The organism is Gemella sp. 27098_8_149 (genome assembly GCF_041433745.1).
Lineage (GTDB): Bacteria > Bacillota > Bacilli > Staphylococcales > Gemellaceae > Gemella.
In genome coordinates this window covers 1-96,949 of record NZ_JAPWCB010000006.1, presented here as the reverse complement: position 1 = coordinate 96,949, position 96,949 = coordinate 1, and the positions used below count along the sequence as shown (strand labels likewise).

At 30.9% G+C, this 96,949-nt stretch carries 89 protein-coding genes, 1 rRNA gene, 1 other RNA gene and 1 riboswitch; of the genes, 14 read left to right on the top strand and 77 right to left on the bottom strand.

Translation table 11 applies throughout. The features are described from left to right. Window positions 1–209 (bottom strand): 16S ribosomal RNA (locus O3801_RS04455); the annotation flags it as partial. Window positions 210–784: 575 nt separating this feature from the next. Here O3801_RS04455 and O3801_RS04450 point away from each other — a divergent pair. Then, window positions 785–1,294: a GNAT family N-acetyltransferase gene (locus tag O3801_RS04450; RefSeq protein ID WP_371454192.1), complete on the top strand. Its 510-nt coding sequence runs from the start codon at window positions 785–787 to the stop codon at window positions 1,292–1,294. A gap of 32 nt (window positions 1,295–1,326) precedes the next feature. On the opposite strand, the gene O3801_RS04445 is transcribed toward O3801_RS04450, so the two are convergent. The 9 genes from O3801_RS04445 to O3801_RS04405 form a co-directional block, all read right to left on the bottom strand. Then, entirely contained in the window at window positions 1,327–3,666 is a 2,340-nt protein-coding gene (locus tag O3801_RS04445; RefSeq protein ID WP_371454191.1) for an endonuclease MutS2, read from the bottom strand. Window positions 3,667–3,829: 163 nt separating this feature from the next. Continuing rightward, window positions 3,830–4,363 (bottom strand): CvpA family protein, encoded by a 534-nt coding sequence (locus tag O3801_RS04440; RefSeq protein ID WP_004264291.1) that lies wholly within the window; start codon window positions 4,361–4,363, stop codon window positions 3,830–3,832. 133 nt (window positions 4,364–4,496) lie between these two features. Next, window positions 4,497–6,146: a DAK2 domain-containing protein gene (locus O3801_RS04435; protein WP_371454190.1), complete on the bottom strand. Its 1,650-nt coding sequence runs from the start codon at window positions 6,144–6,146 to the stop codon at window positions 4,497–4,499. 11 nt (window positions 6,147–6,157) lie between these two features. Further along, complete coding sequence (locus O3801_RS04430; RefSeq protein WP_294681168.1) at window positions 6,158–6,517, bottom strand: Asp23/Gls24 family envelope stress response protein; 360 nt, start codon at window positions 6,515–6,517, stop codon at window positions 6,158–6,160. A 130-nt stretch (window positions 6,518–6,647) separates the two neighbouring features. Continuing rightward, entirely contained in the window at window positions 6,648–7,580 is a 933-nt protein-coding gene (locus O3801_RS04425; RefSeq protein ID WP_371454189.1) for a ketopantoate reductase family protein, read from the bottom strand. Window positions 7,581–7,856: 276 nt separating this feature from the next. Further along, window positions 7,857–8,903: a PTS sugar transporter subunit IIC gene (locus O3801_RS04420; protein WP_371454188.1), complete on the bottom strand. Its 1,047-nt coding sequence runs from the start codon at window positions 8,901–8,903 to the stop codon at window positions 7,857–7,859. 172 nt (window positions 8,904–9,075) lie between these two features. Then, window positions 9,076–9,789: a 16S rRNA (guanine(527)-N(7))-methyltransferase RsmG gene (gene rsmG, locus O3801_RS04415; protein ID WP_294681162.1), complete on the bottom strand. Its 714-nt coding sequence runs from the start codon at window positions 9,787–9,789 to the stop codon at window positions 9,076–9,078. After that, window positions 9,782–11,665 carry a tRNA uridine-5-carboxymethylaminomethyl(34) synthesis enzyme MnmG gene (gene mnmG, locus O3801_RS04410; RefSeq protein WP_371454187.1) on the bottom strand — a complete coding sequence of 628 codons (1,884 nt, stop codon included), beginning with the start codon at window positions 11,663–11,665 and terminating at the stop codon, window positions 9,782–9,784. Before mnmG ends, rsmG begins: the two co-directional genes overlap by 8 nt. 263 nt (window positions 11,666–11,928) lie before the next feature. After that, on the bottom strand, window positions 11,929–13,329 hold the full coding sequence (locus tag O3801_RS04405) for a cation:dicarboxylate symporter family transporter (protein ID WP_371454186.1): 1,401 nt from the start codon (window positions 13,327–13,329) through the stop codon (window positions 11,929–11,931). Window positions 13,330–13,617: 288 nt separating this feature from the next. On the opposite strand from O3801_RS04405, the gene O3801_RS04400 reads away from it, so the two are divergent. After that, on the top strand, window positions 13,618–14,064 hold the full coding sequence (locus O3801_RS04400) for a flavodoxin (protein WP_294681156.1): 447 nt from the start codon (window positions 13,618–13,620) through the stop codon (window positions 14,062–14,064). A gap of 37 nt (window positions 14,065–14,101) precedes the next feature. Here O3801_RS04400 and O3801_RS04395 read toward each other — a convergent pair whose 3' ends face one another. The 20 genes from O3801_RS04395 to O3801_RS04300 form a co-directional block, all read right to left on the bottom strand. Further along, on the bottom strand, window positions 14,102–14,605 hold the full coding sequence (locus tag O3801_RS04395) for an RrF2 family transcriptional regulator (protein WP_294681155.1): 504 nt from the start codon (window positions 14,603–14,605) through the stop codon (window positions 14,102–14,104). A 77-nt stretch (window positions 14,606–14,682) separates the two neighbouring features. Continuing rightward, window positions 14,683–15,810 (bottom strand): THUMP domain-containing class I SAM-dependent RNA methyltransferase, encoded by a 1,128-nt coding sequence (locus O3801_RS04390; RefSeq protein ID WP_371452092.1) that lies wholly within the window; start codon window positions 15,808–15,810, stop codon window positions 14,683–14,685. 56 nt (window positions 15,811–15,866) lie between these two features. After that, window positions 15,867–16,244: RNase P RNA component class B (gene rnpB / locus O3801_RS04385), an RNA gene on the bottom strand. 54 nt (window positions 16,245–16,298) lie between these two features. Beyond that, window positions 16,299–16,496, bottom strand: a complete 198-nt coding sequence (gene rpoZ / locus O3801_RS04380) for a DNA-directed RNA polymerase subunit omega (protein WP_004264469.1) — start codon at window positions 16,494–16,496, stop codon at window positions 16,299–16,301. A 9-nt stretch (window positions 16,497–16,505) separates the two neighbouring features. Continuing rightward, window positions 16,506–17,126, bottom strand: a complete 621-nt coding sequence (gene gmk, locus O3801_RS04375; protein ID WP_294681147.1) for a guanylate kinase — start codon at window positions 17,124–17,126, stop codon at window positions 16,506–16,508. 134 nt (window positions 17,127–17,260) lie between these two features. Then, window positions 17,261–17,587: an AzlD domain-containing protein gene (locus O3801_RS04370; RefSeq protein ID WP_371454185.1), complete on the bottom strand. Its 327-nt coding sequence runs from the start codon at window positions 17,585–17,587 to the stop codon at window positions 17,261–17,263. Beyond that, entirely contained in the window at window positions 17,574–18,281 is a 708-nt protein-coding gene (locus tag O3801_RS04365; protein WP_294681143.1) for an AzlC family ABC transporter permease, read from the bottom strand. The genes O3801_RS04370 and O3801_RS04365 overlap by 14 nt, the downstream gene beginning before the upstream one ends. Before the next feature lie 30 nt (window positions 18,282–18,311). Further along, window positions 18,312–19,970, bottom strand: a complete 1,659-nt coding sequence (locus O3801_RS04360) for an Rqc2 family fibronectin-binding protein (RefSeq protein WP_371454184.1) — start codon at window positions 19,968–19,970, stop codon at window positions 18,312–18,314. A gap of 128 nt (window positions 19,971–20,098) precedes the next feature. After that, a complete protein-coding gene (locus tag O3801_RS04355) occupies window positions 20,099–20,863 on the bottom strand; it encodes a TerC family protein (RefSeq protein WP_294681141.1) in 765 nt (254 codons plus the stop codon). 12 nt (window positions 20,864–20,875) lie between these two features. Continuing rightward, a complete protein-coding gene (locus O3801_RS04350; RefSeq protein ID WP_371454183.1) occupies window positions 20,876–21,466 on the bottom strand; it encodes an iron ABC transporter permease in 591 nt (196 codons plus the stop codon). A gap of 170 nt (window positions 21,467–21,636) precedes the next feature. After that, complete coding sequence (locus O3801_RS04345; RefSeq protein WP_294681138.1) at window positions 21,637–22,479, bottom strand: ABC transporter ATP-binding protein; 843 nt, start codon at window positions 22,477–22,479, stop codon at window positions 21,637–21,639. A gap of 176 nt (window positions 22,480–22,655) precedes the next feature. After that, a complete protein-coding gene (gene brnQ, locus O3801_RS04340; RefSeq protein WP_294681419.1) occupies window positions 22,656–23,990 on the bottom strand; it encodes a branched-chain amino acid transport system II carrier protein in 1,335 nt (444 codons plus the stop codon). A gap of 291 nt (window positions 23,991–24,281) precedes the next feature. After that, window positions 24,282–26,333 (bottom strand): type I DNA topoisomerase, encoded by a 2,052-nt coding sequence (gene topA / locus O3801_RS04335; protein WP_294681422.1) that lies wholly within the window; start codon window positions 26,331–26,333, stop codon window positions 24,282–24,284. 76 nt (window positions 26,334–26,409) lie between these two features. Beyond that, window positions 26,410–27,171 carry a type I methionyl aminopeptidase gene (gene map / locus O3801_RS04330; protein WP_294681424.1) on the bottom strand — a complete coding sequence of 254 codons (762 nt, stop codon included), beginning with the start codon at window positions 27,169–27,171 and terminating at the stop codon, window positions 26,410–26,412. A gap of 11 nt (window positions 27,172–27,182) precedes the next feature. Next, complete coding sequence (locus O3801_RS04325; RefSeq protein WP_371454182.1) at window positions 27,183–27,950, bottom strand: TIGR01457 family HAD-type hydrolase; 768 nt, start codon at window positions 27,948–27,950, stop codon at window positions 27,183–27,185. Between the two features lie 140 nt (window positions 27,951–28,090). After that, window positions 28,091–28,846 carry a phosphotransferase gene (locus O3801_RS04320; protein ID WP_371454181.1) on the bottom strand — a complete coding sequence of 252 codons (756 nt, stop codon included), beginning with the start codon at window positions 28,844–28,846 and terminating at the stop codon, window positions 28,091–28,093. 247 nt (window positions 28,847–29,093) lie between these two features. After that, window positions 29,094–30,494, bottom strand: a complete 1,401-nt coding sequence (pepV, locus tag O3801_RS04315; RefSeq protein WP_371454180.1) for a dipeptidase PepV — start codon at window positions 30,492–30,494, stop codon at window positions 29,094–29,096. Between the two features lie 14 nt (window positions 30,495–30,508). Next, window positions 30,509–31,216, bottom strand: a complete 708-nt coding sequence (locus tag O3801_RS04310) for a pseudouridine synthase (protein ID WP_371454179.1) — start codon at window positions 31,214–31,216, stop codon at window positions 30,509–30,511. Then, on the bottom strand, window positions 31,216–32,847 hold the full coding sequence (locus O3801_RS04305) for a putative polysaccharide biosynthesis protein (RefSeq protein WP_371454178.1): 1,632 nt from the start codon (window positions 32,845–32,847) through the stop codon (window positions 31,216–31,218). The genes O3801_RS04310 and O3801_RS04305 overlap by 1 nt, the downstream gene beginning before the upstream one ends. Window positions 32,848–32,882: 35 nt before the next feature. Continuing rightward, complete coding sequence (locus O3801_RS04300) at window positions 32,883–33,065, bottom strand: hypothetical protein (protein WP_304094533.1); 183 nt, start codon at window positions 33,063–33,065, stop codon at window positions 32,883–32,885. 230 nt (window positions 33,066–33,295) lie between these two features. Between O3801_RS04300 and O3801_RS04295 the strand changes: the two genes are divergently transcribed. Further along, window positions 33,296–33,679, top strand: a complete 384-nt coding sequence (locus tag O3801_RS04295; protein WP_060913692.1) for a MerR family transcriptional regulator — start codon at window positions 33,296–33,298, stop codon at window positions 33,677–33,679. A gap of 45 nt (window positions 33,680–33,724) precedes the next feature. Continuing rightward, on the top strand, window positions 33,725–35,062 hold the full coding sequence (glnA, locus tag O3801_RS04290) for a type I glutamate--ammonia ligase (RefSeq protein WP_371454177.1): 1,338 nt from the start codon (window positions 33,725–33,727) through the stop codon (window positions 35,060–35,062). A gap of 99 nt (window positions 35,063–35,161) precedes the next feature. Here the strand turns inward: glnA and trxA are convergent, their stop codons facing one another. From trxA to O3801_RS04275, 3 genes are all read right to left on the bottom strand, one after another. Continuing rightward, window positions 35,162–35,467 (bottom strand): thioredoxin, encoded by a 306-nt coding sequence (gene trxA, locus O3801_RS04285; RefSeq protein ID WP_371454176.1) that lies wholly within the window; start codon window positions 35,465–35,467, stop codon window positions 35,162–35,164. An 83-nt stretch (window positions 35,468–35,550) separates the two neighbouring features. Then, complete coding sequence (groL, locus tag O3801_RS04280) at window positions 35,551–37,155, bottom strand: chaperonin GroEL (protein ID WP_371454175.1); 1,605 nt, start codon at window positions 37,153–37,155, stop codon at window positions 35,551–35,553. A gap of 8 nt (window positions 37,156–37,163) precedes the next feature. Beyond that, a complete protein-coding gene (locus tag O3801_RS04275; protein ID WP_314397292.1) occupies window positions 37,164–37,439 on the bottom strand; it encodes a co-chaperone GroES in 276 nt (91 codons plus the stop codon). Between the two features lie 325 nt (window positions 37,440–37,764). Here O3801_RS04275 and O3801_RS04270 point away from each other — a divergent pair, with 325 nt between their 5' ends. Beyond that, entirely contained in the window at window positions 37,765–39,126 is a 1,362-nt protein-coding gene (locus O3801_RS04270; protein ID WP_371454174.1) for an NAD(P)/FAD-dependent oxidoreductase, read from the top strand. 42 nt (window positions 39,127–39,168) lie between these two features. On the opposite strand, the gene mtrB is transcribed toward O3801_RS04270, so the two are convergent. The 4 genes from mtrB to O3801_RS04250 all read right to left on the bottom strand — a co-directional run bounded on the left by mtrB (window position 39,169) and on the right by O3801_RS04250 (window position 41,485). Continuing rightward, on the bottom strand, window positions 39,169–39,372 hold the full coding sequence (gene mtrB / locus O3801_RS04265; RefSeq protein ID WP_003146887.1) for a trp RNA-binding attenuation protein MtrB: 204 nt from the start codon (window positions 39,370–39,372) through the stop codon (window positions 39,169–39,171). Window positions 39,373–39,390: 18 nt separating this feature from the next. Then, window positions 39,391–39,951, bottom strand: a complete 561-nt coding sequence (gene folE, locus O3801_RS04260; protein WP_060914163.1) for a GTP cyclohydrolase I FolE — start codon at window positions 39,949–39,951, stop codon at window positions 39,391–39,393. 71 nt (window positions 39,952–40,022) lie between these two features. Beyond that, window positions 40,023–40,295: an HU family DNA-binding protein gene (locus O3801_RS04255; RefSeq protein ID WP_003144688.1), complete on the bottom strand. Its 273-nt coding sequence runs from the start codon at window positions 40,293–40,295 to the stop codon at window positions 40,023–40,025. A gap of 179 nt (window positions 40,296–40,474) precedes the next feature. Beyond that, window positions 40,475–41,485 carry an NAD(P)H-dependent glycerol-3-phosphate dehydrogenase gene (locus O3801_RS04250; RefSeq protein WP_371454173.1) on the bottom strand — a complete coding sequence of 337 codons (1,011 nt, stop codon included), beginning with the start codon at window positions 41,483–41,485 and terminating at the stop codon, window positions 40,475–40,477. 187 nt (window positions 41,486–41,672) lie between these two features. Between O3801_RS04250 and O3801_RS04245 the strand changes: the two genes are divergently transcribed. From O3801_RS04245 to O3801_RS04235, 3 genes are read left to right on the top strand one after another with little or no spacing between them, the layout of a single operon-like run. Beyond that, a complete protein-coding gene (locus O3801_RS04245; RefSeq protein ID WP_371454172.1) occupies window positions 41,673–41,876 on the top strand; it encodes a hypothetical protein in 204 nt (67 codons plus the stop codon). Between the two features lies 1 nt (window position 41,877). Then, window positions 41,878–42,090, top strand: a complete 213-nt coding sequence (locus O3801_RS04240; RefSeq protein ID WP_371454171.1) for a hypothetical protein — start codon at window positions 41,878–41,880, stop codon at window positions 42,088–42,090. A 20-nt stretch (window positions 42,091–42,110) separates the two neighbouring features. Continuing rightward, on the top strand, window positions 42,111–42,728 hold the full coding sequence (locus O3801_RS04235; protein ID WP_371454170.1) for a DUF7489 domain-containing protein: 618 nt from the start codon (window positions 42,111–42,113) through the stop codon (window positions 42,726–42,728). A gap of 104 nt (window positions 42,729–42,832) precedes the next feature. Here the strand turns inward: O3801_RS04235 and typA are convergent, their stop codons facing one another. The 24 genes from typA to rpsL all read right to left on the bottom strand — a co-directional run bounded on the left by typA (window position 42,833) and on the right by rpsL (window position 70,581). Then, window positions 42,833–44,677 carry a translational GTPase TypA gene (gene typA / locus O3801_RS04230; protein ID WP_371454169.1) on the bottom strand — a complete coding sequence of 615 codons (1,845 nt, stop codon included), beginning with the start codon at window positions 44,675–44,677 and terminating at the stop codon, window positions 42,833–42,835. A 213-nt stretch (window positions 44,678–44,890) separates the two neighbouring features. After that, window positions 44,891–46,543 (bottom strand): L-lactate permease, encoded by a 1,653-nt coding sequence (locus O3801_RS04225; protein WP_294681470.1) that lies wholly within the window; start codon window positions 46,541–46,543, stop codon window positions 44,891–44,893. A 524-nt stretch (window positions 46,544–47,067) separates the two neighbouring features. Beyond that, window positions 47,068–47,532, bottom strand: coding sequence for an SsrA-binding protein SmpB (gene smpB / locus O3801_RS04220; protein WP_294681472.1), 465 nt, complete (start codon window positions 47,530–47,532; stop codon window positions 47,068–47,070). An 11-nt stretch (window positions 47,533–47,543) separates the two neighbouring features. Beyond that, entirely contained in the window at window positions 47,544–49,670 is a 2,127-nt protein-coding gene (gene rnr, locus O3801_RS04215; RefSeq protein WP_371454168.1) for a ribonuclease R, read from the bottom strand. Between the two features lie 93 nt (window positions 49,671–49,763). Beyond that, window positions 49,764–49,994 carry a preprotein translocase subunit SecG gene (gene secG, locus O3801_RS04210; protein ID WP_003144724.1) on the bottom strand — a complete coding sequence of 77 codons (231 nt, stop codon included), beginning with the start codon at window positions 49,992–49,994 and terminating at the stop codon, window positions 49,764–49,766. Between the two features lie 76 nt (window positions 49,995–50,070). After that, on the bottom strand, window positions 50,071–51,150 hold the full coding sequence (locus O3801_RS04205; protein WP_371454167.1) for a PIN/TRAM domain-containing protein: 1,080 nt from the start codon (window positions 51,148–51,150) through the stop codon (window positions 50,071–50,073). A 399-nt stretch (window positions 51,151–51,549) separates the two neighbouring features. Further along, a complete protein-coding gene (gene radA / locus O3801_RS04200) occupies window positions 51,550–52,932 on the bottom strand; it encodes a DNA repair protein RadA (protein WP_371454166.1) in 1,383 nt (460 codons plus the stop codon). 2 nt (window positions 52,933–52,934) lie between these two features. After that, on the bottom strand, window positions 52,935–55,409 hold the full coding sequence (locus tag O3801_RS04195; protein ID WP_371454165.1) for an ATP-dependent Clp protease ATP-binding subunit: 2,475 nt from the start codon (window positions 55,407–55,409) through the stop codon (window positions 52,935–52,937). Window positions 55,410–55,413: 4 nt separating this feature from the next. Then, window positions 55,414–55,935: a CtsR family transcriptional regulator gene (locus tag O3801_RS04190; protein ID WP_371454164.1), complete on the bottom strand. Its 522-nt coding sequence runs from the start codon at window positions 55,933–55,935 to the stop codon at window positions 55,414–55,416. A gap of 208 nt (window positions 55,936–56,143) precedes the next feature. Continuing rightward, complete coding sequence (locus O3801_RS04185; RefSeq protein ID WP_371454163.1) at window positions 56,144–57,412, bottom strand: nucleobase:cation symporter-2 family protein; 1,269 nt, start codon at window positions 57,410–57,412, stop codon at window positions 56,144–56,146. A 135-nt stretch (window positions 57,413–57,547) separates the two neighbouring features. Further along, a riboswitch (purine riboswitch) is annotated at window positions 57,548–57,649 on the bottom strand. A gap of 100 nt (window positions 57,650–57,749) precedes the next feature. Then, window positions 57,750–58,682: a dihydroorotate oxidase gene (locus tag O3801_RS04180; protein ID WP_371454162.1), complete on the bottom strand. Its 933-nt coding sequence runs from the start codon at window positions 58,680–58,682 to the stop codon at window positions 57,750–57,752. Window positions 58,683–58,861: 179 nt separating this feature from the next. Next, window positions 58,862–59,239 carry a DUF302 domain-containing protein gene (locus O3801_RS04175; protein WP_371454161.1) on the bottom strand — a complete coding sequence of 126 codons (378 nt, stop codon included), beginning with the start codon at window positions 59,237–59,239 and terminating at the stop codon, window positions 58,862–58,864. A gap of 138 nt (window positions 59,240–59,377) precedes the next feature. Continuing rightward, on the bottom strand, window positions 59,378–60,424 hold the full coding sequence (locus O3801_RS04170) for an LLM class flavin-dependent oxidoreductase (protein WP_371454160.1): 1,047 nt from the start codon (window positions 60,422–60,424) through the stop codon (window positions 59,378–59,380). A gap of 37 nt (window positions 60,425–60,461) precedes the next feature. Further along, window positions 60,462–60,824, bottom strand: coding sequence for a TIGR02328 family protein (locus O3801_RS04165; protein ID WP_371454159.1), 363 nt, complete (start codon window positions 60,822–60,824; stop codon window positions 60,462–60,464). After that, window positions 60,808–61,212 carry a YbgA family protein gene (locus O3801_RS04160; RefSeq protein ID WP_371454158.1) on the bottom strand — a complete coding sequence of 135 codons (405 nt, stop codon included), beginning with the start codon at window positions 61,210–61,212 and terminating at the stop codon, window positions 60,808–60,810. Before O3801_RS04160 ends, O3801_RS04165 begins: the two co-directional genes overlap by 17 nt. Before the next feature lie 178 nt (window positions 61,213–61,390). Beyond that, window positions 61,391–62,281, bottom strand: coding sequence for a hypothetical protein (locus O3801_RS04155; protein WP_371454157.1), 891 nt, complete (start codon window positions 62,279–62,281; stop codon window positions 61,391–61,393). Between the two features lie 110 nt (window positions 62,282–62,391). Next, complete coding sequence (locus O3801_RS04150) at window positions 62,392–63,132, bottom strand: TraX family protein (protein WP_371454156.1); 741 nt, start codon at window positions 63,130–63,132, stop codon at window positions 62,392–62,394. 184 nt (window positions 63,133–63,316) lie between these two features. Beyond that, a complete protein-coding gene (locus tag O3801_RS04145) occupies window positions 63,317–63,703 on the bottom strand; it encodes a hypothetical protein (RefSeq protein ID WP_371454155.1) in 387 nt (128 codons plus the stop codon). A gap of 104 nt (window positions 63,704–63,807) precedes the next feature. Continuing rightward, window positions 63,808–64,482: an ABC transporter ATP-binding protein gene (locus O3801_RS04140; RefSeq protein ID WP_371454154.1), complete on the bottom strand. Its 675-nt coding sequence runs from the start codon at window positions 64,480–64,482 to the stop codon at window positions 63,808–63,810. A gap of 7 nt (window positions 64,483–64,489) precedes the next feature. Continuing rightward, window positions 64,490–65,566, bottom strand: coding sequence for an ABC transporter permease (locus tag O3801_RS04135; RefSeq protein ID WP_371454153.1), 1,077 nt, complete (start codon window positions 65,564–65,566; stop codon window positions 64,490–64,492). A 589-nt stretch (window positions 65,567–66,155) separates the two neighbouring features. Next, window positions 66,156–67,343: an elongation factor Tu gene (gene tuf, locus O3801_RS04130; protein ID WP_371454152.1), complete on the bottom strand. Its 1,188-nt coding sequence runs from the start codon at window positions 67,341–67,343 to the stop codon at window positions 66,156–66,158. Between the two features lie 123 nt (window positions 67,344–67,466). Continuing rightward, a complete protein-coding gene (gene fusA / locus O3801_RS04125) occupies window positions 67,467–69,542 on the bottom strand; it encodes an elongation factor G (protein ID WP_294683603.1) in 2,076 nt (691 codons plus the stop codon). A 101-nt stretch (window positions 69,543–69,643) separates the two neighbouring features. Beyond that, window positions 69,644–70,114, bottom strand: coding sequence for a 30S ribosomal protein S7 (rpsG, locus tag O3801_RS04120; protein WP_003144697.1), 471 nt, complete (start codon window positions 70,112–70,114; stop codon window positions 69,644–69,646). A gap of 47 nt (window positions 70,115–70,161) precedes the next feature. Further along, on the bottom strand, window positions 70,162–70,581 hold the full coding sequence (gene rpsL / locus O3801_RS04115; RefSeq protein ID WP_003146927.1) for a 30S ribosomal protein S12: 420 nt from the start codon (window positions 70,579–70,581) through the stop codon (window positions 70,162–70,164). A gap of 495 nt (window positions 70,582–71,076) precedes the next feature. Here rpsL and O3801_RS04110 point away from each other — a divergent pair, with 495 nt between their 5' ends. Together O3801_RS04110 and O3801_RS04105 are read left to right on the top strand one after the other, a co-directional pair. Next, window positions 71,077–71,820, top strand: coding sequence for an ABC transporter ATP-binding protein (locus O3801_RS04110; RefSeq protein ID WP_371454151.1), 744 nt, complete (start codon window positions 71,077–71,079; stop codon window positions 71,818–71,820). Between the two features lie 281 nt (window positions 71,821–72,101). Next, window positions 72,102–73,424: a hypothetical protein gene (locus O3801_RS04105; RefSeq protein WP_371454150.1), complete on the top strand. Its 1,323-nt coding sequence runs from the start codon at window positions 72,102–72,104 to the stop codon at window positions 73,422–73,424. A 55-nt stretch (window positions 73,425–73,479) separates the two neighbouring features. Here O3801_RS04105 and O3801_RS04100 read toward each other — a convergent pair whose 3' ends face one another. From O3801_RS04100 to O3801_RS04045, 12 genes are all read right to left on the bottom strand, one after another. Next, on the bottom strand, window positions 73,480–74,817 hold the full coding sequence (locus O3801_RS04100; RefSeq protein ID WP_371454149.1) for a DUF438 domain-containing protein: 1,338 nt from the start codon (window positions 74,815–74,817) through the stop codon (window positions 73,480–73,482). Continuing rightward, window positions 74,817–75,050 (bottom strand): DUF1858 domain-containing protein, encoded by a 234-nt coding sequence (locus tag O3801_RS04095; RefSeq protein ID WP_371454148.1) that lies wholly within the window; start codon window positions 75,048–75,050, stop codon window positions 74,817–74,819. The genes O3801_RS04100 and O3801_RS04095 overlap by 1 nt, the downstream gene beginning before the upstream one ends. Before the next feature lie 143 nt (window positions 75,051–75,193). After that, entirely contained in the window at window positions 75,194–75,808 is a 615-nt protein-coding gene (pyrE, locus tag O3801_RS04090; protein ID WP_371454147.1) for an orotate phosphoribosyltransferase, read from the bottom strand. 30 nt (window positions 75,809–75,838) lie between these two features. Further along, on the bottom strand, window positions 75,839–76,537 hold the full coding sequence (pyrF, locus tag O3801_RS04085) for an orotidine-5'-phosphate decarboxylase (protein WP_371454146.1): 699 nt from the start codon (window positions 76,535–76,537) through the stop codon (window positions 75,839–75,841). Between the two features lie 14 nt (window positions 76,538–76,551). Continuing rightward, the gene (locus O3801_RS04080) at window positions 76,552–77,466 is read right to left on the bottom strand and encodes a dihydroorotate dehydrogenase (protein WP_371452340.1); all 915 of its coding nucleotides are present in this window, start codon (window positions 77,464–77,466) and stop codon (window positions 76,552–76,554) included. A gap of 9 nt (window positions 77,467–77,475) precedes the next feature. Then, window positions 77,476–78,240, bottom strand: coding sequence for a dihydroorotate dehydrogenase electron transfer subunit (locus O3801_RS04075; RefSeq protein WP_371454145.1), 765 nt, complete (start codon window positions 78,238–78,240; stop codon window positions 77,476–77,478). Between the two features lie 61 nt (window positions 78,241–78,301). Further along, on the bottom strand, window positions 78,302–81,478 hold the full coding sequence (carB, locus tag O3801_RS04070; RefSeq protein ID WP_371454144.1) for a carbamoyl-phosphate synthase large subunit: 3,177 nt from the start codon (window positions 81,476–81,478) through the stop codon (window positions 78,302–78,304). Between the two features lie 52 nt (window positions 81,479–81,530). Next, complete coding sequence (gene carA, locus O3801_RS04065) at window positions 81,531–82,619, bottom strand: glutamine-hydrolyzing carbamoyl-phosphate synthase small subunit (protein ID WP_371454143.1); 1,089 nt, start codon at window positions 82,617–82,619, stop codon at window positions 81,531–81,533. A gap of 31 nt (window positions 82,620–82,650) precedes the next feature. Beyond that, window positions 82,651–83,931 (bottom strand): dihydroorotase, encoded by a 1,281-nt coding sequence (locus O3801_RS04060; protein WP_314407515.1) that lies wholly within the window; start codon window positions 83,929–83,931, stop codon window positions 82,651–82,653. A gap of 13 nt (window positions 83,932–83,944) precedes the next feature. Then, window positions 83,945–84,826 carry an aspartate carbamoyltransferase catalytic subunit gene (locus tag O3801_RS04055; RefSeq protein WP_371454142.1) on the bottom strand — a complete coding sequence of 294 codons (882 nt, stop codon included), beginning with the start codon at window positions 84,824–84,826 and terminating at the stop codon, window positions 83,945–83,947. Between the two features lie 194 nt (window positions 84,827–85,020). Then, window positions 85,021–85,545 carry a bifunctional pyr operon transcriptional regulator/uracil phosphoribosyltransferase PyrR gene (gene pyrR / locus O3801_RS04050; RefSeq protein WP_314407519.1) on the bottom strand — a complete coding sequence of 175 codons (525 nt, stop codon included), beginning with the start codon at window positions 85,543–85,545 and terminating at the stop codon, window positions 85,021–85,023. Window positions 85,546–85,885: 340 nt separating this feature from the next. Beyond that, window positions 85,886–87,241 (bottom strand): ATP-binding cassette domain-containing protein, encoded by a 1,356-nt coding sequence (locus O3801_RS04045; protein WP_371454141.1) that lies wholly within the window; start codon window positions 87,239–87,241, stop codon window positions 85,886–85,888. A gap of 208 nt (window positions 87,242–87,449) precedes the next feature. Here O3801_RS04045 and O3801_RS04040 point away from each other — a divergent pair, with 208 nt between their 5' ends. Together O3801_RS04040 and O3801_RS04035 are read left to right on the top strand one after the other, a co-directional pair. Continuing rightward, window positions 87,450–88,607 (top strand): M20 metallopeptidase family protein, encoded by a 1,158-nt coding sequence (locus tag O3801_RS04040; protein ID WP_371454140.1) that lies wholly within the window; start codon window positions 87,450–87,452, stop codon window positions 88,605–88,607. A 2-nt stretch (window positions 88,608–88,609) separates the two neighbouring features. Further along, a complete protein-coding gene (locus O3801_RS04035) occupies window positions 88,610–88,891 on the top strand; it encodes a peptidase dimerization domain-containing protein (RefSeq protein ID WP_371454138.1) in 282 nt (93 codons plus the stop codon). A gap of 33 nt (window positions 88,892–88,924) precedes the next feature. Here O3801_RS04035 and O3801_RS04030 read toward each other — a convergent pair whose 3' ends face one another. From O3801_RS04030 to O3801_RS04015, 4 genes are all read right to left on the bottom strand, one after another. Continuing rightward, the gene (locus O3801_RS04030; RefSeq protein WP_371454136.1) at window positions 88,925–91,765 is read right to left on the bottom strand and encodes a VWA domain-containing protein; all 2,841 of its coding nucleotides are present in this window, start codon (window positions 91,763–91,765) and stop codon (window positions 88,925–88,927) included. 176 nt (window positions 91,766–91,941) lie between these two features. Continuing rightward, window positions 91,942–92,532 carry a uracil-DNA glycosylase family protein gene (locus O3801_RS04025; RefSeq protein WP_371454135.1) on the bottom strand — a complete coding sequence of 197 codons (591 nt, stop codon included), beginning with the start codon at window positions 92,530–92,532 and terminating at the stop codon, window positions 91,942–91,944. A 16-nt stretch (window positions 92,533–92,548) separates the two neighbouring features. After that, on the bottom strand, window positions 92,549–93,904 hold the full coding sequence (rlmD, locus tag O3801_RS04020; protein ID WP_371454134.1) for a 23S rRNA (uracil(1939)-C(5))-methyltransferase RlmD: 1,356 nt from the start codon (window positions 93,902–93,904) through the stop codon (window positions 92,549–92,551). 71 nt (window positions 93,905–93,975) lie between these two features. Further along, window positions 93,976–94,131, bottom strand: a complete 156-nt coding sequence (locus tag O3801_RS04015; RefSeq protein ID WP_003144715.1) for an SE1561 family protein — start codon at window positions 94,129–94,131, stop codon at window positions 93,976–93,978. A gap of 243 nt (window positions 94,132–94,374) precedes the next feature. Here O3801_RS04015 and cls point away from each other — a divergent pair, with 243 nt between their 5' ends. Beyond that, window positions 94,375–95,892, top strand: coding sequence for a cardiolipin synthase (gene cls, locus O3801_RS04010; protein ID WP_371454133.1), 1,518 nt, complete (start codon window positions 94,375–94,377; stop codon window positions 95,890–95,892). Between the two features lie 65 nt (window positions 95,893–95,957). Further along, on the top strand, window positions 95,958–96,896 hold the full coding sequence (locus O3801_RS04005) for a foldase protein PrsA (RefSeq protein WP_371454132.1): 939 nt from the start codon (window positions 95,958–95,960) through the stop codon (window positions 96,894–96,896). Window positions 96,897–96,949 lie beyond the last annotated feature (53 nt).

The following is a 96,949-nucleotide window of genomic DNA, read 5'->3' as shown; positions in this document are numbered from 1 at the left end:
AAACATCAACCATGCAGTTAATGCTGTTATCCGGTATTAGCTATCGTTTCCAATAGTTGTCCCAGTCTATGAGGCAGGTTCTTTACGTGTTACTCACCCGTTCGCCGCTAAGTTTTTCTAGTGCAAGCACCAGAAAAACTTCGCTCGACTTGCATGTATTAGGCACGCCGCCAGCGTTCGTCCTGAGCCAGGATCAAACTCTCCAAATAAATTTGTTAGCTTGATTAGCTCAATAAAAAGTTTTATAGTTTCTTTTTAAAACTGTCCTTTTTTGGAATTAACGTTGACTTAATTCGTTTAGTTTTCAATGTTCAAATTGTTGCGATTAACAACTTTTATATTTTAACATTTTTAAATTTCTTTGTCAAGCTTTTTTTAAAACTTTTTTAAAAATGTTTTTCGTCTTCTTCAAGAAGACTTTTATTATTCTATCATTTCTTCGAATGTTTGTCAAGAAGTTTTTTTATATTTTTCAAAAACTTTTGAACCGTTTACTTCGTTGAAATAATTGAGTTTGTCTTTCTTCAAGACTTTTATAAGTTTATCATTTCTTTTATATTTTGTCAAGAGCTTTTTTATAATTTCTTAACATTTAATATTTTGAAATGTTTGATTGTTCGTCTTCTTCTCGAAAAGACTTTTACTATTCTATCATCAACTTTATTTCTTGTCAATAATATTTTCATACTTTTTCATTTTTATTTCAATTTTTCTTTCTTTTTACTATTTACAATCAAATTCTATTGAGATATTATATAAGTATACAGTATAAGGAGGATTTTTTATGATTATTTTTAAAGAACCTATCGATGTTTCATTTCAACAAATAGAAGACTACAAAAATGAGTTTATTGTTAACGACGAAACAATTCACGGTGCAGCTAACATGACTGCTTTATCTATTCCTGAATGGGTAAAATTTGTAGAAAATACTAAATATAAAGAAACAGTCACTCCGGGATTTGTTACTGCTCATACTTTCTTTGCACTAGACGATAATAAGATTGTCGGTATTATTAACGCAAGACATGAACTTAATGATTATCTATTAAACTTTGGTGGTCATATAGGTTACAGTGTTAGAAAATCAGAACGTAGAAAAGGATACGGTAAGAAAATGTTAGCCTATACTTCTGAATTTTTGTTCTCACTTGGTCTAGAGAAAATTCTAATTACTTGTGATAAAAATAACATTGCCTCAAAACGTACTATAGAATCATGTGGCGGTATCTTAGAGAATGAAGTAATAGAAGAAACTAGAACTACATTAAGATATTGGATATATAAAAAATAAGGTTAGGTTGGAATTTAATCCAACTTAACCTTTTATTTCATTTCAACTACAGTAGCTCCCATACCACCTTCGTTTTGACCTCCAGTTCTATAGCTAGCTACATATCTATTATTTTTAAGATATTCTCCGATATTTTTACGAAGTATTCCTGAACCTAACCCATGAATTATAGTAAATGTATCATAACCTTGAAGTATTACTTTATCCATATAGTTTTCAATCTCTCTTATCGCCTCTTCTGTATTTAATCCTATTACATTGATATCAATACCGACTTTTTTACTACTTACATTACTTGTGCTTACATAACGTTTAGCGACTTCCGGTTCACTATCGATTTTTCTAACTTCTTTTTTCTTAATATTTAGTTTCATTGCACCCATTTTAATCTGTAGGGTATTTCCGGAAATTTCTAATACAGTAGCTCTTTGATTGTAACTTAGAACAAGAACATCATCACCAACCTGTATTTCACTATTATTAAACTTAGGTTCACTTTCTAATTTTCTTTGTAATTTTACATTATTCTTACTCTTATCCATTGAATGAAGTAATTCATTAAGTTCATGTTGTTTTAAAGAAGTATTGTCTTTAAATTCTCTATAAATTTCAAGCATCTCTTCTTTTTTCTCTTCTATTTCTTTATTTAACTCTATACTTAAATCATTATACAGACTTTCTTTATACTCTTCATATTTCTGTAGATTAGATTCAAGAGTTTCTTTAACTTCCTCAATTTCATCTAAACTTTTATTTATATACTCTAATTTATAATCATATTCTCTAATACTTTCAGAAAGTTTATCAATGAAAAGATTATTCTCTTTCGTATTTACTTCTAATAAGGAACTTGCTTCATCTATAATAGATTGCTCTAAACCTAATTTAGCAGAAATATTTATTGCATTAGACTTTCCTGGTAATCCTATAATAAATCTATAAGTCGGTTTTAATTTTTCAAAATCAAATTCCATTGATGAGTTTTTATAATACTCTGATTCAAAACAATAGTTTTTAATTTCTGGATAGTGAGTTGTACATAATATTGTTGCATTTAGATTTTTGAACTTTTCTAATAACGCAATTGACAGTACAGCACCTTCACTTGGATCAGTACCTGAACATAATTCATCTAATAGGATAATACTCTTATCATTTGTTTTATTTAATATATGAATTATATTAGTCATATGTGAAGAGAAAGTAGATAAGTTATTCTCAATTGATTGCTCATCTCCTACATCTACAAATACATCTTCAAAAAATCCAACTGTCGATTCCTCTAATGCTGGAATATAAAATCCTAAATGTGATAAGTACACACATAATCCAACTGTTTTCAAAATTACAGTTTTACCACCAGTATTAGGACCAGTTATTATTAGTGAGTTTCCTTTATTGTCTAGAATAACATCATTTTTCACAACTACATCTTTATCAATTAAAGGATTATATGCTTTCTTTAGATTAAGTTCCTGTGAATTTACTATGTTTTGTTTATTAAAGCCATTTCTAGCACAAAAGTTCATTTTTGAAAAAATAAACTCTATTTGTGAAAAGTTCCAAAGTGAATTAATAAGCTCATCTGATTTTTCTTTAATAACTTCTGAAGCTTCTTTTAAAATTCTAAGTATTTCTTCTTTTTCTTTACGTTTTAGTATTCCAATTTCATTATTAATTTCTACATTTTCTTTTGGTTCAACATAAAAAGTATTCCCCGATGCACTCTCATCATGGATAATTCCACCAAAATCATTTTTATATTCTGGTTTTACTAAAATAACATCACGATCATTTCTCTTCGTAACAATTGCTTCAGTTAATTTTTTAACATTTGAACGCAGGATATTTTTTAAAATTTGATCACTTTTGTTTTTTAACTTAGCGATATTTACTTTAATATTCTTCAGTTCTAGTGAAGCATCTGGTCTTATATAACCATCCTCATCTATTATTCTATCTAGGTATCTTTCAAGATCACTAAAATCATCTAGTTTAACAACATATTTAGTTAAACTTGGATAATTAGAATGTTCTTGCAACTTTATATTCTCAAACCTTCTAGAAAATCTATCATAAGTTATAATATTTCTTAATATATAGAAGAGTTCTTTTTCTGAAAGGACACTATCAATTTTAGCTTTCTTAACACTAGCGTTATAATCAAATATTTTTAATTTGAATTCATTTGGATACTTTCTTAGTAAATCATATCCTTCTTCATTTTCTTTATGAACTTCTACTAACTTATCGTAATTTGTTATATATTCTAAATTTTTAATTTTTTCATAAGATAACTCTGAGAAACAATATTTCTCTACATCTTTTAAAACTAAGTCTAAATTTAGTTTCTTTTGAGTAATTTTATTCAATCTAATCTCACTCCTTCTATCTATATTTACATGCTTTTTCTTTTTATAATACAAACTATTATACACTAAATACAAGCATTAAACAATTTCTTTCGATTAAAATCATAATCTGGTTTAATTATACAAAAAATTCGAAGTACATTACATACTCCGAATTTCTCAATTATTTATTAAAGAATAAACTAATAAACTGTTTTGATAACACTGGTGTGTTTTGTATTATATAATCTGGTAGCACCGAATCTTTAAATATTGCTATCTTCCAATCTGGTGTAGGCAATACTGTTACTAGATATAATACCACGAAAACTATTAAATAAATTTCTACAAACCCTAAAATAGCTCCTAAATATCTATCCGTTATTTTTATTAACGGTAATTTTCTAACAACACCTAATGTTTGCGCTAGAATTTGTATTATTAATCGTATTACAATAAATAATACAATAAATGAAACTATTCGGTAATATGCAGTTGGAATATTTAATCCTTTATATATCCCTTCTAAACCATCTGTAACATCAGTTGGAATTGGTATCATACTTGTAAATAAATATGCTAATCTTGAACTGAATAACATTGATACTACATACCCTATTACAATTGTTCCTAGATAAAAAATTTGCATGATTAACCCACGTTTGTATCCTAAGTACGCACCTGCTGCTAATAATAATGCAATAATAATATCAACCATGTTTTCCCCTTTCCAATCATAATCTATTTTGCTTTAATTTATTATGATTAGTATATTGTTATTTTACTCTATCAACTTTAAAGTAGCATTAATCTATTTTAGACTAATGCTACTTTTTTAATTTAACATTTAATTATTCGACTCCGATAATATATGGATATACCGGTTGTCCTGACTCAATAAGTTCTACTTCTACATCAGGATATTTTTCTTCGATTAATTGTTCTAAGAAATCAGTATATTCTTCTGTACTTTCTTCACCAAGGTAAAGTGTAACAATTTCAGAATCTTCATCAAGAGATTTTTCTAGTAATTCTTCTAATACTGTATTTAGCGATAAATTAGAAACTATAATCTTACCATCTCTAATACCCATGAATTCATCTTTTTTAATTTCAACACCTTCAATATTAGTATCACGAACAGCATGAGTTACTTCTAAAGTACTTACCGTAGATAATACTTCTTGCATATTTGCAAAGTTTTCTTCAGCAGCTGCTTGTGGATTAAATACCATAACTGCAGCTAAGCCTTGAGGTGCTGTTTTACTTTCAACAACAAAAACATTTTCCTCAGCTAACTCAGCAGCTTGTTTTGCTGCAAGTTGGATGTTTTTGTTATTAGGGAAAATAAAGATATTCTTAGCGTTAACTTCTTTAATAGCTTTCATAATATCTTCAGTAGATGGATTCATTGTTTGTCCACCTTCTACGATATAATCAACTCCCATAGAAGTTAAAACTTTACTTAATCCAGCTCCCATAGAAATAGAAATCATAGCTTGTTCTTTTAACTCTTTTGGAGCTGTAGTTTGTTTAGCTTCTTGTTTTCTAAGAACTTCACGGTGTTGTTCTCTCATATTATCAGATTTAATTTTAATTAATTCTCCGTACTGTTGTCCATAGTTAAACACATCACCAGGAGTTTCAGTATGAACGTGAATTTTTACAAATTCACTATCAGAGATCACTAATAAAGAATCTCCAAATTTACTCATATCTTCACGGAATTTATCTTCATTAAATTCTTTTTTCTCTTTATCAAGACGTACAGTAAATTCTGTACAGAATCCATACACTATATCTTCTGGGCTCATGAAATCCATATCATGATCGTCTTCGAATTGCATATCAACAACATTAGTTTCTACCGCTTCTAAACCTTCGATTTTCTCACCTTTTAGTGCAGCAACAAATCCTTGGTATACACAAACAAGACCTTGACCACCTGAGTCTACTACACCAACTTCTTTTAAGATTGGTAATAATTCAGGTGTTCTTTTTAGTGACGCTTGCGCTTCAGCATATATAGCTTCCATTACTTCTACCACAGAAGTAGTTTTTTCAGCTGCTTTTACCCCAGCTTCTGCAGCTTCACGTGCAACTGTTAGGATTGTTCCTTCTACAGGTTTAATTATCGCTTTATATGCGATACTTACTCCATTTTGAATAGCTTCAGCAAATTCTTTTGCATTAACTTCCTTTTTATCAGCGATGTGTTGAGACATCCCTCTAAATAGTTGAGAAAGGATAACACCAGAGTTTCCACGTGCACCCATTAATAAACCTTTAGAAAAAGATTTACCTAATTCACCGATGTTTTCAACAACATTTGCAGCTGTTTCTTTTGCACCTGATGACATTGAAAGATTCATATTTGTTCCTGTATCACCATCTGGTACAGGGAAAACGTTCAATGCGTTTATTTTTTCTGCATTTTTAGCTAAGTTTTTCGAACCTAAGTCGATCATTTCAGCTAAAACAAGTCCGTTAATTTTCTCCACTATCTTTCCTCCTATTTATTTACCTTGATGCCTTGAATGTAAATGTTAATTTCATCTACTTTAACACCTAGTGTTTTTTCTATTTGATATTTAACTGAAGATTGAACATTGTTAGCTATTTCTGAAATTTTTGTTCCATACATAACAATGATATATAAATCAATAACAAGTTTATCTTCATCTTTTTTTACTTTAATTCCTTTTGCGTAATTTTCTTTACGTAAAATTTCTGTAATTCCATCTTTAACTTGATTTTTACTAGCCATTCCTATAATGCCGTAGCAACTTACAGCTGCTCCACCAGCTACTGATGCAATAACATCATCACTTATAGAAACATGACCAAGTTCATTATTAATTTCTAATGACATATCTTTTCCTCCTATTCAAAAATAGACAAATTGAACATACGAACTATTATACCTTTTTTGACAGAAAAATACAAGTGAAACATTGATATTTCTCAACTTAGAGCCTTTTAGCATCCCTTTTACATTACTATTATTTATTATCGTTAATGAATTCTTTAGCATGAATCATTAATGTTATAACATCACAAACAGGCGTTGGAATATTATGAATCTTTCCTAATCGTGATACTTCTCCATTTAAATAATCAATTTCTGTTAAACGTCCATTTTTCATATCTTGATAAAGTGAAGGATAGTGTGCTCCCGCTTTATCCAATGGGAATATGTTCTTTATATTATTTTCAATAATTTCTTGTTTTACATCTACTCCTTCTGCTTTACCTACTGCAGTAATTTCATTAAGAACTGCTCTAGTTAACTCAAGATTTTTTTCAAAACTTCCATATTGATTAATATTACAATCAATTAATGTACAATAAGTATTTAATACACAGTTTAGTCCCGCTTTATGCCAAATAGATTGAAATGTATTTTCTGAGTATTTAATATTTAATCCAGCATCATTAAACCTTTCAACTAGCGCTAATGTCTTTTCTAAATTAACCTCTTTTACTTGTTTTAATTCTATTTTCCCAGTTCCATACGCTTCTAATACACCTGGGCCACCAAGACCACTAGTCCAAACCGTAACACCTATTAAAATATTTTCTTCTTTTACATAATCTTTTAATGTTTCTACATGACCTAGACCATTTAAAATACAAATAATTTTAGTATCTTCGTGTAAAAGATGCTTTACACTCTCTAACATTGGTCTTAATTGCATCGATTTAGTTGCTACAAATATAATATCATACTTCCCTGAAATTTGCTCTGGTTTATAAATAGGAATATAGTAGTTTCCTAAATCAACATTATCAATAATGACCTTTAATCCTTTATTTCTTATTTTTTCAACATGAGCCTCCCAAGTGTCGACAAAAGTCACATCCTCATTATTTTTAAATAACATGTATCCAAATCTTGAACCTAGTGCCCCCGCACCTGCAAATAATATTTTCATAATCATTCTCCTTAATTTATTATCTATTTTAATTTTATAATTACAACATTACTTTGTCAACGTTATCTATTTATTTTTAATATATAAAAAAAGGGAGTGACTCAAAAATCGTGATTTCGTAGAAATCGATTTTGTCGAGTCACCCCCGCACAGTTTATTAGATATCTAAAGAGCTTTTATAAAGCGAATTTAGATATCAATAAACCACTGTGTCTATGAGTTTTCATGTAAACTGTTTTAAAATATAGTACTTTTGGGTCAGCCCCTTTTAATTAACTATAAGTTTTCTGGTTTATATGCTTCAGGTTTATATAGTTTTAATACGTCTGAATAAAGTCTATCAGCTAAGAATGCAACTACAAACGGAATTACAAAGAATGCTAATAAAATTGGAAGTAAGTTCCCACCATTCATTGCATATGATTTTGTAGGTCCGATTAATCCGATAATTCCAAATCCTGCACTTTCATGTGTTCCAAGAATTTTTAGGAAGTATCCAGATAAACCTGTAACTGCTGCTGTTGTTAAGATAGTAAGGAATAATTGTGGCTTACGTGCACAGTTTGGCATCATAAGTTTAATTGCTCCTAATATAATAGCAACACTTGCTCCTTTGCTGTTTGCTCTGTATGTACCAATTGCTAGTACTGCAGCTGCAGAAACTAATCCTAATGTTGCTGCTCCTGCACCAACATAGTTCTCATTAGTAAATAAAATTAATCCCATCGCTACTGTAGATACAGGTGTTACGATTAAGAATGAGAATGCCATTGTTATCAAGATACACATTAATACTGGTTGTAATGTTGTGAATTCAAAAATTAATGACGCTAATAGTTTTGTTAAACTCTTTGTATAAGGTAATGTTACTAATCCTAATGCTGCTACTAGTCCTCCAGTTATAGGTAAGAAAATGATCGTAACAGCTCCAAATTTATCTTTAACATAACTTATCGCTAATGCACCAATTGCTGCTATTAAAATTACGTTAAATAAATCTCCCATCGGAACCCCAGTCCACGCTTTTGTTTGAGCATTAAATGTTAATGAACCACTTGCCGCTAAGACTGTAGCACCTAATACTGATGACTCTAAAGGTTTGAATTTTAAACTTTGCCCAACAATTACACCAACTAAAACTGGTACAGAAAATTGTAATAAATACATCGCTTGTGAAAGTGTAGTGAATACATTCGGTGCAAATAGAGTTCCTAAGTACTTAAATAACGTACTTAAAACAGCATTTGGGATTAATCCTGCAACGACTCCTAAGGCAGTTCCATTTAAAATAATATTAAGAAAATCCTTTACTCTTTTTGACATATATATCCTCCTTTTTCTTGTTTGTTTTTAATATAATAAATATAATAATATAAAATCAAACAAAAGTAAAGAATTTTTTGAAAATTTATTTATTTTTTCTTTTTTTATTCGATAAAAGTCTATACAAAAGGAGAATTGGTAGTTAAGACTAATCAATTCTCCTTTAAATATTTTATAATATTGGTTTTTTATTCGGTGTACCAGCTTTTCTCGGATATTTATTAGGTGTTTCTTTGGCTTTACGAATTTCTAGTATATGCCTTTCTTCACCTTCAATATCAAATTCAAGATCTTGCTCTAATTTTCCACCTAAAAGTTTTATTGCATTCATTGCTTCTTTAGTCTCTTCTTCAGCTTTTTGAGCTTTTAGACTTAAGAAGTAACCTTCTTTCTTAACTAATGGTAAACAAAGTTCAGCTAATACATTTAATCTTGCTACCGCTCTAGCAGTAACTATTTCAAAACTTTCTCTGTATTCTTTATTTTGACCAAATTCTTCTGCTCTAGCATGAACAAAATTACAATCAGTAAGCCCAAGTTCATCTTTGACTAAATTTAAAAACTTAATACGTTTATTTAAAGAATCAACAATAGTAACTTTTAAATTTGGGTATAATATTTTCAATGGAATTGATGGAAATCCTGCTCCACTCCCCACATCACAAATACTTTCAATATTTGAATAATCTTTATAAAATGCTAAAGAGATCGAATCAAAGAAATGTTTTGTATAAAACTCATCTTCTTCAGTAATAGCTGTTAGGTTTATTTTTTGATTCCATTCTACAACTAAATCATAGTATTTACTATACTGCTCTTTCTGAAGTTCTGATAATTCTATACCTACTTTTTCTTTCACAGCATTATAGAATTGCTCTTTATTCATTATTCGTACCTCTTCTTTGTTCTAAGTATACTAATAGAATAGAAATATCCGCTGGGTTAACTCCTGATATACGAGATGCTTGTCCAATAGTTAATGGTAAAACTTTTTTTAGTTTTTCCCTTGCTTCTAAAGCTAAACTTGGTACATCATCATAATTTAAATCTGTTGGTATTTTCATCTCATTCATTTTTTTTAGTTTTTCAACTTGTTGAATAGATTTTTTAATATACCCTTCATATTTAACCTCTATTTCAACTTGTTCTACTACGTCTTTAGGTAGAACTGTTTCGTCATTTGCTAAATAAAGTACATTTGCATGAGATAATTCTGGACGTCTTAGCATATCAATGGCTAAAATTCCATCACGTATTTCAGCACTGTTTAACCCTGCTAATTTTTCTAAAGTAGCAGCTGTTGGAGTTATTCTGAAAGTTTTAAGTCTTTCTATTTCATCAGCTACCATTTTACGTTTTTCACAGAATTTATTATATCTTTCTTCTGTTACTAGGCCATAGTTATAAGCTTTTTCAGTTAAACGCATATCTGCATTATCATGACGTAGAAGTAATCTATGTTCCGCTCTTGAAGTTAGAAGTCTATAAGGTTCATTTGTTCCTTTTGTTACTAAGTCGTCAATAAGAACTCCAATATATGCTTCATCACGACCAAGAATCATAGGTTCTTCTCCTAGAACTTTACATGCGGCATTTATTCCTGCCATGATTCCTTGACCTGCAGCTTCTTCATAACCACTTGTACCATTAATCTGACCAGCTGTAAATAATCCATCGATTAATTTCGTCTCTAATGTTGGCCAAAGTGTTGTTGGATTTACAGCATCATACTCAATAGCATAACCATTACGCATAATAACTGCATTTTCTAGTCCTGCAATACTTCGAACCATGTCTCTTTGTACGTCATCAGGTAATGAAGTTGATAAACCTTGTACATAAATTTCTTTAGTATTTCTACCTTCTGGTTCTAAGAAAAGTTGATGTCTTTCTTTATCATTAAAACGAACATATTTATCTTCAATACTTGGGCAGTATCTTGGTCCTGTTCCCTTTATTACTCCAGAGTACATTGCAGAACGACCTAAGTTTTTATCAATAATCTCATGTGTGTTTGTATTAGTATATGTTAACCAACAAGGAACTTGATCTTTTACAAATTCTGTTGTTTCATAACTAAATGCATGCTCCTCTTCATCACCTGGTTGAATCGCAGTTTTTGAAAAATCTACACTATCTGCATTAACCCTTGGTGGTGTACCAGTTTTAAATCTAACTAAATCAAAACCTAATTCTTCTAATTGTTTTGCAAGATCGATAGATGGCATCTGGTGGTTCGGTCCTGAAGAATATTTAATATCTCCGATTACGATTTCACCACGTAAATAAGTACCAGTTGTGATAATTATTGTCTTAGCTTTATATGCTGTACAAAGCATAGTTCTTAGACCAACCACTTTATTATCTTCAATAATAAGCTCACGTACCATCGCTTGCTCAATATCTAGATTTGGAGTATCTTCTAAGATTCTCTTCATCTCTAATTGGTATTCTACCTTATCAGATTGCATTCTTAATGCACGAACTGCTGGCCCTTTCGCTGTATTTAACATCTTACTTTGAATGTTAGTTTTATCTGCTACACGTCCCATTAGACCACCAAGCGCATCTACTTCACGTACAACAATTCCTTTTGCCGGTCCCCCAACACTTGGGTTACATGGCATAAAACCAATAGTATCTAAGTTAATTGTAATCATTAAAGTTTTAACACCTTTTCTACTAGCGGCGTGTGCTGCCTCAATTCCTGCATGTCCTCCTCCAATTACAATAACATCATATTCTTTTAAAAATTCAGTCATAGTACCTCCATATATTTTAACGTAATTGCAAAATAATGCTTTGACCAAAATTTTGATATATTACTAAATTTTTACCTTTATTATATTATCATATTGAGAACAAAAAAACTAATAATATACATATAATAGTTTTGTTATTTCATATTTTAAATAAACTTTCTACAGTTTCATCCTATAGTTAGATAGTAATTATATTCTTGCTATCTAACTATAATATTTGAATACAAAAAAATCGTAGCACTTTCGTACTACGATTAATATTTCTATTCTTTAACTTTGTTAAACTCACTAAATTTATCTTTACTGAATAAACCTAAGTGTTTATCAACCATAATTGAGTTTGTCATACCACCACTAACGTTTAAGCAAGTACGTCCCATATCTAAAATTGGATCTACTGCTAAAATTGGGTTAATTTGATTGAATAACGCACCAAAACCTACCCCGTTTACTGAAACAGAGGCAGCTGTAATTGCAGTACCTGGTACTCCAGCGATACCAACTGATCCAAGTGTCACCACAATTACTGTCATAATAAACAATGTTGCATCAATTGCAATTCCATTTGCATTAGCTAAGAAAACTACTAACATTGTTGGATAAATCCCCGCACATCCTTGCATTCCAGCTGTAGATGAGAATGAAGCAACAAAGTTAGCTGTTGATTGGTTAACTCCCATTTCTTTAGTTAATGTACTAATTGTTAATGGTAAAGTACCAGCACTTGAACGTGATGTAAATGCTAAAACTAATGGTTTACTTGCTTTTTTGAAGTATGTAACTGGTGAAACACCGTGTAGTAATAAGAATAATCCTTGAATAATGAATTGAATTACTACAGCTACATATAGTAAAGCAATGAATAATAACACATCTTTAATTGATTTTAATCCTCTTTGCGCAATTGTGTTAGCTAATAAAGGAATTACTGCATAAGGTAATAATCTTATAATTAGAACTGTCATACGAGAAACAATTGCATGTAAGTTAGCAATATAATCAATAAAAGTTTTAACTTTATTTTCGTCTTTATTTTGAATATATCTTGCAGCTAATCCGATAAACATTGCAAAAATTACTACACCTATAACATTAAAATCAACCATTGCTTTTATAGGGTTTGAAGGAATTAATTCGCGAATAATTGTTACTACGTTCTTCACTTCTTTAATTTTACTTTCTCCGTTACCTAATACAATAGAACTACTTCCAAGTTTAAAGATAGCAGACACTACAAATCCAACGATTGAACTAATCGCTACCATACCTAAAGTAATAATTAAAGTTAATCGTGTTAATTTCTTAACATCAGTGTTTGCATTAATATTAACAATAACATTAATAATAGAAACAAGTACTAATGGGATAATTAACATTTTAATTAAATCAATAAAACCATTACCGAATAATGAATACCAAGTTGTAGTTTCAGCAACATATTTGATTTTCATAGGTTCATCACTGAATCCTGAATATGCTTGAATGGCAATACCTAAAAGTAAACCAATTGCTGTTGATAATAAAGTTCGTTTTGATGAACTGACTCTCTTTTTCGCTAGATAATACATAAAGTAAAATAACGCAAAAAGTACTACTAAAAATAATAAAGTTTCTTTTGTAGAAATCATTATAAATTTCTCAAAAAATGTAAATTTGTTTTCCATTTTCTATCCTCCAAATGAGTATTTCACTCATTTTCTTTTTGTATTTTGTAAAATTTTCATATTAAATTTCACACCAACTACAGATAGAATGGAAAAGATAAAGACCTTTTTCCATAATGTACCTCCAAAATGTAAATGATAATTAAATTAAACTACAATTTTCAGAAAATTTCAATAGTTTTACTCAAAAAAATATATTTTGAAATTTTTTTGTTTACTAAATTTTTCTAATACGTTATAATAAAGAATAGTTATCATTTATATATACAATAGAACGGAGGGATTTTTTTGAATATTAAATTAGTTTATGCGAGTTTAACAGGTAATACTGAAATGTTATCTGATTTAATGATTGAAAAATTCGAAGAAGAAAAAGGATTAGAAATAGAAAAATTATTTATCGAAGATATGGAAGACTTTGATTTTCTTGATGATGCCGATGCATTTATTGTAGCTACATACACATACGGTGAAGGAGAGCTACCAGAGGAAATGGAAGAATTTTTCGAAGCTCTTGCTGATAAAAATTATGAAGGAAAAATTTATGGAGTTATCGGTACTGGTGACACAATTTATGATGAATATTGCGCTTGTGTAGATCAATTCGACGAGCAAATTGCTAAAACTGGTGCAACTAACCCAACAGAAAACCTTAAAATTGAGATCGAAGCAGATACTGACGAAGATTTTGAAAATATTGATAAATTTATCGAGTCTTTCGCTAGTGCGCTATAAAAAAATACGGTTATGAAAAATCATAACCGTTCTTTTTTTATCCTTTAAAGAAGACATTTACCCTTTCAAATTCGTCTTCCCAATTATTCCAATCTAATCTTATCTTAGAATTTTCTTCAAGAATATCTTCAACTAAGCTTTCAATTGTAATATCTTCTAATGAAGATTTTATTGCCTTATTAACAGTATTAACTTTCTTCAAATACTTATTGTAACGTTTATCAACTGCTAACGCACCTTCAAAAATTTTAGATACATAATCTGTTTTTAAAGCAAATATTTCTACTTCATCATTTAGCGCTACATATACGTCATATAAAGTAACTTTTTTATTTGATTTATATTTATATCCCCCGCCAATACCAGTGTTAGCTTTTACTAGATCATTGACAACCAATTTTCTCATAATTTTTTTCAGATACGTTGGAGAAATATTTAAACGCTGGCTTATTTCCTTAGAATTTAAGAAAACATGTCTATCTTGAAGGTATAACATTACCATTATACAGATTGCTTGTTCAGTACTTTTTGTTAAATGCATAAACTCAACCTCTTTTCTTTATAATATAACTCTACTTACATCCTTATTTTATGATATATTTTTATAATTGTCAAATGTTATCTTAATTTTTCTCCCCAGTATTGATAATAGGTACATTCAATGGAACCGTTAAATAACTTTCTTCTTTTCGTTGCCTTTTTCCCATATAAATGTTCAAACATTTTATGAGAAGTTAATAAGTAAAGTGACCAATGTTTTTTATTTTTAAGTTCAGTCCCTAAAAACTTATACATCGCCTCTACTTCTTTTTTCTCACCTAAACGTTCTCCGTACGGTGGGTTGGCAATAACACACCCAGTTTCCTTCTTCGCTACAAAGTCGAAAACTGACATCTGTTTAAACTTAATAACTCCTGCTAACCCAATTTCTTCAGCATTATTTTCAGCAGTTGCTATCATCTTAGGATCAATATCAGAACCATATAATTCTAATTCTTTTTCATAATCAATTAGATCCTCAGCCTTATTTCTTTCTTCATCTACGAGACTTTTCGGCATCCATGGCCATTTTTCAAAGTCAAAGTTTCTATTGATTCCAGGTGCCATATTTTGTGCCGCCATAGCCGCTTCAATTAATAATGTTCCTGATCCACAGAATAAATCATATAAAGGTGTTTCACCTTTCCAGTTAGTTAGTTTTACCATCGCTGCTGCTAACGTTTCTTTTAATGGAGCTGTCCCTTGTTTAGCACGATATCCACGCTTATGTAACCCATCTCCAGAAGTATCTAATAGAATAGTTGCAATATCATTTAACATAATAATCTCTAGTCTATATCTAGCTCCTGTCTCGGTTAACCACCCTGTAACTCCATAGCTTTTCTTCATTTTTTCAACAATTGCTTTCTTAACGATTGACTGACAGTCAGAAACACTGAATAGTGTAGACTTATGACTTCGTCCATCAACAGGGAACTTAGCATCTACTGGAAGATATTTATCCCATTCTATTTCTTTAGTTTTTTCAAAAAGTTCTTCGAAAGTATACGCAGGAAATTGTGCAACTACGATTTTAACCCTATCTGCACATCTTAACCATAGGTTCGAACGCACTATTGCTCTCTTATCTCCTGAATAATACACTCTCCCGTTTTCTACTTTTGTTTCATAACCTAATTCTTGCACTTCTTTAGCTACTATTGCTTCAATTCCCATAGGGGTTGTTGCTACTAAATTAAAATTCATTTCTTCCTCCTTAAAAAAAGGGGCTCCTAAGAGCCCCTAGAACTAGTTGTTTTTCTTATCATAAGCCATATTCTGTATCTATCTTACTCAAACGAGACTAGTCTACTCTCGTAAAAATAGCTGTGATCATCTGTCTAAATATATACATATTTCCTATTCCTACATTCATTTCTGCGGAATAAGTGCTTCTACCAAAATTTGAATTGCTCACTCAAGGGGTTTACCGCGTTCCACTTCTTATATTTCTATAAGAACTCCGTCACTGTGGCACTTTCAAGACATATAACCATATAGAAAACTACTTAGGTCATATTTTCTGCCGTCACCATAAGGTGCCTAAACTTATTTTTTCGTTTAGCGTTGAACACTACAGGCATCTCAGCCTGTGTGAGTATGGACTTTCCTCAGCATTTCTGCCGCGATCACTCAAAGAAAAACACTTATATTACTTTACACTAAAAATAACATTTTGTAAACAATAATCTAAACTATTTTTCTAATACAGAAATTTTACCTTCAGCAATTTCCTCTAATGCTTTACCAACTTCTTTATGAGAAGTGTATTTATCTAGTTTGCTTGTTTCAGGATTTGCAAATAGTTCTCTTGCTCTTTTACTTGCTAATGACACTAGCATATATTTTGAATTTACTTTTGATTTTAATACGTCTAATTTTGGATATAACATTTTTTTCTCCTACATTTCTTCTAATTCTAATAACGCTCTTCTATATTTCATCTCTATACGTTCACGTTTTAAATGCTCACTAAGTATGATTGCTTTAATTCTTTCTACGGCTTTGTCTACTTCATCATTTTCAACTACATAATCGTATAAGTGCATCATATTAATTTCTTTTTTAGCTTTCGCTATACGTGATTCAATTACTTCATCACTCTCAGTTCCACGACCTTTTAATCTTTCTTTAAGGTCTCCAATACTAGGTGGTGCTAAAAATATAAATAAAGCATCTGGAATTTTACTTTTTACTTGTCCTGCACCTTGTACTTCAATTTCTAAAAATATATCTTTTCCTTTTTCCATCGTCTCCCTTACATATTTAACGGGAGTTCCGTAATAATTATCGACATATTGAGCATATTCTAATAGCTCACCTTGTTGAATTAAAGACTCAAATTCTTCTTTTGTCTTAAAGAAATAATCAACCCCGTCTACTTCACCAGGTCTCATACCTCTTGACGTCATTGAAATTGAATATTCGAAGTCAACATCATTACTTTCAAAAATTCTTTTTCTAACAGTACCTTTACCTACTCCTGAAGGTCCTGAAAGAACTATTAATAATCCTTTCTCCATTTTTCGTATCCTTCTGTTATGTTTTATTATCTTTTTATGATACCATAAATCGGAAAAAATTTAAACTATAAACATGTATATTTAAGTTGTAAATTAATTCGATAATATTTTCTTAAAATTCTTAATTTTTATTTTTAAAATACAAGTCTGATGATTGCTAATGAAATTATTCCTACCACAACTATCACCAAGAGACTCTTTGAAATGATTGCACTTAATACAGTAGGTAGAGAAGCAAGTAGATTTTCATAATTAATCTGAGGAAACTCTCCGATCTTTTGAATAAATAGGCTATCAAACCATAGAGCTGACATTATTACAATCGGTACAAAATTTAGATACTCTATTATTGGCTTAGGTAAATCGAATTTCTTCAATAGTACAAATGGAAGTACCCTAGATAACCAAGTCACAATTGTACATCCTATTATTGTTAATATTACATAGTTAGTAGATAACATTTTTCAACACCACTCCTATTGCACATCCTATTAAAGTAACCACTATAATCAATACATTGCTTGGGATAATAATCATTCCAAAATATACTAAGAAAAACACAACAACAATCACAAGAAATTGTACTTTTTTCTTAATAGTAAAATCTGAAATAACCTGTAAATACAATAATCCTATAAACATTGCTACTAAAGCAAAATCTAATCCTAATGCCTTAGGATCCTTAACTATTCCACCTAATAATGCTCCTGCAACTGATGATAGCGCCCATGTAAAATAAGATACTAAGTTTGCAGTATTGAACCATTCGTAAGTCAGCCTTCCATTAGTATAGTTTTGTTTATTCATTCCTAAAGCAAAACTCTCATCAGTTAAAAAAGTACCAATTACAATATTCTTCCATACACTATATCGTTTGAAAAACGGAGCTGTTGCCATACTCATTAATATCATTCTTGAATTAATTAAAAAAGTTGCAAGGATAATTGAAAGTATTGGAAAGCCGCTAGAAAGCATACTTACAGTTATAAATTGTGCACCCCCTGCGTATATGAATAACGACATCGCTCCGACAACGAGAGGATTAAAACCAGCTGAACTTGCTATGATACCAAATGCCAAACCTATTCCAATATATCCAAAAACTGTAGGTAATGTATCCTTTATTGCAGTCTTTATATCTAATTTATCATTCATATATTCACCTTCCTTAACTATTTAATTGTTTTATTTTATTAAAAGCTCACCTATAAGATCTTTATCAATTTTTTGTTTAACCGTTTTTTGTCCAGTGTAAGTTACTAAGCCCGGTTTAGCACCAGATATTTTTTTTACATTTTTAATTAACGTTCTATCAACATTAACATACTCTTCATTTTTAAACTTAGAATAATAGGCAGCTAACATCGATGCAATCTCTATTGTCTCTTCGCTAGGATTATTATCAAAAATTACCACGTGACTACCAGGAATATCTTTAGCATGAAACCATAGATAATCTCGTCTTGCTAATTTATTAGTAATAGCATCATTCTGGAGATTATTTTTTCCGACATAAATAGACGTACCATTATGATTAATTACAAAATAATTACTCTTATTCTTTTTCTTATTAACCTTAATCTTTTCTTTTAGTATTCCATTAGCAATCAATTCTTCTTTGATTTCTGCTATGTCCGTTTTATCTGCATTTTCTATTTGGAATTTTATAGTCTCAAAATATCCTAAATCCTGTTTGGCAATCTCTATTTGTTCAATCAAATTCTCAATAGTTCTTTTATTTTTTTTATATAAATTAAAGTACTTCTCAGAGTTTTTCTCAATAGTTAAGTTTGGATCTAATTCTATTTCTATATCCGATAAATCTTCACTATAAAAATTCTGTAACGTCACTTTTTCTGGAATTTCTTTTTTAAACATATAAATATTAGAAATCAGTAACTGTCCTTTTAACTTATAATCGTCTCTACTATTAGCCTGCTCAAGTTCTTCTTCTAATATATCAATTTTCTTATTTAATCTATTTATTTTAGAATTAACAAAATTAAAAAGCTTTTTGTCAGTATTTTTATTTATTGACTCTCTCGCTATGTACATATAATAATAATCTAGTAATTGTGATAATGATTCAAAATCTTTACTATATTCTTTAACTCCAAAGAAATAAAAATCCTTCTTATTATTTTCTTCTAATAAAACGGGTTTAAAATAATTATCGAATTCTTTACAAAAACTAATAAATGAATTTTTCAAATCTTCTTGCGAATTTTTTTCAAAATAATTATTCAGTAATGCTGAAACACCGTAGAAGCTTTTCATTAAGAATTTCTTATCATCAATAGAAAACTCGATATCACTATAGCGACTAAAGTCAAAAGGATTAATTTTTTCAGCTGTTGGAGGAAGAGTATATTCCATATTAGATATAGTTGATCTCTTATACTCAAGACTGTAGCTATTTTTTAAAGACTCTAAGATAATATTATCTTCATTAGTTAATATTATATTTGAGTGTTTGCCCATTAATTCTGAAATTAGATAATAATACTTTTCATATCCTAAATCATCAAAGTTTTTAATTTTAAAAATTACTATTCGGTCATTATTAACTTGATTAATCTCTAATATTATTCCACCTGTTAAGTACTTTCTTAGTACCGAACAAAAATTCGAAGGTGTTGAAGGATTTTCAAAACTATTATTTGTTAACTGTATTCTAGATGCACTTGAATTTGCAGATAAAAACAATTTTAAATTCTTTCCTTTTCTAACAGAAAATACAAATTCATCTGTCGATAAATTATTTATTTTATTTATACGACCATTCAATATATTTTCTTCTAATTCTTTCACCATTTTTCTTATGAAAAAACCATCAAATGCCATTTTTATCCTCCTTGTATTTTAATATATAATTTTAAATTATATCATAGATATTAATTTGTGTATATGAAAATAAGAAACATACAAATACTAAAAAGAGACGATATATACATACCATCTCTTCTAAAATACTATTTATTTTCGAATCTTTTTGAAACTAATACTCCCCACACTAATAATCCAAGTAATACCACCCAGAAAATAACAGTCCAAAGTGTTGAATGTGGGAATTCATGTGGGATAAGCCCTAATTTTTCATGAGCAGCAGCTATAACAAATAACTTAATACCAACCCATCCTACGATCAGGAAGGCAGCAATTTCTAACCCTGGTTTAGTTTCTAAAACTTTGATGAATATATTAGCAGCATAACGCATAATCACTACACCTACAAATCCACCTATTACCATTACTGAAAACTGACCAAGGTTGATACCTCCAATTGATGTTTCAGAAATATGCGGTAGTGTGATGGCAATCGCTACAGCGGCTAAAATTGAATCAATCGCAAAAGCTATGTCAGTAAGCTCAACTTTAATTACAGTCGCCCAGAAACCACTTTGTTTTTTAGGTTCAGCAATCTCTTCAGTTTCATCCCCTTGTTTTCTCTTATCGAAAAATTCTTTAATATGTGCACCTGCCATATATAACAAGTACAAACCACCTAAAACTTGGATTTCCCAATACTGCGCTAATATTGTAATTAAGAAAATCGCTATTATTCTAAATACCAATGCTCCTGCAAGACCGTACATCAATGCATGCTTTTGTTCTTTAGGTGGCAAATGTCTAACCATAACAGCTAAGACAATAGCATTATCTGCTGAAAGTAATCCTTCTAAAAGTATTAAACTCAATAATACTATCACATATTGAATTAGTATCTGTGTATCCATTCTAATCTCCTTCTATCCTATTATTTTTTTCATTAATCTAACAATAACTATAACTACGATTAATCCTAACATGTTTAATGCTAGCGGTAAAAAGTTACCTAGATTAAAAGTAATATTCTGATTTAATAGATTAAAAGATTTAGTAAAGATAGTTAATACACTATTATCTACTCTTTCTGCTGGTACAGAAAATCTAGATTTTATCATATTTGCTATAACTTCTCCTCCTATAAAATATAAAAGTGAGAAAGAAATTGCCAAGTTTGTGTTATTAAATAGTGTTAATGCTAATAAGAAAATAAGGTTAGCAAACACGAATAATAAAACTAGCATCGCAGCATATGATCCTGCTGTATTAACATTCAACATTAATGTTTTTAACTCTTCAAAAATATTTCTTTTTCGTAAGAATATTATTCCTATGAAGCATGCAATTACTATAACATAGTAAACTAAAAAATAAATTAAATTTGCTAAAATAGAGAATATATCACGCACAGTTTTCTTTTTTCTTATTTCTAAAAGTACATTTACTTTTGAAATATAATCTTCTCTATATGAAAATATGTAATTTAATCCCATTATAAAAATTACAATTACCATATTTACTTTAAGAATTATTGAAAATATAATATCTAATATTGACTTATCATAAAACGTAGCTAACGTATCTAGTTTATATACAAATGCAAAGTTAATTATCGATAATATAATTATAAATAAATAATTAAATTTACGTCTAAATAACTTTCCGAATTCTAATGCGAACAACATTATAGATCAGCCTCGCCCTCATATAATTTAATTTTTTCACCTAGATTACGAATTTGAAATACTTCTATGTTATTTTTCAATAAAGCATAAACTACTTCTTCAAGAACTTCTTCTCTTACTACTATTTCATTATTGTGATAAATAGTAAATTGATGCCCTTCTAAAATTTCATCTAGATTTTCTTGACTAGAAACATTTATAGCCGTAAGTTGTTTTAATATTAATAAGTCTTCTAAATTTCCGAAGTATGATTTAATTCCATCAGTAATAACTAAAACTTTATCAGCAATACTATTAAAGCTATTAAGCATTGTATCTAAGATAATTACATTTGCATTATTTGATTTATCAAGAATTAACTCACTTATCTCCTCTTTATCTTCAGTAGTTAAACTCTCTTCCGTGTTATCAACGATTAATACATTTTGATCTACTAAAATTGAAAATAAAATATGAAATTTTGTCACTTCATTTGATTCTAAATCTTTATATTTTCTACTAGCATCTAAGTTTAAAAATTCTAAGTCTCCTACTAACTCTTCTTCAATAGCTTTTATACTAAATAGAGATAATGCTTTTTTCAAATTTTTTAATAATGATAAATCATTGTAAAATCCAAAATCTTTAGCAAATAAAAGTCTCTGATTATTTATATTCTCACCATCAAAAAGAATCTCACCTTTAAACTTCGTCCTTTGTCTAAATGAATCTTTTAATAGTTCTAAACTTGCAGAACTATTATTAACAATAGTTAATATTTCTCCTGTTTCAACTCTGAAATCAAGTTCTAATATCGTATCTCTTTTTATTTTTTTTGTATATTCTTTAAATTCTAAAACCATTATTTCTCCTATAAAAAATAACATTAGTGTAATTTTCTGTTATTATATTCATTTTATCTCTTTAAATATTAGATTATATCTTATTATAATACCATTGCTTTAACTTAATGTCAAAAACAATAGTAATAAAAACAAAAGATGATAGAAGAAATTTCTTCTATCATCTCTTAATATAATTATTTATTTTCTTTTACAAAGAATGAAAGTACAATTCCTAATACAAATCCGATTAATGCATAATTTAACCATGCAAAATCTGCGGGAACAGGAAGGAAGTTTACTTTAGCTAGTACATTATCAACTGCAGGTACTGCAAGTTTAAATGTTGAAGCTACAGTAGAATATAAACTAAATAATCCAGTGAATAGAACTGTACAAACATAAACTACTTTTTTACCACCAAAGAAGTTGTTTAAAAATCCTAGTAAAATTAATACCATTGTTAATGGATATAATAAAACAAGTACTGGAACAGCACCTTTGATGATTGCTGCTAATCCGTAGTTACCAACTGCAAATGAGAATAATGTTAATGCGATTGCATAAGTTTTGTAACTAACTTTATCGTAAAGTCTTACGAAGAATGAAGCACAAGCTGTTACTAATCCAACACTTGTAGTTAAACAAGCTAAGAATACGATAACGAATAGTAATAATTTACCGACATTACCAAAGTAATATGTTGTTGCTCCCGTTAATACTCCAGCTCCAGTTTTTTGTAATCCTAAAACAGAAACAGATGTAGCTCCGATATTAGAGATGAATACATATACTAAAGCTAATAACACAGCAGCGATAATTGCTGATTTAGCTGTATTATTAAATACTTCTTTTTTAGTTTTTGCTCCGTAAAGTTTAACAGAGTTAATTACGATAATACCAAATACTAATGATGCTAATGCATCCATTGTATTATAACCTTCCATTAATCCATTTGTAAATGCTAATGAAGTAGTTTGATAAGTTTTTGTAGGTTCTTGTGCTACACCCATAGGTTTAACTAATGAAGCAATGATTAAAACAACCATTGAAAGTAGTAAAACTGGTGTAATTACAGTACCGATTCTATCTACTAGTTTATTAGGACTGATTGCTAACCATAATGTTAATCCCATAAAGAATGCTAAGAAAATAGCTTGAGCAATTGTAGTATTTTCTGGTGCTACAAAGCTAGATAACCCTAATTCATAAGTAGTAGTCCCTGTTCTAGGAATTGCAAAGAATGGTCCAATTGTTAAGTATAATAAAGTAGTAAAAGCAACACCGAATACTTTCCCGGCTCTGCTTGATAAATCTAATAGGTCTTCAGCTCCTGAATACCCCATTACAATAACTCCTAATAGTGGTAATCCCACTCCCATAATAATAAATCCGATCATCGCTGTAGATAAGTTTGATCCAGCGTTTTGTCCTAAGAATGCTGGGAAAATTAAATTACCAGCACCAAAGAATAGTGCAAATAACATAAGTCCGATTGAAACGTATGGATTTTTCTTTAAAAATTTCAACATGTCATCTCCTCCAAATTTTTTTGTTTTTTTTAAGTATGTTATATACAATAATATATTTATTAACATTTGTCAATAGATTTTTAAAAAATATTACCTTTTTTGTTGGATAAATGTTTTAAATTTTCTGACAATTTAAAAGAATTGTATACTTGGTACCTCGTTTACATTTAGAAAAAATCAATAATGCAATCATTTTCAAACAATTAATTTTCTATAATCTATATGTATCGTACTAATAACAAAAGGATTCGATAATTGAGAACAATTATCAAATCCTTTTTATCCATTTTTCTATTTTTTTATTTCTTCTTTATAATCACAGTGTGCACAATGAACACCTTTTTTTCCTTCATATAAGATATTTGTACATTTCGGACAATTTCTATTTATAGGTTTATCCCATGAAACAAAATCACATTCTGGGAATCCTTCACAACCATAGAATAATTTGCCTTTTTTAGATTTTTTCTCTAAAATCTCATGTTTCTTACATTTCGGACATGTGACTCCAACCTTTTTTTGGATGGTATTAGTGTATCTGCAATCAGGGAAATTAGAACAAGCTATAAACTTACCAAATTTACCTAACTTAAATACAAGTGGTGAAGAACATTCTGGACAGCTTTCTCCAGTAAATTCTTGTTTAATTTCTACTTTTTCCATTTCAGTTTCTGCTTTTTCAACATCTTTTCTAAAATTACTGTAGAAATCATATATAGTTTTTTCCCAGCCTACTTTTCCTTCTGCTATATCATCTAATTGACTCTCAAGATTAGCTGTAAACTTAGTATTTATAATATCAGGGAAATACTGTTCAGTTATCTTACTCACTAGTGTTCCTAATTCAGTTGGTGTGAACACTTTATTTTGCAGTTTTGCATAGTATCTTTTTTGTAAAGTTTCTACAATTGTCGCATATGTAGATGGGCGGCCAACTCCAAGTTCCTCAAGTTCAGCTATTAGTTTCGCCTCTGAGTAACGTGCAGGTGGTTGAGTAAAATGCTGTTCTTCTTTTATTTCTTTAACTTTAGCATCTTCACCAACTTCAAACTCTGGTGCAAGTTTCACTTTTTCTTTTTCTTTTAAAACCGCTAAGAAACCATTAAATAATAATTTAGAATGTGCTCCACGATATACAACCTTATTATTTTCAAATGTAGTTGTGCTCGTTTCATAAACAGCAGCACTCATTCTACTTGCAATAAATCTTTCCCATATAAGCTTATACAGTTTATATTGATCATTAGACAAATATTCTTTAATGCTGTCAGGTGTGAAATTAACATTTGTTGGTCTAATTCCTTCATGGGCATCTTGAACATTTTTACTTGATTTTCTAGCTTTCACTGAAGAAGAAAGATATTCCTTACCGAAATTGTTAAGTATATAGTCACTAGCCATCTTAACCGCTTCATCCGAAACCCTTGTAGAGTCCGTTCTCATGTATGTGATTAAACCTGTAACTCCACCTAACTTTTTAAGATTTATACCTTCATATAACTCTTGAGCTACACTCATTGTCTTACGAGTTTTGAAATTAATCTTTCTAGATGCATCTTGTTGCATTGTAGAAGTAATATATACATTCGGTGCATTTCTATTCTTATTAGTTTTTGCTACATCGATAACTTTAAATGTATCACCTACAATTGCTTTTCTTATATTGTCTACATCCTTCTTACTCTCAAGCTTAAGCTTTTCACCTTTAAAAGAATAGAAATTAGCCGTTAAGACTTTTCTATTTTTTATAAAATCAATCGGCATAGACCAATATTCTTGTGGAACAAATTTTTGAATTTCTTCTTCTCTATCAACAATTAGCTTTAGAGCTGCATTTTGCACTCTTCCCGCTGATAACTTCGGTTTTACTTTTTTCCAAAGTACAGGAGAAATATTATATCCAACTAAACGATCTAATATTCTTCTAGCTTGTTGAGATTGAACTAAGTCTGTATTTATTTTTCTAGGATGCTTTATAGCATCTTTGACTGCATCTTTCGTGATCTCATTAAAAACAATTCTATTATCAGAATTATTATCTAATCCTAATATATGAGCAATATGCCAAGCTATTGCTTCTCCTTCTCTATCGGGGTCGGATGCAAGGAAAACTTTCTTTCCTTTTGCTTCTTTTTTTAAAGATTTAATTACATCTCCCTTACCTCTTATAGAAATATAATCAACATCTACATTTCCATTATCTAGCACTTCTACTCCCATTCTACTTTTAGGAAGGTCTCTTACATGACCTTTTGAAGATATTACTCTATATTTTTTCCCTAGATATTTTTCAATAGTTTTTGCCTTAGAAGGAGATTCGACTATTACTAAATTTTCTGCCATTTTCTTCTCTCCATAATTTTATAATAAGTAGTATCTTAAAACATTTTTATTTACTTGTCAACTTTTTTAATAAAAATTAATCAATTTTAGTCAATATTAAAGGTTCATCATTTTCTCTTACTACAATTGTATGTTCATATTGAGCAATATAAGAACCATCATTTGCAACTAATTCCCACTCATCTCTATCTGAATTCCCTACAGTCTTCGCTTTAGTTGATACGAAAGGTTCTACTGCTAAACACATACCATCTTTTAGAATTAAATTATCCCATGGATCAAAATAATTAAATACATGTTGTGGTTCTTGGTGTAATGAAGTTCCGATTCCATGACCTGTTAAGTTTTCTATCACTTCTAATTTATGTTCTTTTATCTTTTTATGTACATTTTTACCGATTTGGTTTATTTTTCTTCCTGCTACAGCATGCTTAATTCCTTCATAAAATGCTTCTTTAGCTACTTCACATACTTTTTCCTTCATTGGGTCATCTACTTTACCTACAACAAAAGAAATTCCAGTGTCTGCATAATATCCATCTTTGCATCCAGATACATCTATATTTAGTAAATCACCATCTTTTAATATTTTAGTACTTGATGGAATCCCATGTGCAGCTTGGTAATTTAATGAAATACATGTATATCCTGGAAAATCATACTCTGTAATTGGTGCAGATTTCGCTCCATATTTTTCAAATAACTCTTTTGCTATATTATCTAATTCTTTTGTAGAAACACCTGGTACTGCTTTTTTCACCATTTCATCTCGAATTGTAGCACAGATGAATCCTATTTCTTTCATTTTTTGTAATTGTTCTTCTGTTTTAATAATCATGATTTCTCCTTTTATTTAACTAGCTCGAATAAGTTTTTAATAGAATAAGTTGGTTTATGTTCTTTAGTTTCTAAATCTTCTAAACTTGTGACACCTGTTTGAACGTGAATTGTATCTATACCGCCATTAATACCAGACATAATATCTGTATCATAGTTGTCTCCAACCATAACAATTTCATCTTTGCTATAACTAAATAAATTCATAGCACATTCCATAATAATTTTACTAGGCTTACCTATAAATGTAGCCGGCGTCGAAGTTGCATACTCTAGATACTTAACTTGCCCCCCATTACTTGGTACAAAGCCATTTGCTGTTGGTAACAATGTGTCTAGATTAGTACCAATCAGTTCTGCACCGTTTAATACAGCTTTAGCCGCAGTTGCAAGTTTATCATAAGTAAGTTGTCTATCAAGACCAACTACAACTGCATCAACACCTTCCTCATTTTCTCTTTGAGTGAATGAATTTAAAGTATTCTTAAGTCCCGCTTCACCGATTACATATAAATTTTTATATCCTTTACCTTCAAGATAAATTTTAGTAGCATCACTTGATGTAAATACGTGTTCTTCTGATGTATCTATATCGAAATTCTTTAAGTGTTCGGCTACTTCTTTAGGTTGTCTAGTTGAATTATTAGTTAAAAATAAATAGTCTATGTTATTTGTATTTAGATAATCAACAAACTCCTTTGCATATTTTATCTTTTTATCACCATTATAAATAGTACCATCTAGGTCTATTAGATATAATTTATATTGTTTTATACTCATTCCATTTCTCCATTAATTTCATTTATCATAATATATTCAAATATAAGTTTCTTCTATAAGAATAAATTACGCAACTATTTCTATTTTACACCGATTATAAAAAAAATAAAAGCATTAATTAGGATTTTCCTACTTAATGCTTATATAAAATCGTTAAAAATACTATTTAAAAAGACTAGCCACGAGTTCATTTCTGATAATTGTTTCTTCTCATGATACCAAACTATCATTATGACAGATTGTAAAGTTATATACCATTTTAGTCTATTTCTATATTTTATTGTCGGCTCTTGTCCATAAATTTTTAGCCATTCATTCCATTCGCTTTGTGGAATGTATCGATATAATACAAATGAAATATCAATAGCAGGATCACAAAGTATAGAGTGTTCCCAGTCTACTAAAAATAACTTACCTTGATCTGAAAGTAACCAGTTATCTTTATGTAAATCGGTGTGACAAGGTGTATATTCTACGTCATCATCTGGCAAACACTTCTCTAAATAATTTAATGCATCGACAATATTACTATTTTTTCTAAGATCATCGGCAATGATCGATTTTAAATTACAAAGTGATCTAGCTGCTGTTTCTTCAGCATAACCTTGAGCCTTCATAATTTTTTTTAGTTTTGATGATCCGTGCACTTTTTTCAAAATTTCAGGTATACGTTTATCCGTCATATCTTCCGTATTTAACGTTCTACCATTTTCAAAATCTTGCGCGATTAATACATCTCCATTACTAATACGCTTAGTCCATCTTAATCTAGGTACAATACCTTCTGCAGAAAGAGTTGCTATCATCGGAGTAGTATTTTTTTTAATAAAGTAACGTTGATTATCTCTCGAACAAAAATAATCTTCGTTATATGTATCATCTAAAGTCCAGCCCATCTGATAATATTCTTTAGACATATTTTATACTGCTCCTTTCTTCAATCTCTTTTTAAAAATTATAATGCACTATATATTTTACATTCTTTAATCATTTTTTTCAAGATGCTATTTTTTAACTAAAATTAAAAATCTCAAAGATATTATAATTTATATATACAAAAATTAAGATTAATATCTTTGAGATTGCTTATTATCTTATTTTTTACAAAATAAACATTATATGAAATAAATATTTTTATAAAATTTATTGTTCACAACAAAGTTTGTAAATTCCTTCTGCATAAATTGCAGTAGCTAATAATAAATCTTCTACTTCTAAATATTCATTTGCTTGGTGCATTGTATCTTCCTTACCTGGGAAAAGTAATCCAAATGCAACACCTTTTTTAAGGCAACGTGCATATGTTCCTCCACCTAATACGAATGCATCATTTTTAGTATCACCTGTATGTTTTCTATACACATCCATTAATGTTGTAACTAATTCATCATCTTTTGGTACATAGTGAGCTTCTTTAGTACTTGTTACTTCAATATCTATGTTATCTACGTTAATCCCATTCAATCTATCAACTAAATCAAATTTCTTAGGATGACGACAGTCTGTTGAAACTACCCCAATTTTTCTTTCTAAATCATACTCTAGAATTCCATAGTTATATGTAGCTTCTCCCATTTCATCATCAGCGTAATTAATTCCTAATTTTTCACCAAATGGATCATTGGCAAGTTTTTCCACTATATAATTTACAAAGTTTTTACCATTATTATCTAATCCTAACGTACTTAAAAATTCTGCTAATTTTGTTGCACCATTAATACCATATTGTGGTGTTGAACCATGAGCAGCTTTTCCTTTAAGTGTAAGCTTAATTGTATTTTCTACCTCAACTTCACCTTCAAGTTTTTCTTGTTTTAAGAATTTTTCAAATTTTTCTTTAATATCTGCTACTTCACCTTCTAATTCAGCTTTTGCACTAGCAATAACCATATTTAAAACTTGACCACCATTAAATTTAACAAGTTTATAATTATACTCTCCATCTTCACTAACAAATTTCAGTTTGTGATCGAAAGTTGCTCTTGCTTTTTCAGCATACACTAATGGGAACATTGCATCTGGCGTAAATCCAGAAGCTGGTTGTTCTTCGTGTTTAAAGTACGCTTCAACACATCTAAATCCAGTTTCTTCATCACTTCCAACAATCACCCTTACTCGTTTATTCCATTTTACACCTAGTTTATCTAAAAGTTTAACAGCATAGTAAGCTGCCATTGTAGGCCCTTTATCATCTAATGATCCACGAGCAAATATCTTACCATCTCTTATTTCTGGTTTAAATGGATGACTAGTCCAGTCAGCTTCTACTACTGGTACAACGTCGACGTGTCCAAGGATACCAAATAATTCTTCTCCTTCTCCCACTTCAATGTGTCCTGCTTTATTTTCTACTAATTTAGTTTTGTAACCATCACGCTTACCAAAAGATAAAATTAAATCCAATGCTTCTCTTGGTCCACTTCCAAATGGGGTTTCCTCAGTTATATCTGTTCCTAAAATTGAACGTACACTTAATAAGTCAAATAAATCTTTAAGTAGGTCCTCTTTATGATTTAGAACCTCTTGTTTAAAATCAATAGTCATTATATTTCCCTCCGTTATTTAGTTAATTTATTTAATTCATCATCTGTTAAATATCTATACTCGCCTAATTTTAGATTCTCATCTAATTTCAAACTCCCTATAGACAATCTTTTTAAATATGTTACTGTTGTTCCAAGGGACTTCATCATTCTTTTAACTTGATGAAATTTCCCCTCGGTAATGAATATATTTGCTTTACTATTTCCTTCACTAGTATCTAATATTTCTAAACGAGCAGGCTTACACTTATACCCATCTTCTAAAGTTACACCCTCTTTTACAATTTCGAGATGTTCATTCTTTAGTTCTCCACTAACCTCGACATAGTATTTTTTCTCTACATCTTTCTTAGGGGAGATGAGTTTATGAGCTAATTCACCATCGTTTGTAAGTAACATTAGTCCTTCAGTATCTTTATCAAGTCTACCTACAGGAAAAACTTTATGAATACGGTCTTCATCTCTTAATATATCTACAACAGTTCTTTCAATCGCATCTTCCGTTGCAGAAACCGTATCTTTAGGCTTATTCATCATTATATAAACATATTTTTGATACACTAGCCTATTACCATTTACAATTACCTGATCATTGAATTCATCAACCTTATAATCAGGACTCTTTATCAAAATATCATTAATTAATATTCCTTTTTTTATAATTTTTTTTGCTTCTGCTCTACTTAAAGTTGTAGTCGTACTAATAAATTTATCTAGTCTCACTATACTCTTCTCCTTAGATTTTTCAAAGATGAAAGTCTAATTTTTCTTCCAAATAAATATTCATCAAATTTCATCATTGTAATGCTGAAGAAATATATAAGAATACCAAAAACTGCACAAATCATAATTAATATCATACTTGAAATTTTTGATTCAATTACAAAGTTTGTAAGTATTGACTCATATATTGCTGCAACAGTAATAAACATAATGAAACAACTACTTAATATTATTGAAAATCTAGAAACAAATTCAAATATTCTAAGTCTAACTTCTGTATTAATAATAACTAAGTTAATTAGTATCATCACAAGATAAGTTGTAATTGAAGATAGAATTACACCATTTGTCTCGAAATTCATTACAAATGGAGTAATCGTTAAATACTTAACAATTAGTCCTACAACAATAGCAACTAGGTTTAACAATTGCTTATTAACAGCTTGCATTATTATACTAGTTAAACTATAAATCGAATAAAGTACAGCTAGTGGTAAATAAAATCTCAGTAAATCTGCATTCTCTAAACTTCTACTATAAAAAGCAGAATATATTGGATCGGCTAATACATACATACCTACCAATGCTGGTAGCACGATCATCATTAGAGATAAAATAACTTTATTAATTTGACTACTAACAGTAATTCTATCACCTTGTGCAAATAATCTAGTAATCGAAGGTAAAAATGTACTAGAAAATGCCGGGGCAATTGCCACAGCAATCATAACTACTTTATTAACTAGTTGCAATGCTGAGAACCTTCCATCTACAATATCTGCTTTACCTATTTTCGTCATTCCATGAATGAAATTATGTTGATCAATAATATTTAGAATTGGGAATAATCCTACAATGAAAATAAATGGAATTGAAACTGAAAAGAATTCTTTTACTAATGCAGTGTTTGAAACATCCAATTGTACTTCATCTTCTTCTATATTAAAATCCAGATTTTTTCTATTTTTAGAATAAAAAAAGAAAAGTGTAATTAAAGAAAAAACAGCTCCTACCGCTGCTGCAAATGTTGCACTAACATTTCCTTCAACTACTCCATATCCTAAAATTCTCATAATGAAGTATGTTGCTCCTAGCATAAAAGCAATACGTGCCACTTGTTCAATAAATTGACTTAAAGCCGAAGGTAGCATAATTTCATGTCCTTGGAATAATCCTCTAATTCCTGATGATACTAAAACTAGCGGAATACCAAAACTCAAGCTTTTTAGAACTAATGCCCCATCTTGAGGAGTAAATTTTTGTTGATTACTTATCAAAATTTGATCTGATATATATCCAGAACCAAAAAATAATATACAAAAACCTACAATTCCCATTACTACCAATAACCAAGACCCTAGCTTATAAATTCTTCTACTAACACTATATGCACCTAACGCATTGTATTTAGCTACTAATTTCGCTATTGCTAGTGGTATTCCTGCACCAGAAATCTCTAGTATAGTTGCATAATAACTATATCCATAGTTGAATAAAGCCATTTGTTCCTCTCCACCAATTATCTGATAAAAAGGAATTAGATACACCGCTCCTAAAATCTTTGTTAAGATTAAACTTAAACTAAGTATCGCAGTCCCTTTAAACAAGGAATCTTTTTTCAAAATTTTCACATCCAAACTAATATTTAATTGTTAATATATATTTTTTATAAGTATAAATACTGATAGCAGTACACTAATGCAGCAACTAGACTGTATGCAGCTACCAATTTCAATACTTTATCCATACGTCTTTTTTTTATTTTTTTATTTGCTACTAAGACTATATAAGAACCTAATAGTAATACAAATGTTATAATAAAAACTACAACAGATAAAAATATCGCCATACTATCATCCTTTCTTTTTTATATAACTTTATTTTATCATGATTTTCAAAAATTTTAAACATACTTTATTCTATAAATATAAAAAATAACTATAAAATACTTATTATGTTTACACAGTTATTAATTGTAAGATTTTCTAACATACACTTTATTTTACTTACTTTTTTTGTTATTATACTATATAGATATAAAATATTTATTTCACAAAATCTTATTAGAGAGGTACTATTATGGGGTTTAAAGAACTACAAAAAAATCTTCCAGTTTTTTCCATAAGTGTAGTAACAAAAATTACTCAACTTACTGCAAGACAAATAAGATACTATGAAGAAAAAAAACTCTTCACTCCAAAACGTACTGAAGGTAATACTAGGCTTTTTTCTTTTAATGATATCGATAAATTATTAACTATTAAAGACCTACTTACAAAAGGCTTTAGTCTAAAAGCTATTGATGAAATTATTAACGAAAAAGAAGTGCCTGCTGAAACAACTCAAATTAGACAGATTATCCATAACGATATATTCGCAGGACCAAATGGTTTACCTAGAGAACGCTCAATTGGACGTGGTGATTTATCTAGATTTTATAACAACAAAAAGAATAAATTTTAGTGTTAGATTTTTTTACAATAATTTTCTACAAAATAAGGAGACAACATGGCTAAGACTATTACTAGAGAAGAAATAATTAAAAGAATTGAAGATGAAAACGTTAAGTATATTCGATTACAATTTACCGACATTACTGGTACAATCAAAAATGTAGAAGTACCCGTTAGTCAAATTGAAAAAGTATTAGATAATAAAATGATGTTTGACGGTTCATCAATTGAAGGTTTTGTACGAATTGAAGAAAGTGATATGTATCTTTACCCTGATTTAAACACATTCTTAGTATTTTCTTGGGATAGCGAATACGGTAAAGTAGCACGTTTCATCTGTGACGTTTATACTGTAGATGGAAAACCTTTTGCTGGTGACCCTCGTGGTAATTTAAAAAGAACACTTGAAAGAATGAAAAAATTAGGATTCGATACATTAAACCTTGGACCTGAACCAGAATTCTTCTTATTCAGACTTAAAGAAAATGGTGAACCAAGTTTAGAATTAAACGATAATGGTGGTTATTTCGATCTTGCACCTGTTGATTTAGGAGAAAACGTACGCCGTGACATCGTTCTTGAACTTGAACGCCTAGGATTTGATATTGAAGCAAGTCACCACGAAGTTGCTCCAGGTCAACACGAAATTGACTTCAAATACGACGATGTAATTTCTGCTTGCGACAATATTCAAACATTTAAATTAATTGTAAAAACTATTGCTAGAAAACATGGTTTACATGCGACATTCATGCCAAAACCAATTTTTGGTATCAATGGATCTGGAATGCACTGCAACGTTTCTATGTTCAGTAACGGTGAAAACAGTTTTTATGATGAAAACAGCGAAAATGGATTAAGTGAAGTAGCATCACACTTCATCGCAGGAGTTCTTAAACACGCTCGTAGTTTCACAGCCGTTTGTAATCCAACCGTAAACTCATACAAACGTCTAGTTCCTGGTTATGAAGCACCTTGTTATGTTGCATGGTCAACTTCAAACCGTTCACCTCTTGTTCGTATTCCTGCTGCACGTGGTAAGTCTACACGTGTAGAAGTTAGATCAGTAGACCCAGCTGCAAATCCATACTTAGCAATGACAACAATATTAGCAGCAGGTTTAGACGGAATTGAAAATAAACTAGTTCCAGCTGCTGAAGTTAGAAGTAATATTTATGTTATGACTCGCGAAGAAAGAATCGCAAATGGTATCGATGAATTACCATCAACTCTATACACTGCACTTAAAGAATTAGCAGCGTCTCCTATTATGAAAGAAGCATTAGGCGATCACATTTTCTATAACTTTATAGAAGCAAAATCAATCGAATGGGATTCATTTAGAACTCAAGTTACAGACTGGGAAATCGATCAATATTTAAAAAATTATTAATCAAATAAAAACAAGGAATGGCTTAATTACAAGCTATTCCTTGTTTATTTTCTCTATTAAAAAAGCTACGAAAAATTAATTCCGTAGCTTAATTTTTTATTAGAATTTAGATAGTAATTCTACTAATGCTTCTTTTGGTTGGTATCCAGTTTTTTCTTCTAGTACTTCACCATTTTTCATGATTAATAGTGTAGGAATTGACATAATTCCAAATTCACCAGCAGCTTCTTGGTTTTCATCTACATTGACTTTGTAGAATTCAATGTTAGTAAATTCGCTAGCAACTTCTTCTAATACTGGTGCTAACATTTTACATGGTCCACACCATGGTGCCCAAAAGTCAAATACTTTTACACTATCAGTTTTTGATAATTCAAAAAATTCTTTATCTGTGATTTCTCTCATTGTTTCTGTCTCCTTTAATACTTATGAATTTATTTTATAATATGATAGCCAATTATTCAAATTATTTGTTTTAGCTATTAGTTTTACATCATTGGCATTTGTGGTTGCATTGGTTCATCTTTAGAAACATCTGCAACTACTGCTTCAGTTGATAAGAATAAACTTGATACACTCGCAGCATTTTGTAATGCCGAACGCGTAACTTTCGTTGGATCAACTATTCCAGCTTTTATCATATCAACCCACTCTTCAGTAGCTGCATTGAATCCATACCCTACTTCAACCTCTTTAAGTTTAGCTACGATAACACTACTTTCTAATCCAGCATTTTCAGCTATTTGACGAACTGGTGCTTCTAGAGCTTTTTTAATAATATTAATCCCCGTTTGTTCATCACCTGTTGCTTCTAATTTTTCAACTTCAGAAATTACTTGAACCAGCGCTGTTCCTCCACCAGGAACAATACCTTCTTCCACAGCAGCTCTAGTTGAATTTAAAGCATCCTCTATTCTAAGTTTTCTTTCTTTTAATTCAGTCTCTGTTGCTGCTCCGACTTTAATTACAGCTACTCCACCTGATAACTTAGCCAATCTTTCTTGTAATTTCTCACGGTCGAATTCAGAACTTGATTCTGCATATAATGCTTTAATTTGTTGTGTTCTGCTATCAATCTTTTCTCTATCACCTTTACCACCAACAATAACAGTATTGTCTTTAGTAACATTTACTTTAGCAGCTTTTCCAAGCATTGTTATGTTAGCATCTTTTAATTCTAAACCTAAATCATCAGTAATTAATGTTCCACCAGTTAATATAGCAATATCTTCTAAAATAGCTTTTCTTCTTTCTCCAAATCCTGGTGCTTTTACAGCTACAACATTAAATGTACCACGAAGTTTATTAACAACAAGTGTCGCAACAGCTTCTTGTTCAACATCATCAGCTATAATTAATAAAGGCTTAGCTGCTGCAACTACTTCTTCTAATACTGGTAAGATTTCTTGGACAGCACTGATTTTTTTATCAGTAACAAGAACATATGGATTATCTAAATCAGCAATCATTTTTTCTGTATCACTTACCATATATGGTGATAAATATCCTCTATCAAATTGCATCCCTTCTACTACTTCTAAAGTTGTATCAAGCGCTTGTGATTCTTCAATAGTTATTACACCATCATTTCCGACTTTATCCATAGCTTCTGAAATGAATTTTCCAATCTCTTCATCAGCTGCAGAAATAGCACCTACTTGAGCTATTTTATCTTTAGAATCTACTGTTACGCTAATTTCACGAAGGCGTTCAACTGCTACTTTTACCGCTCTTTCCATACCTTTTCTTATACCGATTGGATTAGCACCACTTGTAACATTTTTTAATCCTTCAGTTATCATAGCTTGCGCAAGAATAGTTGCAGTTGTAGTTCCATCACCTGCGATTTCGTTTGTTTTATTAGCAACTTCAGCTACTAACTTTGCTCCCATGTTTTCATATGGATCTTCTAATTCTATTTCTTTAGCAATTGATACTCCATCATTTGTAATTAGTGGAGAACCAAATTTTCTATCTAAAACTACGTTTCTTCCTTTTGGTCCTAATGTAATTTTAACAGCATTTGCCAATTTATCCACACCAACTTTCATTGATTGGCGAGCATCTTCTGAAAATTTTAATTCTTTAACCATGTTTCCTCCTAATCTTCAATAACAGCTAGAACTTCTTCTTCATTTACTAAATAGTATTCTTCATTTTTAAAATTCACCTTTTTATAATTATCTGAAAATACTACTTTACTTCCTGCAGTCAGTTCTCCATCATTATCTTTTGATAATAAACAACTTTCTCCTAAAGCAACTACAATCGCAATATTTGAAGTTTCTTCTTTTGAAGCTAAAACTATTCCACTAGTTGTTGCTTTTTCTTCCTCTACTTTTTTTAATAATACATTATCAAATAATGGTTTGATCATATTAATAACCTCTTAAAAATTTTTTCTTTATCTACTGAAATATATAATAAAACAAAAGTCAAAAAAAGTCAAATCAAAATAATTATTTGCTCATAAATTAAACGATCAATAGTATTCAACATGTTAAATATATGACATAAATCTATATAGTTAAATGTATAATAATACAAAAATAAAGCGATAACAAAGCCATGTTTATAGTTTTTATGATGCATATTATTTTTATATTATAGCAATATATGTTATAATTCTATTTGTATAATCATATAATATTAATTATACGGAGAGAATTCAAAAATTAAAATTTTTATTAGGAGGAAAACAAATGAAATATGTAGTTGTTGGAACATCTCACTTCGGTTACGAAGCTGTTCAAACTATTTTAAAAAACGAGCCTAATGCTGAAATTCACTTATATGAAAGAGGCGCTGGGGCTTCATTCATGGGTTGAGGTAGCCAATCTTATTTAGATGGGACATCTAAAGCGTTATCTGAACTACACTTTGCAACAGAGGAGTCTTACCGTTCTCAAGGTATTAACATCCACTGTAACAGCGATGTTGTAGGATTAAATTCAAAAGAAAAATATGTTGTTGTTAAAACACCAGCTGGTGAAGAAAAACAATCTTACGATAAATTATTATTAAGTCCTGGTGGAGCGGCAATTAAACCTCCATTCGAAGGAATTGAATTAGAAAACATCCACACTTTCCGTGGACCAGAAGATACTCAAGCTGTATACGATTGTATGCAAAACAGTAAAAAAGCAGTAGTTGTTGGTGGTGGATACATCGGGCTTGAAGTAGCAGAATCTTATGCAAAACACGGTATCGACGTAACTGTTGTTGACTTTGCGCCAAGAATCTTAAATACTTACCTAGACCAAGAACTTACTGATATCCTTACTGAAGAAGGTGCTAAACATAATCTTAAAGTTCGTGGTGGAGAAAAAGTTCTTTCATTCAAAGGTGAAAACGGAAAAGTTACAGCTGTAGTAACAGACAAAGGTGAATACGAAGCAGATACTGTTATTGTTTCTGTTGGTGTTCGTCCAGATGCTTCATGGTTAAATGGAGAATTAGAAATGACAGAACGTGGTTTTGTTGTTACTAACGAATACTTAGAAACATCTGCTAAAGATGTATATGCTGGAGGAGACTCTACTCTACTTCCATACGCTCCAACTCGCGGAGAATTACCAATAGCTCTTGCTACTCTAGCTCGCCGTCAAGGTGTAGTTGCTGCATTAAACGCTATGGGTACTAAAACTAAAATGCCTGCAGTAAACGGTACTTCAGCATTATCATTCTTTGATTACAAATTCGTAAGTACTGGATTATCTCAAAACGGTGTAGGTCTATATGATGGTAAAGTAGCTTCTAAATATGTAGAAGAAAGAATTTACCCAGATTTCATGAGAAAAGAAAACAATCTAGTTCACATGAAAATCTACTTCGACGAAGATACTCACAGAGTTCTAGGAGCTCAATTTATGTCTAAACATGACGTATCTAGCGCTATCGCAGCTTTATCTATAGCTATCGCATCAGAGTGGACATTAGAACAATTAGCACTTGCTGATATATTCTTCCAACCAGAATTCGACCGTCCATGGCACTTCATTAACGTACTAGCTATGGCAGCCCTAGACTACAAACTAGGTGGAGCAGATAAATTACTATTCTAGTAAAATGATAAAAAGTTCGCAGAAATTTTTCTGCGAACTTTTTTATTCTGAAATCACTTGATCTAAATTCGATACTATTCTCGCTCTTCCCTGTACTTTAAAGTTTACGATATTATCAAAAATATTTAGAATTATTACTTCTCCCTTATTTAATATTTCAAGGGCTTCTTCATTATTCGTCTTTTTTGTAATTACTTTTACATTATCGACTTCAGCTCTAATAATAATATAGCTACTTTCTTTCATAATCTACTCCTGTTAATACTATAACTTAATTTTATATTGAATGTCCTTAACTAATTCTGTATCTTCTAAGAAAATACCAGTTTTCTTACTTGTCACTGTTTTAGAACCAATTTTCTTAATTCCACGCATAGCCATACACATGTGTTCAGCTTCTATAATTACATATACACCTTTTGGTTGTAATTGTTCTTCAATTGCATTCACTAACATAAGTGTCATATCTTCTTGAATTTGAAGTCTACGGCTAGCACTTTCAACTAGTCGAGCTAATTTACTAAGTCCTGTAATTTTCTTATTATTTGGTACATATGCTATATGACAAACACCATAAAAAGGTAACATATGGTGTTCACATAGTGAATAGAACTGAATATCCTTCACTAAAATAGGTTCATCATTATCTGACTCAAAAAATGTATTGATTTCCTCTTTCGGATCTACATTTGTTTTAGATAATAACTCTTCATACATTTTTACACATCTTTTTGGTGTATCAAGTAATCCAGCTCTTGAAGTATCTTCTCCAATGTTTTCTAATAATGTTTTTATAAGTTCTTGTGATTGTTCTTTATTTTTCAAAACTATCCTCCATTCTTTATAAAAAAAAGAGCTACTAAGTAGTAACTCCTCTTTTTTGAATTAAATTGTTATTATTTAACTGCGTCTTTAAGAGCTTTACCAGCTTTGAAAGCAGGAACTTTGCTTGCAGCGATTTCAATAACTTCGTTAGTTTGAGGGTTGCGTCCTTTACGAGCAGCTCTTTCTCTTACTTCAAAGTTACCAAATCCGATAATTTGGATTTTTTCACCTTTAGCTAAAGTTTCTTCAACTGTTTCTACGAATGCTTCGATAGCTGCAGTTGCTTGTTTTTTTTGTAGTCCTGATTTCTCAGCAACTTTTGAAATTAATTCTGATTTGTTCATTAATTCTTTACCTCCATTATTGAGTAACGGTTCTCCCGTTTCACTTATTAAATATTACCATATAAATCGCTAATAATCAAGGTTTTATTACCGAATTTTAGCGTTTTTTAGGCATTTTTGCAATATTTTTAACAATTCATTTGATTTTTTCTATTTATACAATAATGTATAGACCTATTTTACTCAAATTTGTTTAATTCTTCTGCTGCCATTTTATTCATAAGGTTATTAACACAGTCTTTTATGCTTAATCCTTCATAAAGAACCTTATAAATATTTTCAGTTATCGGCATATAAACATCGTATTCTTTTGATAAGAAATAACAAACTTTTGTAGTTCGTACTCCTTCAGCTACCATGTCTAATTTTTCAATTGCTTCTTCTAATGAATATCCTTGTCCTATTAAATAACCACAATTATAGTTTCTTGAGTGCTTAGATGTACATGTTACTACTAAGTCACCTATTCCTCCTAGGCCTAAGAACGTCATTTCATCAGCCCCTAGTTTTTTTCCTAATCGTGTTATTTCAATTAACCCACGTGTTAATAGAGCCGCTTTCGCATTATCACCATAGGCCATTCCATCAATCATTCCACATCCAAGAGCGATAATATTTTTAAGTGCACCACCAACTTCAACACCGATTATGTCTTTATTAACATATATTCTAAAATATTTATTGTGGAATATCTCTTGAGCTATTTTGTTTAATTCATCATTTTTAGATGCAATAGCAACAACTGTAGGATTTCTTAAAATTAATTCTTCTGCATGAGAAGGACCACTTAATACGCCTACTCCTTTTAGTTTATCACTATCAATTTCATCAGATATAACTTCTGACATTCTCTTATTAGTTTCCATCTCTAAACCTTTAGAAACATGGATAATAAACTTAGGACGTTCTAAATATTCGTTAATATCCTTTGCTACTTCCCTCATCACTTTTGTAGGAACTGCTATAACAATTACATCTGCAAATTCGACTGCTTCTTTTAAACTACTAGTAGCAACGACTTCTTTTGGTAAAATAGCATTTTTTAAATACCTACTATTTGTATGATTTTCATTTATTTCATCTCTTGATTTTTCACTTCTTGAATATAAGCGTAATTCATGTCCATTATCTACAACTGCTTGAGATAAAGCAGTTCCCCAACTTCCTGAACCTATCACAGATATTTTCATTGTTCTGTCCTCACTATAATTTATTGTTACCTTAATTATATCAAATTTTCTAAAAATATACATTAATTTTACTTATAAGTATCCTTTTATCTTAACCAAAAATCCAACTAGTATAATACCTACTATACTATTCTTTTCTCGAAAATTATGTTATAATTTAATCAGAATAAATAAAGGAGGTAATTTTATGAATTGGTTTGAAATTACTTTAATCGATGGAAATCGTGGATTAATTAACTTAAACAATATCGTTGATATCTGGAAAGAACTAGACGCAGAATATGCAACTATTAGTCAAGTAAACGGTGACGAACTAGAAGTACCAGCTTCTGAATACGATAGATTAAAACGTGCATTAGATATGAAAGGATACGTATTAGGAGGATTCTAATATGGCTAGATTTTTAAAAATATTTCTTACTTTATTATCAATTACCGCAATTGGTATAGGACTATACTATTACTTCAATAACTCTTCTTCATCTACAAATGATGATCAAGTGGATGATAAAACTAATATAGAAAATATAGTGAAAAGCGATTCATCTTCTCAAGAAAAAATTGAAGGAACTGTTGTAGCTAAACGTTCTACAGAAAATAATTAATTTTGTGAAAGGATAATAATATGAAAAAGAATACTATAAAAAAACTAACAAGCTTATTTCTTACTTCGACACTTATTCTTTCTACATTAAGTGGATCAAGTATAAATATAGTAGAAGCAAAAGGTTCTTCAGCAAGACCAAGTTCATCAAGATCAAGTTCTAAGCCTAGTTCTTCTAAACCATCTAGTAGTAAGTCAAGTTCTAAACCTACTAGTTCAACTGCTAGCAGTAAACCTACTACAGGAACTACAAAAAACTTCACAAAGAACTCGGGTGGCTCATACAATAAAGACTATAATAGCTACAATAATCAAGGATATAAAAGACAATATACAGATTATATAAACAATAACTATAGAAATAGTGGTTTCTTCTCAGGTAGCACAATAACTAATGCTCTTTTATGGTATACTCTATTTAATTCTGCAACTTCACACAATCATGTCCAAGCTAGTGATAAACAAAAAGAATTAGTGGAAAACGTAAAAGATTCAAAAGTTCCAGTTTATATGCTTGAAATTAAAACTAAAGATGGTGAAACAAAACACGTTACCGTTACAAAAGAACAATATGAAAAAGTTAAAGAAGGAGATAACATCTCTTTAGATAACGGAAACTTAGAAATTAAAAACCAATAATAGCTAATCTTGTCCAAGAGTATTCCATTACTCTTGGACATTTTTTACCAAACTATGATAAAAAACTTTCGAAATAGTTACCTACTTCGAAAGTTTCTTTATTTCTATTCTTCTGAATATTTAGCTTTACGAGCTGCTTTTTCACGTGCTGCTTTATCTAATTCTTTTTTACGTAGACGAATTGACTCTGGAGTTACCTCTAGGTATTCATCATCACTTAGGTACTCAAGACTTTCTTCTAAAGTCATGATACGAGCTTTTTTAAGTGTTACTGTTTGGTCCTTAGTTGAAGAACGTACGTTTGTTTGAGCTTTAGCTTTTGTGATGTTAACTGTTAAGTCATTTTCACGGCTGTTTTCTCCAACAATCATACCACCATATACATCAGTACCAGGTTCAATAAACACTGTACCACGATCTTCTAAACTTGAGATAGAGTATGCTGTAGCTTGACCATTTTCTAGAGCTACTAATACACCATTACGACGTCCACCAACACGCCCTTTTTGCATTGGTTGGTAAGAATCGAATGTGTGGTTAATAATACCATATCCTTTAGTCATAGACATGAATTCTGTAGAGTATCCAATAAGTCCACGAGCAGGAACGTTAAAGATAAGACGAGTTTGTCCATTTCCATCAGCTTGCATGTCTACCATATCACCTTTACGTTGACCTAATGATTCAATAACAGCACCAACACTTTCATCTGGTACGTCAACTTGAACACGTTCAACTGGTTCACAATCAACACCATCGATATTACGGATAATTACTTCTGGTTTAGATACTTGAAGCTCGTAACCTTCACGACGTAAGTTTTCGATAAGAATAGATAAGTGAAGTTCTCCACGTCCACTTACTACCCAAGAATCACTTGTATTAGGTTCTACACGTAATGAAACGTCTGTTTCTAATTGTTGCATTAATCTATCTTCTAATTTACGAGCTGTAACAAATTTACCTTCTTTACCAGCAAATGGTGAGTTATTAACTAAGAACGTCATTTGTAGCGTTGGTTCATCAATGTGAAGAATTGGTAATGCTTCTTGGTGATCAGTTGGACAAACTGTTTCTCCAACGTTGATATCATCCATACCACTTACTGCAACGATATCACCTGCATGAGCTTCTTGAATTTCTTCACGTTTTAATCCAAAGTAGCCGAAAATTTTAGTTACACGGAAGTTTTTAACTGTTCCATCAAGCTTCATAAGAGATACTGATTCTCCTACTTTCATACTTCCACGGAATACACGTCCGATACCAATACGACCAACATAGTCATTGTAGTCTAATAATGCTACTTGGAATTGTAGAGGTTCGTCTCTATTGTCTTTTGGTGCTGGAACATAATCGATTACCGTTTCATATAAACATTGCATGTTTTCTTCTTGAGCATTTGGATCACTTTCTAAAGAAGCTGTTCCATTGATAGCTGATGCATAAACTACTGGGAATTCAAGTTGCTCATCGTTTGCACCTAATTCGATAAATAGATCAATAACTTCGTCTACTACTTCCTCTGGACGAGCTGATGGTTTATCAATTTTGTTTACAACAACAATTGGTTTTAAGTTTTGTTCTAAAGCTTTTTTAAGAACGAAACGAGTTTGAGGCATTGTTCCTTCGTAAGCATCTACTACTAAAAGAACACCATCTACCATTTTCATGATACGCTCTACTTCACCACCGAAGTCTGCGTGTCCTGGTGTATCAAGAATGTTAATTCTTTTTCCTTTATAATCAATAGCTGTATTTTTTGCTAGGATTGTAATACCACGTTCTCTTTCTAAATCGTTAGAGTCCATAGCTCTTTCTTCTACGTGCTCGTTTGAGCGGAAAATTCCTGATTGTTTTAATAGCTCATCAACTAATGTAGTTTTACCGTGGTCAACGTGGGCTATAATTGCTATATTTCTAACATCATCTCTTAATTGTACTGACATTTTTATCTCCTTGTTCTTACTTTATAAAATATATATAATCTTAAATTTATATAGTATTTAATCTAACTTATCAATAATACCACTATTTTTCTTGATTGTAAACAAATATACTAACGAAATTACTTTAATTTAAGATATTTTTTTTCGTTAGCACTTTCACTAATAAAAAAGAAGATCAAGTATAACTCGATCTTCCTTAATACTATTCTTTTATTATGGGTGTACTGGAATCATCCATCCAAGTACTCTAGTTGATTGAAGTGCAACGATAGCACACACAATTATTAACAGGATGAAACTGTGTTTAACTGTAAATTTAAGTAAGTCTGACTCTCTACCTACTAGACCAACCGCTGCAGCTGCTACTGCGATAGATTGTGGAGAAATCATTTTACCTACTACTCCTCCTGATGCGTTAGCTGCTACCGCTAATAATGGATCCATTCCTACTTGGCTAGCTGTAACTTGTTGTAATTTAGCAAATAGTAAGTTAGCTGATGTATCAGAACCAGTAATGAACACTCCAATCCATCCAAGAGCTGGTGATAGGAATTTAAATGCTCCACCTGTTGCTGCTAGCGCGTATCCTAGAGTATTAGACATACCTGATGCATTCATAATGTATGCAAATCCTACTACGAAACAGATTGTTAACAATGCAATTTTAACTTCATTAAATGTTTGAATAAAAGTTGCACCTGCATCTTTCCAACTAATTTTAATAATAAACTTAGAGATTAACGCTGCTACTAAAATTGCTGTCCCGATTGATCCTACTAGGTCAAGTTTGAATACTGCTGCAATTTCTTTTCCTGATACAGAACTAATAATATTATTGTGGATAAATGGTACCTTCGGATTTAAAGCAAGTGTTTTGAAGAATGCTTTAGAAGATTTCATTGTCCAGATGAAAATGATAAGTGTTAATACAACAAATGGTGACCATGCAACTAGTACTTCTTTTAAACTGTGTTTTGCATGTACTGTATTTTCATCGACTTCTTTTTCATCAGCAAATCTCCAAGTAGTTTTTGGTTTCCAGAATTGAAGTAAAATAACCATTGATACTAATGATACTAATGATGAAAGAATGTCAGGTAATTGTTCTCCCATATAGTTAGAACTTATGAATTGTGCTACCGCAAATGATCCACCTGATACTAATAATGCAGGCCATACTTCCAATGTTTTCTTAAATCCAGCCATGATTAATACTAAGTAGAATGGAATAAAGATAGACACTAGAGGTAATTGACGTCCGATCATTGCTGCGATTTCAGCAGCTGCGATTGGTGATCCGTTAGCATAAGTTGCTAATCCGTCCATCGCTGTAACCGGTGCTCCTACAGCTCCGAATGCTACCGGCGCAGTATTAGCTATCATACAAACACCTGCTGCATAAAGTGGTCTAAATCCTAAACCTACTAATAATGAAGCTGTGATTGCTACTGGTGCTCCAAAACCTGCTGCTCCTTCTAAGAAAGCCCCGAATGAGAAAGCAATGATTAATGCTTGAAGACGACGGTCATCTGTTAATGACGTGATACTGTCTCGAATGATACCGAAGTGACCTGTTTTAACAGTCATTTTGTATAAGAACACTGATGTTAAAATAATCCAACCGATAGGCATTGCACCATAAACCATTCCTTGGAATGTTGAGAATGCTGCGAAGTGGAACGGCATTTTAAAGAATATACATGCAATTATGATCGCTAGTATTAAAGTTAGTAAACCTGTTAACCATCCTTTAACTTTTAATCCTGCAAGTGTTACTAAATAAAACACAATAGGAATTAATGCAACAAGTGCAGAAATATATAAATTATCAGCCACAGGCTGTAATAACTGAGTGAATTTTTCCATGAATACACTTCTCCTTTGTATAAATATATTTTGTTAGGTTTGTGAAAATCTATTATTATAAATAACAAAGTTATATATTAACTAAAAATCAAATATTGTAATAATTCATCTTTAATTTATCTTAGAATAAAACCTTCTATTTCCCAAATGAGATATATAACAGTTTTTTATCTGTTCTATTATTTGGTACTTATACCACATATTTGATAGTATTTATTTAATGATTTTCTTAATTACATTTAATATTGTAGCACGCTTTCATTTAAATGTAAAGCGTTTTTTTAGTTATTTTTACAACATTTTTAAAAAATCCTTATTTATCAATGGAAAAACTATACTTTTTTTTGAAAATTTTTCTTAACTTTTTTTATAACAGTTCTATAAATCATTTTATGTACTTTGTTTTTTTCAAAACTCAATTTATGTTACTACTATTTTTGTACACTATATATAAAAAAAACATATCGTAGTTAATATTAATACGATATGTCTTTCTTGTTTCTGATGTAATAATATGTAGTTTTTTAATATCTCTGCTTATCTTTTAAAACACGATTAATTTCTTTATTCGCTTCTTTTTGCTTCAATACATGGCGTTTATCATAGTTTTTCTTACCTTTAGCAACACCGATTAATAGCTTTGCATAGCCATTTTTAATATAGAGCTTCAACGGAACTATACTCATCCCTATTTCATTTTGTACATTAGTTAATGAAGCAATTTGTTTTTTCTTTAATAATAATTTTCTTACTCTTAATGGTTCATGATTAAATCTATTTCCCTCTTCAAAATGAGAAATATGCATATTATAAACAAATATTTCTCCTCGCCTTGTTTGACAGTATGAATCTTTTAAATTGATTCTCCCTCTTCTAATGGATTTAATTTCTGTACCAGTTAAAACTAATCCTGCTTCATAAGTTTCTTCTATAAAATAATCATGATTGGCTTTTTTATTTTGGGCAATAACTTTTATTTCTTTATCCATAATCTAATCCTCTATTTTTTACTAATTAATGATTTGTGTTTCAATATTTTAAAGTCTATTTCTTGATTTTCTAAGTCAACATTTGCTACTTTAACAATTACTTCATCACCAAGTCTATAAACTTTTTTCTTTCTACGACCAATCAATAACATATTTTTCTGATCATATGTATAATAATCATCATTCATTGCCTTAATGTGCACTAATCCCTCAATATTACTTCGTTCAAGAGTAATAAATACACCAAAGTTCGTAACACTTGAGACAATACCTCTGAATGTTTGTTCTTGATATTTTAACATATACTCACATTTTTTCATTCTATCGACTTCACGTTCACAATCAACCGCTCGTTTTTCATACTCTGAAGAACTCTCAGCTAAATCCGGTAATCTAGTAATGAAATTATCTATAGTTTGATCAGATACATCACCATTAAATAAATATGTTCTAATCATTCTATGCACCAATAAATCCGGATAACGTCTAATTGGAGATGTAAAATGCGTATAATACTTCGTAGCAAGTGCAAAGTGACCTATATTATTTATTGAATATCTAGCTTGATTCATAGTTCTAAGAAGAATTGTTGAAAGCATAGTTTCTACAACCTCTCCTTTAAATTTTCTAAGCATGTTTGCTAACATATAAGGTTCAATCTCTTCAATTTTACCTTTTGTTCTATAGCCAAGACTTGCAGCAATATCAAAGAACTGTCTAAGTTTTTCCATTTTAGGCTCTTCGTGAATACGATATATAAACGGAACTTGCATCCAGTAAAAATGCTCTCCAATTACCTCATTAGCACTTAGCATAAAATCCTCAATTAGTCTTTCTGAAATACCTCTTTCACGAAGGACAATATCTAAAACTTCCCCATTTTCATCAACCACTACTTTTGACTCTGGTTTATCAAAATCAATAGCACCTCGCGTTTCTCTATTAGCACGAATTTTTTTTGACAATTCTAATGCTGTCTTCAGCATAGGTACGTATTCTTTATATTCTTCTATCGTTTCTTTATTTTCAGCATAGACTTCATTAACTTTTTTATAAGTCAAACGTCCTTTGGATTTTATTACAGCTGGATATATATCATAGCTTTCAGGATATCCTTTAGTATTAAAATCGATATCACAACAGATTGTATATCGTAATACATGAGGATTTAATGAGCAGATATTATTAGATAATTTTCTAGGTAACATCGGAACCACCCTATCAGCTAAATAAACACTACATCCTCTATTAGCTGCCTCTTTATCTAATGGACTATCTTCAGTTACATACCTACTAACATCAGCTATAAATACTTTTAATCTATAACCTTTTTTAGTTTTAACAACTGAAATGGCGTCATCTAAATCTTTAGCATCATCACCATCAATAGTAACCACCATTTCATTAGTGCAATCTCTATACTTATCTTCAAGTTTTATTTCATCACTTATTTTCTCAGTTTGCTCAAGTACTTCTTGAGGGAATTCATTTGGAATATTATGTTTATAAATCACTGAAAGAATATCTACACCTGGATCATCTTTATGCCCAATTGATTTTATAATAATTCCCTTATGATCTTCAAAGCTAACCTTTGAATAATCTGTTATTTCAACTAGTACCTTACTACCGTCAACTAAATTAAAGTTTTTAGCATTCGTTATCTTTATATATTTTACAATATTTTTATCATCACTTTTAACAAAAGAGAAAAACTTAGCATTAGTCAGCGTTCCAACTGTATACTTAGTATTTCTTTCCAATACTTTTTGGACTATCCCTTCTAGATTACGATCATCCTTATAAACACTATCTACCTTTACTAAAACAATATCACCTGTCATTGCACTTTGTGTGAATCCTTTAGGAATATATACTTCTATTCCTAAGTCTTGTGAATACACAAAAGCAAAACCTTTTTGATGCAATCTAATAACTCCCTCAATTTCTAATGCTTCTTTAACATAAAGAAACTTCTCGTTGGGTAATTGAGTAACGACTAATTTTCTCTCTAACTTTCCAACATTTTTTACTAATTCAACAAACTCTTTTGCTGATTCAATGTTTAACTTTTCTTTTAAATCTTCTATACTTAAAACTTTTTCTTCTTTAAATATTTTTTCAATTTTTTCTAACATATAATCCTCCTTAATTTAGATTATACAACATATAATTATTTCTATAAAAATAAACCTAAAATGAAATTACATTTTAGGTTTATTATCTTTAGTCTATAATTTTAACCAAGTAAGACACACTAGTGATATAAAAAATATTAGTCCTAGTACTACTGTAATTCTTTGTAAAACTAATTCAGCACCTCTTACTTTTTGTTTTCCAAACAGTTCTTCTGCTCCACCAGTTAATCCAGATAGACCTCCAGATTTACTTTCTTGTAATAAAACTACTACAATTAGCAGAATACTGCTCACTATTGCCATTGTCATTAAAAAAGTGTGCATACTCTCCTCCTAAAATAATCATTCGTTAATACAATACAACTTATATTAACACATTTTTTCAAAAAAAGCAAATTTATTAAACAATCTTAGTGAAGATAATTCTTCCTGAAGATGTTTGTAAGACACTTTGAACTTCTACTTCAACAGTTTTACCAACTGAACGCTTACCATTTTCAACGACAATCATTGTCCCATCTTCAGTATAAGCAACACCTTGATTATTTTCTTTACCTTCTCTTAATACTTGAACTTTCAATCTTTCCCCTGTTGTTAACATCGGTTTGACAGCGTTACTTAAATCATTTACATTAAGCACTTTGATAGCTTGTAAAGTCGCAAGTTTATTAAGGTTATAATCAGTTGTAATAATAGCACATTTATATTTTAGGGCATAGTCTATTAATAAGTTATCCACACCCTTATGCTCATTATATTTATACTTATTATCAATTTCAAGATCAATTTCTCTCATTTTTTGAAGATGTTCAACACAATCTAGTCCTAGTCGTCCTTTGGCGCGTTTTAATGGATCTTCAGAATCTGAAATCAGCTGTAATTCTTTTAAAACAAATTCTGGAACAATAATTTTCCCTTCTAAGAATCCAGTTTTAGCCACATCTTGAATACGTGAATCGATTAATGCACTCGTATCTACAACTTTAGTTAGCACTTTCTTCGTATTAACTTTAGGTTCTTTTTCCTTAGGTTTATTACCAAATTTGAATGCAGTAAAGATATTTAAAAATTCTCCTCCACGACGATATCCCAATACTAAACCTAAATAACCAAATACAATATAGATTACAGCCGAGATGATTCTTCCCATTATTCCGGCACCAGCAATAACATCCACTCCAGATGAAAGTAAGCTAGCTAATAATAATCCTAGAATTAATCCAATTGTTGTAAAAACAATTTTCTGTATTGGCGTATTCGATAGACGATCTTCGATTCTTTTTAACATTGCTACGAATCTATCTGAAAATAATAAAGACATTAATACAAAAAATACCGTAGTTCCAATGGTAACAATAATTCTTAGCATCGTCTCGCTCATTGATGTAAATATATTATAATAAATCAATGCGCTAGTTGAAAGTGTTCCGACAGTAATTCCTAGAAAAAAGGAAACTATAATTAAAACTTTTTTCAACATAAAAATCACTCCTTTATAATATTCAATTTTATATATAAAATTATTAATAATAATTTAAAAATATTTTATATTAATATAAAGAGATATAAAACATCTCTTCTATCTATTCTACTACATTCTACTTAAAATTAACATAACTAAATCAAAAAAATTAAAAGTTTTTTTAAAATATTTTTATAAATTTTAATACTAAAAGATGAATAAGGGAGTGACTCAAAAATCGTGATTTCAAAGAAATCGATTTTGTCGAGTCACCCCCGCATAGTTTATTAGATATCTAAAAAGCTTTTATAAAGCGAATTTAGATATCAATAAGCCACTGCGTCTATGAATTTTCATATAAACCTTGTTAAAATTTAGGACTTTTGGGCCAGCCACTCTATTCATCTCTTATCTTTATTAGAATACATTGCTAAATGCTATATCAAGACATTCGCGAATATCTTTCACTGGTATTATTTCAATCCCCTCAGGAAAATCAGCATTTTTCATGTTTCCAACTGGAACTATTACTCGCTTAAATCCGTGTTTTTTAGCTTCATTTATCCTCTGTTCAATTCTGCTAACTCTTCTAACTTCTCCAGTTAAGCCAACCTCTCCAATGAAACAATCATTCATATTTACAGCAATATCTTTAAAACTAGAAGCTACTGCCATAACTACTCCTAAATCTACTGCTGGATCATCAATCTTAACTCCACCAGATACTTTTACATAAACATCTTGTTGTTGTAATAAATAACCAGCTTTTTTCTCTAATACAGCCATTAATAATATTAACTTATTGTATTCTAATCCAGTCGAAATTCTTCGCGGATTATTAAATGCTGTCGATGTAGTTAATGATTGTATTTCTACAAGAAGTGGTCTACTACCTTCCATAGTACTAATAATAGTAGCTCCTGCAAGGTTTTTACTTCTTTCTTCTAAAAACATTTGAGACGGGTTAGCTAAATCTTCTAATCCACTATGTTTCATCTCAAAAATACCAATTTCATTAGTAGACCCAAAACGGTTTTTAACCGCTCTAAGTATTCGATAACTATGTTGACCTTCACCTTCAAAATAAAGTACCGTGTCAACCATATGCTCTAACATACGTGGCCCTGCAATAGTTCCTTCTTTAGTAACATGTCCAACTATAAAGATAGCTATATTTAAACTCTTAGCAATTTTCATAAGTTGTTGAGTACATTCTCTTACTTGAGTTATACTACCTGGTGAATTCTCTAAATTAGGATTGTAAATTGTTTGAATAGAGTCAATAACTAAAAACTGTGGTTTAATTTTCTTAACAACTTGATAAATTAAGTTTAAGTCTGTTTGTGCATAAACAAAAAGTTCATCAGTATTATTTTTCAATCTGTCAGCTCTTATTTTAACTTGTCTTACTGACTCTTCTCCAGTTACATATAGAACATCATGTTCTTTTGCTAAATATGCTGATATTTGAAGAAGTAAAGTGGATTTACCAATACCCGGATCTCCACCTAAAAGTACCAAAGATCCACCTACAACTCCACCACCTAGAACCCTATTTAATTCACTGCTATCAGTAAGAGTTCGAGGTACGTCCTGTGTAGAAACTGATTTTAATTTCCCAGCTTCTACACGTTCTGTATCGTTTGTCTTTACCTCAAATTCTGTATGTTTTGTAGCTTTTTTAGCTTCAACGACTTCTTCCATTGATGCCCACTTTTTACAATTCGGACATCTTCCCATATATTTTAAACTCTGGTAACCACAGGCATTACATTCATACTTAACATTTACCTTTGCCATAACTACCTCTTAGTCTTCTTTACAACAAAACTATCTTTTTTATAATCAATATTGATTGTGCCAGTTAATTCAGGATTTTGCAATAATTCTTCACTTAACAAGTCTTCAATATTTTTTTGAATACTTCGTTTTAATGGGCGAGCACCGTATTCTTTAATACTTCCATCTTCAACAATCTTAGCCATTGCTTTTTTCGTAAGTTTAATAGTAATGTCTCTATCTTCTAATCTCTTAGATAAACCATCTATTAATAATTCTGAAATTTTTTCTAACTCTTCTTTTTCAAGAGTTTTGAAAACAATAATATCATCTATTCTATTTAAGAATTCTGGACGATATTGTTTTTTCAATGCTTCCATCATAGTGTTTTGAACATTTTTATAATCATTCTTAATTGAATCACTACCTCCAAAACCTACGAATTTTTGATCGTTAAGCTCACTTACTCCGACATTCGAAGTCATTATTATAATCGTGTTTTTAAAATCTACCACACGACCAACAGCATCTGTTAAACGACCATCATCTAACACTTGAAGTAGGATATTAAAGATTGATGGGTGTGCTTTTTCAATCTCATCAAATAATATTACAGAGTATGGTTTTTGACGAACTTGTTCTGATAGTTGTCCTGCTTCTTCATGACCAACATACCCTGGAGGCGCTCCAACTAATCTACTGATTGAATGTGGTTCCATATACTCACTCATATCAATACGAATCATATTATCTTCTGAGCTAAATAAAGCTTCTGATAAACTTTTTGCAAGTTCTGTTTTACCTACTCCAGTAGGTCCTAAGAAGATGAAACTTCCAATCGGTCTATTCGGTGCTTTAAATCCACTTCTTGCTCTTCTAACTGCCTTGGCTAAGCTCACTACCGCTTCGTCTTGTCCAATAACACGTTTATGTAGAATTTCTTCTAATTTTAATAGTCTTTCGCTTTCAGTTTCTGTTAATTTTGTAACAGGAACACCTGTCCAAGCAGCAAGAACTTCTGCTATATGATCAGCAGTAATCTTTATTTTATCTTTAGATAAACTATCTTGCCAAGATATTTTAAATTCTTCAATCTTACTAATTATCTTATTAACTTCATCGCGTTTCTTAGCAGCTATTTCAAATTCTTGGTTTATTACAGCTCTATCTTTTTCTTTATTTAAACGACTTAGTTCATCTTCGTATTCTTTTAATTTTTCTGGTGATTTATAATATCTTAGTTTAACTTTTGAACATGCTTCATCAATTAAATCAATTGCTTTATCTGGTAAACATCTATCTGTTATATACGTAGTACTTAATTTAACCGCTGAATCAATAGCTTCATCTAAAATTTCTACATCATGATGTTCTTCATACTTATGACGCAAACCTTCAAGAATTTTAATAGAATCTTCAGTACTTGGTTCTTCTACTTTAATTGGTTGGAAACGACGCTCTAATGCAGCATCTTTTTCAAAATATTTTCTATATTCCTCAGTAGTTGTAGCACCTATACATTGAATTAAACCACGAGACAAGGCAGGTTTAAGAATATTTGATGCATCCGCACTCCCTTCACTTCCACCTGCACCAATTATAGTATGAATTTCATCTATAAATAGTATAATGTCACCTGCATCTTCAATTTCAGAAATAATATTTTTTAATCTTTCCTCAAATTCACCACGATACTTAGTTCCAGCAAGCAATGTTCCCATATCGAGTACCATTACTCTTTTACCAAGAAGATTACTAGGAACATTTTGAGAAACAATTCGCTCTGCCAATCCTTCTACTATAGCTGTTTTCCCTACTCCAGGCTCACCTATCAACACCGGATTGTTTTTAGTTCGTCTATTTAAAATTTCAATCATGCGTGTAATTTCTTTATCACGAGCTAATACAGGATCTAATTTATTGTTAAAAGCATCTTTTGTTAAATCTTTTGCTAAAGAATTTAGTGTTTTAGTTTTCGCTGAACTATTATCTGATCCAGATATTTTCTTAAATCCTTCATATAATTTAGATACAAGAGCAAGATTTTTCTTCACTAAATCCAATAACTCATCAACTATCACATCTACATTTACCCCTAGTTTATCAGTTAATAAACGTACTGCTGTTCCTGTTTCTTCTTCAAGTAGTGATAATAATAAGTGCTCACTTGTAACAACAAAACTAGAAGTATCATCAGCATATCTTTGACTATTTTCTATCGTTCTAACAGCTCCGTTAGTATAATCAATCTTCATTAGAACATTACGATAAAAATCTGTCCCTTCTAGTTCTGCTTCATAAAAATCCACTACACTTTTTCTAAAATCATCGTAGTAGACACCATGCCTGTTAAGAATTTTACATGATATTGTATTTTGCATACTTAACATAGCCAATAATAAATGTTCTGTTCCTACAGCTTTAACTCCAAAATCATTCGCTTCTTCTTTTGCTGTTGTTAATACCATAAGGGCCGTTTCATTAAATCTTATATACATAACATCATCCCCTCTTATTATACTTAATATTTGTTAAGAATCTGATTGTCAAATCCTTAATATTTGATTTTGTTTTATTAATCATTTCTTCTGCACTATTTTCATCTATATGATCTAAAAACTGATTATGAACGGATGAAATAACTTCTATACTATCAATAAAATGATTATAATCAAATTTATTAATGTATTCTTTTTCAAGTAGTATTTTAGCTAGTCGCATAGCTTCTTCTACTTCTATAATTTCATTATCTACAGTTTCGATCAAGTAATCTATATAATCTTTATTTGTGTGGAGAGTTATTTTTGTGATTCTTATGAATCCACCTCCACCTCGTTTACTCTCAATAATAAATCCATGCTCTGGTGTAAATCTCGTTTTTATTACATAATTTAATTGAGATGGTACACAGTCAAATTTTTGTGCGACATTACTTCTTTTTATAATTATATGATCTTCTGTAGCTTCTTTGAACAAATTCATAATATATTGTTCAAGTATATCAGTCATATTACTATTATTCATAAGAGCACCTCCTTTATTGACTAAAATTGACCTTTATTAAATTATACTACATATGGGTTATTTTGTATACAAAAAACATTGATTTTTAGGCATATATAAATAAAAAAGAACGACTCAAAAATCATGATTTTAAAAAATCTTTTCTTCTTGAGTCATCCTATATAATTCTCTTTTTCAATAAAAGTATTTAGATTAAAAATACTTAGTTCTATTGATTAATTTTATTTAATTTTGATTTTCTATTAAAGATTAAATTCATTACAATTGCAACAATTGTACCTAGTACAATACCACTATCAGTAAACATACGAACAAAGCTTGGTAATTGAGCAAATGCTGTAGGTACAGTAGTTACTCCAAGACCTAAACCTACAGAACAAGCAATTATCATAAGATTTTCTTGTTTAGCAAAGTCTGTATTTCCTAACATTTTCACACCATATGCAAGTACCATACCAAACATACTAATCATCGCCCCACCTAAAACTGGTTGCGGTACGATTGTAGCAAGAGCACCAATTTTTGGAATTGATCCAAATACTAAAAGTAAAAGTACCATTACATACATTACTTTTTTGCTTTTTACTCCAGAAATTTGCACAAGACCAACATTTTGAGAATAAGTAGTATACGGGAAGGCGTTCACTAATGATCCTATCATAACCGCTAATCCTTCCGCTAAATATCCTCTTCTTAAATCAGGCTCTTTAACCTCTTGATTACAAATATTTCCTAGGGCATAATATACACCAGTAGATTCAATCATACTAACTATCCCAACTATAACAAATGTTAAAATTGCACTCATATTAAATTCGAAACCATTAAACTTAAATGGAGTTGGATGTTGAAACCACCCTGCTTGCGAAACTTCTGTTAAACTAACCATCCCCATAAAGCTAGCAATAATAGTTCCTGACACTAAACCTAGTAAAATTGCAATTGATTGAATAAATCCAGTAGTAAATTTATAAATTACTAAGATAATTGCAAGTGTAATACACGCTAATAAAATATTTTTTGGATTCCCAAAATCTTTTGATCCTTGTCCGCCTGCAATATAATTCATCGCAACCGGAACTAACGTTATACCGATAATCGTTACAACACTACCTGTAACAACTGGTGGGAATAACTTTGCGACCTTAGCAAAAAATGGCGCTATCACAACTACAACTAAACCTGAAACAAAAATTGCTCCATACATTGTTGGTAATCCTGAGCTATTTCCTATAGCTATCATCGGTGCAACTGCTGTAAAAGTACATCCAAGAACAACAGGCAAACCAATTCCTGTAAATTTACCCTTATACACTTGTAAGAATGTTGCCACTCCACACATAAAAATATCAACTGACACTAAATAAGTAGTTTGCTCTGCTGAAAGACCAAGACCTCCAGCAACAATTATCGGAACAATTACCGCTCCAGCGTACATTGCTAGTACGTGCTGTAAACTTAAAATAAAAGTTTTCAAGATTCTTTTCTCCTTAGTTATATATTATTTTGACAAATATAACTATATAAATACAAAAAATCACCTATAATTACTTATAGGCGATTTAAAATTCTACTACAAATAGTTACTTTAAAAATTAATTCAAAGTAATAACATTATAATAAGAATGCCCATAGTCATCAAATTTACGGTCTGATGGTAGAAACTTGCAAGCCATATTCTTGCCTTTATATGTGCTATATTTTGTCTGTACAATATATAATAACAATTTTCAAAATGATTTTCAAGTGTTATCTATAATTTATATTATATTTTCATTCTTTAATTAAGAACTTAAAGTGATAATAGCTTTGGATTATTCTATTACTTTCAATTTCCCTCTAAAGTCATCTAAACTTGAGTATCCTTTTTCTTTCATTACTTCTTGAATTTCTTTAGTTAGTCTAGTGAAAACTAAAACTCCTTCTTTGTGAAGAGTAGTTCCTACTTGCACTAAATCAGCACCACATAGAATATGTTCAAATACATCCTTACCATTTATAACTCCACCAGTTCCTATTATTTTTATACTAGGATTCAAGCGTTCCCTAAATGCACGAACATTAGCTAAGGCTGTTGGTTTAATATATTCTCCACCTAGTCCACCAAATCCACCTTTTGGCTTGATAACTACTTGTTCTTTATCTAAATCAATATATAAACCATTCCCTACACTATTTACACTATTGACATATGTAAGAGGATATTTATTAAGAATTTTAGCCATTTCATCAAAATGAGCAATATCGAAATACGGAGGTAGTTTTACCCCAATAGGTTTTGTAAAGAATGTGAATACCTCAGCTAATAATTTGTCTGTAAGTTCAAAATCATAGGCAATCTGTGGCTTCCCTGGCACATTGGGACATGATAGATTAAATTCAGTTACACCTTCATATTCACTTTCTTGAATTTTCTTTAATAGAGCAATATTTTCATCATAACTCATACCAGTTACCGATAAAAACTGTAACTTTGCACCTGCTCTTTGACGTTCAATAACATAATCTAAATAATAATCTAAACCATTATTCGGCAACCCCATAGAATTTATACTTCCTAAAGCAGTATCATAATATCTAGGCTCAGGATTACCTTCTCTATAATCACGAGTTGCAGTTTTTGTTACAAAAGCACCCGCTTCACTAGCTGCTAATTCATCTAGTTCCTTAGTCGACATACAGTGTACCCCTGATGCATTCATTAATGGGTTTGACAATTCTACATCTAAAAAATTGGTTTTTAACATTCTTCATACCTCCTATGTATACTAGTAACAGTTTATCACAAAATACTCTCAATAACCATTGATAAAATTAGTTTTAGTTTGTATTAAAATAAAAAAGAAGAAGTATAGAAAATCCATTTTTTCTACAATTCTCCTTCTTTAAAGTTAGTAATTTCCTTATCTAAAATAAATAATTCTTACTATTCTTCTAGGTACTTAATGATATCTAAATATAAATTATCCATCTTAGGTAATATATCTTTTATTCTATCAGAATGCTCTTCTTTTAGCCAAGAAGTAGGTTTTTCATATAATACTTCTGTCTTATCTTCTCTCTTAATAAGTAATAATTTAAGTGGTAGGTTAAAACTTAGATATAAATCATCTTGCATTAGTAATGTCCCTACTTTTGGGTTACCAAATACTACATATTGAATATCCTCTAATTCTAAATCAACATTTCTAGCATATTCACCTTGGTTTATATTTAAAAATTGATGAATGCTATTTTTTTCTAAATATTCGTCCACTTTTGATTTTACATTTTTAAACTCGTCATTAATTAGATATTTTTCCATAATTTACCTCTTTTTAACTATTAATAAGTTTATTTGATATCATAATACACTAATTATCTACTTTTGTCATCAATTTAGTTTTCAGGAAATTATAAGTTTTATCATTAAAGAAGTTATATTTCTAAATTCACCAGTAGACTATCCATTAATATCATCTATAACCTCTTTTAATAGTTCATAAGAATGATGCTGTGCTTTTTCATCATAAATATATGAATTTATCATTAATTCATCGAACTCTACTCTACGTTTTAAATCTAAAATCTGATTTTTCACAGTTTCCTTATTACCAATAAATGAGATTTTTGTCATCTGATTAACCACAGATCTCTCATGATCAACTATCTCATCATGTTCAAATGCAATCGGTCCAAAATGTGGCACTTTAGTTGTAGCGATATAATTTTTCCAAACCGCTTCTTCCGATTGTACTGGAGGAACCATACCTTGAGGATTACTTGTAATGATATTTAAAAATGATTGAATCTGAGTTGTTGATAGTCTTTTTGCTTCTTCATCGGTATCTGCAACAACAGCATTAGCACCTAAAATCACATAAGGCTCACTTAAAACTTCCGATGGTTTAAAGTAATGTCTATAAATTGCTACAGCATTTTCCATCATAGCTGGAGCAAAATGCGATGCAAATGCATAAGGTAATCCTAGCTCAGCAGCTACATATGCACTATCAGTACTTGAACCTAGTATGTATAGTGGAACATCAAGCCCAGCAGCTGGATATGCATGAACAGGCCTTGTATCTTTAAAATACCCAGATAGCTCCACGACTTCTTTCTTAAAATCCATCTCTCTATTAGTACTTCTTCTAATAGCTCGTGCAGTATTATAATCAGTACCCGGTGCACGCCCTAAACCTAAATCAACTCTACCAGGATAAAGAGTCTCCAAAGTTCCATATTGCTCTGCAACTATATATGGACTGTGATTAGGTAACATTACTCCACCTGAACCTACTCTAATATCATTTGTGTTATCTAGTGTACGCTGGATTAATAACTGCGTTGCACTACTAGCCACACTTTTTGTATTATGGTGTTCTGCAATCCAATATCTTTCATATCCTAGTTCATCAGCCTTTTTAGCCAATCTAATCATAGCATCAATAGCATCTTTAAAATTCTGTCCCTGTCTTAACGGAGCCAAATTTAAAATTGAAATTTTCATAGTCTTCTCCTAACTTATTTTCTCACAATATGTATCATTAAATAAAAATATCCTTTTGAGCTAAATTCTCAATACACTCATCATAGTACGCCTCATCGTGTTCTTTATAAATAGGCTTATTAATTTTACACTCTTTTAAATCGTTATGAGGAGCACAAATTTTTCCTCTATAATTTTTATCTAGCCATTCCTCACTAACATTATATCCTCTGTCCTTCATTTCCTGCATGATTAATTCATGATACTTGAAAAGTAAAAATGGTCTGTGTTCAAATACATAATCTACCGTTGCATGTTTCTTACCCCAACCATTTCCTCTTAATGCACAGCATTCTCTATGTTGACCTAAAAGTTGTTGCCTTGGTAGTTTTGATATTAGTTCTTCATGCCAAAGTCTCATCTTGTCCTCCATTAATAAAAGTAGATTCTTCTAAATATTTATTTGGATATTTATTTAGCAGATATTTTACTTCTTTTATCAAATCTTCTTTTTTATATTTATTAGTATGATATTCTTCAATCATTTCAAAAAAATGATCTTTTTCTTCTTTTGTTGCAAATTTTTTAAAATATCCCCAAACGTGATGAAGCGCATTCGTTACTTGACCTTTATCTTCTGGTAAACTTATTGCTTGATTTATAAGTTCACTCACTTTACTTAGGGATACTTCTTCTTGCTTTAAATAGGTTCTAATTTCTAAGTATATTTTACTTGAGTGACTTAGAACTAAGTATTTATTATTTGCCCATAACTTTTGACATTGAACTTTTTCTTCTTTATTATTCATTTTATCCTTTCGAAAACAGTTTATTTTTAATATCCTAATTATATTATATCCTTAACTTTTTTACTACGAATTGATATCGTAACGTATATAATAAAGTTACTTATTAAATTTTACCTTAATAAGGAACTTTATTATTAGATTTTTGTTGTATTAAATTTAACCATGTTCTTTTGATTTGCTACATCCTTTTTATACGCAATAAATTTAATAGATTGTCATTGTCAATCGATACTTTTCCCGAGTCGTCTACTTGAATTGCAAGGTATTGTTTTTCTTTTGCCAAATAATCCATACCTTGTAAATCCACGTATCCATCACCTTTGAAATCAACTGATGCCAAGTAAAAAATAAATTTAGAAAATCCTTTTTCTGCAGTATTTTTACTTGTTGCATTCATCTGAGCTAACGGCTCAAAAAATGTTTTGTAGTTTGGTTTATAAGTAGCTTTAACCGTATATTGATATGTATCGATAGTTGGGACAATTAAAGATAAGTAAACATTATTACCCTCAACTTTATAATCAATAAAATCATAAGCTCCAGCTTTACCATAAGCATTACCATTAACTTTTAGAATCATAGGACCATATTCATTCATATCATAATTAATATTTTGATATTTAAAATTAACATTTTCTTCCGATGGAATCATGGACTGTTTTAAATCATTCCAAACCTTTTTATACATTTCTCTTTGATTATTGAATCCTGCTGCTTTAACAATAACATCGATATTTTCTTGGTTTACATAGAAAGCATCAACAACTTTAAGTGCTTCTTGGACTTTTTTATCAGTTATAGTTTTACGTTTTTCTTCTAATTTACTCTGAGCTCTCTTTAATCGAGTTAACTCGTGGTCAATACTTTTTCCAGTATTTTGCTCAATATAAGTACGTTTAGCACCAACAGGTGAAACTTTAGCATTCCAATCAAAATCTTTACCTGGTCCTTCAAAAGTTTTTTGTTTTTGCTCACTCTGCTTATTTTCAGCTGATTGTTTAACACCACAACCAACTGTACCAATAGATAACAACGTTGCCATTGAAATCAATAAAATATTTTTTTTCATAAACTCTCCTCCTAAATAACTGTAATATTATAGTCACTCTAATTATAACATAATAGAAAAAAGAAGTGCTTATTTAGATATACACTTCTTTCTAAAAATTATTTTTAATTTTAAAGTACCAATGAAATATTTCCATATAATATAATTCTAAAAATACCTATAATAGCTAAATGTATTGGATAATAGTAGTAAAAGAACCACTTAGAACCAATATGTTTTCCTCTAGTACCATCGTATCTCATTAATAATGGTAAAGAGAATAAAGTTGCAAACTGTAATACTCCATAGAATACATCTATAAAGATAATATAAATAGCAGCATAAACACTAATCCATATAACATAATCGAGTATTTGTTGTTTTTTATTATCTCTATGATTATATAAAAAGAATGGCATCATTAGAGCTATTGAAGACCAATCCGCTACAAACGTTAATAGACAGAACACAATAATTGCTAAAATCTTTAATGTATTATTTATCTTCTCGTTTCTAAAGATTGCGATCAATGCAACCGACATCGCCAATGGGAATAAGACACTTGTTTTATTAAAAATACTTCCTGTAGTTATATCAAATGGTATACCTAAACCGAAGCAAAAAGCAAAGTGACTGACAACAGCAAAACCCATAATTCTAAAGAAATATTTTTTAATATCTTTTGTGTAATAACATCCTTCTGCGATAAAATACCACATAATTGGTGCTGTTAAACGTCCTACTATGTGCATAAATACTGGTATTGGTTCTTTAACTAAACCTGGATATAATAGCCATGCTAAATGATCAATTGTCATAGCAATTATAGCTATGTATTTTAACTGAGTTCCATCAAACTTTAAATTCTTCATTTTCTTCCTTTCTATACTATTTTGACTTTTAAAATATTAGTTAATATATTGCTCATAAATTTGAGATAATGAGAATACTCTACACTAAGATATATTATCATATTACTATACTTTATACAATTATTTATCTATACAATATATATAATTCAAAAATAAAAAAGACTTTCAAGAATAAAAGTCCTTCTTATCTAAACATAGCTATTTCTAGACTATCCATATATTGAGCTAATGACTTATTAAATTTTTCATAATCAGCTGCTTGAAATTCCTCTGTAGCACAGGCTACTGAACATCTAGCTACTTGTAGTTGATTAAAAAATGTTATCATTAATGGTACACCTATTATTTTAGAAAAACCACGTATTGTCATTTTTCTAGCTTCTTTTAATTCCATAACTTGTTCTTTTAAATTTATATTTGCTATTTTATCATCAACTAAGACTTCAACATTATCATAGTAATCATAAGCTAACTCAACACCTCTACAAATATGCTCCCAACCTACTTTATAAGTCAATCTATATTCTGCAAATAACCATCCATTTTCTTTTTCTACACCTAGTAAAAGCATATTATTTATCTCCTATATATTTATGTATTAGTTTAATTATATTCTAACTTAAACTTATAAGCAATAAAAAATGCCTAAGTTATTTCACTTAGACACTTTTTATTTTATCTTTCTTTTGTCAAAATACCATCTTTCATTCGATAAACATGATCACATTTTTCAATCATTCTATTATCATGTGTTACCATAATAATTGATTTATTTTTTTCTTTACACTCTTTTGAAAGTAAATCTACAACTTCAAACGCTCTATCTGAGTCAAGACTTGCTGTAGGTTCATCAGCTAAGATGATTGCCGGATTATTATAAAGAGCTCTAGCAATAGCCAATCGTTGCCTTTCTCCACCTGATAAATCTTTTGGTAATTTATTTTCTAAATGATCTATTCCTAATTCTTTAAATAAAGATTTTTGATCTTGAAGTGTTTGTTTTCTTTTCTTATTGATTCTATCAACTAGTTCTAACTGTTGTTTTGCAGTTAAAAATGGAACCAAATTAGATGCCTGCAGAACAAATCCAATATCGTTAAATCGTAACTTTGACCTTTCTTTCTCAGATAAATTAGTATAGTCTTTTCCATTAATAATTATTTGACCTTTAGAGGGAGTTTGTAAACCACCAGCTAACGTTAAGAAAGTTGATTTCCCTGAACCTGATGGACCAATAATCGCAATAAATTGACCTTCTTCTATTTTAAAATTTGTTTCTTTCAGAGCTTCTATCTCTTTATTTCCATCTTGATATGATTTAGTAACATTTTTAAATTCTAATACACTCATATGACACCTACCCAATTGCTTTTAATGGATCAATTTTTTTAATAGCTAAAACAGAGAATAATGTTCCAACTAAAGAAAAAATAATCAAACTAACGAAGATTATACTGTAATAAAGTCCATTCCCTAAAAATGGTACTGCTGATGGTAATACAAGTGATGTTATCCACGTTCCAACCAAACCTAGTATACTTCCAACTAATGAAAGTAAGAATGTTTGCGATAAAACAGAAGTTCCAATAATTCTATTCGAGATTCCTTGGGCTTTCATTATACCAAAGATTGGAGTTTTCTGAATAGTAAGTACATACATAAAAATACCAATAATAATAGCAGAAATCACTATTAAGAATCCTATCATTAGTCCAAATGTTAAAATTTGAGCATTATAACCAGGTAATTCATTAATAAAATCAACTATACTAACTTTTTGGAAGATAGAACTGTCGTAATCCTTTAAGTCACCTTTTACTACGAAAGCATTAATCATAGGATTATCAGTTGATTTATTATTACCATATTTTAACACTTGAAAATCATTAATATTCATATATACTACAGGCGCTACATTAAATCTTGATTTTTCCGTGTAACCTACTATTTTTAATTCAATATCCGAGTTAGCAGTCTTAATAGTATCACCTATAGAATATCCTTCTTTTTCAGACAAACTTTTTTCAATAATAACTTCATTTTTAGATTCAAAAGTTCTACCTTGAATTATTGGAGGAATTAAAAAGCTTCCATTATTTACTCCAAAAATACTGATTTTTTGTTTAACATCCTCATTTGAACTCTTCTCAGTTTTAGAAACTGTAACCATTTGACTAAAAGGTTCAACATTATCTGCAGATAAAGATTCTTTATCTGATAATTTTAGATTAGATAAACCAATAGTTTTATTTGCTTCAGACGAAAGCAATACCGTATCCGCCTTCCAATGATCAATTGAAGATCTATTCTGGTCTATCAATCCAAAAGCTAATCCTGATAAGAAATACATTAAATAAGAAACCAGTGTAAGAAGTCCTACTATTAGACTATACCTTAACTTAGCATCCTTTATTTCATTAATAGCTAAAAACATTTTTTCTCCTTAAAATAAAAATTTTTATTCATAAATAATAAATCGAATTATACTAAGCATATAGAATATAACTTGTAAAGTCAAGTTATTAAACTATACTTGTTATCTATTATCTCCTCAAACAGTTTTTTTACTATCAATTATGACAACTAAAATAGTCTTTTAGAACTATTTAAAAGTCTTCAGGCTGTTGACAAATATAAAATCTTCATAAATTTAAAAGAAAAAATCGAAGTTAATTTCTTAACTTCGATTCCAAAATATTACTCAATATCCCTAGAGTAACTTTGATTTTATCTAATAATATACATAAATATTTGAATTTACTATATTATTTCCCCTATACTACCTTTAAACTTATTATACACCTCTTACAGATTTTCTGCAAGGATTTATTAAAAATAGTACGTATTTTCTAATAAAATTACAAAATATAATGATTTTAGACTAAAAATACAATATTAATACATATATTGTATTTAAACTATCAAATATCTCTAATTAAATATGAACATTATGTATATCTTTATTAAGCATATAAAAAAAGCAAGGTGAAAATCACCTTGCTTTTTGTGTTTCAATTCAATTATTATTTAACGATTGAAGTTACAACACCTGAACCTACAGTACGTCCACCTTCACGAATTGAGAAACGAGTTCCTTCTTCGATCGCGATTGGAGAAATAAGTTCTACGTTGATTGATACGTTATCCCCAGGCATTACCATTTCAGTACCTTCTGGTAAAGTAACTACACCAGTTACGTCAGTAGTACGGAAGTAGAATTGAGGACGGTAGTTTGTGAAGAATGGAGTGTGACGTCCACCTTCTTCTTTAGATAATACATACACGTCAGCTACGAATTGAGTGTGTGGAGTGATTGTTTTAGGAGCTGCTAAAACTTGTCCACGTTCGATGTCTTCACGAGCAACACCACGTAATAATGCACCGATGTTATCTCCTGCTTCAGCGTAATCTAATAATTTACGGAACATTTCAACACCTGTTACAGTAGTTGAAGCTGGTTCTTCAGTTAATCCAACGATTTCTACTACGTCTCCAACTTTAACTTGTCCACGTTCAACACGTCCAGTAGCAACTGTACCACGACCTGTGATTGAGAATACGTCCTCAACTGGCATCATGAATGGTTTAGCGTTATCACGTTCTGGAGTTGGGATGTAAGCATCTACAGTTTCCATTAATTCGATGATAGCTTTTTCTGCATCAGCGTCTCCTTCAAGAGCTTTAAGAGCAGAACCTTTGATTACTGGTAGTTCATCTCCGTCGAATCCGTATTCAGATAATAGTTCACGAACTTCCATTTCAACTAATTCTAATAACTCTTCGTCATCAACCATATCACATTTGTTTAAGAATACAACAATTTTTGGTACTCCAACGTTACGAGATAATAGGATGTGCTCACGAGTTTGAGCCATTGGTCCATCTGTAGCAGCGATTACTAAGATAGCTCCGTCCATTTGAGCAGCACCAGTGATCATGTTTTTAACATAGTCAGCGTGTCCTGGGCAGTCTACGTGTGCGTAGTGACGGTTTGGAGTTTCATACTCGATGTGAGAAGTGTTAATTGTGATACCACGTTCTCTTTCTTCTGGTGCGTTATCGATTGAAGCGTAGTCTTTAGCTTCTCCACCATAAGTTTTTGCTAATACAGTAGCGATAGCTGCTGTTAAAGTAGTTTTACCGTGGTCAACGTGACCAATTGTTCCAATGTTAGCATGTGTTTTACTACGGTCAAATTTTTCTTTTGCCATTTTAAAAATGTCTCCTTCAAGTTAATAAAATTTTAATTTTTTAAAATTAGTCACATAGCATTCTATGATAACTATATTTTATAATGTTACAACGAAAATTGCAACTATAAAGAATAATTTTTATTATCCTTTATTTTTTTTGATAATTTCTTCAGAAATTGATTTAGGTACTTCTTCGTAGTGGTCGAATACCATTGAGTAAGTACCACGTCCTTGAGTTGAAGAACGTAGAGAAGTTGCATATCCGAACATTTCAGATAATGGTACTGAAGCACTTACTACTTGTGCGTTACCACGAGCTTCCATACCTTCAACACGTCCACGACGTGAAGTGATGTCTCCCATGATATCTCCTAAGTATTCTTCAGGCATTACAACTTCAACTTTCATGATTGGTTCTAAGATTACTGGGTTACATTTTTTAGCAGCTTCTTTAAGAGCTAATGATGCAGCAACTTTGAACGCCATTTCAGATGAATCGACATCGTGGTATGATCCATCGAATAATTTAGCTTTAACGTCGATTAATTCGTATCCAGCTAATACCCCATTTGCCATAGAGTCTTTTAATCCTGCTTCTACTGCTGGGATGTATTCACGTGGAACTACCCCACCAACGATAGCATTCTCGAATTCAAATCCTGCACCTGGCTCATTTGGAGTGAACTCAATCCATACGTCCCCGTATTGTCCACGTCCACCAGATTGACGAGTGAATTTACCTTGTACTTGTGCAGCTTGTTTGAATGTTTCACGGTAAGATACCATTGGAGCACCTACTGTACATTCAACTTTGAATTCACGACGCATACGGTCAACGATGATGTCTAAGTGAAGCTCACCCATACCTGCGATGATAACTTGTCCAGTTTCTTCGTCAGTTCCAGCACGGAATGTTGGGTCTTCTTCTTGTAATTTTTGTAAAGCTGTAGACATTTTATCTTGGTCAGCTTTAGATTTTGGTTCAACTGAAAGTTGGATAACTGGTTCTGGGAATTCCATTGATTCAAGAATAACTTCGTTTTTCTCGTCACAAAGTGTGTCCCCTGTAGTAGTATCTTTAAGACCAACAGCTGCAGCGATATCACCAGCGTAAACTTCAGCGATTTCGTTACGAGTGTTAGCGTGCATTTGTAGGATACGTCCTACACGTTCACGTTTACCTTTAGTTGAGTTTTTAACGTATGAACCAGATGATAAGATACCTGAGTACACACGGAAGAAAGTAAGTTTCCCTACGAATGGGTCAGTCATAACTTTGAAAGCTAATGCTGAGAATGGCTCTTCATCAGAAGAGTGTCTTTCTACTTCTTCATCAGTATCTGGGTTAACACCTTTAATAGCAGGTACATCTAATGGAGATGGTAGGTATTCTACTACTGCATCTAGCATTGGTTGTACCCCTTTATATTTGAATGCTGATCCACATACTACTGGGAAGAATTCTACTGATAGAGTAGCTTTACGAATTGCAGCTTTAAGCTCGTCAATTGAAATTTCTTCTCCACCTAAGTATTTTTCCATGAAGTCTTCATCGAATTCTGCAACAGCTTCGATTAATTTTTCACGGTATTCTTCAGCTTGATCTTGATAGTCAGCTGGGATTTCTTTAACAACAAGATTTTCCCCTACGCTACCTTCGTTGTAAATAGCTTTCATTTCAACAAGGTCAATTACACCTTCGAATAAATCTTCAGCTCCGATTGGAAGTTGAATTGGGTGTGCGTTAGCTTGTAATCTGTCGTGGATTGTTCCTACAGAATATAGGAAGTCAGCTCCTGTTTTATCCATTTTGTTTACGAATACGATACGAGGAACTCCATAAGTTGTAGCTTGACGCCAAACTGTTTCTGTTTGTGGTTCAACACCTGATTGCGCATCTAATACTGCTACTGATCCATCAAGTACACGAAGTGAACGCTCAACCTCAACTGTGAAGTCTACGTGTCCCGGTGTATCGATGATGTTGATACGGTGGTTTTTCCACTCAGCAGTTGTTGCAGCAGATGTGATAGTGATACCACGTTCTTGTTCTTGTTCCATCCAGTCCATTTGTGAGTTACCATCGTGAGTATCTCCGATTTTGTGGATTTTCCCAGTGTAGAACAAAATACGCTCTGTTGCAGTAGTTTTACCTGCGTCGATGTGAGCCATGATACCGATGTTACGAGTATCTTTTAAAGAAAATGCTCTAGTCATGAGTCAATTTTCTCCTTTCATAAATTTTTAAATGTTTTGAGTAATTTGTCTTTTATAGTGAAAAATTCAAGCTATAAAATAGCTTGATATTCACCCTATAATTACCAACGATAGTGAGCAAATGCTTTGTTAGCTTCAGCCATTTTGTGAGTATCTTCACGTTTCTTAACAGCTGAACCAGTGTTATTTGCTGCGTCTAAAATTTCATTAGCTAAACGTTGTTCCATAGTTTTTTCTCCTCTTAAACGAGAATAGTTAACTAACCAACGTAGACCTAATGTAGTTCTTCTTTCAGCACGTACTTCTACTGGTACTTGGTAGTTAGAACCACCAACACGACGAGCACGAACTTCAAGAACTGGCATAATGTTGTTTAATGCTTCTTCGAAAACTTCCATAGCATCACGTCCTGATTTTTCTTTAATTAAATCAAACGCTGAATATAAAATTCTTTGTGCTGTACCGCGTTTCCCATCTAGCATTAATTTGTTAATCAATTTTGTAACTAATTTTGAGTTATAAATTGGATCTGGCAAAACGTCACGTTTTGCAACTGGACCTTTACGTGGCATAGTGTCTGCCTCCTTTCACGAATTCTTTATCAAATTTTTATCTTATACTATTTTTTCTCTTTTGGTTTTTTAGCACCGTATAGTGAACGTCCTTGTTTACGGTCGTTAACTCCTGCAGTATCTAAAGCTCCACGGATGATGTGGTAACGTACCCCTGGTAAGTCTTTTACACGTCCTCCACGAATAAGTACAACACTGTGTTCTTGTAGGTTGTGTCCGATACCTGGGATATATGCTGTTACTTCGATTTGGTTTGATAAACGAACACGTGCATATTTACGTAAAGCTGAGTTAGGTTTTTTAGGTGTCATAGTCCCAACACGAGTACAAACTCCACGTTTTTGTGGTGAAGAAATGTTAGTTTCTTTCTTTCTTTGAGAGTTGTAACCTTTGTTAAGTGCTGGTGAATCTGATTTTGATACTTTTGATTTACGAGGTTTACGAACTAATTGGTTAATAGTTGGCATTTTCCTGATTTCCTCCTTCCCTGTTTATTTGTGAATCACCTAGCCAGGTGTATCACGTTTTTAAATTTTTTATAAGCCATAGTGGCTTTACACAGAGTGCCGTAACACTCACGTACTAAATAATACCACTTTTATTTTTTCTTGTCAACACTTTTTTAAAATTTTTTATATCTTTTTTAACTTGCTATTATCATATTTTATTTTCACACTTAACCAGGTGTATCATTTTACTAATATAAATAAACACTTCCAGGTGTATCATACATAGAGTTTTAATTCACACTTCCAGGTGTTTCTCATATATTATTTTGCGTCACTTTTTCAAGTATTCCTTGTTACTACTTTTAAATTTTCAATTTATTATATTCTCATCAACTATTATTAATTTATTATATTCTCATCAACTATTATTATAGAAATAATTTAATAATCCCCCTTGTTGTTTAAAACGATTACAAGTATAATATAACTATAGATAATATTGGAGGGATAGTTATGATAGAAATTAAAAATCTTACAGTGAAATTTGATACAAAGTGCGCTGTTGATAATTTAAGTTTTACAATCAATGATGGGGAGATATTTGGTCTTATCGGTCATAACGGAGCTGGTAAGTCTACTACAATCAAATCTCTAGTTAGTATATTAGAACCTACTTCAGGAGAGATTTACTTTAATGACCTACTTTTAAAAAATAATAGATTAGCGTGTAAAAAACAAATTGGCTATGTACCTGATTCACCTGATATGTTTCTTACTTTATCAGCCTTTGAATATTGGTCTTTAGTCGCTAGCATATATGAAATTGATAATAAAACAAGAGATGACACTCTTAATAGATACTGTAGATTATTTAATATGGCAGGAGTTGAACATCAAGAAATTAGTTCTTTTTCTCATGGTATGAGACAAAAAGTATTTGTTATCGGGGCATTATTATCAGAACCTAAGTTCTGGATTATGGATGAACCAATGACTGGATTAGATCCTCAAGCTGCATTTGACTTGAAAAACTTGATGAAAGAACATGCCACAAAAGGAAACAGTGTTCTATTCTCTACTCATGTCTTGGAGGTTGCTGAACATCTATGCGATAGAATAGGCATCCTCAGCAAGGGAAAACTGGTTTTTATTGGTACACTTAACGAGCTTAAAGAACAATTTGAGGGAGATAATTTAGAAGAAATTTATCTTAATATAGTAAAAAATTCAAATTCAAATATTTTAGGTGGTGATTAAACATGAGATTCAATGTAATGAAGGAATTATTCTTAACGAATCTTCTTTATAGTTTTCCTCCACAAAGAAATAAATATAGAAAAAAATTCAGTGGAAAAAGTGATATAAGACATAAGCTTTTTAGAAATATATTAATGATGAATCTTTTCAATTTCTTAAATATTTTATTTGTATTTTCAATGTTTTCTCGTGGTTTTAACTTTTCTGGATCGGGTTATAGGAGTATACTTTTCTTTATTTTATTAATGGTGTTTATCCAAATTTTAAATAATTTTACCAATATGTTTTATGAAAGTGATGATACATTGGCAATTATTCATTTACCAGTTACAGGGGCTGAGATATTCTTTAGTAAATTGTTCACTCTACTTTCACTAGTTATAAGTAATTTTATTCCATTAATAGTAATAAACTTGGTTATTGGATTAAATACAGAGTTTTCAATTCAAAAATTTTTCTTCGTATTAGTATATAGTTTTGCATTTATGATTACTTTAATATGTTCTATAATGACGATACTTTCATTTATTACTTACATACCAAATTTCAAGAAGAATAAAGGGAAAGTTAATGCAGCTACAATATTGATTGCGTTGATATTCTTCACAGGATACATATTTGATTTTGCTCATACTTTTAAAAATATTGGTTCTGAATATAAAGGAGATTTATTTTTAAATATACTCGTGTTAGATATTTCTAAGACTTATACTTATTTAATAATAACTATAATCCTAGCAGTTATCTCTTTCTTTACTACTTATATATTCGTAGTAAAAAAATATATGAAAGACTTATATAGAATATCAGATAATACATACACATCTAGTTCAAAAACTATAAAAATTAAAGAAAATACTAATAGTACATCAACTACACTATTTTCTAAACTAATTAAGAGAAATGTAAAACTATTTTTAAACAGTACAATTTCGACAACTGTATTTACTAATCTTATAATTACACTTGGTATATTTATAATTCCGATTATAGAAATTAGAAAGCACGGAGGTATTACACTTCCACCTATATTCTATCCAGTAGCTATGACTATAGGATTTACATTAGCATTGTACATTAATTCTAATCCTATGAATTTTACAAGTATAGCAATATCACTAGAAAAGCAAGATTACTATTTTTTAAAATCTCTTCCATTAGATTTTAAAAAATACCTAAAAATCAAATTAGCAATCGCCACTTGTTTGCAACTTGGTTTTGGATTATTTGCTCTGATTATGATGTTAATTATAACTAAAACACCAATCTTATTAGCAATTGTAACAATAATATCTTATATTATTTCAAGTCTTGTCTTTTCTTTCTATAGTTATACAAGCGACTATAAAAAATTATATCTAAATTGGAACACTATCACAGATTTAGCTAATCGCAGTTCGATAAATCAGGTACTATTAACTATTTTAGCTTTCGGAGCTATTTTCCTTTTGGTACTACTTAATGTCGTGACATTCTTCTTAGTTACTATGTTGCCATCATCAGCAAATATAGTGGGAGTAATATATTCTCTAGTATTAATTATACTGTTAGTTCTTGCAACAATAAAATTGAGAAAAAATGTATTTGACAAAATATATTCATAAAAAAATATAGCGGGAGTGACTCAAAAATCGATTTTGAATCACTTCCGCTTTTATCTTATTCTATTCCCCTATAATAATCATTGTCTATTTCTCTATAAGGAGCTATATCTTGAACATATTCTAATACTCCTTGAAATTTACCGTTTTCGTCATAAACCCCAGCATAAGTAACATGAACAAACTTTCCTCTTGATTCTGATTTAAACCACATTTCATACTTATCTTTTTTTCTATCTCGCAAGTTCTTCATTATAGTTTTAACTTTTTCTAGGTACCTAGGTGGATGACATAGTTCTACATTTCTCCCTACTTGACCTGGCGTGCGTTTAAATATCATCTCTTCCTCTAAACAATGATTATTATAATATTGAAAAACCTCATCTTTATTAACAAAGGTAATTTCCATTGGCAGATGATTCAATATCAAATCAATTTGATTTAATGACAGATAACCATTTCCGATTTTCTGAGGTGTATCCCTATTGAAAGTCTCGTCTTTAACTTCTTTTGGTTTATAGGTAATAGTAAACTCTCCTTCAGGAGTTTGAATAACTTTCGTCATCTCACTTTGTGTAACTTCTATTACTTCACTATCACCTATAGTTGTTGTATTCTCAAAATTTTCTCTATGAGGTATCCACTCCTCTTGAGGTCGAATTATTGCATAACCGTATGTATCACTATCTTTAGCAATACTCAACCAATCGTCTTGAGTAAATGTTTCTAATAATATCATCAGAAGAATTGACTCTTCTTTAAAGATCATTTCCTCAAATTCTTTAACAAAAGCTTCAAATTTTTCTTTTACACCAGCTATTTCTGCATTAGGTAGTTTTTTCGCTTCTTCTTTAGCGAGTTTGAATAAATCTCTTATTTCGTCATCAACACCCCACATAACCTTAGGTGGTGCATCATGACCATATTTTTCCATTATAGGAAACATCAGTTCTTCTTTACGTTTGTAATGAATATCAAATTGACCTAATAGTTGTAACTGGCGCAGCAATCCTTTTAAAACAGCTTCTTTTGTGTCACCATCATCGAGCTTTGCATAGTTGTCTAGAATTCGGCGAACTCTAATAATCGCAGCTCTTAAGGCCAAATTCTCTTGCTTAAACACTTGAACTGGATGTCCTGGATGCTCACTATCTTCAACTTCAACATTTTTTATCGCACCTTTAAATAGATTAGCATGTACATTACATAACTTCATTACATCTTCAAAAGTTACGCCAGAATCTGAATTCATAAGTTCATGCTCCATTAAAGAGATCTCAATAGCAGATACTCCAGAAAAATGTTCATTAAATTCAGCTTGTACTGACTCTGCAGATTCTCCATTATGAAGTCGTAACAATATGTCTCGTAAAACTTCAATTCTCTTTGTAGCCATTAGTCCATTCCTACTACTTCATAACCATTAGCTTCTAATGTAGCAATAATTGTTTCAAGTTTAATTCCTGCCAACTTCGAACCCATTCTAAGTGAAGTCTTTCTTCCTACAGTATTTCTCATAATTGGATTAGCCAGTGGCTTAAATCCTAAATCTACTAGAATATCTAACACTTCTGGATGTTTATCAACGACTTGCGCGACTGGTATACTTACATCAATAATATTATCCATTTCTCATTCCCCCACTGCTTCATATTAATACTATAATTATATCATAAGCCATTGATAATCGCTATCAAATTAAAAATGAAAAAGTAAAAAGGTGCAACTTAGACATCTCTACCTATGTTACACCTTTAATATTTTGTAAATTCCTATAAATTATTTCTCCACTCAAGAAGTTTTTCTACATCTTCTTGTTTGATATAATCACTTGCTACCGCTTCTTCGATTAAGTAATTATAGTTAGTCAAAGTATGATACTCTACTTTATCAGCTGCAAAGGCATCTTGTGCTTTCTTAAGTTCATAGCTAAATATTGCCACAACACCAAGAACTTTTGCACCAGCTTCTTCTAATGCTTTAGCTACTTTTAATGAAGATAATCCTGTTGAGATTAAGTCTTCAATAATAACAACTTTTTGTCCTTCTAGTAATCTACCTTCGATTTGGTTTGTTTTCCCATGTTTTTTAGCTGAATCTCTCACGTAAATCATAGGTAAATCTAGTACTTCACTTACCCATGCCGCGTGTGGGATACCTGCTGTTGCTGTACCAGCAACTACTTCCACTTCTGGAAATTTAGCTTTAATTACTTCACTCATACCAGCTGCTATTTCACGACGAATCGTAGGGTATGACATTGTAATTCTGTTATCACAGTAAATTGGTGATTTAATTCCAGATGTCCAAGTGAAATAATCATTTGGTCGTAGTGCCACTGCTTCAATATCTAATAAGTGTTTTGCTATTTTTCTTTCTAATGCCATGTTCTTCTCCTTTATCTTATCTGTATATTTTTATTTTACGAATTGACTTTTTATTAGTTTATAAACTTCAAGTGGATTTTCTGATTTAGTTATAGAACGCCCAACTACGATGTGTGTACTTCCCTCTTCGTTAGCAACAGTTGGGGTTGCTACACGTTTTTGATCTCCTACTTCATCTGTTTCTAATCTTATTCCTGGAGTTACTTTTAAGAAGTCATCTCCACAGTTTTCTCGAATTAATCTTGCTTCCCAAACTGATGAAACTACTCCATCAAGTCCTGCTCTTTTAGCTAGTTTAGCATAATTTATTACACTCTCTTCTAGAGATACAGCAATTAGTTGTTCTTCTTTCATAGCTTCTTCTGATGTTGAAGTTAATTGTGTTATTGCTATTACATTAGTATCCACACTACCACCTTCAACCATTCCTCGTTTTGCTGCTTTTAGCATTTCATAGCCACCTGCCGCATGTACAGTAAGAATATCAACTTTGAATTTTGCTAATCCTTTTGTCGCACCATAAACTGTATTAGGAATATCATGTAATTTAAGATCTAAGAATATCTTGTGTCCTAATTCTTTAATTTTTTCAATAACAACAGGTCCATTTTGTAGGTATAATTCCATCCCTACTTTTACAAATAATTTTTCTTCACCAAATTTTTCTAAAAAATTTAAAGTATCTTCCAAAGTTGGAAAGTCTAAAGCTATTATTACATCTTTACTCATAATATTTCTCCTTTTTATTTATATGCACGACCACGAAGTTCTAATATATGATCTACTCCTAGTTCATCAAGTGCCGCTTCTAACTTATCGATAATTTTTGGGCAGGCATATGGATCTGTAAAATTCGCTGTTCCTACAGCTACAGCACTCGCACCAGCTGAGATAAAGTCAATTACATCCCACTCATCCATAATTCCTCCCATTCCTATAATAGGAATGTTTACAGCTTGGCTCACCTGATAAACCATTCTTATTGCTACAGGTTTCACCGCAGGTCCAGAAAGCCCCCCAGTTACATTCGCTATAATTGGTTTCCCAGTCTTTTTATCTAACCTTACACCTACTAATGTATTTATCATTGTAATACCATCTGCCCCACCTTCTTCTACGGCTTTTGCCATAGCTACTATATCAGTAACATTAGGTGATAATTTCACATAAACTGGTACACTAGATACTTCTTTAACTTTTCTAGTTAAGTTCTTGGCTGTTTCTGGATCCGTTCCAAACTGAATCCCTCCATGTTTAACATTAGGACAAGATATATTTAACTCTAATGCATGAACATTCGGTGCTTTACTAATATGCTCTGCTACATAAACATAGTCATCTATCTCACTTCCTGCAACATTTGCAATAATAGGAACGTCATATTTTTCTAATTCTTTTAATTTAGTTTCTAATATTTCATGAACTCCAGGATTTTGTAACCCTATTGCGTTTAACATACCACTAGAAGTTTCAGCAACACGTGGTGTAGGATTTCCAAAACGTGGTTCTTTAGTGGCTGCCTTAATCATGATTGCGCCTAGTCTACTTAGATCATAAAAGTTAGCATATTCTAAACCAAATGCAAAGCATCCTGATGCTGGCATTACAGGATTTTTTAAATCTAACCCCGGTAATTTTACTCGTAATCTTTCGCTCATAAATTCCTCCTATAATGCTATTTCTTTCGAATCATATACAGGTCCATCGTAACAAACACGTGAGATAGAACCATCAATTTTTTCACAGACACATGCATAACATGCACCTACTCCACAAGCCATTCTCTCTTCTAAAGAAATATACCCCATTTTTTCTTCATCCATCTTAGTTAATGCTTTTAACATAGCAAATGGACCACAACTATAATACTTATCATAGTCAACTTCATAATTTTTTATAACATCAGTAACAAAACCTTTTTCTCCATAACTTCCATCAGCCGTAGCAACATAAGTTGTGCCAAGCTCTGCAAATTTTTCTTCATAAAACACATCTTTCACATTATTGAAACCTAATATATGTACTGTGTTTACCCCTTGTCTTCTAAATTGCTTTGCCAGTTCATATAACGGTGGAACTCCAATTCCTCCACCTACTAGCAATGCAGTTTGCCCTTTTTCTAGCGTATAAACATCATATCCTTTTCCTAATGGTCCTAATACGTCTACTAAATTACCTGCTTCTAATTCAGATATTTTCTTAGTACCTGCTCCATCTGCTCTGTAGACCATCACAAATGTATTTTTTTCTTTATTAATTTCACAAATTGAAATAGGTCTTCTTAATAAAAACTCATAGCTGTTACTTACTTTTATATTTACGAATTGTCCTGGTGTATTCATTTCTTTAACTACATCACCTTGCAATTCAATTCTAAATATTTTATCTGCTACTTGTTCATTACTGATTACTGTTGCTAAATAAGTATCCATCCAAATGCTCCTTTTTGTAAGAAGAAGGGAAAAATTTTCCCCTTCTTTTTTATTTTTTATTTTATAGTGGTAATATATCAAATGAGATTGATTCTAAAACTTTTAGTAGCGCATCTGCTGTATCTAATGATGTTAAACATACAACCTCTTGCTCACTCGCTACACGGCGAATCTTGAATCCGTCTTTTGTTACATCTTTATCTTTTGAAGTAGTATTTACTACTACATCAACATCTCCATTATATATAGCATCAAGTACACTGTAATCACTTTGATTAATTTTTCCTACTGGAGTCACTCTTAATCCGTGCTCATCTAAGTACTTGGCTGTTCCTTCTGTAGCTAATAGGTTGTATCCTAAACCGAAGAATCGTTTTGCTATATTTAATGCTTCTTCTTTATCATCGTCACTAATTGTGAATAAGATATTTCCTTGATCACTTACTTTGATTCCTGCTGCAAGAAGTCCTTTGTATAGTGATTTTTCTAGAGTTCTATCACTTCCCATTACTTCTCCAGTTGATTTCATCTCAGGTCCAAGAGTAGTATCTACATCTTTTAATTTTTGGAAACTAAACACCGGTACTTTAGTGTACACATTCTCTGCTTCTGGTAATAATCCTGTTTCATATCCTTTAGATTTTAAAGTTTCTCCAATGATAGCTCCAGCAGCAAGTTTTGCCATCGGTACTCCTGTAATTTTACTTAAGAATGGTACAGTTCTTGAGCTTCGTGGGTTAACTTCTAGTACGAATACTTCACCTTTACTTATTACATATTGAATATTTAATAATCCAACGATGTTTAATCCTTTTGCTAGTTTAATTGTATATTCTATTAACTTAGCTTTTTCACCTTCTGTTAGTGTTTGAGGTGGATATACTGCTATTGAGTCTCCTGAGTGAACCCCTGCTCTTTCGATATGTTCCATAATACCTGGAATAATTACTGTTTCCCCATCACTAATAGCATCTACTTCTATCTCACGTCCAACTAAGTATCTATCAGTTAGTACTGGGTGTTCTGGTGTAAGTTTTACCGCTGTTTTCATGTAACGACGTAGTTCCGCTTCTTCATAAACTATTTCCATAGCTCGTCCACCAAGTACGTATGATGGTCTTACTAATACAGGATATCCGATTTCCTCAGCATTTTTAACTGCTGTTTCTACATCAAATGCAGTTTTTCCAAGTGGTTGTGGAATATCCAGTTTATGTAATAATTCTTCAAATTTATCTCTATCTTCCGCATTATCGATTTCTTCTAATGCAGTACCTAGAATTTTCACACCGTGTTTTTCTAATTTAGCCGCTAGGTTAATCGCTGTTTGCCCACCGAATTGAACTACAACTCCTAGTGGATTTTCATGATTAATTATCGCCATTACATCTTCTTCTGTTAGTGGCTCGAAGTACAATTTATCAGAGATTGTAAAGTCTGTAGAAACTGTTTCTGGGTTGTTGTTAACGATGATTGCTTCATAACCAGCATCTTTAATCGCCATTACTGCATGTACTGTTGCATAGTCGAACTCTACCCCTTGTCCGATTCGGATAGGACCAGATCCTAGTACAACAATTTTTTTCTTATCGCTAACGATTGATTCTTCCTCTTGTTCATAACTTGAGTAGAAATAAGGCGTTTCTGAAACGAACTCAGCTGCACATGTATCTACCATTTTAAATACTGGAGTTATTTTATTTTCTTGACGAAGGTTATAGATATCATCTTCTGTCATTCCCCATCTATGAGCAATTACCTTATCAGAAAATCCATATTTTTTAGCATATTCTAGTAAATCTATATTTCCAACATTTTCTTTTAATTCATGTTCGATATCAATGATATTTTGCATTTTTTCTAGGAAGAACATATCAATTTTTGTAATATCGTGAATATCTTTTGTGCTTTGTCCACGTCTTAACGCTTCTCCGATGAAGAATAATCTTTCATCTCCAGCTTGTTTAATCTTGTCAATAATTTCTTCTAATGTGAAGTCATCTCCATTAGGTAATCCAAGGTGGTGCACTCCATATTCTAGTGAACGGATAGCTTTTAATAAACTTTCTTCATAAGTTCTACCCATCGCCATTACTTCACCAGTGGCTTTCATCTGCGTTCCTAGTTTTCTATCTGCATTTTCAAATTTATCAAATGGGAAACGTGGAATTTTACTTACTACATAGTCAAGCGTTGGTTCGAAACAAGCATATGAGTTTTGTGTAACTGGGTTTATTATTTCATCAAGAGTTAATCCTACAGCAATTTTCGCTGCGATTTTCGCGATTGGATATCCTGTTGCTTTTGATGCTAGAGCTGATGAACGTGATACCCTTGGATTAACCTCGATAATGTAGTATTTGAATGAATTTGGATCAAGTGCAAGTTGTACGTTACATCCACCTTCAATTTTTAATGCTCTAATAATTTTTAATGATACATTACGTAGCATGTGGTACTCTCTATCTGTTAATGTTTGAGAAGGTGCTACTACTACTGAGTCCCCCGTGTGAATCCCTACAGGATCAATGTTTTCCATGTTACATACAACAATCGCTGTGTCGTTAGAGTCACGCATTACTTCGTATTCGATCTCTTTAAATCCTGCGATAGATTTTTCTAATAAACATTGAGTAACTGGTGAATAGTGTAATCCACTGCTTACGATTTCTTCTAAATCTTTCTCATCATAACAGATACCTCCACCTGTTCCCCCCATCGTAAAGGCAGGACGAACAATTACTGGATATCCTATTTCAGCAACGAATTCTCTCGCTTCATCTAAAGTTGTAATAATTGCTGATTCTGGAACTGGTTCATTAAGTTCATTCATAAGGTCACGGAATAATTCTCTATCTTCTGCTTGTTCAATCGAGCTTAATTTTGTCCCTAGTAATTCAACTCCGTATTTATCTAAAATCCCACTTTTGTGAAGTTCAACCGCAAGGTTAAGCCCTACTTGTCCTCCTAATGTTGGAAGTAATGCATCCGGTCTTTCTTTTCGAATGATTTTACTTACAAACTCAAGTGTTAATGGCTCCATATACACTTTATCAGCTATTTCTTTGTCAGTCATTATTGTCGCTGGGTTAGAGTTAACTAAGATAACTTCATATCCTTCTTCTCTTAAAGATAGACATGCTTGAGTTCCAGCGTAGTCAAACTCTGCTGCTTGACCTATTGTAATTGGTCCAGATCCTATTACTAGTATTGTTTTTATATCATTACGTTTTGGCATTTTTATTCTCCTTAATTTTGCATTGATACTCTATTGTTTTTCAGGTTGTTTCCTATTTTTTTTCTTTAAATTCTCTCATGTAATCTATAAACTGATCGAATAAGTAGTTAGGATCATGTGGTCCTGGTGATGCTTCTGGGTGATATTGTACTGAAAATACTGGATATTTTTTATGACGTACCCCTTCACATGTTTTATCATTTACTGATAGGTGTGTAAGTTCTAAATCTGTATCTTTTAGTGAGTCTATATCAACACTGAAACCATGGTTTTGTGACGTAATATCAACTTTTCCAGTTATTAAGTTTTTAACTGGGTGGTTAGCTCCACGGTGACCAAATTTAAGTTTATATGTTTTCGCTCCCGATGCAAGTGCAATAAGTTGGTGTCCCATGCAAATTCCAAAGACTGGAATTTTCGGCATAACTTCTTTAAGCATCTCGATTGTCTCTGGTACATCTTCTGGATCCCCAGGTCCATTACTTAACATGATTCCATCTGGATTAAGTCTGAAGATTTCTGCAGCTGTTACATTGTGAGGAACTACAACGATATCACAATTACGTTCATTTAATTCTCTAAGTATTCCTGATTTCATTCCGAAGTCTACTAGTACTACTCTATATCCATTTCCTGAAGATAAGAAAGCTTTTTGAGTTGAAACTTGTTCAATTTGGTTCGTTGGTAAATCAGTTTTTCTAAGGTTTTCTAATTGCTCTTCTGGATCCATGCAAAGGTCAGTAATTATTCCTTTAATTGTACCGTGTTCTCTTATTTTTCTTGTTAAACTACGTGTATCAATTCCTGAAATTCCAGGTATGTTAAGTTCTTTTAATACTTCATCTAAACTGTATTCCGTTCTGAAGTTAGATGGTTTTTTACAAACTTCCCTAACGATAAGTCCTTTAATACTAGGATTAATTGTTTCAAAGTCATCTCTGTTGATTCCGTAGTTCCCGATTAATGGATAAGTGAATGTTACTATTTGTCCATTGTATGATGGATCAGAAAGTGTTTCTTGATAACCCGTCATACCTGTGTTAAATACAACCTCTCCTGCTAGTGCTTTATTAGCACCAAATCCATATCCTTTATATACTGTTCCATCTTCTAAAATTAGTTGTCTATCGTAACTGTACATCTTTGTTCTCTCTTTCTAAGTTTTTTATTTTTTAAACTTCAAATACTTCACTATCTTTGTATGCAACTTGACCTTCACATAGTGTTAATACTGGTATTCCATAAATTTCTTCTCCTACGTACGGTGTATTTCTACCTTTAGATAAGAATTTTTCTGGATCAATTTTCAGTGATTTTTCTAAGTCAATTACTACTAAATCTGCAAAACCACCCTCTTCTAAACGTCCATATGGTAGGTCAAAAGTATCTGCAACTTTTTCTGTCATTAGTTTAACTAGTAAGTCTAGTGAGAATACTCCAGTTTTTACAAACTTCGTATAAAGTTGACTGAATGCTGTCTCACTTCCAACAATTCCAAATGCAGCTTTTCTCATTGATAAATCTTTTTCGTGAGTTGCATGTGGTGCGTGGTCTGTCGCTATTACATCGATTGTTCCATCTAATAGACCTGCGATAAGAGCATTTCTATCTTCACGTGCTCTTAAAGGTGGATTCATCTTCCACATTCCGTTATCTTCTGGAATATCCATTTCATCACTTATTAGGTGGTGAGGACATACTTCACAAGTAACTTTAATTCCTGCCGCCTTCGCTTCTCTTACTACCCTAACTGATTCTTTAGTAGATACGTGACAAACGTGGTAGTGACACCCAGCTGCTTCAGCTAGAAGAACATCACGTGCAATCTGAACACTCTCACATACTGAAGGAATTCCTGGTAAGTCTAATTCACGACTTCTACGTCCACAGTGCATACATCCTCCACGGATTAATGAGTTATCTTCACAGTGAGCTACGATTGCTTTATTTAATTTAGCAGCAACCATCATTGATTCATACATCATATTCGCATCTTGTACTCCTCTACCATCATCACTGAAAGCAAACACATGTTCAGCTAATTCTTCAAAATCAGCATATTCTTTTCCTTCTTCTCCTTTTGTTATAGCTCCAAAAGGAATAGCTCTGATTACCGAATCACGTTCGATAATGTCTAATTGTAATTTTAAATTCTCATAGCAGTCTGGTACCGGATTTAAGTTCGGCATTGGCATTGCTGTAGTGAATCCACCACGTGCCGCTGCTCTTGAAGCGTGATAAATGTTTTCTTTGTATTCAAATCCTGGTTCTCTCCAGTGTACGTGAACATCTATAAATCCTGGTGAAACAAATTTCCCTTCTAAATCTAATACCTTAGCTCCATTTTCTTCGATGTTCTCAGAGATTTTCACGATTTTCTTATCTTCAACCAAAATATCTCTTTCTACTAATACGCCATTTTCTAAAATTTTACCGTTTTTTAAAAGTAACATATGCTTCTCCTCTTTATAAATTATTATCTTTAATTATTTTTTCTATCATAGCTTGTCTCATGAACATTCCGTTTTTCATCTGTTCAAAAATTACCGATTTAGGTGCTTCAACTAGTTCCGAAGCTATTTCCATATCTCTATTAACAGGTGCTGGATGCATCACTATTGCTGATTCTTTTAATCTTTCATAGCGTTCTTTAGTTAATCCAAAGTTATTATGATATTCATCTTTACTTAGTCCCATTTTAGAGTCATGTCTTTCATGTTGAACTCTTAGTAACATACAAACATCAACTTCTCCAACTACTTTATCGAAGTCTACTACTTCTCCAAGCGTCTCGTCTTTGAAAATGTCAGGACAAACAAATCTTACTCTTGCTCCTAATCTTGTAAGCATGTTGTAATTACTTCTTGCCACACGAGAATTTTTAATATCCCCTGCGATGATTACATTAAGATTTTCGAACGTTCCAAACTTCTCGTACATCGTCATTAAGTCAAGTAAACATTGACTTGGATGTTCTCCACTTCCATCTCCTCCACTTAAAATCGGAATATTCAAGTTAGTAAGTTCATTATAGTAAGCATCTTGCCCGTGTCTAATAACCAACATGTTACAACCTAACATTTCTAATGTTTTACAAGTATCGTATAATGTTTCACCTTTATTTACTGATGATGTTGCAGCCTCGAAGTTTATAACATTTAATCTATGTTTGTGCTCAGCAACCTCAAAACTATGTTTAGTTCTAGTTGAATTTTCAAAGAATAAGTTTGCTACATATAAGTCTTCTCTTGGCTCTACTTGTTTACCATTTTTCAACTCTAAAGCTCTTTCTATAAGCTGATAAACTTCTTCATTTGTTAAATCCGACATTTTTACTATATTTCTCATAGTAGTTCCTCCATTTTGTATAAAAAAATACCTTGTATCCGTTCGGCTACAAGGTATGACTGTTCATCAACTATTAAATTCAAGTTATTATCTGGGTATAGTTATACCTAAATATAGCTATACTCAAATAAAGTATAAACTTTAAATTCAATCCCTTGTTAGCCTCTCTGGACTATCTTAAAAAGATTTTATATTTAAATTAATAATATTTCTTCAACATCATCTACTTCATTTAAATGAACTTTTACATTTTCTTTTCTTGAAGTAGGAATATTTTTTCCAATATGATCTGCTCTAATTGGCAGTTCTCTATGTCCTCTATCTACAAGAATAGCAAGACGAATTGCTTTTGGACGACTCGCGTCCATTATAGCATCTATCGCTGCTCTTACAGTTCTTCCTGTATAAAGAACATCATCTACAATAATTACAACTTTATTTGTCAAATCAAGTTTAAAACGTGGAACTTTTATTTCAGGTTCTTCACTTATTTTTTCTAAATCATCACGATAGAATTTTATATCAAGTGTTTCTACTGGAATATTAGTATTTTCAATTTCTTTGATTTTTTGTTTCAATCTTTTGGCGATATGAATCCCTCTAGTTTGAATACCTACTAAAACTATATCATCTAATTTATTTTGTTCGATAATTTCATTCGCAATTCTAGTAATCATTCTAGAAATCATTGTTTCGTCGAAAAGAATTCGTTTTTTCATACTTCACCTCAAAAAAATAGCCTACTCTATTGAGCAGGACAGCATAAATAAACTTGGTTTTCCAATAAATAAATCTTTGCTGACCTCTCTGGATCACATTAAAGATGTGTTATTCAAATTATCAATATTATATACCATAATAAGAGATTTGTCAAATGTATAATGGATTATTGGAGCAATTAAATGTCTCCAATAATCCACTTTTCTTTTTACTCATCCTCTTCCTTTTCTTTCCATCTTGCGCTATCAACTGCAGCCGAGACAAAACCTAATATTAAGAATGCGGCTATAATAATTTTTATCATAATTTTTTCTCCTAAATATATTATTAACTTCTAATTTACTCAAATTTTAAAACTTCTTTGTTCATGATGTTTATAACCTTAGTTGCAACATTATCGATAAATTCCATATCATGACTGACCATAATTAGTATGCCGGGATATTTCTTTAATATCTTCTCTACCGCTTCTATCGCAACAACATCTAAAAAGTTAGTTATCTCATCTAACAACAATACATCTGTTTTTCTAAAAAGTAAACTTACGAAATAAAGTTTAACTTTCTCCCCTTTGCTTAAGACTTCTATCTTCTTATTAATATCATCGCCTCTAAAATTTAGTAAAGCTAGTATATTTCTAAGTTCTATATCATCTAGTGTAGTAGATTCTTTCACAAATTCAAACAATGTTTTTTCTTCCTCAAAGATATCAAATCTATTTTGTTCGAAATACGCTACTTGTAAGGAACTCGGAATGGACTCCTTCACATAATTTAGAAAAGTAGTTTTTCCAGAACCATTTTTTCCTTTAATTAGTATCTTATCTCCACTGGAAAAAGTAAAACCAGGTGATTGCCAAAGAAATTTCCCATCTATTTCATAGCTTTTTTCACTAATACAAAAACTCTTCTTATGGGTTTCTTTAAATATTTCTAGAAATTCAATATCATATTTATCTTTTAATGGCTTAGGTTTAATATTAGTTTCTAGTTTATCTTCTTGTCTTGATATTTTTTTCTGTAATCTCTTTTCGTTTTTTGAAATTTTATTTTTTACGCTTATAATTCTATAATCTGATCCACTCATGTTCTTTGGCTTTCCAGATTTTTTTCCCTGTTCCTCTTTCATCTCTTGAATGCTTTTCTTAATCTTCTTAGTTTCTTTATTGTACTTTTGCAGTTCAGCTTCATACTCAGTAGTCTCAATTTCTTCTTGTAGCTTATACTCGTGATAATTCCCATTGAATTCTCTCACAGTATTATTTTCGATTATCCATAACTTTGTACAAACATTATTTAAGAAATTTCTATCGTGACTTGCGATACAAAAAGTCGCTGGAGTTCTTTTTATAAGATTAGCTATTTTGTTAGCATTATTATAATCTAAGTAAGTTGATGGTTCGTCTAGTAAATATAGCTCCACATTAGATAATAAACTACCCCTAATTTTACTTACAACAACTTCTCCTCCACTTTTTTTAAGAAGAGAATTTTCTCCAAATTCTAAAAACTCTGATGAAATATTATTTTTGTCTTTAACTAAATCATCAATATATTTTAACAGCGTTGTCTTTCCTGAACCGTTTTTCCCTATTAAACCAATAATATCACCAGTATTTATACTCAATTTTTCTATTTTAAATAATATCTTCCCTTGTTTCTCAAACTCTATGTTTTTAATATTTAATATTTGCATACATTAACTCCTTTTTAATAAAATCTCTCTATTAATCTAATGTATCCATGCTCCCACCCCCGAATTGAGTTTTACTAGTTTCTATTTTACTCATATTATATCAAAAACAAAAAACAATTGAAAACATTTTCTTTAACAATTCTCTATTTATTAAAATATTTGTGCTATAATTGTATTTATAATTAATAAAAGTAATCTGGAGGTTTTTATGATTGAAAAAATTATACAAGATGAACTTGAAAAATTTTATCCAGAAATGATTGAACTTCGTCGCTATATGCATATGCATCCTGAAGTTTCATTTAACGAAAAAAATACAGCGAGATTCATTAAAGAATATTTAGAAAAAATTGGTATTACTAATATTAAAACAAAAGTCGGCTTAAATGGTGTAGTTGCAAGAATAAAAGGACAAGATTCTTCAAAGACAATCGCTTTTCGAGCAGACTTCGATGCCCTACCTATAAATGATGCAAAAGATACACCATACAAGTCTACAATCACTAATGCAATGCACGCTTGTGGTCATGATGGACATACAACTGCATTACTTGCAACGTGTAAAGTTTTAATGGATTATCAAGAAGATCTTCCACACGATGTTGTTGCAGTTTTCCAATACGGTGAAGAACAAGCTCCAGGTGGAGCAAAACCTATGATAGATGCTGGTTGCTTACAAGGTGTTGATGCAATATTTGGAGCTCATCTTTGGACACCACTTCCACTCGGAACATTAGGATATAGTTATAGTGAGCTGTGTGCGGCTGCGGATAGATTTGAAGTGAAAATCAACACTAAAGAAAATGCAAACATTCTTGCTGCAGAATTTGTTAGTATGGCTCAACAAATAGTTTCACGATTTTCTAAACCAAGGGAAACACTTGTCATCACCTTAGGAAAATTAGAAAGTTCTATTGAAAAAGCTAGTATAACTGGAACAATTAGACATTTTAATAAAGAACTTCATAAAATGGTGCTAACTAAACTTCAAAGCTTATGCAAAGCTTTAGAAAATGAATATCCTAGTACTGAAATAGAATTCATTTATTACGGAGGTTATCCACCTCTTATAAATCATAAAAAAGGAACAATAGAAATACAGAAAGCAACTTCTAAGATTCTTCCAGAAATTAAACAAATAGAAATTGAACCGTTAATGATTGGTGAAGATTTTGCTTATTACGTTGAAGAAGTCCCTGGTGCATTCTTCTTAATCGGTGCTGGTAATTCTACCTTTGCTAAATATCCACACCACCATCCAAATTTTGATTTTGAAGAAGAGGTTATGAAACAAACAGCTTCAATATTCTTAACACTAGCATTTGATTCTGCTAATGTAATAAAAAATCTTAAGGAGGAACAATAGATATGAATACATATTTAGTTACTATCTACGGTAAAGGCGGACATGGGGCTGAACCTCATGAAGCCATCGATACAACAGTTATTGCTAGTGAATTTGTTAGAAAAACTACAAAATATAAAAACATAGAGATAATCTCTGTAAAAAGTGGTGATGCCTTCAACGTAATCTCAGGTAAGGCAGAAATAGTTTTAGAAACTGATGATTTAGAACGATTAAAAACAATACTATCTTCACTTCAGGTATATTATGGTAAGCAAACTAGATTTGAAATAATAGATATGTAAAAAGAGAACTATACAGAGTTCTCTTTTTACATATTATTCAGCTTTTTTTCTTAGTCTTAATGCAACTGCTGCACTAATTAATCCTATTATTGCAGTTGACTGTGATGATGTTCCTGTATTAGGTAATGTTTTAGTTTCTTTTTCAATCACTTGTTTTTCTTTTGAATCTAATAATACTGGTGCTTTCACATTTTCTTTATCATTAGATTTGAAAATTTCCAGCTTTTCTCTTGGTGGTATGTTCTCTTTATGTGCACTTTCTTTAGGCACTTTATTACCTACCTCAGTCGGTAAAATATATGTTGGTTTTTCTGGTTGAACTAATGGTTCAACTTTTCCACTCTCAATAGGTTCAGATTTTGCTACATTCTCTAATTCTTTTAATAAGATTTCCCTAACATTAACTTTGCCTTTTTCAATCTCATCTTTAATAATTTCTTCTATCTTACTTCTATCTACTTCATACTTAGTAACTTTATTATCTATATTAAAATATGCTTTCTTAGTTGCTTTTAATTTCTCAGAAGTACTAGTAATAACTTCAAAATTAAGTTTATCAGTTTCTTTAAAGTCTTTTCTGTTAAGTTCAATTAACCACTCAAATACGGCTTTACCTTGTTTAGATATTACATCTATTGTTTGAATCGAAGTTGGAGCAATAACCTTACCTTGATTCAATAATTTTAACTCTGTCTGAATTTTTGTTAAATCACTTTCATTAGGATTAAGTACTGTTTCAGTAAGTTTATAAACCAATTTTTCTGGTGTCTTAGCTACTAATTTATGTCCTAATTCAAAATCAAATTTTTTAATTACATCTTTTGCTACATTCTCGAACACTTTTTCTAATTCATCTATCTTATCAGAAGTATAAACTTTTTTTGTAGCCAGTTTCTCTAGTAAACGTTTGGCGAATTCCTCATCTTTTTTAGCGTCTTCTGCAAAATTTAGGAAACCTATTGGATATATATCATATTTACCTTTGAAACTTTCTTTCAAATGCACTGCTGCATTAGCGTATCGTGCTGATTCTCCATACTCTTTTTCACTAAATAATTTATCATCACTTTCTTCTTTACCACCTACTGGAATTCCATCTGTCATGAAAATTATTGATTTATTTGGTGCATTAGTAATAAAACTCTCATTAGCTTTTTCTAACGCATCATAGAAATTAGTACCAATAAATGGAATTAAGCTATCAATCCCCTCAAATAACTTTTGTTTATCATTAGTTGATTCTACAACAAGACCCGCACCACCTGAAAAAGCAACAAGATTAATCTTTGTATTTGAATTCTTCAGTATACTCTCTACAGTTTTCTTAGCCATCTCTTTTACTTGATCTAAGACATTAATCATACTTAAAGAAACATCAATAACTAGACTCACTTCATTTTTAACTTCTGTATCTGTAATATCAGTCTTGTTTTTTTCTGTTAAATCTTTTAAATCTTGTACTATATATATTCCGTCTTTTTCAGTAATTTTATTAGTATCACCTTTTCTCTTAATATCAAAAGTAGTTGTTACATAATCATCTCCATCATTTTTCTTGAAAATTGCACCTAATGTATATCTACCTTCATGTAATTTATCAAGATATTCTGGTTTAAGATTCACTATTGTACTTCCCTTACTTAGACTATAATTTGACGAATCTAATGGTACTCCATTAACTTGAGCCTCTTTGAAATTACCCAGTTCTTTTTCAATCTCAAAAAGCAGACCTTCCTTAGAACCATGCTCCCAAGCTTTAATTGGTTTCTTAGAAAATACTCTATCATTTTCTTTTTCTAACTCAGATTTTTCTTTCTCATCAGTTATTAAATCCCTATTATTATTTTGAGCTTCAATTCTTGATTTATTAACCATGTCAAACATGTAATTAAATCCTTGGTCAATTGCAACAATAGCACTCTTAGCTAAACTAGTAGTTATATCTGCGTATGCGTTAAGTGCGGGACCTGTTAACCCAGAAACTGCTGAACTTTCTTCTGCTTTTTCTACAATTTTATCCAGAGTCTTTTTATTTTCATCTAATCCCTTAAAATAATCTCGATAATATTTGTTTTTATTTATTTCTTCTTCACTCCATATTATCTTTCTTTCCGAATCACCTTTCAATGGATCTAATTTAGATAACGCTTCAATCGCTCCATCCTTGAATGCATCTGTATAGTTTTCTATAAGAGCTTCTACTGTATTATCTCCAACTTCTGTAAGATTTGATGATGCACTTTTTTTCAATATCTTCTTTTTTTCAGAAAATGCTTTTTTTAATCCTTTATCTAAAGATTTATCTTGAATTTTCCCTAACGATTCATCTATTGTTCCACCCACAAATTTATTTGACACATCTATAGCTGTTTTTGTTAAAACATCACCATTTACACCACCTGTATTAACACTCTCTTTAAGTTTATCGGCTCCTGCATTTATCAGAACCCCCGTAGTAGCCTTAATTCCACCAACCAATACTCCACCAGGAGCATTTTTTAAATCTTTTACAACATTCTCTTTATTTAGTTCATTGTTTTTCTGTTTATCAATTAATCTATCCTTTATTTTATTACCTGATTCTTTTAATCCTTCTATATTTGCTTCTCCAACTTTTTCTAAAATACTTTTTTCAGAATCTGGTTTTTCTTCTTTTTCAACTATCCCTAATTTATCTTTGGCATAATCTGTCGCTACCTCCTTAGCCTTATCTACAGCAATCTCTTTTACAGCTGTAGCAACTGGATTTGCATCGACAGCCTTGACTTCACTACTATCTCCAGCTCCTGCAACTGCAAATAATGCTGTGAAAAGTAATACTGACACTGCTCCTTTTTTATGCTTTCTTATAGAATAATATTGTTTTTTCTCCATATATTTTCTCCTAATAGTAATAATAATATTTTTTAAGATTATTATATAATAAAAGAAAGTATTCATTTAGAAAGATTACAAAATTGTATTATTTTATACTAATATCATTAAATATTTCCCCAAATGTTACATATTTGGTAACTAAAATTCTGCAGTAACTAAAAAAACAACTCTTTTCAGAGTTGTCTTTCTAGTATTTCCTTCACCCTTATTTGCAATTCCGGTACTACTTCTTCGATAAACCATGGATTTTTGTTATGCCAACGGAAATTTAATGGCGAAGGATGAACAATTGGAAAATAACGTGGTAAATATTGTTTGTAATTAAATACAGTTTCTGTTAGATTCTGTTTTTTATCATTTCCCAAGTAATAATCTTGTGCATATTTTCCTACAAGAATAATAAGTTCGAGATTAGGCATTAGTTCTAACACTTTAGAATGCCATTTTTTTGCAAAGTTTTTACGTGGTGGCAAATCCCCACTTTTACCTTTACCAGGATAATAGAAGTCCATTGGAACTACACCTATTAAACCCGATTTATAAAATATTTCATCATCTATTCCCATCCACTCTCGAAGTTTAATCCCACTTTTATCATTGAAGAAGATTTTACTTTCTTGAGCTTTAATACCAGGAGCTTGACCTATGATTAATATTCTAGCTGTGCTTGGCGTAGAAAATAACGGTTCTATTCCTTCATCAGTATATTTCTTATTATCACTATCTGCCATTATTTCTTGTTTCAATTGTTCAAAACTATCCATATTTTTCACCTAGAAATTATTTTCTAATTAATTCAACTACCGCTTCAACTGCTGCCGTTCCTGGGAACATGTCTACTGGTTGAATACGTCTAATTTTATATTTTCTTGTTAAAACTTTTAAGTCACGTGCTAATGTAGATGGATTACAACTTACATAAACAATCTTCTTAGCATCAACAGCTAATAAATTCTTAGCTAATGGTCCAAGACCTACACGAGGTGGATCCACTATTGCAACATCAAAGTCGATTCCTTTTTTCTTCCAACGTGGAACTATTTTATTAGCATCTCCTGCAACATAAGTACAGTTTGTTAAGTTATTTAATTTAACATTATCATTCGCGTCTTTAATTGCAGCGGGAATAATATCAACACCATAAACCTCTTTACAATTACGGCTAACATATTGTCCAATTGTTCCAACTCCACAAAATGCATCTAAGACAACATCTGTTTCTTTTAGTGCAGCGAATTCTACTACTTTATCATAAAGTTTTTTAGTTGCTGGCGGGTTTAATTGGAAGAACGATTTAGCTGAAAGTTCGTACTTAATATCCCCAATTTTCTCAACGATATAATCTGAACCATATAATGTAACACTTTCTGTTCCCATTACCAGGTGATCTTTATCATTAGTGATATTTAGTATGATACTTTTAACGATTCTTTCACGTTTAAGTTCATTAACGACCTTATCCATGTTTTTAATTTTATCAGTATTCGCTACAAATGTTACTTGAACATCTCCATTATAGAATGAAGTTCTTGTAGCAATATACTTCACACCATAATTCTTTTTGTTTGTAGAAATTTCTACTTTATATTTTCCTAATAACTTCTTAGCTAAGTTTGTTATTTTATTACCATTCTCATGTAATGCAAGATCTTCATTGATTTCAACTAAATCATTTGAACCTTCTTTGTATAATCCAGCAATAACTCGTCCATTTCTAACAGCTAGTGGAAATTGGTTTTTATTACGATACCCTTCTGTTACAGGACTCGCTAATGTTTTTAGAACTAATTTATCAGGTTTTGGTAGTCTATAATACTTATCGAATGCATCTAATAAAATTGTACGTTTATATTCTAATTGTTTTTCATAGCTAACATGAGCTAACCCGTATGCTCCACTTTCTGCATACTCGCGTTTAATTTCAACTCTATATGGGCTTGGTTCTTTTACTTTAACAAGTTTCCCAATAATGTATTTTGGTGTTTCCTCAACTATTTCACAAACAATCACCTCATCAGGTAAAGCACCTTTTACAAAAGTAATTTTCTTTTTATAATATCCTATCCCCTCACCATTAATACCAATTTTTTTTATTGTAAGTAAGACGTTTAATCTTTTTTTGTTTTTATTTTTCATCATATCCTCATTCATAAAGATAAGCTGAGTAAAAGCAAAAAACTCCCACTTCAGCTTATCCAATCCTACTATTATTTTATAGTTTTAATTTCGTTATCTAATTCTTCTACTAATGCAATTAATCTGTCAATTTGAGTTAAATCAACTTTTTCAGGTTCAATATTTTCTAACTCGCTTGCAAAATCTTCAAATTTTGTTTTTAATTCTTCTAAAATATTATTAGGCATAACATTCTCCTTTTTTGTTCTCTATTCCATTATAATATAAATTCATAAAAATTCAACTCATAACACAAAAATTAATTAATTATTTTATGCTTTTAGAGTTTAATATATGACCAAAAATAATCTATTTTTATATTTTAGTGTTAATTAAATTCTAAACATTTCAGAAAGACTACTGATTATGTAAATGTTATTAATAGACATTTATTATGTTTTAAGGTACTATTAAGTTAGGAGTGTTATATTATGAATCATATAAATTTACAATTATCAAATATTAATATTACTAGTATTTTTTATTATATTACTTCTATTTTTAATGATATAAATTTTGATATCGTGTTAACAATTTTCTTAATTATTAATACTTTATTGGCATTTTCAATAGTTTTTCTAGAGTATCAAACTACTACATCATCTTGGGCATGGATATTAGTATTATTCTTAATACCTTACCTAGGTTTTATCCTTTATTTAATATTTGGACGACCTATATATAGAGAAAAAATCTTTCCATGTTCAGATGAAGAAAAAATTAGATATCAACAAAACTTATTAAAAAGAACTGTTCCATATGAAATTACCAAAAACGAACAAGTAATTTATAAACACAAGAATCTTATAGAATTAAATTTTGAAACTGATAAATCATTCTTGTCTAAAAAAAATAAGATACAGATTATTACAGATGGAAAAGAAAAATTCAGATTACTTTTTGAAGATATAAAAAACGCCAAAAACTACATACATATTCAATATTATATTTTAAAGAAGGATGGTATTGGAAAACAGCTCTTCAGTCTTTTAGAACAAAAACTTTTAGAAGGTGTCGACGTGTACATTCTTTATGATGATATTGGTTCAAGAAAATTAAGTATTTCATCGTTAAGACAATTAACAAAAAACAACGCTAAAATAAAAAGATTCTTCAAATCTAAATTTCCACTTATCAATTTCCGTATGAATTACAGAAACCACCGAAAAATAGTTACAATCGATGGGAATATCGGTTATACGGGTGGATTCAATGTTGGTGATGAATACCTAGGATTAGATAAGAAATTTGGTTATTGGAGAGATACTCACCTTAGAATCGAAGGAGAAGCGGTAGGTTCTTTAGAATATCGTTTCATAGATGATTGGAATTCACAGACAACAAAAAAAACTGATCAACTTAAATTAACGGCTGAACACGTTGCTAAAGCAGTAGATAATTATCTACCTATTCAGTTAGTTTCTAGTGGTCCTGATAACAAGCTTCAAAAAATTAAATATAGTTATCTATATATGATTTCAAGAGCTAAGAAATATATCTACATCCAATCACCCTACTTCATTCCTGATGAAAGTGTTATGGATGCATTAAAGATGGCTATATTATCTGGAATTGATGTAAGAATAATGGTACCTAATAAACCTGATCACATTTTCGTTTATTGGGCTACATACTCATTTATTGGTGAGCTTGCAGAATTAGGTGCGAAAACTTATATCTACGAAAATGGATTTATCCATACTAAAATGATTATTATTGATGATGAAATATCTAGTTTAGGTAGTGCAAACTTTGATTATAGAAGTTTCAAACTTAATTTTGAACTAAATGCATTTATGTTTGATGATAAGACCACAAAAGAGTTTAGAGACATATTCTTAAATGATATAGAAAAATCTACCCTGATTTCATTTTCTAAGTATCAACAAAGAAGTTTACTAATAAAATTCAAAGAAGCGTTTGCAAGACTGATATCACCGATTCTTTAGTTGTTTTATATTAAAAAATATGATATATTAATACATATGTATAATACATAGGAGGACAAATTTTAATGAAGAAGTTTAAAAAAGCTATTTTACCTATAGCATTAAGTATTTCTGTTATAGGATTAGCAGGATGCTCTGCTGGAGGAACAAAATATATCTCTAGTAAAGCAGGAGATGTTACAGAAAAAGATATCGTAGAAAGTATTGGTGCTAGCCAACTTTCTAAAACAGCTACTAGTATGATGATTCAAAAAGTACTTTTAGACAAATACAAAAATAAAATTGATCAAAAATCAATCGATGAGCAACTTCAAAAAGCTCAAGAACAATACGGTGGTAAAGATAAATTCGAACAACTTTTAAAACAACAAGGATTTACACTTGATAAATATAAAGATGGATTAAAAGTTAAAGCTGCTCAAACATTATTAATCAACGATTACGCTGGTACAAATGATGATAAACTTAAAGAAAGCTATGAAAAAAATAAACACCAATATCACCTAGCACACATTCTTGTAAGTGTTAAAAGTGAATCAAATCCAAACGGATTAAGTGATGAAGAAGCTAAGAAAAAAGCAGAAGACGTTCTTAAAAAGCTTAAAGATGGTGGAGATTTCGCAACTTTAGCTAAAGAAAACTCAAATGATACTGCAAATGCTTCAAACGGTGGAGATTTAGGTTGGTCTTCTAAAGAAGATAACTCATTTGTTAAAGAATTCAAAGATGCTGCTTATTCATTAAGTAAAGATAAAACTTCTGATGTTGTAAAAACTTCATTTGGATACCACATCATTAAAGTATTAGATGAAAAAGATTCATCATTCGAAGAATTAAAACCAGCATTAGCTGAAAAAGCTGCTGAAGAAGCAGTTAAGAAAGATAGCACAATCGTAAGTAAAGCTCTTAAAAAATTATTTGAAGAGTACAATGTAAAATCAAGCAACAGTGATGTTGAAGCATATATTAAATCTATGCTAGAAGGTACTGCTGCAGCTCAATAATAATAACAATACAAAGATGACTATAAGAACTCGTACTTATAGTCATCTTTTTT

What these genes read in the sequence shown, in the direction of transcription:
- O3801_RS04160 (WP_371454158.1), bottom strand. Translation starts at nt 61,212, where the DNA reads ATGAATAATAAAGAAGAAAAAGTTCAATGTCAAAAGTTATGGGCAAAT.
- topA (WP_294681422.1), bottom strand. Translation starts at nt 26,333, where the DNA reads ATGGCAGAAAATTTAGTAATAGTCGAATCTCCTTCTAAGGCAAAAACT.
- radA (WP_371454166.1), bottom strand. Translation starts at nt 52,932, where the DNA reads ATGGCAAAGGTAAATGTTAAGTATGAATGTAATGCCTGTGGTTACCAG.
- carA (WP_371454143.1), bottom strand. Translation starts at nt 82,619, where the DNA reads ATGTACAGTTACGATAGACAACTAATTTTAGAAGATGGAACAGTATAT.
- O3801_RS04255 (WP_003144688.1), bottom strand. Translation starts at nt 40,295, where the DNA reads ATGAACAAATCAGAATTAATTTCAAAAGTTGCTGAGAAATCAGGACTA.
- O3801_RS04080 (WP_371452340.1), bottom strand. Translation starts at nt 77,466, where the DNA reads ATGAGCGAAAGATTACGAGTAAAATTACCGGGGTTAGATTTAAAAAAT.
- O3801_RS04360 (WP_371454184.1), bottom strand. Translation starts at nt 19,970, where the DNA reads ATGGCATTTGATGGTTTTTTCATAAGAAAAATGGTGAAAGAATTAGAA.
- O3801_RS04425 (WP_371454189.1), bottom strand. Translation starts at nt 7,580, where the DNA reads ATGAAAATATTATTTGCAGGTGCGGGGGCACTAGGTTCAAGATTTGGA.
- O3801_RS04180 (WP_371454162.1), bottom strand. Translation starts at nt 58,682, where the DNA reads ATGTTAAAAACCAATTTTTTAGATGTAGAATTGTCAAACCCATTAATG.
- rlmD (WP_371454134.1), bottom strand. Translation starts at nt 93,904, where the DNA reads ATGAAAAATAAAAACAAAAAAAGATTAAACGTCTTACTTACAATAAAA.
- O3801_RS04250 (WP_371454173.1), bottom strand. Translation starts at nt 41,485, where the DNA reads ATGAAAATATCTGTGATAGGTTCAGGAAGTTGGGGAACTGCTTTATCT.
- O3801_RS04345 (WP_294681138.1), bottom strand. Translation starts at nt 22,479, where the DNA reads ATGGTTTTAGAATTTAAAGAATATACAAAAAAAATAAAAAGAGATACG.
- O3801_RS04145 (WP_371454155.1), bottom strand. Translation starts at nt 63,703, where the DNA reads ATGCTTTTACTAGGTGTAGAAAAAGAAAATGGATGGTTATTTGCAGAA.
- O3801_RS04300 (WP_304094533.1), bottom strand. Translation starts at nt 33,065, where the DNA reads ATGGCGATATTTTTATCTGTTGTAGTTTTTATTATAACATTTGTATTA.
- O3801_RS04370 (WP_371454185.1), bottom strand. Translation starts at nt 17,587, where the DNA reads ATGTTATCTACTAACTATGTAATATTAACAATAATAGGATGTACAATT.
- O3801_RS04365 (WP_294681143.1), bottom strand. Translation starts at nt 18,281, where the DNA reads ATGAATGATAAATTAGATATAAAGACTGCAATAAAGGATACATTACCT.
- O3801_RS04205 (WP_371454167.1), bottom strand. Translation starts at nt 51,150, where the DNA reads ATGTTGAAAAAAGTTTTAATTATAGTTTCCTTTTTTCTAGGAATTACT.
- O3801_RS04135 (WP_371454153.1), bottom strand. Translation starts at nt 65,566, where the DNA reads ATGTTTTTAGCTATTAATGAAATAAAGGATGCTAAGTTAAGGTATAGT.
- O3801_RS04240 (WP_371454171.1), top strand. Translation starts at nt 41,878, where the DNA reads ATGGCTAGATTTTTAAAAATATTTCTTACTTTATTATCAATTACCGCA.
- O3801_RS04225 (WP_294681470.1), bottom strand. Translation starts at nt 46,543, where the DNA reads ATGGAAAAATTCACTCAGTTATTACAGCCTGTGGCTGATAATTTATAT.
- O3801_RS04165 (WP_371454159.1), bottom strand. Translation starts at nt 60,824, where the DNA reads ATGAGACTTTGGCATGAAGAACTAATATCAAAACTACCAAGGCAACAA.
- trxA (WP_371454176.1), bottom strand. Translation starts at nt 35,467, where the DNA reads ATGAGAGAAATCACAGATAAAGAATTTTTTGAATTATCAAAAACTGAT.
- groL (WP_371454175.1), bottom strand. Translation starts at nt 37,155, where the DNA reads ATGGTTAAAGAATTAAAATTTTCAGAAGATGCTCGCCAATCAATGAAA.
- pyrE (WP_371454147.1), bottom strand. Translation starts at nt 75,808, where the DNA reads ATGGCATTAGAAAGAAAAATAGCAAAACACTTATTAGATATTGAAGCA.
- mtrB (WP_003146887.1), bottom strand. Translation starts at nt 39,372, where the DNA reads ATGAAAGAAAGTAGCTATATTATTATTAGAGCTGAAGTCGATAATGTA.
- pyrR (WP_314407519.1), bottom strand. Translation starts at nt 85,545, where the DNA reads ATGAAAAAACGAATTCTTTTCGACGAAACAATGATTTCTAGAATGATT.
- O3801_RS04190 (WP_371454164.1), bottom strand. Translation starts at nt 55,935, where the DNA reads ATGAATAATAGTAATATGACTGATATACTTGAACAATATATTATGAAT.
- tuf (WP_371454152.1), bottom strand. Translation starts at nt 67,343, where the DNA reads ATGGCAAAAGAAAAATTTGACCGTAGTAAAACACATGCTAACATTGGA.
- O3801_RS04355 (WP_294681141.1), bottom strand. Translation starts at nt 20,863, where the DNA reads ATGGATACACAGATACTAATTCAATATGTGATAGTATTATTGAGTTTA.
- rnr (WP_371454168.1), bottom strand. Translation starts at nt 49,670, where the DNA reads ATGTTAGAAAAAATTGAAAAAATATTTAAAGAAGAAAAAGTTTTAAGT.
- O3801_RS04235 (WP_371454170.1), top strand. Translation starts at nt 42,111, where the DNA reads ATGAAAAAGAATACTATAAAAAAACTAACAAGCTTATTTCTTACTTCG.
- rsmG (WP_294681162.1), bottom strand. Translation starts at nt 9,789, where the DNA reads ATGAATAAAGAGCAATTCTATAATGCTGTGAAAGAAAAAGTAGGTATA.
- O3801_RS04015 (WP_003144715.1), bottom strand. Translation starts at nt 94,131, where the DNA reads ATGCCTAATAATATTTTAGAAGAATTAAAAACAAAATTTGAAGATTTT.
- O3801_RS04150 (WP_371454156.1), bottom strand. Translation starts at nt 63,132, where the DNA reads ATGAAGAATTTAAAGTTTGATGGAACTCAGTTAAAATACATAGCTATA.
- O3801_RS04440 (WP_004264291.1), bottom strand. Translation starts at nt 4,363, where the DNA reads ATGGTTGATATTATTATTGCATTATTATTAGCAGCAGGTGCGTACTTA.
- fusA (WP_294683603.1), bottom strand. Translation starts at nt 69,542, where the DNA reads ATGACTAGAGCATTTTCTTTAAAAGATACTCGTAACATCGGTATCATG.
- carB (WP_371454144.1), bottom strand. Translation starts at nt 81,478, where the DNA reads ATGCCAAAACGTAATGATATAAAAACAATACTAGTAATAGGATCTGGA.
- smpB (WP_294681472.1), bottom strand. Translation starts at nt 47,532, where the DNA reads ATGGATAAAGAAATAAAAGTTATTGCCCAAAATAAAAAAGCCAATCAT.
- rpoZ (WP_004264469.1), bottom strand. Translation starts at nt 16,496, where the DNA reads ATGTTATATCCAAAATTAGACGTATTAAAATCAAAAGTAAATTCAAAA.
- O3801_RS04350 (WP_371454183.1), bottom strand. Translation starts at nt 21,466, where the DNA reads ATGGTAATTGTAATTTTTATAATGGGATTAAATTACATATTTTCATAT.
- O3801_RS04035 (WP_371454138.1), top strand. Translation starts at nt 88,610, where the DNA reads ATGAATACATATTTAGTTACTATCTACGGTAAAGGCGGACATGGGGCT.
- O3801_RS04320 (WP_371454181.1), bottom strand. Translation starts at nt 28,846, where the DNA reads ATGGGCTGGACTTTAGATGATACATATAACGAAGATTATTTTTGTTCG.
- O3801_RS04420 (WP_371454188.1), bottom strand. Translation starts at nt 8,903, where the DNA reads ATGTCAAAAAGAGTAAAGGATTTTCTTAATATTATTTTAAATGGAACT.
- pepV (WP_371454180.1), bottom strand. Translation starts at nt 30,494, where the DNA reads ATGACTATTGATTTTAAACAAGAGGTTCTAAATCATAAAGAGGACCTA.
- O3801_RS04395 (WP_294681155.1), bottom strand. Translation starts at nt 14,605, where the DNA reads ATGCATTTAACAAAAAGTACTGAACAAGCAATCTGTATAATGGTAATG.
- O3801_RS04100 (WP_371454149.1), bottom strand. Translation starts at nt 74,817, where the DNA reads ATGGCTACAAAGAGAATTGAAGTTTTACGAGACATATTGTTACGACTT.
- O3801_RS04105 (WP_371454150.1), top strand. Translation starts at nt 72,102, where the DNA reads ATGTTTTATGAAAGTGATGATACATTGGCAATTATTCATTTACCAGTT.
- typA (WP_371454169.1), bottom strand. Translation starts at nt 44,677, where the DNA reads ATGTCAGTACAATTAAGAGATGATGTTAGAAATATAGCAATTATAGCC.
- pyrF (WP_371454146.1), bottom strand. Translation starts at nt 76,537, where the DNA reads ATGAGTAAAGATGTAATAATAGCTTTAGACTTTCCAACTTTGGAAGAT.
- O3801_RS04155 (WP_371454157.1), bottom strand. Translation starts at nt 62,281, where the DNA reads ATGAAAAAAAATATTTTATTGATTTCAATGGCAACGTTGTTATCTATT.
- O3801_RS04275 (WP_314397292.1), bottom strand. Translation starts at nt 37,439, where the DNA reads ATGATCAAACCATTATTTGATAATGTATTATTAAAAAAAGTAGAGGAA.
- O3801_RS04060 (WP_314407515.1), bottom strand. Translation starts at nt 83,931, where the DNA reads ATGTTACTTTTAAAAAACGGTAAAATTTTAGAAAATGGCGTATTAGTA.
- O3801_RS04045 (WP_371454141.1), bottom strand. Translation starts at nt 87,241, where the DNA reads ATGCAAATATTAAATATTAAAAACATAGAGTTTGAGAAACAAGGGAAG.
- brnQ (WP_294681419.1), bottom strand. Translation starts at nt 23,990, where the DNA reads ATGTTGAAATTTTTAAAGAAAAATCCATACGTTTCAATCGGACTTATG.
- O3801_RS04450 (WP_371454192.1), top strand. Translation starts at nt 785, where the DNA reads ATGATTATTTTTAAAGAACCTATCGATGTTTCATTTCAACAAATAGAA.
- O3801_RS04405 (WP_371454186.1), bottom strand. Translation starts at nt 13,329, where the DNA reads ATGGAAAACAAATTTACATTTTTTGAGAAATTTATAATGATTTCTACA.
- map (WP_294681424.1), bottom strand. Translation starts at nt 27,171, where the DNA reads ATGATTATTAAAACAGAAGAACAATTACAAAAAATGAAAGAAATAGGA.
- O3801_RS04040 (WP_371454140.1), top strand. Translation starts at nt 87,450, where the DNA reads ATGATTGAAAAAATTATACAAGATGAACTTGAAAAATTTTATCCAGAA.
- rpsL (WP_003146927.1), bottom strand. Translation starts at nt 70,581, where the DNA reads ATGCCAACTATTAACCAATTAGTTCGTAAACCTCGTAAATCAAAAGTA.
- O3801_RS04140 (WP_371454154.1), bottom strand. Translation starts at nt 64,482, where the DNA reads ATGAGTGTATTAGAATTTAAAAATGTTACTAAATCATATCAAGATGGA.
- gmk (WP_294681147.1), bottom strand. Translation starts at nt 17,126, where the DNA reads ATGGAGAAAGGATTATTAATAGTTCTTTCAGGACCTTCAGGAGTAGGT.
- O3801_RS04025 (WP_371454135.1), bottom strand. Translation starts at nt 92,532, where the DNA reads ATGGATAGTTTTGAACAATTGAAACAAGAAATAATGGCAGATAGTGAT.
- O3801_RS04295 (WP_060913692.1), top strand. Translation starts at nt 33,296, where the DNA reads ATGGGGTTTAAAGAACTACAAAAAAATCTTCCAGTTTTTTCCATAAGT.
- glnA (WP_371454177.1), top strand. Translation starts at nt 33,725, where the DNA reads ATGGCTAAGACTATTACTAGAGAAGAAATAATTAAAAGAATTGAAGAT.
- O3801_RS04430 (WP_294681168.1), bottom strand. Translation starts at nt 6,517, where the DNA reads ATGTCATTAGAAATTAATAATGAACTTGGTCATGTTTCTATAAGTGAT.
- O3801_RS04245 (WP_371454172.1), top strand. Translation starts at nt 41,673, where the DNA reads ATGAATTGGTTTGAAATTACTTTAATCGATGGAAATCGTGGATTAATT.
- mnmG (WP_371454187.1), bottom strand. Translation starts at nt 11,665, where the DNA reads ATGACTGAATTTTTAAAAGAATATGATGTTATTGTAATTGGAGGAGGA.
- cls (WP_371454133.1), top strand. Translation starts at nt 94,375, where the DNA reads ATGAATCATATAAATTTACAATTATCAAATATTAATATTACTAGTATT.
- O3801_RS04325 (WP_371454182.1), bottom strand. Translation starts at nt 27,950, where the DNA reads ATGAGTATAAAACAATATAAATTATATCTAATAGACCTAGATGGTACT.
- O3801_RS04055 (WP_371454142.1), bottom strand. Translation starts at nt 84,826, where the DNA reads ATGAGAAATATAGTAAAAATGTCGGATTTAACAAATGAAGAAGTTTAT.
- O3801_RS04175 (WP_371454161.1), bottom strand. Translation starts at nt 59,239, where the DNA reads ATGGAAAAATATCTAATTAATGACGAGTTTAAAAATGTAAAATCAAAA.
- O3801_RS04390 (WP_371452092.1), bottom strand. Translation starts at nt 15,810, where the DNA reads ATGAATTTTAATTTAGTAGCAACAACCCCTATGGGAATTGAAGCAATA.
- O3801_RS04095 (WP_371454148.1), bottom strand. Translation starts at nt 75,050, where the DNA reads ATGGATAATATTATTGATGTAAGTATACCAGTCGCGCAAGTCGTTGAT.
- rpsG (WP_003144697.1), bottom strand. Translation starts at nt 70,114, where the DNA reads ATGCCACGTAAAGGTCCAGTTGCAAAACGTGACGTTTTGCCAGATCCA.
- O3801_RS04170 (WP_371454160.1), bottom strand. Translation starts at nt 60,424, where the DNA reads ATGAAAATTTCAATTTTAAATTTGGCTCCGTTAAGACAGGGACAGAAT.
- secG (WP_003144724.1), bottom strand. Translation starts at nt 49,994, where the DNA reads ATGCACACTTTTTTAATGACAATGGCAATAGTGAGCAGTATTCTGCTA.
- O3801_RS04075 (WP_371454145.1), bottom strand. Translation starts at nt 78,240, where the DNA reads ATGGATACTTATTTAGCAACAGTAATCAGTAATGAACAAGTAGCAGAT.
- O3801_RS04030 (WP_371454136.1), bottom strand. Translation starts at nt 91,765, where the DNA reads ATGGAGAAAAAACAATATTATTCTATAAGAAAGCATAAAAAAGGAGCA.
- O3801_RS04195 (WP_371454165.1), bottom strand. Translation starts at nt 55,409, where the DNA reads ATGTATATAAGATTTAATGAAACGGCCCTTATGGTATTAACAACAGCA.
- O3801_RS04005 (WP_371454132.1), top strand. Translation starts at nt 95,958, where the DNA reads ATGAAGAAGTTTAAAAAAGCTATTTTACCTATAGCATTAAGTATTTCT.
- O3801_RS04110 (WP_371454151.1), top strand. Translation starts at nt 71,077, where the DNA reads ATGATAGAAATTAAAAATCTTACAGTGAAATTTGATACAAAGTGCGCT.